The sequence below is a fragment of the Mumia xiangluensis genome, assembly GCF_010994095.1.
Lineage (GTDB): Bacteria > Actinomycetota > Actinomycetes > Propionibacteriales > Nocardioidaceae > Mumia > Mumia xiangluensis.
Window position 1 is genome coordinate 851110 of the sequence record NZ_WJYO01000001.1, and the last position, 115343, is coordinate 966452.

General features: G+C 71.0%; 103 protein-coding genes, 4 tRNA genes and 1 other RNA gene (2 of these 108 only partly in view). 64 read left to right on the top strand and 44 right to left on the bottom strand.

What is annotated here, in order from left to right:
- Positions 1-2024 carry the end of a choice-of-anchor D domain-containing protein gene (locus tag GH747_RS03845; protein ID WP_149768205.1) on the top strand. 6244 nt of this gene lie to the left of the window's left edge, so only the last 2024 of its 8268 coding nucleotides appear in the window; the start codon falls outside the window, past its left edge; the stop codon is at positions 2022-2024.
- 108 nt (positions 2025-2132) lie between these two features.
- Here GH747_RS03845 and GH747_RS03850 read toward each other — a convergent pair whose 3' ends face one another.
- Entirely contained in the window at positions 2133-3983 is a 1851-nt protein-coding gene (locus tag GH747_RS03850) for a phosphoenolpyruvate carboxykinase (GTP) (protein WP_149768206.1), read from the bottom strand.
- A 360-nt stretch (positions 3984-4343) separates the two neighbouring features.
- Between GH747_RS03850 and GH747_RS03855 the strand changes: the two genes are divergently transcribed.
- A complete protein-coding gene (locus tag GH747_RS03855; RefSeq protein ID WP_149768207.1) occupies positions 4344-7376 on the top strand; it encodes a fibronectin type III domain-containing protein in 3033 nt (1010 codons plus the stop codon).
- 85 nt (positions 7377-7461) lie between these two features.
- On the opposite strand, the gene GH747_RS03860 is transcribed toward GH747_RS03855, so the two are convergent.
- On the bottom strand, positions 7462-9324 hold the full coding sequence (locus GH747_RS03860; RefSeq protein ID WP_153816612.1) for a hypothetical protein: 1863 nt from the start codon (positions 9322-9324) through the stop codon (positions 7462-7464).
- A 164-nt stretch (positions 9325-9488) separates the two neighbouring features.
- Between GH747_RS03860 and GH747_RS03865 the strand changes: the two genes are divergently transcribed.
- Together GH747_RS03865 and GH747_RS03870 are read left to right on the top strand one after the other, a co-directional pair.
- Positions 9489-9561, top strand: a tRNA-Arg gene (locus tag GH747_RS03865).
- 167 nt (positions 9562-9728) lie between these two features.
- The gene (locus tag GH747_RS03870) at positions 9729-11567 is read left to right on the top strand and encodes a phosphoenolpyruvate carboxykinase (GTP) (RefSeq protein WP_149768209.1); all 1839 of its coding nucleotides are present in this window, start codon (positions 9729-9731) and stop codon (positions 11565-11567) included.
- 182 nt (positions 11568-11749) lie between these two features.
- Here GH747_RS03870 and GH747_RS03875 read toward each other — a convergent pair whose 3' ends face one another.
- Together GH747_RS03875 and GH747_RS03880 are read right to left on the bottom strand one after the other, a co-directional pair.
- Positions 11750-13960, bottom strand: coding sequence for an N-acetylmuramoyl-L-alanine amidase (locus GH747_RS03875; RefSeq protein WP_149768210.1), 2211 nt, complete (start codon positions 13958-13960; stop codon positions 11750-11752).
- A gap of 179 nt (positions 13961-14139) precedes the next feature.
- Complete coding sequence (locus GH747_RS03880) at positions 14140-15036, bottom strand: aldo/keto reductase (protein ID WP_149768211.1); 897 nt, start codon at positions 15034-15036, stop codon at positions 14140-14142.
- 66 nt (positions 15037-15102) lie between these two features.
- Between GH747_RS03880 and GH747_RS03885 the strand changes: the two genes are divergently transcribed.
- Positions 15103-15687 carry a GNAT family N-acetyltransferase gene (locus GH747_RS03885; protein ID WP_205602744.1) on the top strand — a complete coding sequence of 195 codons (585 nt, stop codon included), beginning with the start codon at positions 15103-15105 and terminating at the stop codon, positions 15685-15687.
- Positions 15688-15838: 151 nt separating this feature from the next.
- Here GH747_RS03885 and GH747_RS03890 read toward each other — a convergent pair whose 3' ends face one another.
- From GH747_RS03890 to GH747_RS03910, 5 genes are all read right to left on the bottom strand, one after another.
- Positions 15839-16585: a hypothetical protein gene (locus tag GH747_RS03890; protein WP_149768213.1), complete on the bottom strand. Its 747-nt coding sequence runs from the start codon at positions 16583-16585 to the stop codon at positions 15839-15841.
- Entirely contained in the window at positions 16582-17250 is a 669-nt protein-coding gene (locus GH747_RS03895) for an excisionase family DNA-binding protein (protein ID WP_149768214.1), read from the bottom strand. Before GH747_RS03895 ends, GH747_RS03890 begins: the two co-directional genes overlap by 4 nt.
- A gap of 113 nt (positions 17251-17363) precedes the next feature.
- Positions 17364-18152 (bottom strand): ABC transporter ATP-binding protein, encoded by a 789-nt coding sequence (locus GH747_RS03900; RefSeq protein ID WP_205602745.1) that lies wholly within the window; start codon positions 18150-18152, stop codon positions 17364-17366.
- Complete coding sequence (locus GH747_RS03905) at positions 18149-19204, bottom strand: taurine ABC transporter substrate-binding protein (RefSeq protein ID WP_149768215.1); 1056 nt, start codon at positions 19202-19204, stop codon at positions 18149-18151. Before GH747_RS03905 ends, GH747_RS03900 begins: the two co-directional genes overlap by 4 nt.
- A gap of 2 nt (positions 19205-19206) precedes the next feature.
- The gene (locus tag GH747_RS03910) at positions 19207-20031 is read right to left on the bottom strand and encodes an ABC transporter permease (protein ID WP_149768216.1); all 825 of its coding nucleotides are present in this window, start codon (positions 20029-20031) and stop codon (positions 19207-19209) included.
- Between the two features lie 154 nt (positions 20032-20185).
- On the opposite strand from GH747_RS03910, the gene GH747_RS03915 reads away from it, so the two are divergent.
- On the top strand, positions 20186-21322 hold the full coding sequence (locus GH747_RS03915; RefSeq protein ID WP_149768217.1) for an LLM class flavin-dependent oxidoreductase: 1137 nt from the start codon (positions 20186-20188) through the stop codon (positions 21320-21322).
- Positions 21323-21463: 141 nt separating this feature from the next.
- Here the strand turns inward: GH747_RS03915 and GH747_RS03920 are convergent, their stop codons facing one another.
- Positions 21464-21754 carry a DUF4287 domain-containing protein gene (locus GH747_RS03920; RefSeq protein WP_149768218.1) on the bottom strand — a complete coding sequence of 97 codons (291 nt, stop codon included), beginning with the start codon at positions 21752-21754 and terminating at the stop codon, positions 21464-21466.
- Positions 21755-21955: 201 nt separating this feature from the next.
- Between GH747_RS03920 and GH747_RS03925 the strand changes: the two genes are divergently transcribed.
- From GH747_RS03925 to GH747_RS03960, 8 genes are all read left to right on the top strand, one after another.
- Positions 21956-22891: an ABC transporter ATP-binding protein gene (locus tag GH747_RS03925; protein ID WP_149768219.1), complete on the top strand. Its 936-nt coding sequence runs from the start codon at positions 21956-21958 to the stop codon at positions 22889-22891.
- On the top strand, positions 22891-23655 hold the full coding sequence (locus GH747_RS03930; RefSeq protein ID WP_205602746.1) for an ABC transporter permease: 765 nt from the start codon (positions 22891-22893) through the stop codon (positions 23653-23655). Before GH747_RS03925 ends, GH747_RS03930 begins: the two co-directional genes overlap by 1 nt.
- A gap of 6 nt (positions 23656-23661) precedes the next feature.
- Positions 23662-25008 (top strand): sensor histidine kinase, encoded by a 1347-nt coding sequence (locus tag GH747_RS03935; RefSeq protein WP_149768220.1) that lies wholly within the window; start codon positions 23662-23664, stop codon positions 25006-25008.
- Complete coding sequence (locus GH747_RS03940; RefSeq protein ID WP_149768221.1) at positions 25005-25625, top strand: response regulator; 621 nt, start codon at positions 25005-25007, stop codon at positions 25623-25625. The genes GH747_RS03935 and GH747_RS03940 overlap by 4 nt, the downstream gene beginning before the upstream one ends.
- Positions 25626-25654: 29 nt before the next feature.
- On the top strand, positions 25655-26533 hold the full coding sequence (locus GH747_RS03945) for an ABC transporter substrate-binding protein (protein WP_149768222.1): 879 nt from the start codon (positions 25655-25657) through the stop codon (positions 26531-26533).
- Positions 26530-27378: an amino acid ABC transporter permease gene (locus GH747_RS03950; RefSeq protein ID WP_228552763.1), complete on the top strand. Its 849-nt coding sequence runs from the start codon at positions 26530-26532 to the stop codon at positions 27376-27378. Before GH747_RS03945 ends, GH747_RS03950 begins: the two co-directional genes overlap by 4 nt.
- Complete coding sequence (locus tag GH747_RS03955) at positions 27375-28109, top strand: amino acid ABC transporter ATP-binding protein (protein WP_149768223.1); 735 nt, start codon at positions 27375-27377, stop codon at positions 28107-28109. The genes GH747_RS03950 and GH747_RS03955 overlap by 4 nt, the downstream gene beginning before the upstream one ends.
- A 218-nt stretch (positions 28110-28327) precedes the next feature.
- Positions 28328-29293, top strand: a complete 966-nt coding sequence (locus GH747_RS03960; protein WP_149768224.1) for a peptidoglycan-binding domain-containing protein — start codon at positions 28328-28330, stop codon at positions 29291-29293.
- A gap of 15 nt (positions 29294-29308) precedes the next feature.
- Here the strand turns inward: GH747_RS03960 and GH747_RS03965 are convergent, their stop codons facing one another.
- Complete coding sequence (locus GH747_RS03965) at positions 29309-31477, bottom strand: heparinase II/III domain-containing protein (protein WP_149768225.1); 2169 nt, start codon at positions 31475-31477, stop codon at positions 29309-29311.
- A 106-nt stretch (positions 31478-31583) separates the two neighbouring features.
- Between GH747_RS03965 and GH747_RS03970 the strand changes: the two genes are divergently transcribed.
- The 3 genes from GH747_RS03970 to GH747_RS03980 all read left to right on the top strand — a co-directional run bounded on the left by GH747_RS03970 (position 31584) and on the right by GH747_RS03980 (position 35030).
- Complete coding sequence (locus GH747_RS03970; protein ID WP_149768226.1) at positions 31584-32756, top strand: PucR family transcriptional regulator; 1173 nt, start codon at positions 31584-31586, stop codon at positions 32754-32756.
- A gap of 159 nt (positions 32757-32915) precedes the next feature.
- Positions 32916-34208: an NAD(P)/FAD-dependent oxidoreductase gene (locus GH747_RS03975; protein ID WP_149768227.1), complete on the top strand. Its 1293-nt coding sequence runs from the start codon at positions 32916-32918 to the stop codon at positions 34206-34208.
- 192 nt (positions 34209-34400) lie between these two features.
- Positions 34401-35030, top strand: coding sequence for an ACT domain-containing protein (locus GH747_RS03980; protein WP_407663244.1), 630 nt, complete (start codon positions 34401-34403; stop codon positions 35028-35030).
- A gap of 147 nt (positions 35031-35177) precedes the next feature.
- On the opposite strand, the gene GH747_RS03985 is transcribed toward GH747_RS03980, so the two are convergent.
- The 4 genes from GH747_RS03985 to upp form a co-directional block, all read right to left on the bottom strand.
- Positions 35178-36053: an SDR family oxidoreductase gene (locus tag GH747_RS03985; RefSeq protein ID WP_149768229.1), complete on the bottom strand. Its 876-nt coding sequence runs from the start codon at positions 36051-36053 to the stop codon at positions 35178-35180.
- Positions 36054-36166: 113 nt separating this feature from the next.
- On the bottom strand, positions 36167-37552 hold the full coding sequence (gene pntB, locus GH747_RS03990; protein WP_149768230.1) for a Re/Si-specific NAD(P)(+) transhydrogenase subunit beta: 1386 nt from the start codon (positions 37550-37552) through the stop codon (positions 36167-36169).
- Positions 37553-37559: 7 nt separating this feature from the next.
- Complete coding sequence (locus GH747_RS03995; RefSeq protein WP_149768231.1) at positions 37560-39107, bottom strand: Re/Si-specific NAD(P)(+) transhydrogenase subunit alpha; 1548 nt, start codon at positions 39105-39107, stop codon at positions 37560-37562.
- 213 nt (positions 39108-39320) lie between these two features.
- Positions 39321-39959, bottom strand: a complete 639-nt coding sequence (gene upp, locus GH747_RS04000; protein ID WP_149768232.1) for a uracil phosphoribosyltransferase — start codon at positions 39957-39959, stop codon at positions 39321-39323.
- A 107-nt stretch (positions 39960-40066) separates the two neighbouring features.
- On the opposite strand from upp, the gene GH747_RS04005 reads away from it, so the two are divergent.
- The 3 genes from GH747_RS04005 to GH747_RS04015 all read left to right on the top strand — a co-directional run bounded on the left by GH747_RS04005 (position 40067) and on the right by GH747_RS04015 (position 41133).
- Positions 40067-40531: a tRNA adenosine deaminase-associated protein gene (locus tag GH747_RS04005; protein WP_228552764.1), complete on the top strand. Its 465-nt coding sequence runs from the start codon at positions 40067-40069 to the stop codon at positions 40529-40531.
- Between the two features lies 1 nt (position 40532).
- The gene (gene tadA, locus GH747_RS04010; protein ID WP_228552765.1) at positions 40533-40994 is read left to right on the top strand and encodes a tRNA adenosine(34) deaminase TadA; all 462 of its coding nucleotides are present in this window, start codon (positions 40533-40535) and stop codon (positions 40992-40994) included.
- 51 nt (positions 40995-41045) lie between these two features.
- Positions 41046-41133: transfer RNA gene (locus tag GH747_RS04015), tRNA-Ser, on the top strand.
- A gap of 84 nt (positions 41134-41217) precedes the next feature.
- Here GH747_RS04015 and GH747_RS04020 read toward each other — a convergent pair.
- Positions 41218-41871: an HAD family hydrolase gene (locus GH747_RS04020; RefSeq protein ID WP_149768234.1), complete on the bottom strand. Its 654-nt coding sequence runs from the start codon at positions 41869-41871 to the stop codon at positions 41218-41220.
- 34 nt (positions 41872-41905) lie between these two features.
- Positions 41906-42832 (bottom strand): siderophore-interacting protein, encoded by a 927-nt coding sequence (locus GH747_RS04025; RefSeq protein ID WP_205602747.1) that lies wholly within the window; start codon positions 42830-42832, stop codon positions 41906-41908.
- Between the two features lie 133 nt (positions 42833-42965).
- Here GH747_RS04025 and GH747_RS04030 point away from each other — a divergent pair, with 133 nt between their 5' ends.
- Positions 42966-44261 carry a chymotrypsin family serine protease gene (locus tag GH747_RS04030; protein WP_149768236.1) on the top strand — a complete coding sequence of 432 codons (1296 nt, stop codon included), beginning with the start codon at positions 42966-42968 and terminating at the stop codon, positions 44259-44261.
- 33 nt (positions 44262-44294) lie between these two features.
- Here the strand turns inward: GH747_RS04030 and GH747_RS04035 are convergent, their stop codons facing one another.
- Both GH747_RS04035 and GH747_RS04040 read right to left on the bottom strand, forming a co-directional pair.
- The gene (locus tag GH747_RS04035; protein ID WP_149768237.1) at positions 44295-44822 is read right to left on the bottom strand and encodes a LytR C-terminal domain-containing protein; all 528 of its coding nucleotides are present in this window, start codon (positions 44820-44822) and stop codon (positions 44295-44297) included.
- 2 nt (positions 44823-44824) lie between these two features.
- Positions 44825-45121, bottom strand: coding sequence for a type II toxin-antitoxin system VapB family antitoxin (locus GH747_RS04040; RefSeq protein WP_149768238.1), 297 nt, complete (start codon positions 45119-45121; stop codon positions 44825-44827).
- Between the two features lie 173 nt (positions 45122-45294).
- Here GH747_RS04040 and GH747_RS04045 point away from each other — a divergent pair, with 173 nt between their 5' ends.
- Together GH747_RS04045 and GH747_RS04050 are read left to right on the top strand one after the other, a co-directional pair.
- The gene (locus GH747_RS04045; RefSeq protein WP_205602748.1) at positions 45295-47415 is read left to right on the top strand and encodes a DUF6351 family protein; all 2121 of its coding nucleotides are present in this window, start codon (positions 45295-45297) and stop codon (positions 47413-47415) included.
- A gap of 127 nt (positions 47416-47542) precedes the next feature.
- Positions 47543-48040 carry a GNAT family N-acetyltransferase gene (locus GH747_RS04050; protein WP_205602749.1) on the top strand — a complete coding sequence of 166 codons (498 nt, stop codon included), beginning with the start codon at positions 47543-47545 and terminating at the stop codon, positions 48038-48040.
- A gap of 64 nt (positions 48041-48104) precedes the next feature.
- Here the strand turns inward: GH747_RS04050 and GH747_RS04055 are convergent.
- Positions 48105-48192: transfer RNA gene (locus GH747_RS04055), tRNA-Ser, on the bottom strand.
- A 94-nt stretch (positions 48193-48286) separates the two neighbouring features.
- Between GH747_RS04055 and ffs the strand changes: the two genes are divergently transcribed.
- Positions 48287-48383: signal recognition particle sRNA small type (gene ffs / locus GH747_RS04060), an RNA gene on the top strand.
- 31 nt (positions 48384-48414) lie between these two features.
- On the opposite strand, the gene GH747_RS04065 is transcribed toward ffs, so the two are convergent.
- Positions 48415-49287, bottom strand: a complete 873-nt coding sequence (locus GH747_RS04065) for an LLM class flavin-dependent oxidoreductase (protein WP_149768240.1) — start codon at positions 49285-49287, stop codon at positions 48415-48417.
- Positions 49288-49383: 96 nt separating this feature from the next.
- Here GH747_RS04065 and GH747_RS04070 point away from each other — a divergent pair, with 96 nt between their 5' ends.
- The 5 genes from GH747_RS04070 (at position 49384) to GH747_RS04090 (ending at position 56717) form a co-directional block, all read left to right on the top strand.
- Positions 49384-49974, top strand: coding sequence for a carboxymuconolactone decarboxylase family protein (locus GH747_RS04070; RefSeq protein WP_205602750.1), 591 nt, complete (start codon positions 49384-49386; stop codon positions 49972-49974).
- 320 nt (positions 49975-50294) lie between these two features.
- Complete coding sequence (locus tag GH747_RS04075; protein ID WP_149768241.1) at positions 50295-52328, top strand: DNA polymerase III subunit gamma and tau; 2034 nt, start codon at positions 50295-50297, stop codon at positions 52326-52328.
- Positions 52329-52530: 202 nt separating this feature from the next.
- Entirely contained in the window at positions 52531-52824 is a 294-nt protein-coding gene (locus GH747_RS04080; RefSeq protein WP_149768242.1) for a hypothetical protein, read from the top strand.
- Between the two features lie 171 nt (positions 52825-52995).
- The gene (locus GH747_RS04085; RefSeq protein WP_149768243.1) at positions 52996-54000 is read left to right on the top strand and encodes an alpha/beta hydrolase; all 1005 of its coding nucleotides are present in this window, start codon (positions 52996-52998) and stop codon (positions 53998-54000) included.
- Positions 53997-56717, top strand: coding sequence for a chorismate-binding protein (locus tag GH747_RS04090; RefSeq protein WP_163695280.1), 2721 nt, complete (start codon positions 53997-53999; stop codon positions 56715-56717). Before GH747_RS04085 ends, GH747_RS04090 begins: the two co-directional genes overlap by 4 nt.
- A 7-nt stretch (positions 56718-56724) precedes the next feature.
- On the opposite strand, the gene GH747_RS04095 is transcribed toward GH747_RS04090, so the two are convergent.
- The 5 genes from GH747_RS04095 to GH747_RS04115 are packed head-to-tail and all read right to left on the bottom strand — an operon-like array spanning position 56725 to position 61000.
- Complete coding sequence (locus tag GH747_RS04095) at positions 56725-57222, bottom strand: DedA family protein (protein ID WP_149768244.1); 498 nt, start codon at positions 57220-57222, stop codon at positions 56725-56727.
- Positions 57223-57265: 43 nt separating this feature from the next.
- Positions 57266-58636, bottom strand: coding sequence for a hypothetical protein (locus GH747_RS04100; protein WP_149768245.1), 1371 nt, complete (start codon positions 58634-58636; stop codon positions 57266-57268).
- The gene (locus tag GH747_RS04105; RefSeq protein WP_149768246.1) at positions 58633-58989 is read right to left on the bottom strand and encodes a hypothetical protein; all 357 of its coding nucleotides are present in this window, start codon (positions 58987-58989) and stop codon (positions 58633-58635) included. The genes GH747_RS04100 and GH747_RS04105 overlap by 4 nt, the downstream gene beginning before the upstream one ends.
- A complete protein-coding gene (locus GH747_RS04110; protein WP_149768247.1) occupies positions 58986-59168 on the bottom strand; it encodes a hypothetical protein in 183 nt (60 codons plus the stop codon). The genes GH747_RS04105 and GH747_RS04110 overlap by 4 nt, the downstream gene beginning before the upstream one ends.
- A 2-nt stretch (positions 59169-59170) precedes the next feature.
- A complete protein-coding gene (locus GH747_RS04115) occupies positions 59171-61000 on the bottom strand; it encodes a hypothetical protein (RefSeq protein ID WP_205602751.1) in 1830 nt (609 codons plus the stop codon).
- Between the two features lie 124 nt (positions 61001-61124).
- Between GH747_RS04115 and GH747_RS04120 the strand changes: the two genes are divergently transcribed.
- The 8 genes from GH747_RS04120 (at position 61125) to GH747_RS04155 (ending at position 69400) form a co-directional block, all read left to right on the top strand.
- Positions 61125-62288 (top strand): sensor histidine kinase, encoded by a 1164-nt coding sequence (locus GH747_RS04120; protein ID WP_149768248.1) that lies wholly within the window; start codon positions 61125-61127, stop codon positions 62286-62288.
- Positions 62285-62935 (top strand): response regulator, encoded by a 651-nt coding sequence (locus GH747_RS04125; protein WP_149768249.1) that lies wholly within the window; start codon positions 62285-62287, stop codon positions 62933-62935. The genes GH747_RS04120 and GH747_RS04125 overlap by 4 nt, the downstream gene beginning before the upstream one ends.
- Positions 62936-63073: 138 nt before the next feature.
- Positions 63074-65209 carry an MMPL family transporter gene (locus GH747_RS04130; RefSeq protein ID WP_149768250.1) on the top strand — a complete coding sequence of 712 codons (2136 nt, stop codon included), beginning with the start codon at positions 63074-63076 and terminating at the stop codon, positions 65207-65209.
- On the top strand, positions 65209-65655 hold the full coding sequence (locus tag GH747_RS04135) for a hypothetical protein (protein ID WP_149768251.1): 447 nt from the start codon (positions 65209-65211) through the stop codon (positions 65653-65655). The genes GH747_RS04130 and GH747_RS04135 overlap by 1 nt, the downstream gene beginning before the upstream one ends.
- A 104-nt stretch (positions 65656-65759) precedes the next feature.
- On the top strand, positions 65760-66098 hold the full coding sequence (locus GH747_RS04140; protein ID WP_149768252.1) for a YbaB/EbfC family nucleoid-associated protein: 339 nt from the start codon (positions 65760-65762) through the stop codon (positions 66096-66098).
- A 4-nt stretch (positions 66099-66102) separates the two neighbouring features.
- The gene (gene recR / locus GH747_RS04145; protein ID WP_149768253.1) at positions 66103-66699 is read left to right on the top strand and encodes a recombination mediator RecR; all 597 of its coding nucleotides are present in this window, start codon (positions 66103-66105) and stop codon (positions 66697-66699) included.
- Between the two features lie 14 nt (positions 66700-66713).
- Entirely contained in the window at positions 66714-67283 is a 570-nt protein-coding gene (locus GH747_RS04150) for a DUF5063 domain-containing protein (RefSeq protein WP_163695282.1), read from the top strand.
- Between the two features lie 38 nt (positions 67284-67321).
- The gene (locus GH747_RS04155) at positions 67322-69400 is read left to right on the top strand and encodes a prolyl oligopeptidase family serine peptidase (protein ID WP_149768255.1); all 2079 of its coding nucleotides are present in this window, start codon (positions 67322-67324) and stop codon (positions 69398-69400) included.
- Here GH747_RS04155 and GH747_RS04160 read toward each other — a convergent pair.
- Both GH747_RS04160 and GH747_RS04165 read right to left on the bottom strand, forming a co-directional pair.
- Entirely contained in the window at positions 69397-70167 is a 771-nt protein-coding gene (locus tag GH747_RS04160) for an alpha/beta fold hydrolase (protein WP_149768256.1), read from the bottom strand. The genes GH747_RS04155 and GH747_RS04160 overlap by 4 nt on opposite strands.
- Entirely contained in the window at positions 70164-70694 is a 531-nt protein-coding gene (locus GH747_RS04165; RefSeq protein ID WP_149768257.1) for a PadR family transcriptional regulator, read from the bottom strand. The genes GH747_RS04160 and GH747_RS04165 overlap by 4 nt, the downstream gene beginning before the upstream one ends.
- Before the next feature lie 121 nt (positions 70695-70815).
- Between GH747_RS04165 and GH747_RS04170 the strand changes: the two genes are divergently transcribed.
- A complete protein-coding gene (locus GH747_RS04170) occupies positions 70816-72825 on the top strand; it encodes an MDR family MFS transporter (RefSeq protein ID WP_149768258.1) in 2010 nt (669 codons plus the stop codon).
- Between the two features lie 32 nt (positions 72826-72857).
- Positions 72858-74312: an FG-GAP repeat domain-containing protein gene (locus tag GH747_RS04175; protein ID WP_149768259.1), complete on the top strand. Its 1455-nt coding sequence runs from the start codon at positions 72858-72860 to the stop codon at positions 74310-74312.
- Between the two features lie 101 nt (positions 74313-74413).
- On the opposite strand, the gene GH747_RS04180 is transcribed toward GH747_RS04175, so the two are convergent.
- Together GH747_RS04180 and GH747_RS04185 are read right to left on the bottom strand one after the other, a co-directional pair.
- Positions 74414-75202 (bottom strand): ABC transporter permease, encoded by a 789-nt coding sequence (locus tag GH747_RS04180; RefSeq protein WP_228552766.1) that lies wholly within the window; start codon positions 75200-75202, stop codon positions 74414-74416.
- Entirely contained in the window at positions 75199-76140 is a 942-nt protein-coding gene (locus GH747_RS04185) for an ATP-binding cassette domain-containing protein (RefSeq protein ID WP_149768260.1), read from the bottom strand. Before GH747_RS04185 ends, GH747_RS04180 begins: the two co-directional genes overlap by 4 nt.
- 82 nt (positions 76141-76222) lie before the next feature.
- Between GH747_RS04185 and GH747_RS04190 the strand changes: the two genes are divergently transcribed.
- Positions 76223-77002, top strand: a complete 780-nt coding sequence (locus GH747_RS04190) for a TetR/AcrR family transcriptional regulator (RefSeq protein ID WP_149768261.1) — start codon at positions 76223-76225, stop codon at positions 77000-77002.
- On the opposite strand, the gene GH747_RS04195 is transcribed toward GH747_RS04190, so the two are convergent.
- The 3 genes from GH747_RS04195 to gad form a co-directional block, all read right to left on the bottom strand.
- Positions 76992-77375 (bottom strand): VOC family protein, encoded by a 384-nt coding sequence (locus tag GH747_RS04195; protein WP_149768262.1) that lies wholly within the window; start codon positions 77373-77375, stop codon positions 76992-76994. The genes GH747_RS04190 and GH747_RS04195 overlap by 11 nt on opposite strands.
- A gap of 106 nt (positions 77376-77481) precedes the next feature.
- Positions 77482-79665 (bottom strand): RNA polymerase recycling motor ATPase HelR, encoded by a 2184-nt coding sequence (gene helR / locus GH747_RS04200; RefSeq protein ID WP_149768263.1) that lies wholly within the window; start codon positions 79663-79665, stop codon positions 77482-77484.
- A 102-nt stretch (positions 79666-79767) separates the two neighbouring features.
- Positions 79768-81183, bottom strand: a complete 1416-nt coding sequence (gad, locus tag GH747_RS04205) for a glutamate decarboxylase (RefSeq protein ID WP_149768264.1) — start codon at positions 81181-81183, stop codon at positions 79768-79770.
- Positions 81184-81359: 176 nt separating this feature from the next.
- Between gad and GH747_RS04210 the strand changes: the two genes are divergently transcribed.
- The 7 genes from GH747_RS04210 (at position 81360) to GH747_RS04240 (ending at position 88567) form a co-directional block, all read left to right on the top strand.
- Positions 81360-82676, top strand: coding sequence for an aspartate kinase (locus GH747_RS04210; protein WP_149768265.1), 1317 nt, complete (start codon positions 81360-81362; stop codon positions 82674-82676).
- Between the two features lie 55 nt (positions 82677-82731).
- Positions 82732-83769, top strand: coding sequence for an aspartate-semialdehyde dehydrogenase (locus GH747_RS04215; protein ID WP_149768266.1), 1038 nt, complete (start codon positions 82732-82734; stop codon positions 83767-83769).
- A 4-nt stretch (positions 83770-83773) separates the two neighbouring features.
- Positions 83774-84325: a GNAT family N-acetyltransferase gene (locus tag GH747_RS04220; protein ID WP_163695284.1), complete on the top strand. Its 552-nt coding sequence runs from the start codon at positions 83774-83776 to the stop codon at positions 84323-84325.
- 18 nt (positions 84326-84343) lie between these two features.
- A complete protein-coding gene (locus GH747_RS04225) occupies positions 84344-84904 on the top strand; it encodes a DUF1707 SHOCT-like domain-containing protein (protein WP_163695286.1) in 561 nt (186 codons plus the stop codon).
- Between the two features lie 116 nt (positions 84905-85020).
- Complete coding sequence (locus GH747_RS04230) at positions 85021-85737, top strand: hypothetical protein (protein WP_205602752.1); 717 nt, start codon at positions 85021-85023, stop codon at positions 85735-85737.
- Positions 85738-85862: 125 nt separating this feature from the next.
- The gene (locus GH747_RS04235) at positions 85863-87908 is read left to right on the top strand and encodes a sensor histidine kinase (RefSeq protein ID WP_149768269.1); all 2046 of its coding nucleotides are present in this window, start codon (positions 85863-85865) and stop codon (positions 87906-87908) included.
- Positions 87905-88567 (top strand): response regulator transcription factor, encoded by a 663-nt coding sequence (locus tag GH747_RS04240; RefSeq protein ID WP_149768270.1) that lies wholly within the window; start codon positions 87905-87907, stop codon positions 88565-88567. Before GH747_RS04235 ends, GH747_RS04240 begins: the two co-directional genes overlap by 4 nt.
- Positions 88568-88579: 12 nt before the next feature.
- Here GH747_RS04240 and GH747_RS04245 read toward each other — a convergent pair whose 3' ends face one another.
- Entirely contained in the window at positions 88580-89365 is a 786-nt protein-coding gene (locus tag GH747_RS04245) for a glycerophosphodiester phosphodiesterase (protein ID WP_163695287.1), read from the bottom strand.
- Positions 89366-89524: 159 nt separating this feature from the next.
- Between GH747_RS04245 and dinB the strand changes: the two genes are divergently transcribed.
- The 3 genes from dinB to GH747_RS04260 all read left to right on the top strand — a co-directional run bounded on the left by dinB (position 89525) and on the right by GH747_RS04260 (position 95383).
- Complete coding sequence (dinB, locus tag GH747_RS04250) at positions 89525-90715, top strand: DNA polymerase IV (RefSeq protein ID WP_149768272.1); 1191 nt, start codon at positions 89525-89527, stop codon at positions 90713-90715.
- Positions 90716-90789: 74 nt separating this feature from the next.
- Positions 90790-93528 (top strand): helix-turn-helix transcriptional regulator, encoded by a 2739-nt coding sequence (locus tag GH747_RS04255; protein ID WP_149768273.1) that lies wholly within the window; start codon positions 90790-90792, stop codon positions 93526-93528.
- A gap of 112 nt (positions 93529-93640) precedes the next feature.
- The gene (locus tag GH747_RS04260; RefSeq protein ID WP_149768274.1) at positions 93641-95383 is read left to right on the top strand and encodes an RCC1 domain-containing protein; all 1743 of its coding nucleotides are present in this window, start codon (positions 93641-93643) and stop codon (positions 95381-95383) included.
- Positions 95384-95440: 57 nt separating this feature from the next.
- Here the strand turns inward: GH747_RS04260 and GH747_RS04265 are convergent.
- Together GH747_RS04265 and GH747_RS04270 are read right to left on the bottom strand one after the other, a co-directional pair.
- Positions 95441-95514 (bottom strand) — tRNA-Pro (locus GH747_RS04265).
- Between the two features lie 48 nt (positions 95515-95562).
- A complete protein-coding gene (locus GH747_RS04270; RefSeq protein WP_149768275.1) occupies positions 95563-96477 on the bottom strand; it encodes a metallophosphoesterase in 915 nt (304 codons plus the stop codon).
- A 74-nt stretch (positions 96478-96551) separates the two neighbouring features.
- On the opposite strand from GH747_RS04270, the gene GH747_RS04275 reads away from it, so the two are divergent.
- The gene (locus GH747_RS04275; RefSeq protein WP_149768276.1) at positions 96552-97013 is read left to right on the top strand and encodes a GatB/YqeY domain-containing protein; all 462 of its coding nucleotides are present in this window, start codon (positions 96552-96554) and stop codon (positions 97011-97013) included.
- 77 nt (positions 97014-97090) lie between these two features.
- Here GH747_RS04275 and GH747_RS04280 read toward each other — a convergent pair whose 3' ends face one another.
- Positions 97091-99358 (bottom strand): transglycosylase domain-containing protein, encoded by a 2268-nt coding sequence (locus GH747_RS04280; protein WP_149768277.1) that lies wholly within the window; start codon positions 99356-99358, stop codon positions 97091-97093.
- A gap of 161 nt (positions 99359-99519) precedes the next feature.
- Between GH747_RS04280 and GH747_RS04285 the strand changes: the two genes are divergently transcribed.
- Complete coding sequence (locus GH747_RS04285) at positions 99520-99816, top strand: WhiB family transcriptional regulator (protein ID WP_149768278.1); 297 nt, start codon at positions 99520-99522, stop codon at positions 99814-99816.
- A 107-nt stretch (positions 99817-99923) separates the two neighbouring features.
- On the opposite strand, the gene bagB is transcribed toward GH747_RS04285, so the two are convergent.
- Positions 99924-101135, bottom strand: a complete 1212-nt coding sequence (bagB, locus tag GH747_RS04290; RefSeq protein ID WP_149768279.1) for an ArsA family ATPase — start codon at positions 101133-101135, stop codon at positions 99924-99926.
- A complete protein-coding gene (gene bagA / locus GH747_RS04295; RefSeq protein WP_194842880.1) occupies positions 101132-102103 on the bottom strand; it encodes an ATPase BagA in 972 nt (323 codons plus the stop codon). Before bagA ends, bagB begins: the two co-directional genes overlap by 4 nt.
- A 51-nt stretch (positions 102104-102154) precedes the next feature.
- Here bagA and GH747_RS04300 point away from each other — a divergent pair, with 51 nt between their 5' ends.
- From GH747_RS04300 to GH747_RS04315, 4 genes are read left to right on the top strand one after another with little or no spacing between them, the layout of a single operon-like run.
- On the top strand, positions 102155-102316 hold the full coding sequence (locus tag GH747_RS04300) for a Sp36 family protein (protein WP_149768280.1): 162 nt from the start codon (positions 102155-102157) through the stop codon (positions 102314-102316).
- Complete coding sequence (locus GH747_RS04305) at positions 102316-102783, top strand: RidA family protein (protein WP_149768281.1); 468 nt, start codon at positions 102316-102318, stop codon at positions 102781-102783. The genes GH747_RS04300 and GH747_RS04305 overlap by 1 nt, the downstream gene beginning before the upstream one ends.
- Positions 102780-103595, top strand: coding sequence for an NUDIX hydrolase (locus GH747_RS04310; RefSeq protein WP_149768282.1), 816 nt, complete (start codon positions 102780-102782; stop codon positions 103593-103595). Before GH747_RS04305 ends, GH747_RS04310 begins: the two co-directional genes overlap by 4 nt.
- Positions 103592-104392: an MBL fold metallo-hydrolase gene (locus tag GH747_RS04315; RefSeq protein WP_228552767.1), complete on the top strand. Its 801-nt coding sequence runs from the start codon at positions 103592-103594 to the stop codon at positions 104390-104392. The genes GH747_RS04310 and GH747_RS04315 overlap by 4 nt, the downstream gene beginning before the upstream one ends.
- Before the next feature lie 116 nt (positions 104393-104508).
- Here GH747_RS04315 and GH747_RS04320 read toward each other — a convergent pair whose 3' ends face one another.
- Together GH747_RS04320 and GH747_RS04325 are read right to left on the bottom strand one after the other, a co-directional pair.
- Positions 104509-105426, bottom strand: a complete 918-nt coding sequence (locus GH747_RS04320; protein WP_153816613.1) for a hypothetical protein — start codon at positions 105424-105426, stop codon at positions 104509-104511.
- Positions 105427-105614: 188 nt separating this feature from the next.
- Positions 105615-106292 carry a Crp/Fnr family transcriptional regulator gene (locus tag GH747_RS04325; RefSeq protein ID WP_149768285.1) on the bottom strand — a complete coding sequence of 226 codons (678 nt, stop codon included), beginning with the start codon at positions 106290-106292 and terminating at the stop codon, positions 105615-105617.
- 111 nt (positions 106293-106403) lie between these two features.
- On the opposite strand from GH747_RS04325, the gene nth reads away from it, so the two are divergent.
- From nth to GH747_RS04355, 6 genes are all read left to right on the top strand, one after another.
- Positions 106404-107174, top strand: a complete 771-nt coding sequence (gene nth / locus GH747_RS04330; RefSeq protein WP_149768286.1) for an endonuclease III — start codon at positions 106404-106406, stop codon at positions 107172-107174.
- Complete coding sequence (locus tag GH747_RS04335) at positions 107171-107848, top strand: TlpA disulfide reductase family protein (RefSeq protein WP_149768287.1); 678 nt, start codon at positions 107171-107173, stop codon at positions 107846-107848. Before nth ends, GH747_RS04335 begins: the two co-directional genes overlap by 4 nt.
- Positions 107849-107858: 10 nt before the next feature.
- Positions 107859-108581, top strand: coding sequence for an NUDIX hydrolase (locus GH747_RS04340; protein WP_149768288.1), 723 nt, complete (start codon positions 107859-107861; stop codon positions 108579-108581).
- On the top strand, positions 108578-109750 hold the full coding sequence (locus GH747_RS04345) for a MarP family serine protease (RefSeq protein WP_149768289.1): 1173 nt from the start codon (positions 108578-108580) through the stop codon (positions 109748-109750). The genes GH747_RS04340 and GH747_RS04345 overlap by 4 nt, the downstream gene beginning before the upstream one ends.
- 110 nt (positions 109751-109860) lie before the next feature.
- The gene (locus GH747_RS04350; protein ID WP_149768290.1) at positions 109861-110310 is read left to right on the top strand and encodes a hypothetical protein; all 450 of its coding nucleotides are present in this window, start codon (positions 109861-109863) and stop codon (positions 110308-110310) included.
- A gap of 28 nt (positions 110311-110338) precedes the next feature.
- Entirely contained in the window at positions 110339-111160 is an 822-nt protein-coding gene (locus tag GH747_RS04355; RefSeq protein WP_149768291.1) for a hypothetical protein, read from the top strand.
- On the opposite strand, the gene GH747_RS04360 is transcribed toward GH747_RS04355, so the two are convergent.
- Positions 111150-111662: a phage holin family protein gene (locus tag GH747_RS04360; protein WP_149768292.1), complete on the bottom strand. Its 513-nt coding sequence runs from the start codon at positions 111660-111662 to the stop codon at positions 111150-111152. The genes GH747_RS04355 and GH747_RS04360 overlap by 11 nt on opposite strands.
- 165 nt (positions 111663-111827) lie before the next feature.
- The gene (acs, locus tag GH747_RS04365) at positions 111828-113798 is read right to left on the bottom strand and encodes an acetate--CoA ligase (protein WP_149768293.1); all 1971 of its coding nucleotides are present in this window, start codon (positions 113796-113798) and stop codon (positions 111828-111830) included.
- 360 nt (positions 113799-114158) lie between these two features.
- On the opposite strand from acs, the gene GH747_RS04370 reads away from it, so the two are divergent.
- Positions 114159-114512 carry a hypothetical protein gene (locus tag GH747_RS04370; protein ID WP_149768294.1) on the top strand — a complete coding sequence of 118 codons (354 nt, stop codon included), beginning with the start codon at positions 114159-114161 and terminating at the stop codon, positions 114510-114512.
- A 155-nt stretch (positions 114513-114667) separates the two neighbouring features.
- On the opposite strand, the gene GH747_RS04375 is transcribed toward GH747_RS04370, so the two are convergent.
- Positions 114668-115228 (bottom strand): TetR/AcrR family transcriptional regulator C-terminal domain-containing protein, encoded by a 561-nt coding sequence (locus tag GH747_RS04375; protein ID WP_149768295.1) that lies wholly within the window; start codon positions 115226-115228, stop codon positions 114668-114670.
- A gap of 36 nt (positions 115229-115264) precedes the next feature.
- Between GH747_RS04375 and GH747_RS04380 the strand changes: the two genes are divergently transcribed.
- On the top strand, positions 115265-115343 hold the start of the coding sequence (locus tag GH747_RS04380; RefSeq protein ID WP_228552768.1) for a biotin transporter BioY. It continues 584 nt past the right edge of the window; 79 of the gene's 663 nt are visible here — the first part of the coding sequence; it begins with the start codon at positions 115265-115267; the stop codon falls past the right edge of the window.

Sequence of the window (115343 nt, forward strand, 5' to 3'; positions counted from 1 at the left end):
CGTACTTCAGTGGACGCAAGGCCTACACCGAGGACGCCCTCAACACGTGGGACGCTGCGCTCCCGCACCACCTCCGCGTCTACCCGTACAAGAACACCGACGGGTCGGTCGAGCCGAACGCATACGTGGTGGCGACCGAAGAGGTGCCCGGTCCGGCGTTCGACAGCCAGGACATCGTGCTCCTCGTCCGCAACGTGAAGCCGTACGTCCCGGCCGAGGCCGACGGTGCGGTGCTGAAGGCCGTGAACACCGACCCGGTCCCGTTCGAGGACCAGATCGCGTTCAACCGGCTGCAGACCACCGCGGACGGCAACCAGAAGATGGCCGATACCGGCACCGTACGGATCAGCAACCCCGGGACGGCGGCCCTGCAGGTCACCGGACTCCCGATCACCGGCCAGTTCCAGCTGGTGACCCCGCCGTCGCTGCCGTTCACGGTCGCCCCCGGTGCGACGCGGGATCTGACGGTCAGGTTCGTCGCGCAGTCGACGAAGGTCCACAACGGCACCCTGACCGTGCAGTCCAACGCGGAGACCAATCCGCAACAGGTCATCCAGCTCGGTGGGCTCTGGCAGTCGCAGAGCGAGGGCGGCCAGGAACCGAACCTGTCGCAGATCGCGAAGGCGTTCGGGATCGGCAGCAACATCCCCAACGGGTTCACGAGCAAGGGTGAGTACTCGCCGATCGGCGACGAGGTCCTCTCGCCGTACTGGTCGCGCGTCGACACCACCAAGCCCGTCACCGTGCGGCAGCTCGCCGGGTTCCACACCTACCCGAACGGCGCCTCGCTGCGGTGGCAGAACAAGACCGGCTCCCTGGGGAATCTGTTCGGGATGGGCGGGCAGTACGCGCAGTCGCTGCTGCCTCGCATCTCGAACACCGTCGGCGCCGCACCGGCTGCGGGCTCGTTCACTCCGGGCGCCTCTTTCGGGTTCGCCGTCGACGGCGAGCACGGTGATCGCAGCAAGAACAACGAGCAGGTCGACATCGAGAACGGGTGCGTCGCTCCCTGCGGCCAGCACGTCCGCCTGTGGCCGGTCAAGGACCGGACTGGGACGCTTGTGCCGGGCATGTACGTGCTCTCGATGGACTACGCGGGCATCAACTACGACTACCAGGACAACGTCTACCTCGTCACCAACATCCGCCCCGAGGTCATCACGGCGCCGCAGGTCGTCGCGACGCCGGGCAACAACAAAGTGACGCTCTCGTGGGGACGCAACCCGTACGACATCGGTGTCGGCTACCGAGTGTGGCGCGGGACGACTCCCGGGTTCACCGTCAACGACGCGTCGCTGATCAGCGGGCCGACCTCGAGCGCGCCGATCTCGGCGACGACGTTCACCGACAGCACGGTGGTGAACGGAACGACCTACTACTACGTGGTGCGCGCCGTGTATCAGGGCCTCGGCAACTCAGCCAACGGCACCGCATCGGCGACGCCGACGGCCGCGGCGCAGGTCGTCGACGTGAAGGTCGACTTCGGCAACGAGGCGGCAACGCTGGCGTCGGGTTACCTGAAGGACTTCGGTCAGGCCTTCGGGGCGCGGACCCGCCTCGACCAGGGCACAGGGCTGACGTACGGGTGGCTCGGCGAGACCACGCTGCAGCCGCTCGATCTCTCCGTCGGCGGCACGACGGGGCCCGGCAACGGCCGCTGGCGCAAGTCGGTGCAGCCGGACCTCCGACTCGACACGTTCATGCACATGCAGGCCGACGACGTGCCGAACTTCAACGGGACCCCGATGCCCGGACGATGGGAGCTCGCGGTGCCCAGCGGCACGTACGCCGTCACCGTCGCCGTGGGTGACCCCAACGTGGGCTCGGATCCAGAGTTCCACACGCTCAACGTGGAGGGCACCAAGGCGATAGACGCGTACGCACCGACGGGCGCGGCCGGCAGCGCGACGCGGCACAAGACGGCGACCGTCCAGGTCACGGTGAACGACGGCCGCCTCACGCTCGACGCACTCGGCGGCACCAACACGAAGATCGACTACGTGGACGTCGCGAGCGTCGGCTGATCGAGAGGCTCGGCCGCGCCGCGTCTCGACCAGCGGTGCTGGCGTTCAACCCCGGACAGCACGACGCCCCGCTCCCTGCGTGAGGGAGCGGGGCGCCGCGACCGGGGATCACGCCTCGAGGCGTGCCTTCAGTGCATCGAGCTCCGTCCAGAGAACGGCCGGCAGCTTGTCGCCGAACTTCTCGAACCACTCGTTGATCTGCGGGATCTCGGCCTTCCACTCGTCGACGTCGACGGCGAGGGCCTTCGCGAGCTGCTCGTCGCTCACGTCGAGGCCGTCGGTGTCGAGGGCACCCGCCGCGGGCACGAGGCCGATCGGCGTCTCGACGGCGTCGACCTTGCCCTCGATGCGCTCGACGACGTACTTGAGCACCCGGCTGTTCTCGCCGAAGCCCGGCCACAGGAAGCCGCCGTCCTCGTCACGACGGAACCAGTTGACGTAGAAGACCTTCGGGAACTTCGACTCGTCGTTGTTCTTCGCCATCGAGATCCAGTGGCTGAAGTAGTCGCCGGCGTCGTAGCCGATGAACGGGAGCATCGCCATCGGGTCGCGACGGACGACGCCGACCGCGCCGGTCGCCGCAGCCGTGGTCTCCGACGAGAGCGTGGCGCCCATGAAGGTGCCGTGCGTCCAGTCACGGGCCTCGGTGACGAGCGGGATCGTCGTCTTGCGTCGACCGCCGAAGAGGATCGCGTCGATCGGGACGCCGTTCGGGTCGTCGTACTCGGGCGCGAGGATCGGGCACTGACGGATCGGCGTGCAGAAGCGGCTGTTCGGGTGGGACGACAGCTCCTCAGACTCGGGGGTCCAGTCGCGGCCCTTCCAGTCGGTGAGGTGCGCGGGCGCGTCCTCGGTCATGCCCTCCCACCAGATGTCGCCGTCGTCGGTGAGCGCGACGTTGGTGAACACCGAGTTGCCCTGCGCGATGGTGCGCATCGCGTTGGCGTTGGTGTCCCACCCGGTGCCCGGAGCGACGCCGAACAGGCCGAACTCGGGGTTGACGGCGTACAGGCGGCCGTCGGCTCCGACGCGCATCCACGCGATGTCGTCGCCGAGGGTCTCGACCGTCCAGCCTTCGATCGTGGGCTCGACCATCGCGAGGTTGGTCTTGCCGCAGGCGCTCGGGAACGCGGCGGCGACGTACTTGACGTCACCCTCGGGCGAGGTGAGCTTGAGGATCAGCATGTGCTCGGCGAGCCAGCCCTCGTCGCGACCCATCACGGAGGCGATGCGCAGCGAGTAGCACTTCTTGCCGAGGAGGGCGTTGCCGCCGTAGCCGGAGCCGAACGACCAGATCATGCGCTCCTCGGGGAACTGCACGATGTACTTGGTGTCGCTGCACGGCCACGGGACGTCCGCCTGGCCCGGCTCGAGCGGGGCGCCGACGGAGTGGAGAGCGGGGACGAAGGACGCGCCGGTGGCCTCGATCTTGTCGAGGACCTGGCGGCCGACACGAGCCATCACGGTCATGGACGCCACGACGTACGCGGAGTCGGTGATCTCGACGCCGAACATCGGGTGGGCGGAGTCGAGGTGACCCATCACGAACGGGATCACGTACATCGTGCGACCACGCATCGAGCCGTCGTACAGCTCGGTCATGAGCTTCTTCATCTCGGCGGGCGCCATCCAGTTGTTGGTGGGCCCGGCGTCGGTCTCGTCGACGCTGCAGATGAAGGTGCGGTCCTCGACACGCGCGACGTCGGTCGGGTCGGAGGCGCACCAGAAGGAGTTCGGCTTCTTGGTCTCGTCGAGTCGCACGAAGGTGCCGGCCTCGACGAGCTCGTCGGTGAGGCGGACCCACTCCTCGGGGGTGCCCTCGATCCAGGTGATGGAGGCGGGCTTGGTCAGTGCGGCGACCTCGTCGACCCAGGCCTGGAGCTCGGCGTGGGTCGAGCGGTAGGCGCTCGAGAGGTCGGAGGTCGTGACAGGGTCGTACGTGGTGGTGTCTGCGGCCATGGTGTGTGTAGTCCTTCTCGCATCGCGATTCAAGCGTGTTGATCGCACTGCCCGATCCATCCTGTGGTCGGCCAGCTGATGTGGATAGGTGGTCGCGGCCCGCGTGATCTCAGCCGGGGAACGGTCCGAATCACGCGGGTCGTGCAGTCAATGTATGCCCCGTATCGCCGATCCCATGTCAACGGGTACGTCGAAGTGAACTACATCACAAAGGGCGTCTGACCTGCGGTTTTATGTTGATCGGCCCCACAAATCGGGTTCGGCGTGCATCATGAAGATGACGCGTTCGCGAGACACGCGTCACAACGGCCGTCTACCGTGCCGGTACGACGTTTGCCACTGCAGCTCGGGGGAGACCACGTGATCCACGCTTTCAGGCCTGCCCGGACGGTCGGCGTCGTCGTCGCCGGCCTGACGGCGAGCCTGCTCGTGCTGGGGCCCGGCGCCGCCGATCCGGCCTCGGCTGCCGCACCGACTGCGGCGTCGTGTGCGAAGTCGGGCCGATGGCTCGCCCAGTACTACCGGGGCGCCTCGTTCAGCGGCACGCCCGCCATGGTCCGGTGCGAGCGTCGCGTCGCCGCCACGTACGGGGCGAAGCGCGCGCCACTCGCGGTGCGCTGGAGCACGACCCGCACCCTCGCGGGCTCGTACGAGCTGCGGTCCCGCGCAACCGGCACCGCGCGACTGCGCATCGACGGACGGAGGGTCGCGACCGCGTCGAAGGGCAAGTACGCCGCGGCGGTCCGCACGCTGCGCAAGGGCAAGCACACGGTCGAGGTCCGTTACGTGAAGAAGGCCGGCGCCGGCGCCGTCGTTGCCGAGCTGGTGAAGGCCCCGGACCGTACGCCGCCGGCCGCGCCGCGCGGTCTGCGTGCCGTCGCCGCCGACCGGGTCGTCGCCCTCGCGTGGAGTGCGCCGCCGTCGCTCGACCTGCGCGGCTATCGCGTGTACCGCGACGGGCGCCTGCTGCGCGAGACCGCGACCCGCCGCTTCACCGACACACGACTGACCAACGGGGTCGCCGCCTCCTACGCGGTCGTCGCAGTCGACCACCACGGCAACGCCTCGGCGCCGAGCGCGGTCGTAAGCGCCACCCCGAAGGACACGGTCGCTCCGAAGGCGCCGGACGGCCTCGTCGCCGATGCCGGCGACGGCCACGTGTCGTTGACCTGGCAGCCGAGCACGGAGGCCGATCTCGCCGACCTCGTCCTGCGTCGTACGGGCGGGGGCGTCGCGAGGTCCTGGACGCTCGACGAGTCCGCGAACTCGTGGGTCGACTCGACCGTCGTCAACGGCACCGTCTACGCGTACGCGCTCGTCGCGCGCGACACCTCGGGCAACGCCTCGGCGCCCGCGCTGGCCGCCGCTGCCCCGGCGGACGCGTCCGCTCCGGGCGCGCCGACGGGCTTCGCCGCCGTGGGGAAGGACGGCTGCATCGACCTGACCTGGGCTGCCAACACCGAGAGCGACCTCGCCGGGTACGTCATCACCCGCACGCGCGTCGACGGGATCGGAGGGGCCGTGGAGTTCGCCCGCGGACCGGCCGCGACGACCTTCGCCGACATCAGCGCGAAGAACGGCGTCGCCTACTCGTACACGATCGTCGCGCGAGACACGTCGGGCAACACGTCCGCCGGCTCGACCGTCTCCGCGACCGCCCGAGACGTCGTCCCACCTGCGGTGCCCCAGGGGCTGGCGTCGGAGGTGCGGGGCGGCAACGTCGTGCTTCAGTGGGACGCCGCCACCGACGACACCGCCTCGTACGCGGTCTGGCGGTCCGACGACGGGGGCGACTTCGTCAAGGTCGGTGTCGCCGTCCGATCGGCACCGACGTACACCGACCACGGCGTCGCCGAGAAGGTCCTCTACCGCTACCGCGTGGTCGCCGTCGACGGTGCGGGCAACGTGTCCGCCCCCTCGGCGCCCGCCGACGTCACGCTCCCGGACACCGACGCACCGGAGACCCCGCGCGGATTCGCCGCGTCGGCGCACGACGGCCGCGTCGACCTGGTGTGGAACCCGAACGCCGAGGAAGATCTCGCCGGCTACCGCGTCTTCCGGTCGGCCGCCGGCTCACCGTCCCAGAAGATCGCCGACCTGGACCCGAAGGCCACGGGCTTCCGCGATGCCACGGTCGTCAACGGCACCACCTACACGTACGCGCTCAGCGCATACGACGACGAGGGCAACGAGTCAGGCCGTACGAGCGGGGCCACGGCGACGCCCCTCGACCGCGCCGCGCCGGCGGTGCCGACGAGCCTGGAAGCCGTTGCCGAGGACGGCGAGGTCGCGCTGAGCTGGGCCGCCAACCCGGAGGCCGACCTCGACGCGTACGTCGTCGTCCGTACGGGTGGAGCCGGTGACCCGACGGAGATCGAGGTCGACGCGGGAGTCAACACGTACACCGACACGACCGCCGCCAACGGGACGACGTACGCCTATGTGATCTCCGCTCGCGACCGCGCCGGCAACGTGTCGGCGGCGTCGCTGCCCGTGACCGCGACACCGGTGGATGCCACCCCGCCCGCGACACCGACGGGACTCACCGCAGTTGCCGGGGACCGCGTCGTCACGCTGCGGTGGGACGCCGGCACCGAGGACGACCTCGCGACGTACACGATCTACCGCGCCGTGGGCAGCCGTCCGCTCGCGCCGCTGGCCACCCTCAGGCGAGGGGCGACCAGCTATGTGGACACGACCGTCATCAACGACACGCTCTACCGGTACGCGATCGCGGCCACCGACGAGACGGCCAACGCCTCCGCCGTCTCCGCGGAGGTGACCGGCGCGCCCACCGACACCACGGCCCCGGCGGCCCCGGCGGCGCCGACCGTCGTCGCCGGTGACCGAGAGGTCGCGCTCACGTGGACGGCGAGCCCCGAGCCCGACGTGGCCGGCTATCGCGTCTACCGGTCGCTGAGCGCCGACGTGCCGACGACCGGCACCGGCATCGCGCGGCTCCTGCCCACCCCGGCGTACACCGATCGCGACGTCGCCAACGGGACGACGTACTACTACGCCGTCGTCGCGGTCGACACCCACGGCAACGTCTCCGCCCCGTCTGCCAGCGTCGCCGCCACTCCTGCAGACCAGACCCCGCCTGCAGCGCCGACGGGCCTCGTCGCGGTCGTCGTCGACGGGTTGGTCGCGCTCGACTGGGCCGACAGCACCGAGCCGGACCTGGATCACTACGCCGTCTACCGATCGGTCGTCGGCACAGGCGGGCCGCTCGCGGGCGAAGCCCCGCTGGCCGAGGTCGACGAGTCCGCGTACGCCGACGCCACGGTCGCGGCCGGTACCTCGTACGCGTACCAGGTCGTCGCCGTCGACGCGTCCGGCAACGCGTCAGCAGCCTCGCTGCCCGTCGAGGCGACCACGCCGCTGCCGAGGTGATCCGGGGTCCGCAGACGGTGACCCGGGAATGGCGCAGGGCCCGCACCCCGATGGGGGGTGCGGGCCCTGCGGTGTACGACGTCGGTCAGCGCTTCTTGGGCTTGCCGTAGACCATCACGGGGAGCATGAAGTCACCGCTGACGACCGTGGACGTCGCCTTGCGGGTCTTCTTCTCGACCGCCTTGCGTCCGCGGCCCATGCTCAGCGACGCGAAGACGTCGTTGCCGTGCTCCGCGCGGGACATCGAGGCGATGAGGTCGGGGAGCGAGCTCACGTCGCCCATCGTGTCGTACTCCTCCTCGGCGTAGTCCTCGAACATGTCCTCCTCGTCGAACGACCCGTAGGAGCCGCCGCTGACGGACAGGATGCCGATCGGCGACTTGAACTTGCGCCGCGGGACCGCGACGTTCAGGCGCACCGTCTTGGTCGCGACGCCCGTCGCGCCAGGGCTGCGCTTGAGCGTGGCGCGCAGCTTCAGGGTGCCGCCGCGGCGTACGAGCAGCGGGTCGGAGCCGACGCGCGTCCACTGGCCGAACTGCTTCGCCTCGAGCCGCGAGATCGAGTACGCCTGGTAGCCCTCGGAGATCGTCGTGGACTCGGTCGCGCCGAGGATGGTGACGTCCTCGAAGCCGTTCCACAGGATCGAGTCGATGTCGCCGGCGAACGCCTCGGCGGCGCCGTACGACACGTCGTACCGGTCGGCGCTGATGTCGCTGCGCCGGTACGTGAGGATCTGGCCGTTCGAACGGCGCAGCTTGATCTCGCGGCTCGTGCGGACCACGCCGCCGAAGATGCCGTCGGTCACCCGGAAGGCGTCCATCGACGACTGCATGCCGCCGACGGTCGACAGCCAGTCCGGCGAGAGCGCCGTCGTGGAGGAGGTACGGCTGTGCGTGCCGAAGCGGTTCGTCGTACGGACGGTCGTCCCCGTCGGGGCCGGGCCGAGGCTGCCGACGATCGCGGTCAGCCGGTCCTGGGTGAAGGAGCCGATCGGGGCGCCGACGTTGGCGATCTTGAAGGCGCCGTCGAGGTCGCGCTCCACGTAGACGGCGTCGGCACCGTGCAGCGACAGCTTCGTCTTGCCGAGCCAGTCCATCGGGTGGCCGAACGCGAACACCTTCGAACCGCAGACCGCGGTCGCCGTGCCGACGCCGACCAGCGGGAGGGAGCCGTACGAGTAGCCGGCCGCGACGTTCGAGCCGGCCGACACGGCGATCGGCTGCGAGCTCGTCCGGCCGCCGCTCGACCCGCTGCGGAACGTGACGTTCTTGAGACCGGCCCGCTTCGCGATCGACTTCGCTGCGGCGGGCGAGAACCCGGCAGGGAGGTTGACCGGGGTCGGGAGCCGGCGCATCGAGCCCCCCACTGCCTGCGGAGCGGCGCCGGTGGCGCGCATCGAGGCAGCGACCTTCGCCGGGATCGCCGCCGCCGCTGCGCCGGCCGCGTACGAGCCGGCCCGGTAGAGGTCGGCGGCTGGGGTCACGCCGGCGTAGTCGCTCGGCGCGTACGACATGCCGTACGAGACCGAGCCGACGAGGCGGCCGTCGGCGGCGTACACCGGGGAGCCCGACATGCCGGACCAGATGCCGCGGTCGACCGCGCCGGATGCGTCGGTGATCCGCGACCCCTTCATCTTGAAGACCAGCATGTCGACGCCCGGCGCGATGCCGTCGTCGATCGTGCCGACGAACTCGCCGGTCACGGTGTCGGGTGTCGTCCCTGCGGAGACGGTCAGGCCTTGGACGGGCGTGCCGGGGGTGGTGCTCGTCGCACGGACGAGCTCTGCCGGCGGGTAGGCGGCCGGGCAGGCGGACCCGACGGCCGGCGCGGGGGCGGGATCGTCGGCGACGGCGGGGCCGGTCGCGGCGAGCGTCGCTGCGGTGACGGCGAGCGTCGCTGCGGCGGCGATGGTGCGCGTGCGCCTGCGGGCGTGCGCGGGTGCGTTCATGGTGCCTCAAGAGGTCGTGTCGGCTTCTGACATGCCGAGTCGTCGATGAAAGGTACCGTCACCAGGGGTCGCCAGGTGTCCGAATCCGGAAGGTGGGGAACCCGATTTCGGTCTTCGGGGACGACCCGCTAGAGTAGGTGTCGCTTCGCCGGTGAGGGAAGCAAGCGCTCGTAGCTCAACGGATAGAGCATCTGACTACGGATCAGAAGGTTAGGGGTTCGAATCCCTTCGAGCGCGCAGATCGACGAAAGGCCGGACCCGATCGGGTCCGGCCTTTCGTGTCTCGTGAGGGCAGTCCCAACCCCGGACAAATGACCGGCGGAACAACAAAAACCCGGCGTCCATGTGGCGGCCGTTACGCATGTAGCCTCGTTCGCACCCCGCCCAAGCGAGAGGACCGAACGATGTCAGATCCGGACAAGGCGATGGACGAAGCCGGCCTCACGAACCCCCAGGTACGTGACTACGTCCGCCACTGGGCTGAGTTCACCGGAGCCGATCGGGTCGAGGTCGTCAGCATCGCCGACGACGCGCGCCTCATCGAGGAGGCCCTCGACGCGGGCGAGCTCGAGCCTGCAGGCACCGGGCGCTACTACTCCCGCAGCTACCACAAGGACACGGCACGCTCCGAGGAGCGCACGATCGTCGCGACCAACGATCCGAAGGACAAGGGCGTCTACAACAACTGGCGCCCCGCCTCGGAGATGCGACCGCTGCTCGAGAGCAAGATGCGCGGGGCGCTGGCCGGCAAGACGATGTACGTCGTCCCCTACCTGATGTCGCCCCCGGGCAACGCGCTCGCGCCCTGGGCCGCAGGCGTCGAGCTGACGGACACCCGTACGGTCGTGCTGCACATGATGCGGATGGCGCGCGTCGGCGTGGAGTTCGTCAACGACCTCGAGGACCCCGACAGCTTCGTCCGCGCGGTCCACGTCACCGGCGACCTCGAGACCCTCGGTCACGGCACCCCTGACGACCAGCGCTACTTCGTGACGGTCGCCGACGAGCGTACGATCCTGCACTTCGGCTCCTCGTACGGCGGCAACGCGCTGCTCGGCAAGATCGCGCACGGCCTGCGCCAGGGCGCGTACGACGGCTGGGACTCGCGCAAGTTCCTCGCCGAGCAGTACATGCTCATCGGCATCCACGACAAGCAGACCGGCGAGACCCACCACATCTGCGGCGGGTTCCCGAGCGCGTCGGGCAAGACCAACCTCGCGATGATGCTGCCGCCGGATGCGCTGGGCGACCGCTACCACGTCTCGTTCTACGGCGACGACATCGCGTGGCTGTGGGTCGACGAGGCCAGCGGGCGCCTGTACGGCATGAACCCGGAGTACGGCGTCTTCGGTGTCGCGAAGGACACCAACGAGACCACCAACCCGACGGCGCTGCACTCCGTCGACGAGGGCACCGGCGCGATCTTCACGAACGTCGCCTACAACCCTCAGACGCAGGAGGTCTGGTGGGAGGGTCGTACGCCCGAGCCGCCCGCCGACGTCACCGGCTGGCTCGACTGGATGGGCGCCCCGATCGCCGACCGCGAGCCGGGCGACGACTCTCCGTGGGCGCACCCGAACAGCCGCTTCACCACGACGCTGGCGAACGTCCCCAACATCGCGCCCGACTACGACACCCCTTCGGGCGTGCCGATCGACGCGATCATCTTCGGCGGACGCACCCGTGACCGCGAGCCGCTGATCCGCGCGATCGACGACCTCGCCGAGGGTGTGTACGACGGGCTGACGCTGGGCGCCGAGGCGACGTTCGCGGCGGAGGGCGTCGAGGGCCAGCTGCGGTACGACCCGATGTCGAACCGTCCGTTCATGGCGTACGGAGAGGGCGACTACGCGCGCCACTACCTCAATGTGGTCGGCGCTGCGAAGGAGCAGCCGATCTTCGCCCACGTGAACTGGTTCCAGCGTGACCCGGAGGACGACCACTTCCTGTGGCCCGGATACCGCGACAACCTGCGTCCCCTCCTGTGGCTGATCCAGCTCAAGAAGGGTGAGGTCACCGGTCGCCAGACCCCGGTCGGCATCATCCCGACCGAGGAGGAGCTGCTGCTCGACGGCGTCGACATCACGCCGGAGGACCTCGAGACGATCCTCTCGATCGACGTCGAGCGCTGGCGTCAGGAGATCGGCTTCCGCGAGGAGCACCTCGCGCAGTTCGACAACATGCCGGAGGAGATCTGGGAGGCGCACCGTCGGGTCGCCGCCGCCCTCGACGCGGAGGCCTGACGGGCTGGTTTCCCCGCCCGCCGCCCCCGCCCGCCCGCGTTTCCACGCTCCTTCCCCGTTTCCCACGCTCCCGTGGCAAATGCCCCCCGTGCCCCGCAAATTTGCGGGGCACGAGGGGCATTTGCGTGGGGAGCGTGGCAAACGCCGGCCGGCGCTAGCGCTGCACCGAACGCCGCTCGGCGCTAGCGCCGCACCTTCCCGGTCGGCGCGGACGGCGCGACCATCGGATACAGCGCCTTGTCGTCGACCGACACGACGGCGATGACACGCTTGCCCGCGTCGGACGGCTTCAGCGTGTAGGTGTACGACGTCGCGTCCGCGACCTTGCGCCCACCGACGAGCCACGTGTACTCGAAGCCGTGCACCTCGCGCGACCACGAGCCGTTGCTGACGGTGAGGGTCGCGCCGACCAACGGCTGGCCGGTGATCTTCGGCAGCCTCGTCGGGACCACGACACGCTTGCCGGGGTCTGCGAGCGTGACGTCGTCCGCCTTCACGAACACCTGCTTGTGGGCGTACCAGAGCTGGTAGTACTCGAGCTCGCCCTTCACGTCGGTCCGGTCGTCGGGGATCGACCCGTCGAACGTCTTCGCGTGGTAGTAGTCGGTCTCGACGTCGTCGTCGCTCACGGCGTACGTCTGCCCGACCCCGAGCGTGTACTCGAGCGGCGAGATCGGCTGCACCGGGATCGCGTACGGCGCGTACGCCTCCGGCTCGGGGTAGGCGCGCCCGAAGATCGGTGCGGCTGTGGTCGGCGACGTCACCGTCACGGTCTTCGCCGTCGTACGGAGCACGGTCGGGTTCGCGGCCGGGTTCTCGATCCAGACCAGCGAGCCCGCCCACCACACGCCGAGCCACCCGTCCCGGACCTCGGCGACGACGAGCTTGTGCCCGGACTGGATGCGGGCGCTGATGTCGCTCGCGTAGGTCGTCCCGTCGGCGCCGCTCGGCTTCCACCCCGGGTCCTTCGCGAGCGGGGCGTCGACCGACGGCGCCTGGCGGGCGACGATGTAGTTCGTGCCCTGCCCGACCACGCAGTCACCCGAGCCGGGCGACGCCTGCTGGCATCCGGTGACGGGGTTGACGTTGTCGGCGTAGCCGGGGCGCACCTCGACGACGTCGCCGGCCTTCACCGTGGCGGTGTTCTTCGCGGACTGCCCGATCGGTGCTCCGATCAGGTCGAAGTAGTGCTCCCAGTCCCAGTACGGTCCCGGGTCCCAGTGCACGTTCTTGGTGGCGCCGGCCGTGATGCCGGGGACCTGGTCGTGACCGATGATGTGAGCGCGGTCCAGCGGGATGTCGTGCTCCTCGGCGAGGTGGCGGACGAGCTTCGCGGACTGCTCGTACATCGCCTCGGTGAACCAACCTGCCGAACCGGCCCAGCCTTCGTGCTCGATCCCGATCGAGTGCGCGTTGACGTACCAGTTGCCGGCGTGCCAGCCGACGTCCTTGGGATCGAGGTGGTTGGCGATGTGGCCGTCGGACGACCGGATCGTGTAGTTCCACGCGAGGTACGTCGGGTCCATGACGAGGCGGATCGTGGGGTCGTACGCGGTCTCGGTGTCGTGGATGACGATGTACTTGATCTTCGGTCCGCCGGGCCCGGTGCGGTCGGCCTTGTCGTGGTTGCCGTAGTTGCCCGTGCTGTCGGGGTCCGCCGGGTCGCCCTTCGCGTAGCCGGCGGGGAGCCACTCGCACCCGAGGTCGGTCGGGCAGTCGGTCTCGGGGTCGCTGGCGGTGTCGTCGGGTACGTCGACGGTCGGGTCGGCCTCGAGGGTGACCGCCTCGCCCCCGGACGTGACCCGCGACTGCCCGCTGTGCAGCGTCGTCAGGACCTGGCGAGTGAAGGTCGCCGCAGCACCGAACTGCGCGATGGCGCCCGTCCAGCTCTCGGCCGGTGCGTCGGCGTCGAGGTCGGGTGCGTACGACGCGGTGAGCGCCGCGGCTGCGCAGACGTTGGCGCGGTCGTCCGCGCGTACGGTGGTGGCGTCGAGCCCGGTGAGATCGGCAGCCCGCTCGAGCTGGCTCGTGGTGGATCGGTCGGAGCGGGTCGAAGTCCCCTTGCCGGCGGCGTCGGGCACGGCGGTGGTCGTGGACCGGAGATTGAACATCCCGTAGCCGCCGTCGTTGCTGGCGCGACCGTCGTGGCCCTCCCAGCGGGACTGCATGTACGAGACTGCCTTGAGCACGTCGGCGGGCACGTCTGCCGCACGGGCAGCGGCGTCGAACGCCGAGTCGAGCGTCGGGGCCGCGAGGACTGCGCTGCAGTCGACGGCCGGTGGGTCAGTGGGAGGTGTGGCCGAGGCCCACGAGGCGAGCGCCGTCGGGAGAGCGGTCAGCAGCAGTGCCGCTGTGCCCCCGGCGAGGCCGACTCGTACGAGTGAGGATCGCACGCGAGTGGCTCCTTCCGCCGCCCGACGGATTCAGGCGGATCCCTTGCATGCAAGCGCACCCGAGACTGGTTGCGCTACGCGTCGTATCAGCCTGTGGGATGAAGATTTGTTTCGTAAAGTCGCTCACAGCGCGATTCGGCCCATGATCACGGGGATGTGGGAACAGGATCTGTCACGCATCATTCGACGGAAGACAGTCGAGCGAGCTCGTCCTCGGTCAGGTGGAGCGCGGCTGCAGCGACGTTCTCGGCGAGGTGCTCCGGGTCGCCGGTCCCGGGGATGGCGAGGACGTGGCGACCCTGCTGGAGCGTCCACGCGAGTCGGATCTGCGCGGGCGACGCGCCGTGCGCCGCCGCGATCTTGAGCGTCTCGTGCTCCTCGGTCGAAGCCGACCGGCCACGCTCCGCCCCCGCGCCGGCGACCGAGAAGAACGGGACGAACGCGATCCCGAGCTCGCCGCAGGCCGCGAGGAGGTCGTGCGCCTCCGACGGCGCTCCGATGCCGAACCGATTCTGCACACACACCACCGGGGTGACTGCGAGGGCCTCGTCGAGGTGCCTGCGCTCGACCGCCGAGATGCCGATGTGCCGGATCAGGCCGGCGTCGCGCAGCTCGGCGAGTGCTCCGACGTGCTCGCTGATCGAGGAGACGGTCGGCATCCTGCGGAAGTTCACCAGGTCGAGGTGGTCGCGACCGAGCTGGCGAAGGTTCTCCTCGACCTGTCCGCGGAGCTGGTCGGGGCGGGCCGGGGGAAGCCACGCACCGGACGCGTCTCTCCCCGGGCCGACCTTGGTGGCGATGACGAGGTCGTCCGGGTACGGCGCGAGCGCGGTGCTGATCAGCTCGTTCGCCGAGCGCAGCGCCGAGAAGTAGAACGCGGCGGTGTCGATGTGGTTGACGCCCAGCTCGAGTGCCCGTCGGAGCACGTGGATCGACCGGTCGCGATCGCTCGACACCCCGAGGTCGAAGGCTGCACTGCCCGTCAGCCGCATCGCGCCGAACCCGAGCCGGTTCACCGTCATGTCTCCGAGCCGCCAGGTGCCGGCGGCATCCGCTGAGATCTTCGTTCCGGTCATCGAAGGAGTCTGACAGGCGCGAAAACTGCGTTGCCCGGGTGGCGGATGCCTGCTTGGGTCGCTCACGTGACGACACCCGACATCGCGTGGCCGCGCCGAACCGAACGGCTCGAGCTGCGCCTGCCCACCGCAGAGTCGCTGGACGAGGTCATGGTCTGGCGCAACGACCCGGACGTCACCCGTTGGCTGATCCGTACGGTCGTCGAGCCCGAGGCTTTCCGCTCGGCGTGGCTGGCGAGCGTCGCCGACCCGACCGACCACGCCGCGGTCGTGCACCTCGACGGTACGGCGATCGGTATCGCGTCGGTCGAGGTCCGTGACGGGCTGGGTCAGCGGGAGGGAGACGAACCCTGGCACGGCGTCGAGGGGTCGCTCGGCTACACGTTCGCCCCGGCGTACGCGGGGAAGGGACTCGCGACGGAGGTCGCGTCGGCGCTGCTCGACCTGGCGTTCGACGAGCTCGGCCTCCTTCGTGTCACCGCCGGATGCTTCGCCGCCAACACCGCGTCGTGGCGGGTGATGGAGAAGCTCGGCATGCGGCGTGAGCAGCACGGCGTACGCGACTCCTGGCACGCCGAGCTCGGGTGGATCGACGGCTATACGTACGGGATCCTCGCCGAGGAGTGGGCGGCGCGGTCCTTCGGGCGGTGAGCCTGGTCCCACCCGCAGGCACCTGGGTGGGACCACACTCACCGCGACTCGGAACGGCGGTGAGCCTGGTCCCACCCGCAGGCACCTGGGTGGGACCACACTCACCGCGAGGCGGGCACGGGGCGGGCAGCCGAACCCGTGCCGGGAGCGGTCAGCCGGTCGGCTCGGTCGCGGTCTCGACCGACGCGGTCAGCCGCTCGAGGCGTGCGAGCCCGTCGAGCGCGCCGTCGATCATCGTCGTGGCGAGGTGGGACTGCGCGACGGGGACGGCCTCGCGGACGTACTTCGCCTCGCCTCGGGACAACGCCGCCCCCCGCAGGTCGCGCGCGGTCAGCATCGAGGCGAGGAGCGCGATGTCGTCGAGGTGGCGCTCGCGTGCGGGATCGACGGTGATCGAGTGCGCGGCGGCTTTGATCACGAGCGCGCCGAGCAGCGTGGGCCGGCGTACGGTGCCGGTCGTGTCGCCGACCGTGACCTCCACCGACTCCGACCGGCGCAATGCGTAGATCGCGCCCGGCGTCGCGAGGCCGGGATAGCCGCTCGCGCCGGTGCTGCGGCCGGGCTGGCCGGTGAACGCGGGGATGAGGACGTCGATGGTCGCGGCACCCCGCACCCACCGGTGCTGCTTGCCGCTCGCGGTCAGCCCGCGCGGCTCGAACTCCGCCTCGGCGAGCGCGGACGTCACCGTCATGAGGATCTGCGGGTGGCCCCGGACGTCGAGGACGGTGTCGACGTCGGGCGTCGATCGGTACGGCTCGACGCCGCGCTCCGCGCAGTGGAGGTGGACCATCTGGCCGCCGACCAGCGTCCAGCCGTCCGGGACGGTACGGGCGAGGTGGAACAGCCCGAGCCAGGACTCCTCCTGCTGGGCGCTCATCACGGGCAGCATGATGCTCACGGGGCCACCTCACCTCCCGCCGATCCGAGCCGGACGAGCTCGTTCGCACGAGCACTCTCGCGGGATCCTAGGTGCTCGGCGAGGTCCGTCGCCAGGACCGGCCACGCCGACGTGTCGGGTCGCACGGTGGTGACGTGGAGGATCACGTTGCCCTGCTGGCGGTCCGCCGGGACGAGGAAGTAGTCGTCGACCAGGCCATCGACGTCGGTGGGCACGGCGTACGCCTCGAGGGTCGGGCTCACGATGAAGCTGCCCTCGGCGCTGGTGCCGGCGCGGCGCAGGCGGTCGTCGTCGCGGAGGTCGTCGAGGTCGGCTGGCGCGACGCGGAACTCGACGCGGTCGGCGCGCCGTACCATCCAGGCGCGCAGCAGCGCTGCCGGATCGTCGGCCGCTTGCAGACGCTCGGCGTACGTCCTGAGGCGGGCGCGCTCGGTAGAGGCGACCGTGGGCTCCCTGCCGGCGAGCAGGTCGAGCATCGCCCACGCCATCCGCGGTGAGAGCGGGCGCGAGCGGCGCGGAGCGGCGAGCGGCAGGCGGGAGGGGTCGATCGCCCACTGCGAGCCGACGCGGATCGCGGGAAGGGACCCGTCCTCGATGCGCTGCTGCACGCGGCGAGGGCTGATCGCCAGGCGCTCGGCCGCCTCGCGGACTCCGATCAGGGTCACGACAGAAGGCTACGTGATCACGAACCCCAGTGTGGGGAGCAGGCGCAGGCGTGTCCATTGTCCAGCAGGCAACACTTGCCTTCGCGAGCGCGAAGAGATGTGAGCAGGGACGGTCAGGTGATGGCCTCGCGGACACGACGCGTCAGCTCGGCGAACTCCGGCGACGCGCGCAGGTCCTTCGGGTCCACGTCCGCCGACGCTGCGGCGAACGGGGCCGGCTCGTCGAGCACGATCCGGCCGGGGCGAGGACTCATCACCAGCACCCGCGTCCCCAGCAGCACCGCCTCGTCGACGCCGTGGGTGATGAAGAGGACGGTCTTGCCCGTCGCGCGCCAGAGCGAGAGCAGCTCACCCTGCAGCCGCTCACGGGTGAGGGCGTCGAGCGCGCCGAACGGCTCGTCCATCAGCACGATGTCGGGATCGTTCGCCAGCACGCGCGCGATCTGCGTCCGCTGCTGCATGCCGCCGGACAGCTCGTACGGCCGTCGGTCGGCGAAGTCGGTCAGGCCCACCAGGTCGAGGTACGTGTCGGCGCGCGCCGTCCGCTCCGCCTTGGCGACCCCGCGCAGCTTCGGTCCGAGCGCGACGTTGCCGCGGACGTCGAGCCACGGGTAGAGCGTCGGCTGCTGGAACACGACGCCCCGCTCGGCGCCGGGACCGCGGACCTCCCGGTCGCCGACCGAGATGTTGCCCGACGTCGGCCGCATGAACCCCGCGACCAGACGCAGCAGCGTCGTCTTGCCGCACCCCGACGGCCCGGCGAGCGTGACCAGCTCGCCGGGCTCGATCGTGAGGTCGATCCGGTCCAGCGCCGGCACCTCGGCGCCGCGGGAGCCGAAGACGTGCTCGACTCCCGCGACCCGCACGGCGCCGGAGTGCGTACGGACCGACGTGGCGGTCACTTGCTCGCCGCCTCCGCCGCGCTCGCGTCGACACCATCGGCGTACGCCGACTCGGGGCCGACCGCCGCGATGCCGTCCTGGGTGAGCAGGAACTGCGCCGTCGCGAAGAGGTCCTTCCCGAGCTTGCCGCCGAGGTAGTCGGGGCCGGCCTGCTCGGCTGCCGACAGATAGACGAATCCGTCGAACTGCGCCTTCGCCTCGTCCGTCGTCACGCCGACCTCGACCGCGACGCTCTCGGCCGCCTTGTCCGGATCGTCCGCGATCTGAGCGATCGCGTGGTCCTGCGCCTTCGCCCACAGCGCGAGGAAGTCCGGGTTCTTCTCCACGAAGGTGTTGTCGGCGATGCCCACGTCGAACGTCGGCTTCCCGGCCTTCGCGGTGTCCTCGCTGGTGAGGATGACAGTGCCCTTGTCCTTCTTGAGCTCGCTCAGCGTCGGGTCCCACACCCAAGACGCGTCGATGTCGCCCCGGGTCCACGCCGGCGCGATCTGCTCCGGCTCGGCGTTGACGAGCTTGTAGTCGGCCGCGTCCTCACCGGCGTCCGAGATCGCCTGGAGCAGCGAGAAGTGCGCCGTCGACCCGAACGGTGTCGCGATCGTCTTGCGCTTGAGCCCGGCGATGTCGGTGGCGGCACCGTCACGCACGACGAGAGACTCGGCCGCGCCGATGACGTCGTGGATCCACACCACCGAGACCGGCAGGTTCAGCGGCGCGGACAGCGCCTTCGTCGCCGGCGACGAGCCGACGAGCCCGAGGTCGAGGCTCTTGCCGCCGAACGCCTGGACGACGTCGCCGCCGGAGGCGAAGTTGCTCCACGTGATCGTCGCGTTCGGCGCGCAGCTCTCGAGAATCTTCTGGTCCTTCACGACCACGTCACCGTTGGGGATCTTCTGGTAGCCGATCCGTACGGTCGCAGTGATCGACTCGTCGGGCTCCCACGGGCAGTCCGAGCCGCCCGCGGTCGCTTCCTCGCCGCCGCCGACGCACGCGGTCGCGGAGAGGGCGAGCGTCAGCAGGCTCGCGGTCAGCACGGACTTCTTCCAAGGCAGCATGGTCAGGCCTTTCCTCGCCACGGGGCGAGCGTTCGTTCGATGAGACGGATGACGAAATCGAGGGCGATCGCGGTCAGGCCGATGACGAGGATGCAGGCCACGGACAGCGCGATCTTGTTCTGGGTGCCGGAGAGGTAGGCGAGCCCGCCGATGCCGGGGAGGCCGTTGACGAGCTCGGCGGCCACGACCGTGGTCCAGGCGAAGCCGACCGCGACGCGGATCCCGCTGAGGATGTCGGGCGTCGTCGCGGGGAGGACGACGGAGGTGACAGCCTGACGCCGGGAGGCGCCGAGCGAGAGCACGGCGTTCACCTGGTCCTCGCGCACACCCCGTACGCCGTTGATGGTCGCGAGCGCGATCGGCGGGAACGCCGCCAGGAACAGCAGCCAGATCTTCGAGGTGTCGTAGATCCCGAACCACGCCACGAGGAAGCCCATGTAGGCCAGCGGCGGGATCGACCGGAGGAAGTCGAGGTACGGCCCGGCGACCCGGCGTACGGACTCGACCGTCCCCATCAGCAGGCCCAGCGGGACGCCGACCAGGATCGCCAGCACCAGCCCGATCGCGATGCGGCGCAGACTGACGACGAGGTGCTCCCAGAGGAAGTAGTTCTCCTCGCCGCGCACGACGCGGTCCACCCCGCCGCCGACCGGGTGGTAGGTGTTGGCGCGCACGAAGGCGTCCCAGACCTCGAGCGGACTCGGCGCGAGGTACGCAGGCTGGATCCAGTCCGAGGCCGCGACGACGGTCCACAGCACGAGCACCCCGACCGCGGTGACCACGGCGGGGAGCCAGCTGAGGCCCAAGAGGCGGGGACGGCGGCGCATGGTCGAGAACGTAGGCCGCTGCCGCACGCGATCCGGGCCATCTCGTCGCAGACCGGCGAACTCGTACGCTTTCGATCGACCTGACCGTTAGTCGTGCGCAGGGGCTCGCGACCAGGAAGGGTTACGTGGTCTGTCGCCGTCCTCCAGGAGTGTCATGAAGCTGCACTGGTTCCTCCCCACCACCGGAGACAGCCGCACGCTGGTCGGCGGCGGCCACAGCGTGCCGACCGAGCTCGCCCGGGCGGGCGGCGCCGCGCACACCGCGGGACGCTACCGCGAGCCCGACCTCGACTACCTCGTCGACGTCGCGCGTACGGCGGAGCGCCTCGGCTTCGAGTCGGTCCTCACCCCGACCGGCACCCCGTGCGAGGACGCCTGGGTGATCGCGTCGGCGCTGCTGACCCAGACCGACCGGCTGAAGTTCCTCATCGCCGCGCGCCCCGGACTGATCAGCCCGACGCTGCTCGCGCAGATGGCGTCGACGTTCCAGCGGGTCTCCGGCGACCGGTTGGCGATCAACGTCGTCGTCGGCGGCGACCCGTCCGAGCAGGAGCGCTTCGGAGACCGGGTCGGCAAGGACGACCGGTACGCCCGCGCGGAGGAGTTCCTGTCGATCTTCCGTGGTGCCTTCACCGGCGACGGGTACGACCAGGCCGGCGCGTTCTACGACGTAGTGGACGCCCGCACGCGCAAGCCCGCGACCGTGCCCCCGATCTACCTCGGTGGATCGTCTGCCGCGGCGGGCCCCGTCACCGCGCGGCAGGTCGACGTCTACCTGACCTGGGGAGAGCCGCCCGCACAGGTCGCCGAGAAGATCGAGTGGATCCGCAAGCTCGCCGGGGAGGAGGGCCGCGAGGTCCGGTTCGGGATCCGGCTGCACACGATCACGCGCGACAGCAGCGAGGACGCGTGGGCGCTGGCCGACCGGCTGCTCGCCGACCTCGATCCTGCGGAGGTCGCGAAGGCGCAGGCAGTGCTGGCGTCCAGCGAGTCCGAGGGCCAGAAGCGGATGCGCGAGCTCCACGGCGGGCAGGCGCCGACCGACGCCCGCAGCCTCGAGGTCTATCCGGGGCTGTGGTCGGGCGTCGGTCTCGTCCGCTCCGGAGCCGGCACCGCACTCGTCGGCAGCCACACGGAGGTCGCGGACCTGATCGGCGAGTACGCCGCGGTCGGGATCGACGAGTTCGTGCTGTCGGGCTACCCGCACGTCGAGGAGGCGTACTGGTTCGCCGAGGGCGTCGGCCCGATCCTCCAGCAGCGCGGACTGCTGGCTCGTCCGCCGGCGGAGTAGTCCGAGCCCCTCGGATGGTCGAGTAGTCCGAGCCCCTCGGATGGTCGAGTAGTCCGAGCCCCTGGGATGTGTCGAGTAGTCCGAGCCCCTGGGATGGTCGAGTAGTCCGAGCCCCTGGGCGAGGGCGTATCGAGGCCGCCGTCAGCCGGGGTTCGTCGCGGCGCCGTCGAGCCAGAGCGTGTCCGACGCGTCGCTGTGCGTCCCGCCGGTGCCGACGTGCTTGGAGCTGATCGTCGGGCCGTTGCGGATCACGTGCCACAGCGCCATCGCGTGACCTCGGCCGACGCCGTACTCCTCGTCGAGCCACGCGACGACCTGCCCGGCCTTCGCGCCCGGCTCGGCGAACCCGTGCGCCTTCGCCTCCTCGACGAGCACGCGGGGGGTCTTGCCGGTCTTCTTCTCGATCGTGTCGAGGTACGCCTGGAATGACATCGTCTTCCTCCGAGCTCGCGCCGCGGACCGTCCGCATCTGCACTCACCCGTACGACGGTCGTGCCGTGCGGAACTCATCGGATGCCGCTTCGTACACTCCGCAAGATGCTGGAGATCCACCGAACGGTGGAGGCGCGAATCAACCCAGGCTCAGACGCTGCGGTCGATGTGGCGGGGGCGGTGCGCTCGTAGCGTCGCAGTGTGACCGCATTGGAAGTACGAAACCTGCACAAGCGCTACGGGCCGCACGTTGCCGTCGACGACGTCTCCTTCACGGTCGAAGCGGGAGAGATCTTCGGCATCATCGGGCCCAACGGTGCCGGCAAGACGACAACCGTCGAGAGCATCGCCGGCCTGCGAACTCCCGACTCGGGTTCGATCTCCGTACTGGGACTCGACCCGATCAAGGACCGCGCGGAGGTGCGTGAGCGACTCGGCGTGCAGCTGCAGGAGAGCAGCTTCCCGGACGCGATCACGGTCGCCGAAGCCCTCGAGCTCTACAGCTCCTTCTACCGGAACCCCGCCGACTGGCGCGAGCTCATGGAGCTCCTCCGTCTCACCGAGAAGCGCAACACCCGGTACAAGGCTCTGTCAGGCGGGCAGAAGCAGCGGCTCTCGATCGCGCTCGCCCTGGTCGGCAATCCGTCGGTCGCGATCCTCGACGAGCTCACGACGGGACTGGACCCACAGGCGAGGCGCGACACCTGGAGCCTCATCGAGCGGGTTCGTGGCACGGGCGTCACGATCCTCCTCGTCACGCACTTCATGGATGAGGCGGAGCGCCTCAGCGACCGGATCGCCGTCATCGACGGAGGCCGCGTCGCCGCAGTGGATACGCCCGCAGGCCTGATTGCGCAGTCGACTGCGGTGCAGCAGGTCCGGTTCCGCGTGAGTCGACCGCTGGACGAGAGCGTCCTGACCGAGCTTCCCGACGTGACCGAGGTCGAGATCACGGACGGCCGCTGGCTGGTCACCGGCGGGGGATCGCTTCTGACCAGCGTCGCAGGAGCGCTCGCCAGGGCGCAGGTCGTGGCGGAGGATCTCCGCATCGACCAGCGCAACCTCGACGACGCGTTCGTGGCCCTCACGGGGCGCGCCGCGGAGTCCCCAGAACCCTCCGAGAGCAGCATCGACTGATGCGTGCTCTCTCGAAGATGGTCAAGATCGAGACGAAGCTCTTCCTTCGAGACTCTGCCACCGTCACCTTCGGTGTGCTGTTCCCGACGGGCCTCCTGCTCGGGCTGGGTGCCATCCCGACGCTCAGAGAGTCGTCACCGGAAACCGGCGGGCTCCGGTCCATCGACGTCTGGGCGCCGACGGCACTGGTGTTCGGGATGGTGATGATCGCCGTGCAGCACGTCCCGACGGTGATCGCGACGTATCGTGAACGCGGCATCCTGCGCAGGCTGTCGACAACCCCGGCCCATCCGCGGAACGTCCTGCTCGCGCAGATGATCGTCGCGTTCGCTTCCGTGGTCGTCGCCGCGGCCCTCATGATCTTCCTCGCGTGGGCGGTGCTGGACATCGCGCCGCCCGAGCGTCCCCTGGAGTTCGTCGTCGCCTTCGTCGTCGGCTATGCGGCACTGCTCGGGCTCGGCATGGTCACCGCGGCCATGGCCCGCACGAGCAGCGCCGCGAACCAGATCGGGACCGTCATGTTCGTCGCGCTGATGTTCTTCGGAGGGGCATTCCTGCCCCGTGTCCTCATGCCCGACGTGCTGCGCGAGGTCGGCGAGTTCATCCCGCCCGGACTGCAGGCTCTCACCGCGGCGTGGTCCGCCGAAGCGGGTGAGATCACCGCCACCGCCGGTGGGCAGGCCTTCTGGCTGCAGATTGCCATAATGGCGGGTGTCGCCATGATCACGAGCGCGATCGCCGCGAAGCGCTTCCGCTGGGAGTAGGTGTCGATGATTCGGGATGCCGGGGCCGGCGAGCGCCCGCGCTCCGGGACGTACGGGTCCGTCGTCGCGGAAGAGGCGGAGATCGCGAATCGATCCCGATTGGCCTGGAAAGCGCAGCAGCTGCGGATCTGGGACCTGCTGCAGCTGATCACCCCGTGGCTGCTGCTGACGATTTCGACGGCGATTTACTTCTCGTGGGTGCTTCCGGCCTCCGGTGAACGATTCTGGCCCGAGGGCGTAACCGTCCTCGGGCTGGTCGCGGTCGCGGTCCTGTGGGTGCTGTTCTGTCACACGCTGCCCCTCAAGAGGAGGACGCTCCGCCCCGTGTCGGCGGGCATCTTCTTCGTCGGACTGCTGGCGCTGTGCGTCACCCTCATGACGTACTCCGACGTCTTCCTCGTCTTCACCATCGCGGGCTTCTTCCACGCGTACCTGCTCAGGCCGTGGCCGTTGGGGGTGCTCGGAGTCCTGGCCACCTCGGTGGTCCTCAACGCCTCGGTGATGCGCGTGTGGGCAGACCCGACCGCGGACGTGCTGGCGGAGTTCATCCTGATCGTCGCCGTGCAGACTGCGGCGATCGGGGTGGGTATCGTGCTGACGGCGCGCAGCGAGCCGGAGGAACGCAAGCGGGAGGAGCTCGTCGAGCGGCTCGAGGCGGCACTGCACGAGAACGCCGGGCTTCATGCGCAGCTGGTCGCCCAGGCGCGTGAATCCGGGGCGCAGGACGAGCGACAGCGATTGGCCGGCGAGATCCACGACACGCTGGCTCAGGGTCTCGCCGGCATCATCACGCAGCTCCAGGCAGCGGAGCGTTCCGCCAGTCGGCGGGGCGAGACGGAAGAACACGTTGCGCGTGCACTTCGGCTTGCGCGGAGCAGCCTGACCGAGGCAAGACGGTCCGTGCGGGCGCTCGCTCCGCAGGAGCTCGGGCGAGCGCACCTCCCCGACGCGCTTCGCACCTTGACCGAGCGATGGTCGGAGGACCAGGGGGTCAGCGCGCAGGTGGAGGTCACCGGCACCCGAGAGCCACTGAGCCCGGCGATCGAGGTGTCGCTCTTCCGGGTCGCGCAGGAGTCGCTGACCAACGTGGCGAAGCACGCGAAGGCCTCGCGCGTCGGTGTCACCCTGTCGTACACGGGCACCGAGGTGCTGTTGGACGTGCGTGATGATGGACGCGGGTTCGTGACAGGGGTCGGCACCGGCTTCGGACTGACGAGCATGCGCCAACGCATCAGAGGGGTCGGCGGTCACGTCGAGGTGCAGAGCGCACCGGGTGAAGGGACATCCGTCAGTGCGCGCGTCCCGGCGATCGCCCCCGGGGGCACGAGAGCAGAGGGGGAGACCGACCGATGATCCGACTCGTCGTCGTCGACGACCACCCGATCGTGAGGGGCGGGCTTCGCGACACGTTCGCGGACGCCGAGGACATCGTCGTGGTCGGTGAGGCCGGGGACGGCGCCGAGGGCATCGAGCGTGCGGAGCAGCTGGCAGCGGACGTCGTGCTCATGGACCTTCGGATGCCCGGGATGGACGGCGTCGCCGCGACCGCGGCCCTGCGCGAGCGGGTTCCCAGTGCCCGAGTGCTGATCCTGACCACCTTCGACAGCGAGAGCGACGTCCTGCCGGCGATCGAGGCGGGTGCGATCGGCTATCTCCTGAAGGATGCTCTGCCCGACGAACTGATGCGCGCCGTACGTGCAGCCGCCCGTGGCGAGTCGGTGCTCGCGCCGTCGGTGACGCAGCACCTCATGGGGCAGGTTCGGAGGCCCGGCGCCGGCACGCTGACCGATCGAGAGAAGCAGGTGCTGCAGCTGGTCGCGAACGGCAGCTCGAACCGGGAGGCCGCTGCGGCGCTCTTCATCGGCGAGGCGAGCATCAAGACCCACCTGCAACACATCTACGGCAAGCTCGGCGTTCGTGATCGAGCCTCGGCGGTGGCCGAGGGCTACCGCCGTCGCCTGCTCACGTGACGCGCGTGGTGCTGGAATACGCTTTGTCCATGAATCCCGTGCGTCGTCCCGCCCGTCTTGCTGCCCTCGCCGCCGCATCCCTCCTGACGCTGGCCGTCGGGTGCGCCCCGGCCGACGAGGGCGACGACGACACCAACGCGTCCGATGGCGCGGCGTCGTGTGAGAAGGCGGACCTCCCTCTGAAGAAGGCGGGCCAGCTGACGATCGGCACCGACTCCCCGGCATACGAGCCGTGGTTCGTCGACGACGACCCGAGCAACGGCAAGGGCTTCGAGAGCGCGGTCGCGTACGCCGTGGCCGACCAGCTCGGCTTCGCTGACGACGAGGTCGTGTGGGAGGCGGTGCCGTTCAACACGAGCTACCAGCCGGGCGAGAAGTCGTTCGACTTCGACATCAACCAGGTCTCGATCACCGAGGAGCGGGCCAACGCGGTCACGTTCTCGGAGCCGTACTACAAGGCCGCGCAGGCGATCATCACCCTCGAGAACAGCCCGTACGCGAAGGCCACGAGCTTCGCCGAGCTGAAGGACGCGCAGTTCGGTGCCCAGGTCGGCACGACGTCGCTGAACGCCATCGACCAGATCGCGCCCACCAAGCAGCCCCGCGTGTACGACGACAGCAACCAGGCCACCAAGGCGCTCGAGGTCGGCCAGATCGACGCGCTCGTCCTCGACCTGCCGTCCGCGTTCTACACGACGGCTGCCGTGCTCTCCGAGCCCGGCGTGATCGTCGGGCAGTTCCAGCCCGAGACCGGGCAGAGCGAGGAGTTCGGCCTGCTGCTCCAGAAGGACAGCGAGCTCGTCACCTGCCTGGACGAGGCGATCACCACGCTGCGTGAGGACGGCACCCTCGCCGACCTCGAAGAGCAGTGGCTGTCGCAGACCACGGGTGTGCCTGAGCTGTCGTGAGCACCTCCTGGGAGGTGAGCGCGCGCCAGCTCGAACGACTGGCGTACAGGCGCCGCCGCGACCGCCGCCGGATGACGATCGCGCTCGTCTCGACCGTCGTCGTCCTCGTCGTCGCGTGGCTCCTCATCACCTCCGCGCCGGGGTGGGAGCGCGTCCGCGAGACGTACTTCGACTGGGACGACGCGAAGGCGGCGTTCCCGGACATCGCGAGGGCGTTCCTCACGAACATCAAGGCGTTCCTGGTCGCCGAGGTCCTGATCCTCGCGCTCGCGCTCCTCGTCGCGGTCGTCCGCGTCGTGCCCTCGGCGTGGATGGCGCCGCTGAAGGTCGTCGCCACCGTCTACACCGACGTCTTCCGCGGCACGCCGACGCTGCTCGTCGTCCTGCTCGTCGGGTTCGGGATCCCGGCCCTCGGCCTCCAGGGTGCGCCGACGAGCCTGTTCTGGCTCGGCGTCATCGCGCTGACGCTGAGCTACGGCGCGTACGTCGCCGAGGTGATCCGCGCGGGCATCCTCTCGGTCCACCCGAGCCAGTGGGCGAGCGGACGGTCGCTGGGCCTCTCGTACGGCAAGACCCTCCGGCACGTCGTGCTGCCGCAGGCGCTCCGCCGGGTGACGCCACCGCTGCTCAACGACTTCGTCTCGCTGCAGAAGGACACCGCCCTCCTGTCGGTCATCGGTCTCGTCGAGGCGCTGCGGCAGGCGCAGATCTTCTCCAGCCGCGACTTCGTCTTCACCCCGTACGTCGTGGCGGCCGCCTTCTTCATCGTGGCGACGATCCCCCTCGCCCGGTTCACCGACTGGCTGTCCCTGCGGGCGGCCCGACGACAGAGCGGAGCGGCATGAGCGCCCTGCTGGAGGCTCGCGGCGTCCGCAAGACGTACGGCGACCACGACGTCCTGAAGGGTGTCGACCTGAGCGTCGACACCCACCACGTGGTGTGCCTGATCGGTGCGTCCGGCTCCGGCAAGTCGACCCTCCTGAGGTGCCTCAACCTCCTCGAGGTCGTCGACGACGGCGAGATCTGGTTCGACGGCGCCGAGATCACGGACCCGCGGGTCGACGTGGACGACGTGCGCCGCGACATCGGCACGGTCTTCCAGGCATTCAACCTCTTCCCGCACATGTCGGTCCTCGACAACGTCACGCTCGGGCCGCGCAAGGTCCGGGGTGCTCGTCGGGGTGACGCCGAGGAGCGGGCGACGGCGCTGCTGACCCGGTTCGGGCTCGCGGACCAGGCGCGCAAGCACCCCGACGCGCTGTCCGGCGGGCAGCAGCAGCGGGTCGCGATCGTACGCGCGCTCGCGATGGAGCCGAAGGTCCTGCTGCTCGACGAGGTCACCTCCGCGCTCGACCCGATGCTCGTGGGCGGGGTCCTCGAGGCGGTGCGCGAGCTGAAGGCCGAGGGCATGACGATCGTGATGGCCACCCACGAGATGCAGTTCGCCCGCGAGGTCGCCGACGAGGTGCTGTTCCTCGAGAGCGGTGTCGTCTGCGAGCGCGGGACGGCGGAGCAGGTCTTCACGGATCCGAGCGATCCCCGTACGCGCGAGTTCCTGGCCCGTCACCTCGCCTGACCGTGGGGCGGCGGGGAGATCCGCGCGTTGGTGCCTGAGTGGTCACGTCAGCGTTTCGGGTGACCACGGACGGACCAACGCTGACGGCAGCGTCGTGTCCGAAATATTCGAGATGCATCATTCGGTGCAATACGTAGCGTGGGGACGGATCGCCCCGCGTGGGGAAGCCGACGTCGACCAAGTCGCCGGTGCGCAGGGCGGTCTTCGGGGGGAAGACCATGTCTCGTACGCACCTCGGGCGTACGGCGTCGCTGCTGCTGGCGCCGACCGTCCTGACTCTCGCACTGGCCGCACCGTCCGCCGCCAAGGCGCCGCCGAGTCCGGTCGCGCTGTCGACCATCGAACTGCCGGCGCCGCACATCGGTCCGGTCAGCTGCGCCAAGCCGCAGCCGGGGACCGTGAAGCTCGGCAACCTCCTGGTGAAGACCTGGCCGGTGACGAGCTGGATGGGGGCTCGCGACTGCGGGTCGTCGAGCAGCGAGCACTACGACGGCCGGGCTGTCGACTGGATGACCAACGCCCGCACGGCGAAGGGCAAGAAGCGCGGCAACGACCTGGCCGCGTGGCTGCTGGCGACCGACGCCGCGGGCAACCGCTTCGCGAACGCGCGCCGCCTCGGCGTCATGTACATCATCTGGAACAACCGGATCTGGTCGACCTCGCGGTCGCGCGAGGGGTGGCGCGTCTACAACGGCTGCACCGCGAAGGGCCGCTCCGGCACCGGCAGCGACACCACCTGCCACCGCAACCACGTCCACCTCTCGCTCTCGTGGGCGGGGGCGCGCGGCTACACGTCGTACTGGGACGGCACCGTCGCGGGCGCGAACTACGGGCCGTGCCGGCCGGCTGACCTCAACTGGGCGGGGCGGTACACGAAGCGCCGGGCGACTCCGTGTCCGTGGTACCCGCGCGTGACCGCGCCGAGGGGATCCTCGGCCGTCCACCGCAGCGTGGTGGCGTACTCGGGCCTACGGATCACGAAGGGCATGCGTGGCCCCGCCGTACGAGCGGTCCAGCACGCCCTGCGCATCCCGGTCACCGGCGTGTGGGACGCTTCGTCGCGGGCGCGGATGCGGTCGTACAAGGGGGCGCGCCACCTGGGCGGGTCCGCCGTGGTCGGTGCGGCGACGTGGCGGTCCCTGATCGCTCTCACCGCCCCGAAGCCGAAGGTGCCGACGACCTGAGCCGGCCGATCGCCGTCAGCGTCGCTTCTTGACCTTCACCGTGAGCGTCCCCGAGGTCGCCGTGCGCCAGCCCTTGCTGCCCGCCTTCGCCTTGACGACGACGCGGAAACGCTTCTTGCCCTTCGAGGTCATGCGGACGTTCGTGGCGACCCTGCCGGTCTTCGAGGCGCGCAGCGTGCGGACCTTGCGCCACTTGCCCTTGCGCCACTCCTGGAGCACGACCTTCGCGCGCTTCGCGGGCAGGCCCAGCGACGTGGCACGAGCCTTGAACCGGACCTTCTGACCGACCCGCGCCTTCGCCTTCGACCGGCTGAATGACACCTTCGCCGCCAGCCGTGCGAACTCGTTGACGGACGTCGAGAAGGTGACCGCACGTCCGTTCACCGCGACCCGCAGCGCCTTGCGGCCGCTGCTCGTGGTCCGCGCGACCGACGGCGAGCCGCTGCTGGTGAAGACCGTGACCACGCGCGCGGTCTTGCCCGTCTTCACCGAGATCGGCACGCGGACGACGGAGCCGCGGGTCGAGACGCCGTACGACTGGCCGAGGATCCCGGCCGACGTCGAGCCGGCGTACGTGCGCGGGGCGCCGCTGGTGAGCATGCGGGCACTGCGGGTCGCGCCGGTGGCGTCCTTGCCGGTCATCGAGACCCAGTGGCCACTTGCCTTGGCACTGACACCGGTCGGGAGGACCCACTGCTGCTGGACGGTGCCCGAGGCCTTCGTGGAGCGGACGAGATCCTCGACCACCACGGCGTCGATGGTGCGGAGGTAGTAGACGCAGCGCGCCAGCTCGAAGCCGCTGCCACTCAGGTAGCCCGGGTCGTACACGCACGTACGGTCGCTGCTCGCCGAGGTTGCCGACGCCTTGACCTGCCCGAGGACCGAGCGGTTCGGGGATCCGGGTGCGATCAGCGCGCTGTGGGCGTTGCGGCGGACGACGGCGGAGCGGAGGCTTGAGCCGTTGTACGCGTAGGGGCCGGGGTCGGCGATCCACGAGACTCCGTCGGCGAAGACGGTCAGCGCCGTGGTGTCGGCGTGCCGGTGCGACGGGAGGGCGTACCGGTCGGCGGTCCGCAGCGAGTAGAACGTGGACGACGTGTCGACGCCCGCGACCCACCCGGACCGGCCGAACGCGTAGCCGCCCGCGAAACGGGAGTAGTTGCTCGTCGGCTTGCGACCGCTCGCGCCGGACGTCCGGACCCACTCCGCGCTCGACGACGCCGGGAAGACGCCCGACGGGATGCGCTGGAGGTGGGTGTCGCCGATCGTCTCGAGGTAGCGGTCGGGCCGGCTCGCGTGCGTGAAGAAGGCCCCGCGCGCAGCGATCATCGAGCCGATCGAGGCAGCCGAGCCGCTCGCGCCGTAGACGGTGAAGACGTTGTAGGTGCGGTGCATGATCGTGCCGAGGTACATGCCGTAGCCGGGCGCACCTTCGAGGTCCGAGCCGTCGGAGTGCGCGAGGCGCGCGGCCACCGCGAGCGCCTGCTGGCGTGCCTTGGTGCGCTGTGCCTGGCTGCCTGCCTGCTTCGCGCCTGCGTACGCGGTGAGCTTGAGGTTCATCGTGGTGTTGTTGCCCGACGTGCCGTAGGCGAGGCCCTTCGCCAGCTCGACGCGCAGCTGCGCGGCCGCCCACGCCCGGTCGGTCGACGACGCCGCGAGGCGGTTCATGCAGACGAACGTGCCGATGCGGAAGCCGAGGTACTGGGGGTGGTTCTGCCAGTACGTGCGCTTCTTCACGGGATTGTCGGCGACCCAGTCGCGGACGACGGCGGTGAACCGGCGCTGCATCGCGAGGCCCTCTGCGTCGCCGAGCGCAAGCCCGGTCTTGAGGAGCGGCAGCGCCCAGTGCAGCGAGTGCATGTAGCGGTCGCCGGCCAGGTCGAGCCCGGACTGTGGCTTCCAGGACGGGTTGGCGGCGAGCTTCATCGTGCCGTACTGGTTCATGTCGACGGTGCCGGCCATGATCGCCCGCGCACGCCCCACGTCGGCCCGCGTGAGCGTGCCGAGCGTGTGCATGTTCTCGCAGACCGTGTCGTAGCCGGGCGTGGCTGCCGCGGTCGACGCGGGGGCGGTCGCTGCCTGGGCCACCACGAGGCCGGAGACGCCAAGGGTCGCCGAGACTGCCGCGGCGGTGAGGCGACGGAGCGTACGGGCACGGGCGGGGGTGCTGCGGGGGGAGCGCATAGGGGTCCCATGGTGCCAGGTGTCCGGTTCACGACGGAATGGCCGTCATCGACTCGTGACCGGCGGGCGACAGCCATGCCGGACGAAAACCCCGTACATTTCCGGCATGGACCTGCGTGACGAGGACCTGACGTCCCTAGCGAACTCCCTCGCCGAGCTCGTCGGGGCGCCGATCACGATCGAGGATCCGCAGTCGAGCGTCCTCGCGTACTCGCACAGTCTCGAGGCCGACCGCTCTCAGGCCGTCGACGACGCGCGGATCACGACGATCCTGGGCCGTCAGGTTCCGCCGCACTACCGGGCGCTGCTCGACGACGCCGGCGTCTACGCGCAGATCGCGCGTTCCCACGACGTGGTCACCGTCGACCTTCCAGGGTCGGGGATGACACAGCGGGCCATCGTCGCCGTACGCGACGACACCGGCACGCTCCTCGGGTCGGTCTGGGCAGCCGTGCCGTCCGGTCTCACCGACGCGCAGCGTCAGACGCTCCTCGCCGGCGCTCCCGTCGTGGCGCGCGGGCTCGTCCGCGAGCGCCAGCGCGCCGACTCGTCGCGCCGCCGGACGGTGGAGGTGGTCGAGGCGCTGCTGCGCGGCGGCGACGACGCGGCGCAGGCCGCACGCTCCGTGGGGCTGCGGATGCCGTGCACCGCTCTGGTCCTCGCATCCGACCGCGCTCGCGACAGCGTCCCTGCCCACCGCGCGGGCGCGTTCGTGCTCCACCTCGCCGCCGTCGCTCCGAGTGCGACCGCGGCGCAGGTCGACGAGGTCGTGTACGCGGTGGTCTCCGGTGACGAGGCGGGTGCCTCGCGGCTCGCCCGCGACTTCCTCGCACGCACGCGCGGGCCGCTCGTGATCGGCGTCGGCCGCACGGTGGACACCGCGGAGGCGATCGACGTCTCGGCGCGCGACGCCGACGCGGTGGTCCGTGCGGTCCGCCGCCGGGGGCGTACGGGCGTGGTCGAGACCGTACGCGGCGTCCTCGCCGACGTGGTCGCGCTACGGGCGTCCGACGCACTGGCGGGGTACGAGGAGTTCAGCCCGTTGTCGTCCTTGGAGCGCTTCGACGCCGAGCACCATGCCGACCTGCTGGAGAGCGCCCGCGCGTACCTCGCGCACGGGGGCGACGTCGCCGCCGCGGCCGCCGCGCTGCACGTCCACCCCAACACGCTCCGCAACCGGCTGCGCCGCGCGTCGCAGGCGGCGGGCGTCGACGTCGACGACCCGGACACGCGGCTGCTGCTCGGGCTCGCCCTGAAGCTGCGCGACCTCGACGCCTGACGGCGGGGCGGCAGCGGCGCTCGCGGCGCGCCGGGTTCGGCGCGTTGCGCTCCAGGTGCGCTGCATTCGGGGCGCACTGTGAGATCGCACACCGTGGGGTCGCGGATCGTGGCCGAACGAACAGCCCGCACTGCGCCGTACCCGCCGAGCATGGACGACATGAGCACTCCGGGCAGCGCTGCGAGCGCATCGAGCACCCCCCGCCACGTCGTCGTCGCCGGTGCCGGCATGGTCGGCCTCTCGACCGCGTGGTTCCTCCAGGAGCGCGGCATCCAGGTGACGGTCGTCGACCGCACCGGGGTCGCCGCCGGCTCGTCGTGGGGCAACGCCGGGTGGATCTCGCCCGCGCTGACGCTGCCGCTCGCCGAGCCCGCCGTCCTCAAGTACGGCCTGAAGGCGATGCTCAGCCCGACCTCCCCCGTGTACGTTCCGCTGACCGCCGACCCGAAGCTGCTGCGCTTCCTCGTCGGCTTCGCCCGTCACTGCACCCCGGCGAAGTGGCGCTCCGCCATGGCGGTGTTCACCGAGCTGAACCGCGACGCGCTCGGCACGTATGACGCCCTCTCCGACGGCGGCTCGGCCGGTCACGCCGTCCGCGAGCCGCTGCGAGACGCCGACCCGTTCCTCGCCGGCTTCGCGTCGGTCGAGGACCGCAAGACCCTCGTCGACGAGCTCGCCCACGTCGTCGCCTCGGGCGGCTCGGTCGACTACGACCTGCTCAGCGCCGACGAGATCCGTTCGCTCGAGCCGACGCTCGGTGACGGAGTGCGTGCGGGCGTGCGGATGCTCGGGCAGCGCTACGTGAACCCGCCCGCGTACGTCGCCTCGCTCGCCGAGTCCGTCGTCGCGCGCGGCGGTGTGCTGCAGAGCGGGTTCGACGTCGTGGACGTGGTCGACCTGGGCGCGCGTGGAGTCGAGGTCGTGGCCCGAGACGGCGAGCGGGTCCACGCCGACGCCGTCGTGCTCGCCACCGGCACGTGGCTGGGCGAGCTCGCCCGGTCGTTCGGGGTGAAGCGCGTGGTGCAGGCCGGCCGCGGCTACAGCTTCACCGTCGTGCCCGAGCACATGCCGAAGAACCCGATCTACTTCCCGGTGCAGCGGGTCGCCTGCACGCCGCTCGGCGACCGCCTCCGCGTCGCCGGCACGATGGAGTTCCGTGCGCCCGACGCGCCGCTGGAGCCGCGTCGCATCGAGGCGATCGTCGCTTCCGCGCGGCCGATGTTCACCGGCGTCGACTGGGACGCGCGCCAGGAGGAGTGGGTCGGTTCGCGGCCGTGCACGACCGACGGGCTGCCGCTGGTCGGCGCGACCCGTTCGCCCCGCGTCCACGTCGCCGGCGGGCACGGCATGTGGGGCATCGCCCTCGGCCCGCTCACCGGCCGCATGGTCGCCGACGGGCTGACCGGTCGCGCCCTCCCGTCGTACGCCCCCCGGCTCGACCCGCTCCGCTGACGCGGCGGCGCGCGGCGCCGTGCTCGCCGGTCTAGGCCCGACATTCTGGGGCGTACCAGGATGACTCGGTCATGGCTCCGTGCCGAGTCGGTATGCTTCGCGAGGCAACAGGCCGTGGTCACCGTCGACCGCGTACGCGCGCACTCCGGGCGCGCGCTCGGCTGAACGGAGGAGTCGGACCCCATGGCATTTCTGCTGCGCATCGAGCTGCCGGACGTCCCAGGATCGCTCGGCGCCGTCGCGACCGCGCTCGGTGGGGCAGGCGCCGACATCCACGCGATCGAGATCGTGGAGCACCGCTCGGACGGCAAGGCGGTCGACGACGTGCTGCTCGAGCTGCCGGTGACGACGATGCCGGACAAGCTCATCACCGCGTGCCACCACCTCGAAGGCGTGCGCGTGCAGTGGATCTCCCGCTACAACGCCGGCGCGAACCTGTCGATGGACCTCGAGGCCGTCGAGGCGTTCACCGCCGAGCCCGCACGGGCCCTCGAGAGTCTGACCGAGAAGATCCCCGAGACGTTCCGTGCCGACTGGGCGCTGCTGGTCGCCCGGGCACACGTGGGGCTGCACGTCCTCCACGCGACCCCGACCGCGCCCGAGCGCGTGCCCGACGTCGAGGCGTGGTTCACGATGGACCACGCGCAGCGGCTCAGCCCGGTCGCCGACTGGGGCTCGATGGTCCTCGCCGGCGCCCCCGTCCCGCACCGCGACGCGGCCGTCCTCTTCGGGCGGCACGGGGGCCCGCCGATCCTCGACTCCGAGATCGCCCGGCTCGGGCACATCGTCGGCCTCGCGGCATCGGTGAGCGCGGCGGTCTAGCCCGCACACCTCGCCCGGCGTCGGTGGCTCAGCGTCCACCTTCGCGCGGCGTCGGTGCCTCAGCGTCCACCCTCGCGGCGCGGGTGGACGCCAGCGCACCGACGCGAGGCCCGAAGTGGACGCCAGCGCACCGACGCGAGGCCGGGTCTAGCCCTTCGTCACGGGGACGTGGGCCGAGTGGTTGCGGCCCAGCGCCTCGACCTCGCGCTCCATCGCCGGCACGGTCTTCTTGACCAGGCGCTTGGCGACCGGCTCGGCGAGTGCGGAGCTGAAGATCGGCTTGGTGAAGTTGGCGACCGCGACGCCCTTGGGCACGTAGACCCGACGCTTCTTCTTGGCCATCCCGTGCGCGATCGCCTCGACGCAGTCCTCGAGCGACGTCGTACCGTTCGCCGGCCACGGCAGCCGTCGGCGGATCGCCTTGAACGACGGGAGGTCCGCCTCTGCGCCGCGCACGATGTCGGTGTCGATCCACGACGGGTGGCAGACGCCGACCCTCACGCCCTGGACCCACATCTCCTGCCGGTACGCGAGAGCGAGCGCCTCGGCGCCGGCCTTGCTGGCGTTGTACGGGGCGAGTCCGGCCAGCGGCGTGAAGGCGGCGAGCGACGAGACGACGAGGACGTATCCCTTGCTCGCGATCACGTGCGGGGTGACTGCCCGCAGCGTGCGGAAGACGCCGTTGAGGTTCACGTCGACCACCCGCTCGAACGCCTCGGGGTCGATCTGGCGGACGGTGCCGTAGGACGCGATGCCGGCGTTGGCGAGGACGTGGTCGATGCGGCCGAAGTGCGCGGCGGCGGCATCCACGGCGGCGGAGACGCCGTCGGTGTCGCGGACGTCGGCCTCCCACCAGGCCGCGGCGTCGCCGAGATCTGCGGCGACGGCGGCGAGCTCGTCGGGCTCGAGGCCGATGAGGGCGACGCGCCCGCCGCGGCGGACGTACTCGCGAGCGACACCTGCGCCGATGCCGCGCGCGGCTCCGGTGATGACGGCAACCTTGCCGGTGAACGTGGAGGTCATCAGGTCAAGATACCGACGGTATCCGAAATGCGCCACCCTCGATGTTACATAAGTGCAGAAACGGTACGACCCGGGAGCCGACGCGGGCTCCCGGGTCGTACGACGTCGAACGCCTAGAGCGCCTTGAGGATGTCCTCGACCCGCTCCTTGGCGTCGCCGAAGAGCATCTGGCTGTTCTCGCGGAAGAACAACGGGTTCTGGACGCCGGCGTAGCCTGCGGCCATCGACCGCTTGAACACGATGACGTTCTCGGCCTCCCAGACCCGCAGCACCGGCATGCCGGCGAGCGGGCTGGTGGGGTCCTCGGCGGCGGCCGGGTTGACCGTGTCGTTGGCGCCGATGACCAGGACCACCGACGTGTCGGCGAGGTCGTCGTTGATCTCGTCCATCTCGAGCACGATGTCGTACGGGACCTTGGCCTCGGCGAGCAGCACGTTCATGTGCCCGGGGAGGCGTCCCGCGACCGGGTGGACTCCGAAGCGCACCTCGACGCCGCGGTCACGCAGCTTGCGGACGAGATCGGCCACGGGGTACTGCGCCTGGGCGACCGCCATGCCGTACCCGGGTGTGATGACGACCGAGCGTGCGCTGGTGAGCAGGTCGGCGGTGTCGACGGCGGTGATCTCACGGTGCTCGCCGTAGTCCTTGTCGTCGCCGCTCGAGGCCTCGATGCCGAAGCCGCCGGCGATGACGGAGATGAACGACCGGTTCATCGCCTGGCACATGATGTACGACAGGTACGCACCGGACGACCCGACCAGCGCGCCGGTGACGATCAGCAGGTCGTTGTTGAGCAGGAAGCCCGACGCGGCGGCAGCCCACCCCGAGTAGCTGTTGAGCATCGACACGACCACCGGCATGTCGCCGCCGCCGATCGAGGCCACGAGGTGCCAGCCGAGCGCGAGCGCGAGGGCGGTGACGACGATCAGCAGGGTGAGGTTCGGGGTGATGACGAACCAGACCGTCAGCGCGACGAAGAGGACGAGCGCCCCGATGTTGATCGCGTTCTTGCCCGGAAGCATCAACGGGGCCGAACGCATCTTGGCCGACAGCTTCAGGTTGGCGACGATCGATCCGGTGAACGTCACGGCGCCGATGAAGATGCCGATGAAGATCTCGGCGTGGTGGATGTCGGCCAGCGACCCCGTGAGGTGGTTCGGCGCCAGGTAGCCGTTCCAGCCGACCAGCACCGCGGCCAGACCCACGAAGGAGTGCAGCAGCGCGATGAGCTCGGGCATCTGGGTCATCGCGACGATGCGCGCACGCCACAGGCCGATGGCGGCGCCGATCACGACGGCGACCAGCAGCAGCGCGATCGCGGTGCCGTCAGCGACGTCGGCGACGAGCGCGAACGTCGCGACCAGTGCGATCGCCATGCCGGTGATGCCGTACCAGACGCCGTTGCGCGACGTCTCGTGCCGCGACAGGCCGGCGAGGGAGAGGATGAACAGCAGCGACGCGACGACGTACGCGGCGGTGGCAGCACTCTGTGCGGTCATGTCGGCGTCAGTCCTTCGAGAACATGCTGAGCATGCGACGGGTCACGGCGAACCCGCCGAAGACGTTGATGGAGGCCAGCAGGATCGCGATGAACGACAGCACACGGATCGTGGTGGCGTTGTCGGCCCCGTCGCCGATCGAGATCTGCAGCATCGCGCCGACGACGATGATGCCGCTGATCGCGTTGGTCACCGACATCAGCGGTGTGTGCAGCGCGTGGTGCACCTTGCCGATCACGTAGTAGCCGATGACGACCGCGAGCGTGAGCACGGTGATGTGCTCGGGGAGCGGCGCCGGCGCGAAGGCGTTGACCAGGAACAGCGCGAGGATGCCCGAGCCGATCAGGCCCCACTTGACGGCGGGGTTCGGTGGTCGCTTCTCCGTGACGACGGCGGGCGTCGCGGCCGGGGCGGTGGTGGCCGGGGTGGCTGAGACGGAGACCGGCGGCGGCGGCCACGTCTTCTCGCCGTCGCGCACGACGGTCACGCCGCGCTGGACGACGTCGTCGAAGTCGAGGACGAGCTGACCGTCCGTGCCGGGAGTGAGCAGCTTGAGCAGGTTGACCAGGTTGGTGCCGTACAGCTGCGAGGCCTGGGTGGGGAGGCGGGCAGCGAGGTCGGTGTAGCCGAGGATCGTGACGCCGTTGTCGGTGACGACCTTCTCGCCGGCGACCGATCCGGCGACGTTGCCGCCCTGGGCCGCAGCCATGTCGACGATGACGCTGCCCGGCTTCATGCTCGCCACGTCGGCCTCGGTGATGAGCCGCGGTGCCGCACGCCCGGGGATCAGCGCGGTCGTGATGATGATGTCGACGTCGGCGGCCTGCTCGGAGTAGATCTCCGCAGCGCGACGGTCGTACGCCTCGCTCGTCGCCTTGGCATACCCGTCGGTCGAGACCTCCTGCTCGGCGTCGACCTCGAGGTACTCGCCGCCGATCGACTTGACCTGGTCGGCGACCTCGGGCCGTGGGTCGGTGGCGCGGACGATCGCGCCGAGGCTGCTCGAGGCGCCGATCGCCGCGAGGCCCGCCACGCCGGCGCCGGCGACGAGCACCTTGGCCGGCGGCACCTTGCCCGCGGCGGTGACCTGCCCGGTGAAGAAGCGGCCGAACTCGTGCGCAGCCTCGACCACGGCGCGGTAGCCGGCGATGTTGGCCATCGACGAGAGGACGTCCATCGACTGCGCGCGCGAGATGCGCGGGACCGCGTCCATCGCGAGGACCGTCAGGTTGCGCTGGGCGAGCTCGTCGACGAGCGCCTCGTTGAGGGCGGGTGAGACGAGGCTGACCAGGGTCGCGTCGTCCGAGAGGAGAGCGATCTCGTCCGTCGCGGGCGCATTGATCTTGAGCACGAGGTCGGCCTGCCAGGCCTCGTCGCGCGCCACGATCGAGGCCCCGACCTCGTCGTACGCCTCGTCGGAAAAGCTGGACGCTTTGCCTGCACCGGACTCGACCACGACGTCGTACCCCAGCTTGATCAGCTGAGTGACCGTCGCCGGAGTCCCAGCGACGCGTGTCTCACCCGGCGAGGTCTCCTTGACCACGCCGATCTTCATTCGGCAGACGTTATCTCCACGCCGCCTCAGACGACCAGTGGGTGAGATGTGCGTCTCATCTTGTGGGAGCGGTGGGTGTTGGGCGGCACAACTTTTTCTGTAGCCTCACCGACCGTGACCTGGGGAAACATACCCGCCCCGCGTCGGTGCCCCAGCGTCCACCCGCGCGGCGTGGGTGGACGCTGATCCACCGACCGGCAGCGCCCGCAGGCCTCAGACCACGCCGTACAGACGGTCGCCCGCGTCGCCCAGCCCCGGCACGATGTAGCCGACCTCGTTGAGCTTCTCGTCGACCGCTGCGACGACGAGCGAGACGGGTACGCCGATGTCGGCGAGGTCGGCCTCGACGCGTGCGATGCCCTCGGGTGCTGCGAGCAGGCAGACCGCCGTGATCGCCGAGCAGCCACGGGTCACGAGGAACTCGATCGCCGCCGACAGGGTGCCACCGGTCGCGAGCATCGGGTCCAGGACGTACGCCTGACGGCCGGTGAGGTCGTCGGGGAGGCGTTCGGCGTACGTCGCCGGCTCGAGCGTCTCCTCGTCGCGGATCATCCCGAGGAACCCGACCTCGGCCGTGGGGAGCAGGTGCTGCATGCCTTCGAGCATCCCGAGCCCGGCGCGCAGGATGGGCACGATCAGCGGCTTCGGCGGGGCGAGGCGGACACCCTCGGCGATCGCCACCGGAGTGGTCACCTGGACCGCCTCGACCCGGACGTCACGCGTCGCCTCGTAGGTGAGGAGCGTGACCAGCTCGTCGGTGAGCCTGCGGAACGTCGGCGAGTCGGTCGACGCGTCGCGGAGCGTGGTGAGCTTGTGCGCGACCAGCGGATGGTCGACGACGTGGATGTCCATGACCGGAACACTACCGATGAGCGAACTCGCGGCGCCTTCCCAACACGGGATCGCGAACCTCTGTCATTCTCGTGTGTACGTGCTTCGACGCGCTGAGGAGGTGTGCCGTGCAGGACGACGTGGACGTCGCCGTCCTCGCCTATCGCGAGGCGGGCGTCTGGACCTTGACCCGGCTGCCCCACGGGGTGGGCGAGGACGTCGCCGAGCTGGAGCGCGCCCTGCGGCCCTTCCCGTCCGAGTGCGGTGTGCTCGGCATGGTCGCGATCGACGAGGACTTCTTCGTGCTGGCCCGGGTCTCCGGCGACCACACGCGCCTGCTGCTGTCGGACATCACAGCGGTCGACGAGTGGCCGCTCGCGAGCTCGGTGGCCGACGAGCTCGACCTGCCCGACCCGGAGGACGACGACGACCCGCAGCCGGCAGGAGACATGGAGATCCTCGCGGACCTCGGCGTCACGGCGATCGACCTCGCGGTGATGCTCGACGACCCCGACGCCTACCCGGACGAGGTGCTCGGTGACATCGCGGAGCGCCTGGGCTTCGGCGCTGCCTACCAGGCGCTCATCGGCTGACATGTCCTCGCTCTCGCACGACGAGACTCTGATGGGTCGTGCGCTCGACCTTGCGACCCGCGCCCTGGAGTCCGGCGACGTTCCGGTCGGTGCCGTGGTCGTCGACGCCGACGGCACGGTGATCGGCGAGGGGTGGAACGCTCGCGAGCGTGACGGCGACCCGACCGCGCACGCCGAGGTGGTCGCGCTGCGGTCCGCAGCGCAGGCTCGGGGCGAGTGGCGGCTCGAGGGCTGCTCGCTGGTGGTCACGCTCGAGCCGTGCACGATGTGCGCCGGCGCACTGGTCCTCGCGCGGGTCTCGCGGCTGGTGTTCGGCGCGTACGACGACAAGGCGGGCGCCGTCGGCTCGCTGTGGGACGTGGTCCGCGACAGGCGGCTCAACCACCGGCCGGAGGTGCGTGCGGGGGTCCGCGCTGAGGAGGCGTCGGCCCAGCTGCTGGCGTTCTTCGCCGAGCACCGCTGAGGGGCCGACCCGGTTTGGGAGCCGCAGACCCGGTCCGGTAATCTCTCCTGCGGTGGCGTGTCCGAGCGGCCGAAGGTGCAACACTCGAAATGTTGTGTAGGGAAACCTACCGTGGGTTCAAATCCCACCGCCACCGCCAGACGAACCCCGCCCGGGATCCCGGGCGGGGTTCAGTGCTTTCCGAGCCCACGCGCGGGCCGAGCGGCAGCGTGGGCGCGGGGCTCTAGCCGAGGCCGGCGACCAGCTCAGGAGTGATCGCGTCGACCCGGTCCACCGTGATCGCGGCGAGAGCAAGAGCGTCGTCGGCAGGCGGGTACGAGGGGTTGGGTACCGCGATCACCGTCATCCCAGCCGCGTGGGCCGAGCGGAGCCCGTTCGAGGAGTCCTCGACGGCGACGCAGGCCCGCGGGTCGACGCCGAGCCGGGTCGCTGCCTCGAGATAGACGTCGGGCGCTGGCTTGCCGCGGTCGACCTCCTCGCTCGACACCACGGCACCGAACGACGGCGCGAGACCTGCGAGCTCGAGGACGAGGTCGATCAGCTCGCGGTTGGCCGACGAGGCGACGGCGAGCGGGTACGCCCGGGCGAGCGCGGTCACGGCGTCGACCGCCCCCGGGAGCAGCGGCAGCGCCTCGCGGTATCCAGCGGCCATCGCGTCGACGACGGTGCGCCCGATCTGCTCGGGCGGGTCGGGCACCCCGAGGTCGTCGTGCAGGTAGCGCTCCCACTCGGGTGCGCTCATCCCCTGCATCGCGCGCGTCGCGTCGTCGGGGAACGGTCTGCCTGCTGCCGCGACCAGGTCACGTCGCGCCGCGTCCCAGCGCTCCTCGGAGTCGACCAGCACCCCGTCCATGTCGAACACGACGGCTTCGATCATGGCTCGGAGCCTACGGGAGGTCGGGCGGTGTCGATCAGGACTCGGGTCGCCCGAGCCGCCAGTAACCCATGAACGCGACCGAGCGCCGATCGACGCCGCGCTCGGAGACGAGGAACCGGCGGAGCGTCTTGATGACGGCGGACTCGCCGGCCAGCCAGGCGTACAGGTCGCCGGTTGGCGGGAGCGGCATGCCGCGGTCGTCGAGCGGGACCTCCCACAGGATGTCGCGGTCGACGTCGATGTCGTCGAGCGTCGCGCTGGGAGAGGCCGTCGCGTCGCCGAGCATCGCCGACGCCACCTTGCGCACCGCGGGGATCAGGCGCTCGCCGTGCGGGGAGCCCTCACGGGCGAGCCAGGTCAGAGCGACGCCGGGGGGACGGTCGAGGTCGATGAAGTCCTCCGCATGCGGCACCTCGATCACGGCGTGGCCGCAGACGTCGCTCGGGAGGTCCTCGAGGATGCGGCTGATCGCCGGCACCGCGGTCTCGTCGCCGACGAGGAGCAGCGGTCGGTCTGCGGGCGGGACAGCGAACTCGATCGCGCCGTGCGGGCCCGGGTGCAGCGCGTTCGGGCCCATCAGGACAGCGCGGGAGCCGGTGCGGCAGGAGCCGGCGAAGCGCCCGGCGGGTCCCGTGGGTCCGTGCATCACGACGTCGATGTCGACCTCGCGCGCTGCAGGGCGTACGGAGCGGATCGTGTACGTGCGGAGCGGGTTGCGGTGCTCGTCGGGCAGGGCCTGCCACTCGCCGTACCAGTCAGAGCCGCTCGGAGCGTGGTCGTAGCCGCCGGTCGCGTCCGGCAGCATCAGCTTGATGCGCTGGTCGAAGCCGTTGTCGGCCATCTCGTGGAGGTCGTCACCGCGGAACGTGAGCCGTACGAACGAGCGTGAGAGCAGGGTGGTCCGCGCGACCTCGACGTCGAAGAACCGCCATGCCTGGACGGCGGTGTCGGTGGTGGTCACATGACCTCCTGCTGAGGGGACGGACTGCGGAGGGACCGCTAGCAGAGGTAAGCCTAACCAAACGACTCCACTGCGGTCCAGGGCGGCAGGCGCTAGCGTCCCTGCTACGAACCTTGCGACAAAGGAGCCCAGCATGAAGACTCCACGCCTGCTCGTACTCGCCCCGGCCGCCGCTCTGGCGCTCGGGGCCGGACTGCTCGTCGCCGCCGGGTCCCCGGCACAGGGTGACGACGCGACACTCGACACCGCCGCCGCAACGGACGCAGTCACCGCCGCGTCCACCGCGGTCGTCCTCGCGGAGGACGGCCCACAACCGACCACCCTCCAGCGCACCGTCGCCGATCGCGTGACCGCGCTGCTCACCCCGAGAGGCGACAAGCCCGCCGACGGCGTGCCCGTGAGCCTCGACGTCGGCCTGATCGGCGTCACGGGCAGCCCCGTCGAGGGCTACACGCTCGTCGTCACCCAGGGCACCGACGGCAAGGCGCTCGTCAGCCGCCTGACGTCGGGTCTGCCGCTGACGGCCCGCCGTCTCCTCACCGTCGAGACCTCCGAACGGACGACCGACGAGCTCCGCAACGCCTGGGACGGCGTACGGGGCGAGCGCTGGCGCTCGGCGGCCGCGGTCCCGACCGGGGCGTACGGGCTGGACCTCGACCCGGAGCTCGAGGCCGTCGTGGTCGACGTCGAAGGTGCTGAACCGGCTGCGCTGGCCAGGCTCAGCGACGAGGCGGCATCGGTCGAGGGGGCGCCGCCGGAGGCGGTCGTCGTGCGCTACACGGGTGAAGCGGCGCGTACGTCGCGGGCCGCCGACACCGCGCCGCACTGGGCGGGGGCACGGATCTCGGCCTCGACGGGCGTCTGCTCGTCCGGGTTCGCGGTCAAGAGCAAGACGTCGAGCACCCGGTACGGCGTGGTCGCCGGACACTGCGGTCCGAACGGCACCGCGTGGTACTCGGGCAGCAACTACTTCGGGCGTACGGCGGCGAGATCGAGCTATCCCGACTACGACCAGGCCCTGCTCAGCGGCTCGACGTACTCGAACTATCTCTACACCGACGGCCGCGACACCGAGGACGTCCGCGTCGTCGGGGCCGCCAACGACGGGTCGATCGGCGACTCGGTCTGCGCGTCGGGCTACGTCTCGAAGTCGATCTGCGGGATCAAGATCAAGAGCCTGTCAGCGACGTTCTGCGACGACGGCGGGTCCTCGTGCACGACGTACCTCATGCGGGGCCGGCGGGACGACGACCTGCGGATCGTCTACCAGGGCGACAGCGGCGGGCCTGTCTACTGGCGCAACCCCGACGCCGCCCGCGCGTCGATCCGCGGCATGGTCATCGCGTACGACATGAGCGGCGTCCGCCTGTACGCGGAGCGCTACACGTCGATCTCCAACCACCTCGGGGTGGTGGCGGTCACGAGCTGACGACGGTGGCGCCGGCCGTCGGGGCGGGGGAGCTCAGAGGGTCGGCGCCACCGGAGCGCACATGGTGAAGCGGGCCTTCGCCTTGACGGCGGGGGTCGGGGTCTTCTTCAGGCCCTTGAAGTCGGTGCCGATGTAGACGGCGACGCTCGCCTCGTCCTCGGGTGTGCCCTTCGTGTACTGGACCTTGCCCTTGAACTGGGCACCGACGAGTCGTGCGTCGGCGCGCTTGGGGTCGCGGGCGACGACGCGGACGTTGGCGACGCGGGTGTCGGCGGGGGCGTTGCCGACGGTGCCGCGGATGAAGCCGATGCCCTCGAGGTTGATCATCGTGCGGTTGGCGAGCCCGGAGCGGCCGCCGGCGTTCAGGACGTTCACGCTGACCTGACTGGTCGTCAGCTGCTCGCCCGGCTCGAGCGTGCGGTTGCGGCACGAGCTGACGTCGTCGGCGTCGGGCAGGCCCGGCGCCTCGGCGAAGAGGAGACGAACCCCGGAGTAGGTGCCGCCGATGAGGATGACGGTGAGCACCGACAGCGTGAGGAACGTGCGCAGGCCGCGGCTCATGATCACCTGTCCATCGCGTAGATACGTGCGTGCATGACCTGGCGCTGCTGCAGCGCCGCACGGAGGGCGCGGTGCAGCCCGTCCTCGAGGTAGAGGACGTTCTGCCACTCGACGACGTGCGGGAACAGGTCGCCGAAGAACGTCGAGTCCTCGTCGAGGAGGCTGGCGAGGTCGAGCTGCCGCTTGACCGTGACGAGGGTGTCGAGCCTGACCTGCTGCGGCGGCAGCTTCGCCCACTGGCTCTGGGTCAGGCCGTGGTCGGGATACGGCCGGCCTTCGCCCACTCCTCGGAAGATCACCACTGCAGTGTAGTCAGGCGGCCGAGTCGCCTCGGTCTGCGCGCGTCCGGTCCGCGGCCGCTGGTTGTGCGGCATCGCTGGACGTGACCTGGCTCACACACTAGTTTCATCGGGCGGGACCATCTGCCCCCGCCCGGCCGAGCCCGGTGGCTCGATGGCGAGAGGTTGTGCTCATGGGAGGGAAACGTGCATGGGGGGCTGTCCCCGCGGCGGGCGTGATGGTCGCGGGACTGCTGGTCGCGGGACTGGCGACCTCCCCCGCGAACGGCGCCGTCGCCGCAGGAGGTGATCGCGGGCACGGGCGGACGCTCTCGCTCGAGACGGTCTCCAACCCGCGGTCCGACCTGGTCAGCGGCGGCGACGTCCTCGTCCGGGTGAGCGGAGCAGCCGACGACGCGCGCGTGACCGTCCTCGTCAACGGACGCCGTACGCACACCTCGCTCGTCGAGCAGCCCGACGGGAGTCGTCTCGGACTCGTCACCGGGCTGCGCAACGGCGTCAACCTCGTGTCCGCCCACTCCGGCTGGCGCCTCGACGCGCAGGTCGTCCGGAACCACCGCATCGAGGGGCCGGTGCTCTCCGGCAAGCAGCAGACTCCGTTCTACTGCGAGACGGAGGCGTTCGGGCTCGGCGCGGCGACGCAGCCGGACTGCAGCGCGCAGACGACCGTGACCTACCAGTACCGAGCCGGCAACGCGTTCAAGGCCCTCGCCGACCCGACGCAGGTCCCCGCCGACGCGGCGACCGTGACGGTGGGCGGACGGACGTTCCCGTACGTCGTGCGCGTCGAGACCGGCACGATCGACCGGGCGGTCTACCAGGTCGCGGGCCTGTACGACGGCACCGACCCCTCGCCGACGGCGTCCGAGGGCACATGGAACGACCGGCTCGTCTACACCTTCGGCGGCGGCTGCAACGGCGGCTACCACCAGGGCGCGAGCACCGGCGGCGTGCTGGACCACATGATGCTGTCGCAGGGCTACGTCGTGGCGTCGTCGTCGCTGAACGTCCTCGACAACAACTGCAGCCCGATCATCTCCGCAGAGGCCGCGATGATGGTCAAGGAGCACGTCGTCGAGACGTACGGCGAGCCCCTGCACACGATCGGGTGGGGGGGCTCCGGCGGCGCGATCCAGCAGTACACGATCGCCGAGACGTACCCGGGCATCATCGACGGCATCATCCCGAGCATCGGCTTCCCCGACGTCGTCACCACGAACGGTCCCAACGCCGACTGCCGGCTGCTGCAGCGCTTCTACGCGGGTGCCGGAGCGTCGTGGACCGACGAGCAGAAGCGTGCCGCGACGGGCTTCCTCAACCTCAGCAGCTGCCTGTCGTGGGACGTCGCCTTCGCGAACCGCATCACCGCCACCGACTCGTGCCCCGCGGTGATCCCGGTCGAGGTGCGCTGGAACGCGGCGACCAACCCCGACGGCGTGCGCTGCGCCGCGATGGAGCAGTTCGCCAACCAGGTGGGCCGCGACCCCAAGACCGGTTTCGTGCGCAGCCCGCTCGACAACATCGGCCAGCAGTACGGCCTCGCCGCGCTGAAGGCGGGGTCGATCGACGCCGAGCAGTTCGTGACGCTCAACGAGAAGATCGGCGGGTACGACCCCGCGGGCGCCGTGGTGCCACAGCGGAGCCGCGCGGACCTGAAGGCCGTCAAGGCGTCGTACAAGTACGGGATGATCAACACGGCGTCGCGCGGTCTGGCCGACACCCCGATCATCGACCTCCGCACGTACGCCGACGTGGCCGGCGTCCCGGCCAACTTCCACACGGCCGAGTGGTCGTTCGTCATGCGGGAGCGGCTGCGCAAGGCCAACGGCAACGCCGACAACCAGGTGATCGTGGCGCACCTGCCGGTGCCGGCGCTCTCCGCCGCGGCGTACGCGCACGCGCTGGGGTCGATGGACGCGTGGCTGACCGCGATCGGTCGGGACGCAGGTCGCGGCTCGAAGTCCGCGAAGGTCGTACGCAACAAGCCGGCGTCCCTGACCGACGGGTGCTACCTGCCCACCGGGCAGCTCGTCGGCACCGACTGGGCCGCAGGCGGCGACGCCTGCGCGTCGATCTACAAGATCGGCTCGAACCCGCGCCAGGTGGCCGGGCAGTCGAAGGCACAGGACGTCCTCGCCTGCGCGTTCAAGCCGATCCGCTGGTCGGACTACCCGGTGACGTTCACCAACGACCAGAAGGCGCGCCTCCAGGCGGCGTTCCCGGACGGCGTGTGCGACTACACGAAGAAGTCGCGCGGCTGGGCGGCGCCGGCCAGCACCTGGCAGCGGTTCTGAGCGAACGCCTCGACGACGAAGGTCGAGGTCACGTGCCGGCGGCTCGGGCGATATTCGCTCGCTGCCGCCGGCTCGTGCTGCTCATACTGCCGCAATGGATCCGGTGACTCTCGAGACTGACCGCCTGGTGCTGCGAGCCTTCACGTCGACCGACGTGGATGCGGTGTACGACGCCTGCCAGGACGAAGACATCCAGCACTACACACCGGTGCCGGTGCCGTACCAGCGAGCGGACGCGGAGAAGCGTGTCGGCGAGGACCTGCCCGCGGGGTGGGCCACCGAGAAGAACTTCACCCTCGGTGCCTTCCGCAAGGACAGTGGCGCCCTGGTCGGTTCCTACTGCCTGTTCATCGTCAGCAAAGGTGTCTATGAGCTCGGCTACTGGGCCGTCAAGGAACAACGCGGACGCGGCTATTCGGTGGAGGCCGCAAGGGCCTTGTGCAACTGGGGCTGGGCCGCGCTCGACGTCCACCGCATCGAGTGGTGGGCGATGGTGGGGAACGCCGGCTCGCGAGCGGTCGCCGAGAACCTCGGCTTCACTGTCGAAGGCACCCTGCGGCATCGGGGAGTGGCCAACGACGGCTTGCCGCACGACTGGTGGGTGGGTGGACTGCTGAGGCCCTGATGTCTCGAAGACACCGAGATGACGAAGGCCCGGGACCGCATGCGCGGGCCGGGCCTTCGTCGTGTGGCGGAGGATAGGGGATTCGAACCCCTGAGAGCTTTCACTCAACACGCTTTCCAAGCGTGCGCACTAGGCCACTATGCGAATCCTCCGCGAGCAGGGTACCCGTTGGAGGGTCGGGCGCAGAAATCCGGGGTGCAGCCCCGGCCCCGACGTCGAACGCTTGCCGTGTCTGCGTAGGATGGTTCCAGTCCCTCGCGCGGCGGTACCTCGCCCAACTCCCCCAGGGCCGGAAGGCAGCAAGGGTAAGTGAGCTCTATCGGGTGCGCGAGGGACCTTTTCATGTCCAGGGGCGCGCCACCCGCCCAGGCTGGTCACCGCGGGACGAGCGGGCGTACGCGTTCGGCGGCGAAGCGCACGAACCCCTCAGGGTCGGGCTCGTCTGCCGTCGGCTGGAGGACGACCGTGGTCGCCCCGGCCTCGGCGAGACCGCGTACGACGGCTGCGACCTCGTCGGCGTCACCGGCGGCTCCCAGCCCGTCGACGGAGTGGCCCGAGCTTGCCGCCTCTGCGGCGACGCGCTCCCGAGCACCCGGCCCGGTCGCAGCGAGGACGTAGACGACGACGGGCCACTCACCCGTACGACCCGCCCGGCGACGGCCCTCGCCGACGAGAGCGAGCGCGTCGCGCAGCCCGTCGGGCGTCACCCGGGCGTCGATCACCGTGCCGTCGCCCACCTCGCCCGTCAGGACCAACGACCGCGGGCCCACCGCGCCGGCCAGCACCGGCACCGGCCCGAGGGGCGGCCAGTCGAGCGCGACGTCGTCGAGACGGACGTAGCGGCCGTCGGTGGAGACGCGCTCGCCTCGGAGCAGCGCCCGCAGCGCGGTCGCGTACTCGTGCAGCAGCGTGAGCGGTGACTCCACCCTCGCCCCGACCTGCGCCATCCAGTCCTGGACGCCGTGGCCGATGCCGACGGTGACGCGGCCGGGGAACAGGCGATGGAGGGTGGCGACCTCCATCGCCGTGAGCGCGACGTTGCGTAGCGGGACCGGGAGCAGCCCGACACCGACGTGGAGCCGCTCGGACCATGCGAGTGCGGCGGAGGACGTGGCGATGCCGCTCTCGAGGAAGCAGTCCTCCCACAGCCAGAGCTCGTCGAGGCCCGCGCCGTCTGCGGCACGCACGATTGAGCGGAGCCGCTCGGGAGGAAGCTGGGGGCGGAACACGACGCCGAGTGCGGTCATGGGGCCACTGTGCACCACGACTCGGACGGCACGGCGGCTCGCGTGCGGGCGTGCAAGTCGACCCACGATGATCTGCGGCGGTCTCATCCTGGGGAGATGTTCCTCGACGAGCCTCCGCACGACGACCAGGTCAAGGCGCTCTACGACGACGACCGCGACAGCGACGGGTACGTCAACAACCTGACCCGCCTCTGGGCATGGCGGCCCGACATCACGGCCGCGGTCACGGCGGCCCGCGCTGCAGCGGTGACCGACAGCGCACTGACCGACGAGGACCGCGCCGCGCTCGTCGTCGCGACGGCTGCTGCCCGTGGCGACTCGTACTGTGCGCTGGCGTGGGGACGCCGCCTCGCGACCCTCACCGACGCCGACACGGCGGCGAACCTGCTGCGCGGCGAGGTCGGCGGCGTCGAGCCGAGGCTTGCGGCGCTCGCCACCTGGGCGACGCAGGTCGTCCGCGACCCGAACGCCACCACGCCCGAGGACGTCGCCTGTCTGCGGGAGGTGGGTCTGGGGGACCGCGAGATCTTCGAGGCGACGATCTTCGTCTCCCTCCGCCTCGCCTTCTCGACGGTCAACGACGCGCTGGGCGCCGAACCCGACCGGCAGCTGGTCGAGACCGTCCCCGCCGAGGTGGCAGCGGCGGTCACCTTCGGGCGTACGGCTTCTGGCGTCTTCTCGCCATGACCCAGTGCTTGTTCCAGGGGTCGTCTGCCTGTGGGCAAACTGTGGATGAAGGCATCGGTTCTGTGGACGGTTCTCCACTGCCTGTGCATGAACCTCTGGATAGTCGGAAAAGTCCGGCGAGACCCTTGCATGCCCTCGGGCGAGCAGGGTAGGACAGTGCAGGTGCGCCTCGGGCGCCATGCGAAGAAGCAAACCCCCGGAAGGCCCCGCGACGCCCGCGTGTCGTGGGGCCTTGCGCATCGCAGGGGTGTCGCGCTCGAACCCCACAGCCGATGCCTGCGGGACTGCAGGACGTCAGGGACGATCGTTAGGGTTGATGCGTGGACGAACCTATGGCCCTGTACCGGCGCTACCGCCCGGAGACGTTCGCCGAGGTGATCGGCCAGTCGCACGTGACCGATCCGTTGCGGCATGCGCTCGCCAACAACCGCGTCAACCACGCCTATCTCTTCTCCGGCCCTCGCGGCTGCGGCAAGACGACGAGCGCCCGCATCCTCGCGCGAGCGCTCAACTGCGAGAAGGCCCCCGTCGCCGATCCGTGCGGCGAGTGCCAGAGCTGCCTCGACCTCGCCCGCGGCGGACCCGGCAGCATCGACGTGATCGAGATCGACGCGGCGAGCCACGGCGGTGTCGACGACGCGCGTGACCTCCGCGAGCGGGCGTTCTTCGCGCCGGTCAACAGCCGCTACAAGGTCTACATCATCGACGAGGCCCACATGGTCTCGAGCCAGGGCTTCAACGCACTGCTCAAGCTCGTCGAGGAGCCCCCGCCGCACCTCAAGTTCATCTTCGCGACGACCGAGCCCGAGAAGGTCATCGGCACGATCCGGTCGCGGACCCACCACTACCCGTTCCGGCTGGTCCCTCCGAAGACGCTCACCGCGTACCTCGAGGAGCTCGGACGTACGGAGGGGGTGCCGCTGGAGGCGACCGCGCTGCCGCTGGTGGTGCGGGCCGGCGGCGGCTCGGTCCGAGACACGCTCAGCGTCCTCGACCAGCTCATCGCCGGTGCCGATGACGCCGGGGTGACGTACGACCTCGCCGCGGCGCTGCTCGGCTACACCCCTGACTCGCTGCTCGACGAGGTCATCGACGCGTTCGCTGCGGGCGACGGCGGGGCCGTGTTCGCGGCGGTCGACAAGGTCGTCGAGACCGGGCAGGACCCGCGTCGCTTCGCCGAGGACCTGCTCCAGCGCCTGCGGGACCTCGTCATCGTCGCCAACGTGCCCGACGCGATCGGCATGGGGCTGATCGACATCGCAGGCGATCGTGCCGAGCGCCTCGAGAACCAAGCCGCGCGCTTCGGTCGCGCCGACCTCACCCGGGCCGCCGACGTCGTCAGCGCGGGTCTCACCGAGCTGCGCGGCGCGACCGCTCCGCGTCTGCTCCTCGAGCTCATTTGCGCGCGCATCCTGCTGCCGGGCGCCGACGCGACCCCCGACGGCATCCAGGCACGTCTCGACCGCATCGAGCGGCGACTCACGATGGTCGGCGATGCGGCCCCCGCCCCGGCCGCCCCGCCGGTCGAGGCTGCCCCCTCTCCGCCGGTCGAGGCGCGAAGCGATCGAGACCAGTCCGCCCCCCCGGTCGAGGCTGCCCCCTCTCCGCCGGTCGAAGCTGCCCCCGCCCCGCCGGTCGAGGCTGCCCCCTCTCCGCCGGTCGAGGCTGCCCCCTCTCCGCCGGTCGAGGCGCGAAGCGATCGAGACCAGCCCGCCCCGCCCACCGGAGTCCCCGGTGTCGCCGACGTCCGCCGCCTGTGGCCGGAGATCCTCGACAAGGTCCGGGTGATCCGACGCTTCACGTGGGTGATGCTGAGCCAGAACGCCCAGGTCCACTCCCTCGAGGGCACGACGCTCACGATCGGCCTCGTGAACGCCGGTGCCCGGGACTCGTTCGCGCGCAGCGGGTCGGACGCGATCCTGGTCCAGGCCCTGACCGACGTGCTCGGCGGCACCTGGCGCGTCGAGGCGGTCGTGGACCCGAGCGCGGGCAACGCGCCGGCCCCCACGCGTGCGCCCGCTCCGCAGCGTCCGGCGGAGCCCGCACCCCCCGAGACCCCGCGAGCCAACGCGCCGGCCGATCGTGACCAGGCTCCGCCGACGCAGGCGGACGATGCTCAGCAGACGCCGCCCACCCAGGCTGCTGCCCCGCCCGGACGCGAGCGGGCGAGCGCGGACGCGATCGCGGCTGCGCGCGCGAGCATCCGCGACGACGCCGCGCGGCCGGAGGCGTACGACCCGGACCACCACGCCCGGGCCGACGACCCGGCGATGGACAACGACGGTCTCAGCCATGAGGAGCTGCTCAGCCGGACTCTCGGCGCGCAGGTCATCAGCGAGATCCCGCACGACTGAGATTTCGACTCGCTGCGCTCGCTCAACCAGCGGGGGGGGGGGCTGCGTGGTCTCGATCCCTTCGCGCCTCAGCCGACAAAGCGCGAGCGTGGGCTGGCGGGTGTTCGCCAACCTGTCGCCGTGATGTCGTGTTCTCGCCACCTCGCGCAACTGGTTCCTCGCCGTCTACAAGGGCGCCAAGCCGTCGTACCCGAACTACTCGTTGTTCATCGTCGACGGCGACCGCGCGCCGTACGAGCAGGTGGTCCGCGGGCAGGCCGCTCCGGAGCTCGGTGACCACCTGTCGTTGTTGCCACAGGGCCAGTACGACCCCGCGTCGTCCACGTTCGGCTGGACGTTCGACGCGTCGTACGGGCTCGTCTCGGTCGGGAACGGCTACTTCTACGGCGCGTCCGGTGGCCGTGTCGTCGAGGACGGCGTGACCAAGCAGACGGGGGCGCTCGACCTCTACCGCTGGACCGGCGCCGTACCGACGCCGTTCGAGAAGGTGAGATAGGGGTTTCGACTCGCTTCGCTCGCTCAACCAGCGGAGCGCTGCTGGACCAACCAGCGGAGCGCTCTGGACCCACCGGCGGAAGTCCTCCTGGACCGCGGCCCCACGCACCGGCGTGCTTCCGTACGCTGTGGGCGTGGAGGTCGCGGGCAGGCGGCCGCGAGAGGAGCACCGATGGGCAGCTGGCAGGCGGACGTTCTCGGCGACGGCTACGAGCAGCGCCGGATCGATCTGGGCGTCGACCCGGACGGCGAGGGTGCGATCGACGCCACCCTCGTACGCCGCGTACCTCGTGACGGCGAGCAGACCTCGGGTGCGGTGCTCTACGTCCACGGGTTCACCGACTACTTCTTCCAGACCGCGCTCGCTGACTTCTTCGCCGAGCGAGGGTTCGCGTTCTACGCGCTCGACCTGCGAAAGTGCGGCCGGTCGCTGCAGCCGGGTCACACGGCGCACTACGTGTCCGACCTCGCGATGTACGACGCCGAGCTCGAGCAGGCGCTCGCCATCGTGCGTGAGGAGACGGGCTCCGACGTGCTGCTGGCGGCGCACTCCACCGGCGGTCTGATCCTGCCGCTGTGGCTCGACCGTCGCCGCAAGGCGAGCGGCGTGCGCGGCGACGGCGTCGCGGGACTCGTGCTCAACAGCCCGTGGTTCGACCTGCAGGGCCCCGCACTCGGGCGTTCGCTCGGCACCGAGGTCATCAAGCTCGTCGGCAGGGTGAGGCCGACGAACGTCATCAAGCTGCCGCCGGGTGACTCGTACGGTCAGAGCCTCGCGCACGCCGGCGAGTGGGAGTACGACGTCGCCTGGAAGCCGCTCGCCGGATTCCCGGTGACGTACGGGTGGATGCGCGCGATCCGGATCGGTCACGCGAAGCTTCACCGCGGCCTCGACATCGGCGTGCCCGCGCTGGTGCTGCGGTCGACCCGCACCCACTTCGCTCCCGCGTACTCCGAGAAGACCGACACCGCCGACGCGGTGCTCGACGTCCGTCAGATCGCCCGGTGGTGCGGCTGCCTCGGCAACGACACCCGCGTCGTACCGATCGAAGGCGCGCGGCACGACGTCTTCCTCTCGCTTGCAGAGCCACGTCGTCGTGCGTACGCCGCGGTGGACACCTGGCTCCGGCACGACGCCGCCCTGCTCGCGCCGGTGCAGGAGCACGCGGCGGAATGATCCCGCCGACCGACCGGCGCCGGGTCGGTCCGTACGATCTCGCGACGCTGCTGCGGCGGTTGCGCGGGCGCGATCGGCTCGTGGCGCTGGTCGGTGACTGGGATGGCGGCCGCGACCTCGTCGCGTACGACCCGGTGCGGGTGCTCGGCACCGACGAGGACCCGTTCGACCTGGGCACAGGCCCGGCGGGAGCGCGCGAGGCGGGCACCTGGATCGGCTGGTGGGGCTACCAGCTCGGGAGCCGGCTCGAGGAGGTCGGAGCGTCGCCCCCACGGCCCGAGCGGCTTCCTGACGCCGAACTCGCCCTGTACGAGACGGTCCTGCGTCGTGTCGACGGTGCGTGGTGGTTCGAGTCGGTGGCAGGGCCTGAGGTGGCCGAGGTCCACTGGCAGCGCCTGCGCGACCTGCTCGACGGCGACGATCCTCAGCCCACGCCGTACGCGTTGGAGCCGTTCGCGTCCGTTCCCGACCTCGCGTCGCACCGCGAGGCCGTCCGGCGCGCGGTCGCGCACATCCACGCCGGGGACATCTTCCAAGCGAACATCTGCCTGCGGCTCCAGTCGCGGATCGAGGGCGCCGATCGTGCGGGAGCTGCGCTGGAGATGTTCCTCGCCGGGGTCACGGCCCTGGCACCGGCGTACGCCGCGTACATCGCGGGGCGCGACGGCACGATCGTCAGCCTGTCCCCGGAGCTCTACCTGCGGCGGACCGGACGACACGTCGTGTCATCGCCGATCAAGGGCACCGCACCGGCTGACACCGACCCCGCGGACCTGGCGGCGTCGGTGAAGAACCGCGCCGAGAACGTGATGATCGTGGACCTCGTCCGCAACGACCTCGGCCGGGTCGCGGAGACCGGCAGCGTCCACGTCACCGCGACCGCAGCGCCCAGGCCGCACACCGGGGTGTGGCACCTCGTGTCCGACGTCGAGGCGACGCTGGTGCCGGATGCGACAGACGCCGACCTGCTGCGCGCGTCGTTCCCGCCGGGCTCGGTCACCGGAGCGCCGAAGGTGCGGGCGATGCAGGTGATCGGCGAGCTGGAGACGACCGGCCGTGAGGTCTACACGGGCGCCATCGGCCACGTTGGGCCGGGCGGGCTCGAGGCGAGCGTCGTCATCCGCACGTTCGAGATCCGCGGCGACCGTGTGTGGCTCGGCGTCGGTGGAGGCGTCGTCGCGGACTCGGATCCCGACGACGAGCTTCGTGAGTGCTTCACGAAGGCGTCGCCGCTGCTACGTGCTGTGGGAGCGGGGTTGGGGGGTCTCGATACGCCCTCGCCTAGCGGCTCGGGCTACTCGACCACCGAGGGTGGCGGCGGCTCGGGCTACTCGACCACCGAGGGTGGCGACGGCGGAACCCGCTGGTCGAGTAGGCCGAGGAACGAGGCCGTATCGAGACCCGACCCCGCCGCCGGCATCTTCGACACGCTCCTCGTGCGGGCCGGCCGCGCCGTCGACCTCGACGGGCACGCCGGCCGCTTCGCCGCGGCGGTCGCGGCGACGTACGCGGTGCCGCTCGACGCGGCGACGCTGGCCGACGACCTGCGTCACCGTGCGGCCACCCTCGACGGCGACCACCGACTGCGGGTGTCCTACGACCCGGCCGCCGCCGACGTCGACGTGCGAGTCACGCCCGCGGGAGCGATCCCGACGGCGCCGTGGGTGCTCCACCCGGCCGTCGTCCCGGGAGGCTTGGGCGAGGTGAAGTGGAACGACCGCACGCTGCTCGCCGCGCTACCTGGTGCGCCTTGGGGCGACACCCACGACCCGCTGCTCGTCGACGAGGACGGCACGGTTCTCGAGACAGGGCGGGGCAACCTGTTTGCGGTACTCGACGACGGCATCCACACACCCGTGCTCGACGGCCGGATCTTGCCCGGCGTCACGCGGGCCGTCGTGCTCGCCCGGCTGCGGGCGCACGACGTGCCCGTGTTCGAGCGCCGGCTCCGCGTGGATGAGCTCGCGAGCGCCGGCGAGCTGTTCGTGACGAATGCGATCGGCCGCGTGCGCCCGGTCGCGGAGGTCACGGGCGTCGTACGGCTCGAGCCCGGCCCGACGACGCAGTGGATCCGAAGACTCGACGTCACGCCCGGGCAGTCCGGCCGCGGGCGGGACCAGTCGCCGCGATCGGTCGGCGCATCCGTCCTGCTGATCGACAACTACGACTCGTTCGTGCACAACCTCGCGCAGTACGTCCGGGAGCTCGGCGCCGAGGCAACGGTGGTCCGCAATGACGCCGTGACCGCGGACGACCTCCTGGAGCTGCGCCGTACGGGTGCCTTCACGCACCTCGTCATCTCGCCCGGCCCCGGCGCGCCGTCGGAGGCGGGGGTCAGTGTCGAAGCCGTGCGTGCTCTCGGTCCGACCACGCCGATCCTGGGCGTCTGCCTCGGGCACCAGGCGATCGGCGAGGCGTACGGCGCCGCGGTCGCGCGCGCCCCACGCCCCGTGCACGGGGTGCCGTCGCTCGTGCACCACGACGGCGCGGGCGTGTACGCGGGGATGGACGGCCCGCTGGTCGCTGCGCGCTACCACTCGCTGATCGTGCGCGACCTCCCCGAGGAGCTCGTCGCGACCGCGTGGAACGGGGAGGGCGTGCTGATGGGCGTCCGCCATCGCGAGCACCCCGTCGAGGGTGTCCAGATCCACCCCGAGTCGATCCTCACGCCCCGCGGCCACGAGCTGCTCGCGAACTTCCTGCGCGGCCGCTCGTGACAAGCGGCTAGGACGAACGCGTGCGGGAGCGGCGGCGTACGAGGGCGATGGCGGTCGCGACCAGCACGATCGTCAGCGCTGCGGCGACGAGCCCCCACCCCGTCGTGAGCCCGGCGCCGACGGCCGCGTAGAACGCCGTCATCCCGACCGTCGTCCACACGAGCGCCCACGCCGCGCAGCCCGGCAGCATCGCCAACAGGTAGTGGAGGAACGGCATCCGGATCACGCCCGCGCCGGCGTTCACGACGGTCTGGAGCCCGACGGTCAGGAACGAGACCGGGACGGCGATCACGCCCCACCGGCGGAGCATGTCGATGCCGCGTTGCGTCGAGTCGCCCGACAGCCACGCGTGGACGCGCGCACGCCAGCCGCCGGTCGGGTGGGTGTGCGAGAGGACCTGGCTGGTGACGACGCGCGCGATCCAGTACGTCGCCTGGGCCCGCAGGAACACGACGACGAAGAAGAACAGCCACACCTCGAGGGCCGGTCCGTCGGGTCGCTCCACAGCAGAAGCCTAGGTTGCTGGCCGCAGTCGCCGGAGGCCGCGGTCACCCCGCGAACAGCAGGAAGAGACCGAGGAACGTGTAGCCGACCATCACGAGCATCAGAGCGAGCTGTCCCGTGAGGTGGTGGGCGCGGGGCAGCAGCCTGATGCAACGGTCGTGCGCGGCGATGACGCCCAGCACGTGGCCGGTCAGGACGAGCCCGACTTTGAGGACGGCGAGCAGGTGCGGGTGCTCGGAGAGCCAGTACGACGGTGCGAGGCCGCCGATGCCGAGCGGGTCCCAGCCGCGGTCGAGCGGGTCGGCGAGCGCGATGAGGGTGCGCTGGCCCTTCTCGACGAGGTAGGTCAGGTAGTGCGCCCCGACGTAGCCGACCACGATCGGGACCAACGAATGCGCGAGCTCTGACGGCAGCTCGCGCCGCTGCACGGAGGTGACGCCGCCGGTCGCACGCGCGGCGAGCACGAACACGGCACCGACCGCCCCGATCGCGGCCAGGAGGCCGAGCGACCTGTACGCGACGGCGAGCACCGGCGATCCGGCGTACCAGGTCTGAACCTCCGTCAACCACCACGACGTGCCGGTCGCGGAGTCGAACGCGGTCGAGCCGAGCAGGACGGCGACGACCGCCACGATCCCGTGGTCGACCGGCAGCCCGGCGAGGTTGGAGAGCGGGTTGCGCGCGACGACGCGGCGGGCCTGCGGGGTGCTGCTCGCGGGATCGCGGCGCCCGAACGGCGAGAGTGCTGCCACGAACGCCGCGTACACGTCGAACGGGTCGGCCCGCTCGAACCAGCGGCGCCCGAAGGCGAGCCCGCCGAGCACACCGGCGACGACGTAACCGACCAGCCAGACCCGGATCGTCGTCAGCGCACCGGGATCGGGCGAGGCGAGCTCGGTCCACACGAACGCGAGCAGCCCGAGCGCCGCGGGCCAGTAGCCGAGCCGCTCGGGGTAGGTCCACACGCCGGTCGCGGGATCGCGCCGGAGCGCCCGGCACGCTGCATGGTGCAGGGCGCGGACGGGTGAGACGTACGCCCAGACGTGGCCGCACACGAGCGAGAGCGGGACGAGGCCGACCCAGAGCAGCACGTAGAACGCGCCGGGTGCGCCGTTGGTGGGACCGGGCTCACCGCCGAACGCCGCGAGCGCGACCCACCCGGTGATCGCCACTCCGAGCACGCCCAGGGCGGTGTGGGTCGCTGCGCCGTCGACGGCGCGGGTGACCCACGGAGGCAGGGCGGCGCCGGGCGACCTCGGATCGAGCTTCGGGCGCCGCCAGGCGAGCGCGAGGACCGCGAACGAGATCGCGAGCGCCCAGGTGGCGCCGAGCATCGCGTACTCGAGCGGCACCGGGAGGTCGGTCGACCCGCCGATCCCGTGGGCGACGACCACGTCGTTGCGAGAAGGAGTCACGGGCTGACGTCGATGGTCGCGATCGTCCCTCCGACGTGGTGGGACTCGAGCGAGACGCTCCCGGGGACGTCGACGGTGAACTCGAACTGGTGCGTCCCGGGAGTTACGGCGAACGTCTCCTCTGGCTCGGCGTGGAGGTGGAGCTCGTCCTCGGTGTCGGAGGTGACACGGAGGATGATCGGCTGGCCGACCGTCGCTGTGCGGGCCTCGCCGAGCGGGGTGACCGCGCCGTCCTCGATCGTCACCGTGAGGGAGACGGGCGTGTCCTCGTCCACGACGGGGTCGCTCGCGCAACCTCCGAGCGCGAGCAGGCCGGCGACGGCGAGGACGGGCAGCGTACGGGGAAGGGTCATCGGTCGAGCTCCTGGACGGTCGGGGCAGCGGTCTCCTGCGCGGCGGTCTCGCGTGCCTCGGCGATGCGGTCGCGTCGCGCGATGACGAGGACGACCACCGTGATCGCGATCGCGGGGACGAACGCCGGGACGGCGAGCAGCAACGGGTGGTGCGCGAGGAGGACGGTGTCGGGGGTCATGGTCAGACGAGCGCGGGTGGGCGGTCGTCGGCGTGCCGGTCGGCCGTCGTGGGCCGCGGGGTCGCGCGCGCCACGCGGGCCGCGCCCCAGGCGAGCGCCCAGAGCAGCAGCAGCGAGCAGATCGCGACGACGGTGCAGGCGGCGTTCCACAGCCACACGGGGTGGTCGGCGTTCTTCTCGCGTTGCAGGATCTCTGTCTCGGGGACGAACGCGCGGGTGAAGCTCGCCGGCGCGGCAAGCTCCTCGGCGTCGATCGCCTCGTCCGCAGGCAGCCAGATCGGGACGGCGGCGAGGATGCGGTCGTCCGAGACGCGGACGAGCGTCTTCCAGGTGCCGTGAACGGGGATCGGACGCGTCGTCTCCCAGACCCCCGGGGACGTCTCTCGGAGCTGGTCGACGACGACGCCGTCGCCCTGCCACGCGGTGATCTGGACCCAGGTCGGGTCGTCGCTGGGCAGGGTGGCCGGGTCGAAGGTGACGCGAGCGTCGACCGTACGCGTCGCCGGGTCGGAGTCGACGTCGGTGAGCTCCACGGTCGCGGTGGCGTCGGGGACGGTGGCGTACAGGCCGTTGCCGAGCGACACCGCCAGGGCGACGATGCCAGCCACGACGATCGCGCGGCACACAGCCTTGCCGGGGATGTCGCCGGTCGTCAGTGCCGTGCCGAGCAGCGCTCCCGCCATGCCGGCGAGAACCCCTACCGGCACGGACATCAGCAGGCCCTCGGCCCACATGTCGCTGGTCCAGGGGAGAATGAACGCCGCCTGGACCCACAGTCCCTCCAGCACGAGGCCGAGCGTCGAGATCCCGAGCCCTGCGATCGCGCCGTACGCGAGCCGGCGCCGGTAGAGCGGTGCCGCCAGCGCCAGCAGCTCCACAACGACGGCGGTGCCGAGGTAGGCCGGGAAGACGTTGTATGCCTCGCCGAGGACCGGGCCGACGAACACAGCCGTGCCGATCCGGACGACCAGGTAGAACAGCACGGCGAGGATCGCGCCGAACGCGCCGAGCACGACTCGTGCGGCGACCAGCGCGAGGCCGGCGGCGGCCGCGATCATCATCGGGCGCAGCGGCATCCGGAACTGCTGGATGCCGAAGTCGTACTCGACCTGGAACACCGACAGGCCGACCAGGAGGCCGCCGAATGCGGCGGTGTAGGAGACGCGGACGCGCAGGTCGCGCAGCGACGACGCCGTCTTGCCACGTGCGAGGTCGCCCTCGCGGAGCAGCAGCAGGATGCCGATGAGCGACAGGCCCGCGCCGCCGATGAGCATGATGTGGGTCGGGCCCCACAGGGTCACGTCCTGGCCGAAGATGCGGTGCCAGACGTCATCGAGCGGGAAGCCGATCAGCGCGTAGAGTCCGGCGCCCGCGACGAGCAGGCCACCGACCGGGACGTGCCAGGCGCGGGTGATCTTGACGGCAGCGGGCCCGGGCACCTCGTCCAGCGGCAGGACCATCGCGGTGGCGCCGGCGATGAACGTGAGGAAGAGGCCGACGAGGATGAGGTAGTGCGCGGGGTTCGCGAGCGGCCCCTCGTCGCGTCCCACCCCGGCGTGCAGGCTGACGTCCCAGATGAACCCGAGGAACGCGGTCACGAGGGCGACTGCGAGCAACGCACCCGGCACGGTCACCCAGCCCGGGCGGCCGATCTTGGACTCGGACCACTCGCTCAGCCGGTGCAGCCACGTGATGCGGCGGGTGCGGTGCGCCCACGCGACCCACACGAGAGCGGCGAAGACCACCATCGACGCCACGCTGACGCCGGCGACCTGGTCCAGGGCTGCTCCGCCGGCGGGGCGTGGCTCGGCGGCGAGAGGTGTGGAAAGCATGTCCGCCAGCGTGACATCGGCAATGTCACATGTCAACGGTCATATAGCGAGCGTCGCTCGCAGGAGACCTGACCGTCGCTCCACGGCGACCGCGCCGTCGCCCTCCCGGCCCTAGCATCATGGTGTGAGGACGCCGATCATGAGCCCGCGCAGGACGGACGTGCTGCTGTGCGTCGGCGTCGCGGTCGTGCTCGCCGTGGTCGCCACCTCCCACGAGGGGCGCGGCGGCGACGTCAACCCGCTGGCGTACCTGTGGGCTGTCGGGCTCGGGCTGCTCATGCTCATCCGGCGAAGCCACCCGGTGCTGGTGCTCGTGCTCACGACGCTCGGCTTCTTCAGCTACTACGCGGCAGGGTTCCCCGCGATCGGTGTCGCGGTGCCGATCGCCGCGGCGCTCTACTCGGCCGCGGAGATGGGGCACCTGCGTTCGGCCGTCGTCACGGGGGCACTCACGCTCGGTCTGTCCACGGTGTACCGGGTGGCGGTCGGGCAGAACGTGTCGATGGTGGTCGGGTACGAGTTCGTCACGCACGCGGCGCTCATCGCCGCCGCGATCGCGCTCGGCAACAGCGTCCGGGCCGGGAGGCGGCTGCGGCGACGCACCGAGCAGGTCTCGCGCCTGCTGACCCGCCAGAGGGAGCTGGACCAGGTCGTGGAGGTGCGGGAGGAACGGATGCGGCTCGCGCGAGAGCTCCACGACTCGATCGGGCACTCGCTGTCGGTCGCCTCGCTCTACTCCGACGTCGCCCGCGAGGCGCGCGACGACGCTGCGCGCGACGACGCGCAGGAGCTCGTACGGTCGTCGATCACGGAGGCGTCGTCCCACCTGCGCCGCACGGTCGCGGTGCTGCGGGGCAGCGGGCAGTTCGACTCGGACGCCGGACTCGACCAGGTGGACCGCCTGCGGGTGGCGCCGACCGCCGCGGGGTACGCCGTCGACGTGCGGGTGGATCCGGTCGACGTCGCACCCGAGGTCGGAGCCGCGGCGTTCCGGCTCGTCCAGGAGGCGATCACGAACACCCTCAGGCACTCGAACGGTCGCAGCATCAGCGTGCGGGTGGGCCTGCGGGAGCCGGGGCTTCTCGGCGTCCGCGTCGTCGACGACGGTACGGCCGTCGTACCCCCACAGATCCGGCCGGGGCACGGCCTGAGCGGCATGCGCGAGCGTGTCGCCGACCTGGGCGGCACCCTCGAGGTCGACGCCGACGCGTGCGGTTGGGTCGTGGAGGCGTCGATCCCGACGATGCCGGCGACGAGTGGGGACGGCACATCAGGGGACACCGCATGATCCGGCTGCTCCTCGTCGACGACCAGGTGCTCCTGCGGCACGGGCTGCGCGCCATCATGCAGAACACCGACGACATCGCGGTCGCGGGCGAGGCGAGCGACGGGCGCGACGCGCTCCGGGTGGCGCGCGAGCTCAGGCCGGACGTCGTCCTCATGGACCTCCAGATGCCCGTCATGTCCGGGACGGAGGCGATCCGGGCGATGCGCGCGGACCCTCTCCTCGCCGCGACGCCGGTGCTCGTGCTGACGACCTTCGACGACGAGGACGACGTGGTGGACGCGATCGCCGCCGGGGCCAACGGGTACCTGCTCAAGGACATCGACGCTGACGAGCTGCGGCGGGCGGTCCGCAACGCTGCGGCCGGGCAGGCCCAGATCGCGCCGGGCGTCCTGCGTCAGCTGATGGACCGCGTCGCTCGGCTACCCACCCGCAAGAGCCGTGAGGAGAAGCTCGCCGGACTCACCGAGCGCGAGGTCGAGGTGCTCACCCATGTGGGTCTCGGGCTCACGAACGACGAGATCGGCAAAGCGCTGTTCCTGAGCCCGGAGACGGCCCGCACCTACGTCAGCCGCCTGCTCGCCAAGCTCGACGCCCGCGACCGCGCGCAGCTGGTCGTTCTCGCCCACCGGGCCGGTCTCGTCGACTGACGCGACCCTGAGCCTCGTACGCCCAGAAGCGATGCGACTGCCGCTCCTGAGGGACTGATCCGCCCTTCCTGCGCTCCTAGCGTGGCCAGTCGTCGACCTGTCGTACGGACGGGCCAGACGTGGAGAGGAAGGGACGTCATGGAGGGTCTTGCGCGCATCTGTCAGAGGGCGCGGTGGTTCGTGGTGGCGGGGTGGATCCTGGTCGTGGTGGCGCTGTCAGCGCTGTCCGGGACGTTCGGGGGGGAGACGAGCGACGACTACGAGCTGCCCGGATCGCAGAGCGCCCGCGCGGTGCAGATCCTGGAGGACGGAGGGTTCTCGTCCGACGCCGGGACCCAGGCACAGCTCGTGGTGCACAGCGACGACGGCCTGGACGAGGAGCGCGCGCAGGTGGCGTCGATGGTCGCCGAGGTCGAGGACCGCGTCCCGGACGCGAACGTCGTCAGTCCCTTCGTCCCCGAGGGAGCCCACCAGCTCTCACCGGACCGTACGACCGGGTACGTCACGGTCGGGCTGCCCACCCAGGACGCCGAGGCGACGGCAGAGCTCGGCGACGACCTGAACGAGGTGCGGGACTCGTTCGCCTCCGACGACCTGACTGTCGAGGTCGGCGGGCTCGGTGCTGAGCAGGAGGGCGAGAGCGGCCCGCCGAGCGAGCTGATCGGCGTGCTCGCCGCGATGGTGATCCTCCTCTTCGCCTTCGGGTCGGTGTTCGCGATGGTGCTGCCGATCCTCGTCGGCGTCGTCGGAGCAGCGAGCGGCGTCGCCCTGGTGTCGCTCGGCGCGCGAGCGGTCGACATGCCGAGCTTCGCCGCACCGGTCGCGGCGATGATCGCGATCGGCGTCGGCATCGACTACGCGCTGCTCGTCGTCACCCGCTACCGGGAGGCGCTCGCGGGGGGAGCGAACCCCGCCCGTGCGGTGGTGGTCGCGCAGACGACGGCGGGTCGGTCCGTCCTGTTCGCCGGCGTGACGGTGGTCATCGCCTCGCTCGGTCTGGTGCTGATGGACCTCAAGGTCATCACCGGCGTCGCGCTGGGCATCGCGGGCTCCGTCCTCGTCACCATGCTGGCCGCCGTCACGCTGCTCCCCGCGATGCTCGCGATCACCGGCCGGCGGATCGACCGGCTGTCGGTCCACCGACGGCGTACGACCTCCGACGGCGGTCAGCTCGCTCGTCGGTGGAGCCGCGTGGTCCAGCGGAGGCCCTGGCCGGCGGCGATCGCGGCGACCGCCGTGCTCGTGCTGCTCACGCTGCCGGTGCTCGATCTGCGGCTCGGCTTCTCCGACGCGGGCACCCGCCCGACCAGCGACACCGGCCGACGGGCGTACGACCTCGTCGCGGAGGGCTTCGGACCGGGTGCCAACGGCCCGCTCGTCGTCGCGGCCGCGGTGCAGGAGGGTGCCGGCACCGAGGACGTGGAGGCGCTCGCCGATGCGTTGGCCGCGACTCCGGGAGTCGCCGCCACGACGCCGCCGGTGTTCTCCGAGTCCGGTGACGTCGCACTCCTCCAGGTGATCCCGACGACAGGTCCTCAGGACGAGGCGACGGCCGACCTCGTGCACCGACTCCGTGACGACGTCGTGCCAGCGAGCGCGGGCGACGGGCTCGAGGTCGCGGTCGGTGGAGCGACTGCTGCGGCGGTGGACTTCGCCGACTACACCGCGGAACGTCTGCCGCTCTTCCTCGCGGTCGTCCTCGGAGCGGCCCTGGTGCTGCTCGTCGCGGTCTTCCGCGGTCTCGCGGTCGCGGTCAAGGCCGTGCTGGTCAACCTCCTCTCGCTCGGCGCCGCGTTCGGGGCGGTGGTGGCCGTGTTCCAGTGGGGCTGGGGGGTCGAGCTGCTCGACCTCGGCGCGAGCGCGCCCATCGAGGCGTGGGTGCCGATGATGATGATCGCGATCGTCTTCGGTCTGTCGATGGACTACGAGGTGTTCCTCCTGTCGCGCGTCCGGGAGGAGTACGACCGCACCGGCGACAACGCGACCGCCGTGGCGGAGGGTCTCGCGCGCACGGCACGGGTCATCTCCGCGGCCGCCGCGATCATGGTGTGCGTCTTCGGAAGCTTCGTGCTCGGGTCCAGCCGCGAGCTTCAGCTCTTCGGCTTCGGGCTGGCGTTCGCGGTCTTCATCGACGCGACCCTGGTGCGACTGGTGCTCGTCCCGGCGGTGATGGAGCTGCTCGGCGACCGCAACTGGTGGCTGCCCCGTTGGTTGGACCGCGCCCTGCCGCGCCTCACCATCGAGGCCTCTCGCGGTCCCCGGGGTGATCGGTGATGAGCCGCTCCCGGCTGGGGCTCCCGGTGTGGGCGATCGTCGCGCTGGCGGCCCTCGCGCTGCCGCGGGTCGTGGTGCACGACCTCGGTGTCGACGTGGGCGCACTCGTCAACGCCGTGCTCGCGCTCGCCCCACCGGCGGTCTGGGTCGTCGTCGTGCTGCGGGCCCGCGTCCCGTCCCCCGTCACGACGCTCGTGGTCGTCGGCGCGGTGTACGGGATCGGGCTCGGCATCGGCCACAACCTCATGTGGGATTCCGCGTTCGAAGACTCGCCAAGCCTCGGCGGGTCCCTGGACGGCGACCTCAGCGACGGGACGGAGGAGGCCGTGATGCGATCGGCGACCTTCGCGAGCAGCCTCTTCACCGGTGCTGTGGTCGGTCTCGTCGCCGGTCTGGTCGCGTCCGGCCTCCGCCGCCTGGGCCGATCCGACGGTGCCCGCCGGTAGGCTGGAGGAGCACTCCGCGGTGGCGACGCCGTGGTCGTACGACAGGTGAGGACGTCCCGGTGTTCGGTGATGATTTCGGCGGGCTCGGTCAGCCAGGTGGCGGCATGCCCGACATGTCCGCCCTGCTCGAGCAGGCCCAGAAGATGCAGGAGCAGCTCCTCGCCGCCAAGGAGGAGCTCGGCCGTGCCCGTGTCACGGGCGAGGCCGCCAACGGGCTCGTCCGTGCGACCGTCTCGGGCACCGGAGAGCTGATCGCGGTCGAGATCAAGCCCGAAGCCGTGGACCCCGACGACGCCGAGCTCCTCGGCGACATGGTCGTCGCCGCGGTCCGCGACGCCAACAACCAGGCCGAGCAGCTGGCCGCCGACAAGCTCGGCCCGTTCGCCGGTGGATTCGGCGGCGACGCGCTCGGTGGCGGCTCCGCGGGCGCACTCGGGTTCTGACGCGATGTACGAAGGGGTCGTCCAGGACCTGATCGACGAGCTCGGCCGGCTCCCCGGCATCGGTCCGAAGAGCGCTCAGCGCATCGCGTTCTACCTCCTCGACGCCGACCCGGTCGACGTACGCCGTTTCGCCGACGTGCTGATCGAGGTCAAGGAGAAGGTTCGCTTCTGCGCCACCTGCGGCAACGTCGCCGAGTCGGAGACGTGCCGGATCTGCGCAGACCCGCGGCGTGACCAGTCGGTGCTGTGCGTGGTCGAGGAGTCCAAGGACGTCGTCGCCATCGAACGCACGCGAGAGTTCCGTGGCCGCTACCACGTACTGGGCGGCGCGATCTCGCCGATCGACGGGCGCGGTCCGGACGACCTCCGGATCCGCGAGCTCATGCAGCGGCTCGCCGACGGCGCCATCACCGAGATCATCCTCGCGACCGACCCGAACCTCGAGGGCGAGGCGACCGCGACCTATCTCACGCGTCTTCTCAAGCCGTTGGGGTTGCGCGTCACGCGTCTGGCCAGTGGACTGCCCGTAGGCGGTGATCTCGAGTACGCCGACGAGGTCACGCTCGGGCGCGCGTTCGAGGGCCGCCGGACGGTCGACTGACGAGGGGGCAGGGTTTGAGCGGGACGAAGGACGACGAGCTGGAAGCGGTGGCCAACGGGTTCGCCGAGGACGTCGAGGCGGTCCTGGAGGGCCTGCGTTCTCTCGACGGCATCACCGACCCGGAGGAGATCGTCGCCGGGCTCCTCGTCGAGCTGAGCCGCGCGCTCACGATCGGCGCGCGGATGGCCGCGATGCCCCGGCTCGTGCCGCCCGACCGCTACGAGCCCGACAGCGGGCCTGACATCGACCTCGACGACACGCGGGTGGCGCTCGCGACCATCCTCGACGGGTTCGACACCTACGTCGAGGTCTTCGACCCGTACGACGATCCGGCAGCGCCGGCTGCCTACAGGATCTCCGACGACGTCATCTCGCTCACCGCCGCTCTCGCCCACGGGATGCAGCATGCGCGCGCGGGCCGGCCGATCGAGGCCCTGTGGTGGTGGCAGTTCTCGTTCTTCTCGTCGTGGGGCGGGGAGACGACCTCGGCGCTGCGGGCGCTGCAGTCGGTGATCGCGCGCGACCGCATCGTCGGCGCGATCCCTGCGATGTCGCCCGAGGAGCCCCCGCTCGACCCGCTGTGACCTGCCGTCCTGTTTCGGCGTACGCCTAGGCTCGAGCCATGACGCACACCGACCCGTACCTGTGGCTCGAGGACGTGGACGGCGACGCCGCGCTGGACTGGGTCCGCGCCCGCAACGCCGAGACAGCAGGAGCCCTCGAGGCGAGCGACGCGTTCCGCGCGACGGAGAAGCAGATCCTCGAGGTCCTCGACTCCGACGCGAAGATCCCGCCCATCGGCAAGGCCGGCGACTGGTACTACAACTTCTGGCGCGACGCGCAGCACGTCCGCGGGATCTGGCGCCGTACGACGCTCCCGTCGTACCGCACCGACTCTCCCGAGTGGGACGTCCTACTCGATGTCGACGCACTCGCCGAGAGCGAGGACGAGAACTGGGTCTGGCACGGCGCGAAGGTGCTGCGGACCGGCCCGCTGGCCTTCAAGCGCGCACTGGTCTCGCTCTCGCGCGGAGGCTCGGACGCCGACGTCACCCGCGAGTACGACCTCGAGTCGCGCAGCTGGGTCGCGGACGGCTTCGTACGCCCGGAGGCCAAGGGCGACGTCAGCTGGATCGACGGCGACACGGTCTTCGTCGAGACCGACACGGGCCCCGGGTCGATGACCGAGTCCGGCTACCCCCGGATCGCCCGCCGCTGGCGTCGTGGTGAGCCGCTGGCCGACTCCGAGATCGTGTTCGAGGGTGCGCACGAGGACCTGTCGATCGGCGCGTTCCACGACCGTACGCCTGGGTTCGAGCGCGACTGGGTCGTGCGCGCGACGTCCTTCTACACGGCGGAGCGCTACCTGCTCACCGACGCCGCAGGTGGCGACCTCGAGCTCACCAAGCTCGACGTCCCCGACTCCGCCGAGGCGAGCGTCAAGCGCGACCAGCTCCTCGTCGAGCTGCGCGACGACTGGACGGTGGGCGGACGGACGTACGCCGCGGGGTCGCTGCTCGCGATCGCGTTCAGCCGGTTCCTCACAGGCGACAGCGCTGACGGCGGTCGCGACTTCACGGTCCTCTACGAGCCGACCGGCAACAGCGCGCTCGCGGGCTACGCGTTCACGGCGCACCGGCTCGTGCTCGAGCTGATGACCGACGTCCGATCGCGCCTGGAGATCCTCACGCTGCCCACGACGCCCGACGGCACCTGGGAGCGTGTCGCCGCGCACCACGTGCCCGAGCTCGGCACCCTGCAGGTGGCGCCGGTCGACGCCGACGAGGACGACGCGGTGTGGCTCTACACGACCGACTACCTGTCGCCGACGACGCTCTCCCTGCTCGACCTCGGGTCGCGGGGCGTCAACGCGCGTCCGGTGCCGCTGAAGTCGATGCCGTCGTTCTTCGACGCCGAGGGCCTCGTCGTCGAGCAGCACTTCGCCGCCTCGACCGACGGCACGCGCGTCCCGTACTTCGTCGTCCGCCCGCACGACCTCGCGTACGACGGCACGGCACCGACGCTGCTCTACGGCTACGGCGGGTTCGAGATCTCGCTGACGCCGTCGTACAGCGGTGGGCTCGGCCGCGCCTGGCTCGAGCACGGCGGCGTGTACGTCGTCGCGAACATCCGCGGCGGCGGTGAGTACGGTCCGACGTGGCACCAGGCTGCATTGCGCGACCAGCGCCACCGGGCGTACGAGGACTTCGCAGCCGTGGCTCGCGACCTCGCCGAGCGGCGCATCACCTCGGCCGCTCACCTCGGGGCGATGGGCGGTTCCAACGGCGGTCTGCTGACCGGCAACATGCTGACGCAGTACCCCGACCTGTTCGGCGCGATCGTCATCCAGGTGCCGCTGCTCGACATGCAGCGCTACCACCTGCTGCTCGCGGGCGCGTCGTGGATCGCGGAGTACGGCGACCCGGACAGCGCCGATTGGGACTTCCTCGCGACGTTCTCGCCGTACCACCTGTTCGACGCCGACCGGGCGTACCCGCCCGTGCTGTTCACGACCTCGACGCGCGACGACCGCGTGCACCCGGGGCACGCCCGCAAGATGGCGGCGCGCATGCTCGAGGCCGGGAAGGACGTCACGTACTACGAGAACATCGAGGGCGGCCACGGCGGCGCGGCCAACAACGCGCAGGCCGCGCACATGTCGGCGCTCGCGTACCGGTTCCTCTGGGAACGGCTCGCCTAGGGCGGCCACGTCCCCGTGTCCGCGTGCGTGACGATCATGCGCGCGAACAGGGCGGGGTCCTCGATGTTCCAGATGTGGTGCATCCTGGGCGCCACCCAGGCCTGCAGCTGCGGGATCGACACTCCGAGCGCCTCGAAGCCGGCTCGGACCGATCGCGGCTCCCGCTCGCCGCTGACCGCGAGGACCGGCCCGGCGTAGTCGAACGCGCCGGCAGGGACGGTCCCGGCGGCGACCTCGCTGAACACGCGCCGGTTCGTCTCCGCCTGCACGCGGCTCCCCGAGTCGACGAACAGCTCGCGAGCGTCGGCGGGGATGCCGAACGCCACGGCCTGGGCCGCCCAGTACCAGCGACGGCGCCACAGCGGCAGCTGCAGTACGACCAGCGAGCGCTCCAGCCGGCCCAGCCCCGCGGCCGCCACGCCGGTGACGGTGCAGGAGTGGACCAGGTCGGGGTGACGGTGGATCACGTGGATCGCGACGTGGCCTCCGAGCGAGAGTCCGACGAGGTGGGCGCGCCCCTCCAGGGCGCGCGTGCGGATCAGGTCCGCGACGAGGTCTGCGGCAGCTCCGAGGTCAGGCCAGACGGTGTCGGCGCGGGCTCCGTAACCGGGCAGGTCTGGTGTGAGCAGGTGCCGATCGGGGAGGAGCTCGATCTGCGGCTCCCACATCCACCCGGCGACGTTGGCGCCGTGCAGCAGCACGATCGTCTCGCCCTCGCGCGGACCGTGCTCGAGGGGGTGCCCCGACGTCGGCGTCGCGCGAGTCATCGTCGATCCGAGAGCTGGGCGTGGCGACGTCGGGTGTCGTCGAGCCAGTCGAGCTCGGCCTCCGCGTGGGCGACCCCCGACCGCAGGGTGGCTGCCTGCAGCTCGGCCGCGCGGTCGCCCGTCGGGACCGGGATGGCACGCAGCTGCTCCAGCACCTTCCGCGTCTCCTGCTCACGCTCGTCGAGGAGGCGTGCGACCTCGTCGTCACTCAGGGCTGCGGCGAAGAACAGGCGGGCGAGGAAGGGCTCCTTGGGCCGGTCCTGCTCGAGGGGCGAGATCAGCCAGTCCCTCAGCTCCGACCGCCCCGCGTCGGTGAGCGAGTGCACCAAGCGGTCGGGGAGCTTCTCCTGCCGCACCCGCTCGGTCTCGATCGCGCCGTCGACCGCGAGGCGGTCCAGCACTCGATAGATCTGCGACTGGTCGGCGTACCAGAAGTGAGCCACCGAGCCTGCGAACGCGCGCCCCAGGTCGTACCCGCTCATGGGACGGATCGAGAGGAGGCCGAGGACGGCGTGCCGGAGTTCCATGGCACGTAGCCTACGGCGCACCTATAGGACGATACAAGTATATGCCCGAGAGCGGGTCGGCTCCGGCGCGCGGCATCCCGGGCTCTGACCGAGAATCGGCCTCAGGGCGGACGGGGGTGCGATGACGGGTCACACGCAGCAGGGGACCGTGCCCGAAGCGCTGCCGCAACGAAGGATCTGGTGGATCTTCGGCGGCCTGATGCTCGCGATGCTCCTCGCGGCGCTCGACCAGACCATCGTCGCGACGGCACTCCCGACGATCGTGTCGGACCTCGGTGGCGCCGAGCACCTGTCGTGGGTGGTCACGTCGTACATGCTCGCCTCGACGGTCACGACGATGCTGTGGGGCAAGTTCGGCGACCTGTTCGGTCGCAAGGGCGTCTTCGTCGTCTGCATCGTGATCTTCCTGGTCGGCTCGGCGCTGGCGGGCACCTCGCAGACGATGGGGCAGCTGATCGCGTGGCGCGCGATGCAGGGCGTCGGTGGCGGCGGCCTGATGGTGCTCGCGCAGGCGATCATCGGCGACGTCGTCCCCCCGCGCGATCGCGGCAAGTACCAGGGTGTCTTCGGCGCGGTGTTCGGCGTCGCGAGCGTCGCGGGCCCGCTGCTCGGCGGCCTCTTCGTCGACCACCTGTCTTGGGAGTGGGTCTTCTACATCAACCTGCCGATCGGCGTGGTCGCGCTCTTCGCGGTCGTCACCGTGCTTCCTCGTACGCGGCCCGACCGCACACCGAGCATCGACTACGCGGGCATCCTGCTCCTCGGCACCGTCGCGACCGCCATCGTGCTGGTCACCAGCCTGGGCGGCACGACGTGGGACTGGAACTCCGCGCCGGTGTGGGGCTCGATCGCCATCGGCATCGCCGCCGTCATCGGGTTCGTCGTCGCCGAGCGTCGCGCGGTGGAGCCCGTGCTGCCGCTGCGGCTCTTCGCGAACCGCGTCTTCACCACGGCGTCGGTCGTCGGGTTCGTGGTCGGCTTCGCGATGTTCGGGGCGATCACGTTCCTCCCGCTGTACCTGCAGCAGATCAAGGGCTCGTCGCCGACGGAGTCCGGGCTGGAGATGCTGCCGCTCATGGCGGGCCTGCTGCTGACATCGATCGGCAGTGGTCAGGTCATCAGCCGGACGGGCCGCTACAAGGCGTTCCCGATCATCGGTACGGCGGTGATGGCGGTCGGTCTGTACCTGCTGTCGCTGATGGACCGGGAGACGTCGACCGCGCAGGCATCGGCCAGCATGTTCGTCCTCGGACTCGGCATCGGCATGGTGATGCAGGTCCTGGTGCTCGCCGTTCAGAACTCCGTCGAGTACCGCGACCTCGGCACGGCGACCTCCGGCGCGACGTTCTTCCGGACGATCGGCAGCTCGGTCGGCGTCGCCGCGTTCGGCACGATCCTCACCCACGCGCTCACCGACTCGCTGACCCAGAGCCGGCCATCGACAGCCGCCGGCCCGTGCGCCGCGGACGCGCTCAGCAAGTCCTCGGAGGCACTCGCGCAGTGCCCGCCGGAGGTCCAGCTCTGGTTCATCGACAGCTACGCCGAGGCGATCGGGGTCGTGTTCCTCGCGGCCGTGCCGATCGCGGTCCTCGCGTTCTTCCTGACGTGGCTGATCCCCGAGGTGCGGCTGCAGAAGGTGGTCGGCAGCCAGAACGCGGGCGACGCCGCCGGCGAGACGTTCGCGCTCCCGTCGAGCCGGACGTCGTACGAGGAGCTCCGGCTCCTGCTCTGGCGTCGGGTGGGGCGACTGGACCCGCTCCGGGTGTACGAGGCGCTGGCCGCCGACCTGGACCTGCAGCTGGCGCCCGAGGAGTGCTGGATGGTCACGCGCGCGTCGATCAAGGGCCCGCGGTCGATCGAGACGATGGCCGCCCGGGCGGAGAGCACGCCCGAAGCCGTACGCCTCGTGGCCGAGTCGCTCGCCCGGCGGGCGATGGTCGTCGTCGACGGCGACACGGTGACCGCCACCGCCGCTGGGGAGGCGGCTGCCGAGGCGCTGCGCGCCAACGAGCGCGCGCGGCTGCAGGCGTACATCGCCGAGTGGGGCGCCGAGCCGGAGGTCGAGGAGCTCGTCGAGCAGCTGACCGAGCAGCTCCTCACCGACGAGCCGTCCGGGGCCTCGGAGAGGTAGTACCGTGAATCGGCAGGGACGGGGGTGGGCCCATGGGTCTGGACGCGCGCTACCCCGCCGTCCGCGGCGTCGCCCCTGACGAGACCTTCCCGGTGTACTCCGAGGACGGTGTGGTCATCGACCGGACCACAGGGATGAACGTCACCTGCTTCCTGCCGATGCGCCCGGGTGCGCCCGCCTGCTATCGCACGCCGCCCTGGCCGCCCTTCACCGAGCGCGACCGGTTCGCGCTCGCGTCCGACGTCTTCGTGCTGCACCAGGACCATCCGATCCCGCACGGCATCGGCTTCGACCGCAACCGGTTCGTCCTCGCGGACTTCGGTGCCGACCAGGGATGGCGTACGGACGGTCGCCTCCGCTTCGTCGCGGACCTCACCGGCGACGGTCGTGGCGACATCGTCGCCTTCGGTGACGACGGCGTCTGGGTCGCGCTCGGGGACGGCGCCGGCGGGTTCGCTGCACCGGCGCGGGTCCTGGAGGACTTCGGTCGCGACGCCGGCGGCTGGGACCTGGTGGCGCACCCGCGGTTCGTCGTCGACGTGACCGGCGACCGCCGTGCCGACATCGTGGGCTTCGGCGACGACGGCGTCTGGACGGCGCGGGGCGACGGCGCGGGCGGCTTCGAACCGCCACGGTTCGTGCTTGCCGACTTCGGCCGTACGGGTGGTGGCTGGGACAGCACGCGGCACCTGCGGGTCCTCGCCGACCTGACCGGGGACGGCTGTGCCGACATCGTGGGGTTCGGTCAGGACTCGGTGTGGGTGGCGCGCGCAGACGGCGTCGGCGGGTTCGGGCCGACCGAGCTCGGTGTGGCGGGCGGGTTCGCGTTCGACGACGGCTGGCGCACCGACGTCCACGTCCGCACTCTCGCGGACCTGACCGGGGACGGTCGACCGGACATCGTGGGCTTCGGCGACGACGGCGTCTGGGTCGCCCTGAACGACGGCACGGGACACTTCGGCGAACGGCGGTTCGTCCTCGCCGAGTACGGCGTCGCCCAGGGCTGGACCGCCGCGACCCGCCCGCGGCTGGTCGCTGACGTCACCGGCGACGGTCGTGCAGACCTGATTGGCTTTCGCGACGACGGTGTGGTCGTCGCAACCGGTGACGGATCAGGCGGCTTCGGCACGCCCACGCTGGTGCTGCCGTTCTTCGGGAGTGCGACCGCTCCGGTGGCGTGGGACCCGTTCCTCCACCCCAGGATCGCCGCGGACCTGACCGGCAACGGTGGCGCGGACCTCCTGGGGTTCGCGGAGGACGGTGCCTGGGCGCTCGTCTTCGGCGGCGACGGACCGCTGGGGCCGCAGCTCGTGGTCCACGACTTCGGGACGGAGCAGGGGTGGCGCCCCGAGGTCCATCTCCGGGTGGCCGCCGACCTGACCGGCGACGGTCGTGCTGACATCGTGGGCTTCGGCGACGCCGGCGTCTGGGTGTCGCGCAACCTCGGCGAAGGCCCGCGGCCCCCGCTCGTCCTCAGCCCCGCCTGAGCCGTACGACCAGGTGCGCGATGCGCGCAGCGACGGTTCGACCCCCTGGGCGTCCTGGCCGAACCCGGCGCCGAGAGTGCCTGAACGTCGCCGAGCGACCGTCAGGTCGTACGGCGCCGGAACAGCCGCGCCGACGCCACCGCCGAGACGACCAGGATCAGCGCGCACCAGCCGAGCGCCCACCACGCCTGGTCGGCGAGCGGCTGCCCCGTCGTGCTCGTCCCCATCCACAGTCCGCGCAGCGTCTCGATGACCGGCGTCATCGGCTGGTGCTCGGCGAACCCGCGCAGCGCGGTCGGGAGCGTGTGAGCGGGGACGAACGCGGTGCTCACGTACGGGAGGAACGCCAGCACCATCGTGAACGCGTTGGCGGCGTCCTTGGACCGCGCGAGCAGCCCGACCGTCGCGGCGAGCCACGAGATCGCCAGGACGAACAGTGCGAGGAGCCCGATCGCGGCGGCCCACTCGGCCACGCCCGCGTCGGGTCGCCATCCGATGAGGAGCGCGACGCCGATGACGAGCGCGGTCGCGATCGCGTTGCGCGCGACGCTGGCGACGACGTGGCCGACGATCACCGACCCGGCGGCGATCGGCATCGAACGGAACCGGTCGACGATCCCGTTGGTCATGTCGTCCGCGACCGCGACGGCCGTCGTCCCGGCACCGAAGCCGGCGCACAGCAGGATGATGCCGGGTACCACGTAGTCGACGTACTCGCCGCCGGTCGACATCGCACCGCCGAACACGTAGACGAACAGCAGCATCAGCGCCACGGGCAGGGCGAGTGCCGTGAAGAACGCCTCGGGGTCGCGCGCGGAGCGGATCAGCCCGCGGCGGATCATCACACGGGAGTCGAGGACGGCGTCGGAGATGGTGGTCGCGGTGCTCATCGGAGCGCCTCCTGCTTCGGGTTGGTGAGGGTGAGGAAGACGTCGTCGAGGCTGGGGGCATGCATGCCGACGCGGCGGGGCGAGGCGCCGGCGACGGCGAGAGAGTCGAGCAGCCGGCGCAGGGACTCGGGTGAGCCGTCGGTGGGGACGTCGACGGTGAGGAGGACACGGTCGGCGGTCACCTCGGGCGTACGCAGGGTGGCGAGCGCGGCCTCGTACGCGGCGGTGTCGCCGTACGTGAGGCGTACGACCTCACCGGCGACCTGCGTCTTGAGCTCCTCGGGCGTGCCTTCGGCGACGATGCGCCCGCCGTCGAGGACGGAGATGCGGTCGGCGAGCTGGTCGGCCTCCTCGAGGTACTGAGTCGTCAGCAGCACCGTGACGCCGGTGTCGGCGAGCTCGCGCACGGTCGCCCACACCTGGTCACGGCTGCGCGGGTCGAGGCCGGTGGTCGGCTCGTCGAGGAACAGGAGCGTCGGCGGGACGACCATGCTCATCGCGAGGTCGAGGCGTCGGCGCTGGCCCCCGGAGTACGTCGTGGCGCGCCGATCGGCGATCGCGCCGAGGTCGAACCGGCTGATCAGCTCGTCGGTGCGGGCCGCGCTCGCGGCGCCGGACAGTCGCCGCAGCCGCGCGACCATCGTGAGGTTCTCGCGGGTCGTGAGCACCTCGTCGACCGCGGCGTACTGCCCCGTGAGGCTGACGGCGCCCCGGACCGCGCGGGCGTCGCGAGCGACGTCGTGGCCGGCGACGCGTGCCGTGCCGCCGTCGTACCCGATCAGGGTCGCGAGGATGCGGACCAGCGTGGTCTTGCCGGCGCCGTTCGCGCCCAGCATGCCGTGAACCGTGCCGGCCGGGATCGTGAGGTCGACCCCGCGGAGGACCTCCGTCGCGCCGTAGCTCTTGGTGAGGTCAGCGACCTCGACTGTGTATGCCATACGCTAAACCGTATACGGCATACGCAGTACCGCGCAAGGCTCTATCGTGGCCCCACCGACAAGGGCAGGACGAGGAGGTGGGATGACCGACAGCGAGACCCCGCTACCGGATGAGCTCGCCCTGCTGTGGGGACGCCGCAGCGGCGCCCGACGCGGGCCGCGACCCGAGCTCGACGTCCACGCGATCGTGGCGGCGGCCGTCGAGATCGCCGACGCCGAGGGCATCGACGCGGTCTCCATGGCGCGCGTCGCCAAGCAGCTCGGCTTCTCGACGATGGCGCTCTACCGACACGTCGCCAACAAGGACCAGCTGCTCGCCCTGATGTGGAACGAGAGCGCCTCCACCGCGCACGGGGTGGAGATCACCGGCGACGGCTGGCGCGACCGGATGCGCTCGTGGGCAGTCCTGCAACAGGACATGCTCACCGAGCACCCGTGGCTCACCCAGCTGCCGATGAGCAACCCTCCGATGGGGCCGAGCGCGTTCGCGTGGATCGAGCGCGGGTTGGACGCACTCGCCGACACACCGCTGCGTGACGAGGAGAAGCTCCAGGCGATCGGGGCGATCAGCGCCTACACGCTCGCGGAGGGCCGGATGGCGTCCGAGGAGGCCGCCGCCGCGGCGCGACGTCGCGCCGAGGGCAAGCCGGTCGTCGCCTTCGAGACCATGATCGGCGTCCTGGCCGACCCCGCCGTCTATCCGAACCTCGCGCGCCTCGCGGCGAGCATGCCGTCGGTGCCGGCCGTCGGCGAGCCGGGGTACGAAGCGATGGGGCAGGCGAGCTTCGAGCTCGGGCTGGACCTCCTCCTGGACGGCATCGCCGCCCTCATCGCGCGGGCCGAAGAGCGCGCTAGCCCGTGACCGCGTGGATGCAGAGGACGTTGCCCTCGGTGTCGGCGAACCAGGCTGCCTGCTCGCCGTCGAACGTCGCGATGTGGTTCTCGGTCTTGAGCTCCGGAGTGTCGTAGTCCGCGAAGGCCACGCCCGCCTCTGCGAGCGCGACGACCTCCGCCGCGACGTCGGGCACCTCGAAGCTGATCGTCGTACGCCCGGTCGGCTCGCCGTCCGGATCGGGCAGGAGGGCGAGGGCGTGGCCGTCGGCGGTCTCGAACGCGTAGCCGCCGTCGATCGTGTCTCCCTTGCCCTTCAGGCCCAGCGTGTCCTCGTAGAACCGTCGCGCGCGGGCGACGTCGCGGACGGGGACCATGGCCGTGTATGCAGTGCCGTCGAGCATCGGTGCCTCCTTGGATCGTACGGCGGGGGCACCTCTCAGCGTGCGCTCGCCGTACGGGGGAGTCCAGCCGATTGCGGGCCGAGGCAGTGGCGACATCCGGACGGTGTCAGGAGGTCGTGAGCACGGCGAGCCGTTGCGTCGCACGGGTCATCGCGACGTAGCGGTCGACGGCCCCCTCGACGCCGTCGCCGAACCCCTCCGGGTCGACGAGCACGACCAGGTCGAACTCGAGCCCCTTCGACAGCTCCGGGGTCAGCAGGCTCACGCGAGGGCTCGATGCGTACGCCTCGGCGCCGGCGTCGTCGGCAGCGATCACGCAGGCGGTGCCCTCCGGGTGGTCGGCCAGCCAGTCGTCGAGCACGGTGGCCAGGCTCGACACCGGGCCGTGCGTGACCGGGACGCCGCTGGCACGGATGGACGTCGGGACGTTCGCGTCGGGGAACACCGCCCGGATGACCTTCTCCGCCTCGACCATCACCTCCTCCGGCGTCCGGTAGTTGATGGTCAGCGGCGCGAGCTCGATGCGGTCGAGGCCGACCCGCCCCAGTCGCTCCTCCCACGACTCGGTGAACCCGTGCCGGGCCTGGGCGCGGTCGCCGACGATCGTGAAGCTGCGGGACGGGCAGCGGAGCAGCAGCATCTGCCACTCCGCGTCGGTCAGCTCCTGGGCCTCGTCGACGACCACGTGCGCGAACGGACCGGCGAGCAGGTCGGGATCGACGGTGGGCAGGGCGGCGTCGTCGACGAGCGCGTCGCGGAAGTCCTCGACCCGCAGCATCGTCACCAGGCCCTCGCCCTCGGGGTCCGACCCCATGATGTCGGGGACGGACCGGATGAGGTCGTCGACGACGTCGGCCATGCGGGCTCGCTCCGCCGCGACGGTCGCCTGGAGCCGGCGCTTGCGTCGCGCCGCCTCCGGGTCGCCGAGCCGCTGCCGCGCCGCGTCGAGGAGCGGCAGGTCGGACACCGTCCACGCGTCGGGCCGGCTGCGCTGCAGCAGGCGGACCTCGTCGGGCTGCAGCCACGGCGCGCACATGCGCAGGTAGGCCGGGACTGTCCACAGGTCTCCGACGAGGTCGACCGCGTCGATCAACGGCCACGCGCGGGCGAAGGCGTCGACCAGCTCCGCGTTCTGCAGCAATGACCTCCGCAGCATCTCGGGGGGCACCTCCTCCGTGTCGTGCTTGTCGATGAGGATCTCGAGCAACGCCTCCCAGACCTCGTCCCGGGCCTCGTTGTGCGGGGTGCCGGGGTCGGGCGACTCGAAGGCCTCGGCCCAGTCCGCGGCACTGAGCCAGACGTCGGACCAGTGGGTCTCGACCGTCATCCCCTGCGTGGGCGCTTCCTCGTACAGCCGGACGGCCGGTTCGATCGCCCGCACCATGTCCGCGGTCGCCTTCAGGCGCGCGACCTCGGGGTCGGGTTCGGGGAGGGCTGCCGCGCCCTCGGGGACGAGGTCTCGCAGGGTGCACGTCTGCACACCCTCCTCGCCGAGGCTGGGGAGGACGTCGCCGACGTACGCGAGGTACGGCTGGTGGGGGCCGACGAACAGGACGCCGCCCTTGCGGTGGCCGAGGCGCGGATCGGAGTAGAGCAGGTACGCGGTCCGGTGCAGGGCCACGACCGTCTTGCCCGTGCCGGGGCCGCCGTCGACGACGAGGGCGCCGCGCGACCCCGCGCGGATGATGGCGTCCTGGTCGGCCTGGATCGTGCCGAGGACGTCGCGCATGCGCGGTGACCGGGCGCTGTCGAGGCTGGCGATGAACGCCGACTGGTCGTCGAGCGCGGCGTTGCCCGCGAGCCCGTCGGGGGTGAACACCTCGTCCCAGTAGTCGGTGATCAGGCCGCGGGTCCAGCGGTAGCGCCGGCGGCTCGCCAGCCCCATCGGGGTGGCGTGGGTCGCGCCGAAGAACGGCTCCGCGGCGGGCGACCGCCAGTCCAGCAGCAGGCGACGGCCGTCGTCGTCGGTCAGGCCGAGCCGTCCGACGTACAGGGCTTCGCCGTCGTCCGCGCCGACCATGCGGCCGAGGCACAGATCCAGGCCGAAGCGGCGCAGCAGCCGGAGGCGGGCGGTCAGTCGATGGACCTCGAGGTCCCTGTCCATCGCGGCCTGACCCTGGCCGCCCGGCGCCTTGAGGGTCTCGTCGAGGCGTTCGGCGAGCTCCCGGATCGACTGTTCGAGCGTCGCCGCGATGGCTGCGAAGTGCTGTTCGTCGTCGCCGACCTGGATCGGGTCGGCCTTGTGAGAGAGGTCCGCGGGAAGGGCGAATGCGCTGGTCACGGGGTCGATTGTGCGCCGTACCCAGGGCCTTGAAACAAGCCCCGGGGTGCGCTATATGTTGGGAGTGGAAGAGGTCGTGGACCTCTTCCATCGTGGTTTCTGCAGCACGCCTCAGTGGTGGAACGTCGGGTGCTGGCCACTGGTCGGCATCGGCGACTCAAGTCCGTCGAGATACTCGACCTCAGTCTTGATGTCCTCGAGCAGGTGGGCCGCCAGCGAGTGGCTGAGCCCGTTGCGCACGACGATGCGCTGCACCGTCACGTCGACGAGGTCGGCCGGCATCGGATACGCCGGGACCAGCCAGCCCTTCATCCGCAGACGGTCGGACAGGTGGTAGAGGTTCCAGTTCTCGGTGTGCCCCTCCTTGAGCCGCCACGCGAACACCGGGATGTCGCTGCCGTCGTTCCACAGGTCGAAGGCGTCGAACTTCGCGATCTCGGCCGAGAGGTACTGCGCGACGTCCGAGCAGGTCTGCTGGACGGCGCGGTAGCCCTCCCACCCGAGCCGCAGGAACAGGTAGTACTGCAGAAGAACCTGTGCGCCCGGTCGCGAGAAGTTGATCGCGAGCGTCGGCATGTCGCCGCCGAGATAGCTCACCCGGAACACCAGGTCCTCCGGCAGCGCCGCGGTGTCCCGCCAGACGATCCACCCGACGCCCGGGTAGACCAGGCCGTACTTGTGACCGGACGTGTTGATCGACGCGACCCGGTCGACCCGGAAGTCCCAGGCGAGGTCGGGCTGCACGAACGGCGCGATCATCGCTCCGGAGGCGCCGTCGACGTGGATGGGGATGTCGAGGCCGGTGTCGGCCTGGATCTGGTCGAGCACCGCGGCGACCTCGGTCACCGGCTCGTACACGCCCGTGTACGTGACGCCCATGATCACGACGACGCCGATCGTGTTCTCGTCGACGTACTTGTCGAGGTCGTGGCCGTCGAGGCAGCGGTGGTCGTCGCTGATCGGGACGTAGCGCGCCTCGACGTCGAAGTAGTTGCAGAACTTCTCCCAGCACACCTGGACCGCGCTCGACATGACGAGGTTCGGTCGGTCGCTGGACTTCCCGGCTGCCTTGCGTGCGTGCTGCCACCGGCGCTTGAGTGCGAGGCCGCCGAGCATGCACGCCTCGGAGGAGCCGATCGTCGACGTGCCGATGGCGTTCAGCGGCTCGGGCGCGTTCCACAGGTCGGCGAGCATCGTCCAGCAGCGGGTCTCGACGGCCGCGGTCGCCGGGTACTCGTCCTTGTCGACCATGTTCTTGTCGGCCGCCTCCAGGTAGAGGCGGTTCGCGTGGTCGTCCATCCACGTGCCGACGAAGGTGGCGAGGTTGAGCCGCGCGTTGCCGTCGAGCATCGCGTCGTCGTGGACGATCTGGTAGGCCGTCTCCGGCAGCAGCGGGTCCGACGGGATCTTGAACCGCGGCACCGAGGTGGCCTCACCGGTACGGGAGAAGATGGGGTTGACGCTCACGTCGCGGGCAGCCGCGTGGTCGCGGTCGTACGCCTCGTGCTCGGCAGGACGGAATGACATCGGTGTCCCTCTCGCTTGAGCGGTGGGGGAGCCGCGGGGTGACGACACACATGGTGCCGCTGTCGGTCAACGCCCGCACCCCGAGACGCCGCGGGGATGCAAGGAGCCCGCCGTTAGAATGATCTGGGCGCAGCGTGGCGTCCTGCCAGAGTCATCGAGCCATCCGAGGAACGTCCGTGGGCATTGTCGTGCAGAAGTACGGCGGCTCGTCGGTGTCCGACGCAGCCAGCATCAAGCGCGTCGCGCAGCGCATCGTCGCCACCAAGAAGGCCGGCCATGACGTCGTCGTGGTCGTCTCCGCCATGGGTGACACGACGGACGAGCTCCTCGACCTCGCCCACGACGTGTCGCCGCTGCCGGACGGCCGCGAGCTCGACATGCTGCTGACCGCGGGAGAGCGCATCTCGATGGCGCTGCTCGCGATGGCGATCGGCAACCTCGGCCAGCAGGCCCAGTCGTTCACCGGCTCGCAGGCCGGCGTGATCACCGACTCGGCGCACGGCAGGGCCAAGATCATCGACGTCACGCCGGGGCGCATCACGCGCGCCATCGGTGACGGGGCGGTCGCGATCGTCGCCGGCTTCCAGGGTGTCTCCCAGGACAGCAAGGACATCACCACGCTCGGCCGCGGCGGCTCCGACACGACCGCCGTCGCGCTCGCCGCGGCCCTCGAGGCCGACGTCTGCGAGATCTACACCGATGTCGACGGCATCTTCACCGCCGACCCGCGCATCGTCCCCGCCGCCCGCCAGATCCCTGTCATCTCGTACGAGGAGACCCTGGAGATGGCGGCCAACGGCGCCAAGATCCTGCACCTGCGGTGCGTCGAGTACGCGCGCCGCAACGACATGCCGATCCACGTCCGCTCGTCGTTCTCCTCCAAGGAGGGGACGTGGGTGGTCAGCGCGGAGCGGATGTCCGACATGCTGTCCGCAACTCTCACGAACGAAGGCGATGGGGAGGCCCCCGTGATGGAGCAAGCGATCATCTCCGGCGTTGCGCACGATCGCAGCGAAGCCAAGATCACCGTGGTCGGGGTTCCCGACAAGGTCGGCGAGGCGGCCCGCATCTTCGAGACGCTCGCAGACGCCCAGATCAACCTGGACATGATCGTCCAGAACGTCTCGGCGGCGGCGACCGGTCTCACGGACATCTCGTTCACGCTGCCGCGGGCCGACGGCCAGACCGCCATGACGTCGCTGGCGCGGCTCAAGGACGAGGTCGGCTACGCCCAGCTCCAGTACGACGACGGGGTCGGCAAGATCTCGCTGGTCGGTGCCGGCATGCGGACCAACCCCGGCATCTCGGCCAAGTTCTTCAAGGCCATCGCGGACGCGGGCGTCAACATCGAGATGATCTCGACCTCCGAGATCAGAATCTCGGTTGTCGTCAACGAGCAGCAGATCGATGATGCAGTGAGCGCCGCGCACCGCGCGTTCGATCTTGATGCAGGAGAGGTGGAGGCCGTCGTCTACGGCGGCTCCGGCCGCTGAGCAAGCCGCCCCCTCGCTGGTCGAGACCACCAGAACAACCAAGGAGAGCACCACCATGGCCAACGGGCTGAAGATCGGCGTCGTCGGAGCGACCGGGCAGGTCGGTGGCGTCATGCGCACGCTGCTGCAGGAGCGCGCGTTCCCGATCGACGAGATCCGTTTCTTCGCCTCGCCCCGCTCGGCCGGCAAGACGCTGTCGTACGACGGTCGTGACGTCGTGATCGAGGACGCCGCGACGGCGGATCCGTCCGGGCTCGACGTGGCGCTGTTCTCCGCCGGCGCGACGATGTCGCGGGTCCAGGCGCTGCGGTTCGCCGAGGCGGGCGTGACGGTCATCGACAACTCGTCGGCGTGGCGCAAGGACCCCGAGGTCCCGCTGGTCGTGTCCGAGGTGAACCCCGAGGCGATCGACCAGGCCGTCAAGGGCATCATCGCCAACCCGAACTGCACCACGATGGCCGCGATGCCGGTGCTGAAGCCGCTCCACGACGCGGCCGGGCTGGTCCGTCTCGTGGCCAGCACCTACCAGGCGGTCTCCGGCTCCGGCCTCGACGGCGTCGAGGAGCTCGCCACGCAGGTCGAGAAGGCGGTCTCCGGCGCCCGCGGACTGACGTACGACGGCTCGGCCGTGGACTTCCCCGACCCGCAGAAGTACGTCGCGCCGATCGCGTTCGACGTGATCCCGCTGGCCGGCTCGATCGTCGACGACGGCACCGAGGAGACCGACGAGGAGCAGAAGCTCCGCAACGAGTCCCGCAAGATCCTCGGCATCCCGGATCTGAGGGTCGCCGGCACCTGCGTCCGCGTGCCGGTCTTCACCGGTCACTCGCTGTCGCTGAACGTCGAATTCGCCGAGGCCCTCACACCGGACCGTGCCCGCGCCATCCTCGCCGACGCGCCGGGCGTGCAGCTCGTCGACGTGCCGACCCCGCTCCAGGCGGCCGGCGCCGACCCGAGCCTGGTCGGTCGCATCCGTCAGGACGCGAGCGTCGACGGCGACCGCGGGCTCGTGCTGTTCATCAGCAACGACAACCTGCGCAAGGGCGCGGCGCTCAACACGATCCAGATCGCCGAGCTGATTGCCTCTCGGTGACGCAGTGCCGCCCGCTGACGTGACGACGGGAGAGCTGGCTGTCGTACGCCCGCGTGCCGACGAGGACCTTCCTGCGCTGGTGGAGGTCCTCGCGCAGGTCCACGAGCGCGACCGTTATCCGATCATGCGGTCCAACGTCCGGGCCGGGTGGCTGACCGAGCCCGACGGTCCCGCGTGGGTCGCCGAGCGCGACGGTGTGGTGGTCGGCCAGGTCGCGCTGCAGCACGGTGCCGACCCGGTCTCGGCCACCGCGCTGGGAGTCGATCCGGCGGAGGCGCTCACGCTCTCACGGTTCTTCGTGGCGCCCGCTGCGCGGGGGTCGGGCGCCGCGCGTGCGCTGCTGGACACGGTCGAGGCGTACGCCCGTGGTGCAGGCCGCTCGCTCGCGCTGGAGGCCGTGGGCCACAGCGTCGCAGCCCGCGCGCTCTATGCCGCCCGGGGCTGGACGCCGTTGGGCTCGTACGAGGCACGGTGGTTCGGTGACGACGGCCCTGCCTTCGACGCGTACCGGTTCGTCCTGCCCCTCCAGCCAGCGGAACCCGCCGTCGGCCCCTGATGTGGAACCATCGGTCGGGTGAGCGAGATCCTTCCGAGCGGCGGACCCTGGAGCCGCTTCACCCGTGACCCGCGTGACCCCGAGGTGTCGGGGCTGCGCGCGGGGGATGCCGACCGGGCCGTGCTCGCGGACGTCCTCGGTGAGGCGTTCGCGGACGGCCGCCTGAGCCGCGAGGAGTACGACGAGCGGTCCGAGACCGCCGAGCGCCTGAGGACCTTCGGCGACATGCTGCCGCTGATGGACGACCTCGTGCCGGCGACCGGAGCTGCGGCGCCGCCGTTACGGCGGACGTCGCCCGACCTCGAGCGCGAGGCGGTCAAGGCGTACGAGCGCAAGCGACGCGACGCGTGGGTCGAGGCCCTCACGATCACGTTGATCTGCACCGGCATCTGGCTGGCGATCTCCCTCGCCGGAGGTGGCTTCGACCCGCACTTCCCGTGGCCGATCATCGTCGGCGTCGTCGCGTTCGCCGACGCCATCGAGAAGTCGGCGAGCCGCGAGAAGTACGTCGCCAAGGAGCGCGACAAGATCGAGCGGAGGGCGCGCAAGCAGCAGCGCAAGGAGCTCCCCGACTCCTGACGGCGGCCGTCGCTCCTGCGAGAAACGTCCCGGGAGGTCGGGACCGGGAGCCCTGGGAGCCGGGACATCGGGACCGCGACAGTTCTCTGGTCAGCAACGACCAGAAAGGCACTGTCATGAAGGATCCGACATCGATGGGCGAGGTCTTCCTCGCCGACCCGCCCGGCACCGCGCAGCCCGCGCTGCCGACCCGTACGCGCTCGTGGGCCGTCTGCGGCATCGCCGCCGCCGTCCTCGGCCTGGTGACGATCGTCGTGTCGATGGGCCTGTGGGACCCGGACCTCGACTACTCCGACCCGACGGCGATCGCGAACCGCCTCTCCGACGCGAAGGGGCAGCTCATCGTCATGCACGTGGCGATGCTCACCGGCATGGTGGGGCTCGTCATCTTCGGGCTCGGCCTGGCGCGGCGCCTGGGGGGCGCACTGCCGTCCGGGAGCCTGATCGGCGGCGTGGCCGCGAGCGGGATCGGTCTGACGGCGGTCGCGAACCTGATCGGGTCCGGCCTGGACACCGAGTTCCTCTTCGCTGCGGAGGTCGTGGAGAAGGACGTCCCTGAGACGATCGCGTTCTACAACCACTGGATCGCGACGATCCCGTGGCTGTGGGTCGGCGCCGGTCTCGCCGGTGTGGCGATCGCCGTCGCGGCGCTCAAGCACCACGCCGCGCCGCGCTGGATCGGCATCGTCGGTGCGACCCTGGGCGGCCTGACGCTGCTCGTCGGGATCTCGCCGCTGCAGTACATGGCCGGCTTCGTCGGCCCGATCTGGCTGCTGGTCACCGCGATCGGGTTCGCGGTCGGCGACAAGGCGTACCGGAACGCCGCAGCATGACGCGGACGACAGGGTCGCGCGGGAGCCTGGCCGCCGGATCGGGGGAACCGTTCGGCCAGGCAGAGGGAACGAGCCCGATGAAAGCAGCAACGGGGGCGGGCTCGTTCCCTTATCGTCGGAGGATCATGAGCGATCCTGCGGCGCCCGCCGACTCCTTGTCGGACTCCGCCGTGACTCTTGCCGAGGGGGCCCCGCGCACAGCTCGCGCGGTGGCCCTCGTGGCATGGGTGCTCGGGCTCGGCGCGTCGCTCGTCTACCTGATGACGACGCCGACGATCGGCCCGGACGCACTCTTCCTCTTCGTCGACGCGAGCGTCGCGCTCGTGTACGGCGCGGTGACCGGTGCACTGCTGGCCCGGCGCCGCCACCCGGTCGCGTGGCTGCTCGCCGTGGCGGCGATCGGCGGCGGCATGGCGGCCTTCGGCGGCGCGTACCGGGGCGCGGTCGCGGTCTGGGGATGGCCGCCGCTCCCCTCGGTCGAGGCCTGGTTCAGCTGGGCGTGGGTCCCCGGCACGATCGCGTTGTTCGTCGTCGTCCCGTGGCTCCTGCGCGATCGTGCGCTCGGGCCGTGGGCGCGTACTGGGCTCACGCTCGGCGTGATCACCACGCTGGCCCTGACCGGCCAGCGCCTTCTCTTCCCGATGTCGGACCCGCGAGGGCTGCTGGCGCTCGCGATCGGCGTCGGCCTGCTCACCGCCGTGGCCGTCGCCTGGCGCGCTCGCCACGAGTCGGCCGAGCGAGACCGCGTCGCCCTCGGGTGGCTCACGCTCGGCGTGACGGCGATGTCGCTCTCGTTCGTGCCGCTCCTCTGGTACGCGATCCCGCCGTGGACGATGGCCGTGACCCACCTCGTCTGCCAGGTGCTGTTCTCGGGCGCGATCCTCGTGGTGGTCCTGCGGCAGCAGCTGTGGGGCATCGATCTTGCCGTGAGCCGTGCACTCGTCGCCGGCATCCTGGTCTTCCTCCTCGTCGGCGCCTACGCGGTCGCCGTCCTCGGCGTGCAGCAGGCGGTCGGAGACGAGCAGGCGAGCCAGGTCGCCGCCGCCGTGGTCGTCGTGCTCGCAGCCCCGTTCCTGCGCCAGTGGGCGGGGAGCCGCGTCAGTGCGCTGGTCTACGGCGACGCGCTCCAGCCGCACCGCGCCGTGACGAGGCTCGGCGCCGGGTTCGCCTCGGAGGACGAGCGCGAGCTCCTCGACGTCCTCGTCGCACAGGTCGCGAGCTCGCTGCGGCTGCAGTCGGTGACGCTGCGCGTGGGTGACGTCGACGTCGCGTCGTACGGCGTCCCGTCCACGAACTCCCTCGACCTCCCGGTGGTGCACCGCGGCCAGGAGACCGGCCGCCTCGTCGTGACCGTGCCGCCCGGCGAGTGGCTCGGCACGCGGACCGTGAAGGCGGTCGAGGAGCTCGGTGACCTGCTCGCCGCAGGGCTCGCCCTCACGCTCGCGCTGCGGGAGGCCGATGCGGCGCGCGAGCGGCTGACGACGGCGCGGCTGCAGGAGCGCAAGGTCATCCGGCGCGAGCTGCACGACGGCCTCGGCCCGTGGCTGGCCGGGCTGCGGCTCGGGATCCAGGGGGTCCGCAACGCGCTGCGCACCGACCCCGACCTTGCCGAGTCGCTGCTGGTCAGCCTGTCGAGCGAGCTGGACCAGCGCATCGAGGACGTCCGCGTCCTCTCGCACAGCCTGCTCCCACCGGCCATCGAGCAGCTCGGCCTCGGCCCGGCCCTGCAGGAGATGGCGGCGCGGTGGCAGCAGAACGGCATGGACGTCACCTTGAGGTGCGGCTCGCTGCCACGTCTCGAGATGCCGGTGGCGTCTGCTGCGTACGCGATCGCGAGCGAGGCGGTCACGAATGCCGCGAAGCACAGCGGCGCCGACGCGTGCACGATCGTGGTGAGCGCGGACGAGGGCACCCTGCGCGTCGTCTGCACCGACGACGGCCGCGGCATCGCGCGCCACGCACGCGAGGGAGTCGGCCTGCGGGCCATGATGGAGCGCGCGAGCGAGCTCGGCGGTCAGGTCGTGATGTCCGGGTACGGCGCTCGCGGCACCCGCGTGGAGGCTACGCTCCCGCTCGTCTCTCGCACCGCCGACCCGCTGGCGTCCGGGCAGCCACAGCCACAGGCGCCGCCACAGCAGCAGCGCGCGGAGACCCCGGAGGGGGTCTCGTGACCGACGCGATCCGTGTCGTGGTCGTCGACGACCACCCGGTGTTCCGGCTGGGGATCGCCGGGCTGCTGAGCTCGCTCGACGGGATCGAGCTGGTCGGGCAGGCCGACGGCCCCGACCAGGCCCGAGCTCAGATCGACGGGTCCGTGGACGTGGTCCTCATGGACCTCGACCTCGCCGGAGAGTCCGGGGTGGTCCTGACCCGCGAGCTCGTCTCCGCGCATCCGGGCCTGAAGGTGCTGGTCGTGACGATGCACGAGGACGACGTGTCGGTCCTCGCAGCGATGCGAGCCGGTGCGCGCGGCTACCTGCTCAAGTCGTCGGCGCCGGACCGGTTGGAGCGAGCGATCCGCGGTGTCGCCGTCGGTGACCTGGTCGTCGGCCAGGGTGTCGCGGACCGTGCCCTGTCGTACGTCGCGTCACCGCCCTCGGGCGCCGCCACGAGTGGGCCGCGTCCGTTCCCCGAGCTCACCGACCGCGAGCTCGAGGTGCTCGACCTGGTGGCGCGCGGCATGGGCAACGCGGCGATCGCCCGGACGCTCACGCTCAGTGAGAAGACGGTCCGGAACCACGTCTCGAACCTGCTGACGAAACTTGCCGTGCGAGACCGCGCCGGAGCAGTAGCCACAGCACGGGACGCTGGCCTCGGTGCCGGGGTGTGAGCTGGACGGCGGTCATCGGATGCTGGTCTTCCGGCGCGTGGCGCGCAGGAGGTCGAGCGCCCGCTGCGGCCGGTCGGTGATGATGCCCTCGACGCCGGCGTCGGCCGCCCTGAGGATCGCCGCGCGGGCGTTCGCCGTCCACACGTAGGTCTCGAGCCCGACGAGCTGGGCGCGCCGCACATAGCTCGAGCTCACTGTCCCGTACCAGGGGTTGACCGCCGACACCCACGCCTCGAGCACGGGCTGGCGCGGCGCGTGGTGGACGAGGAGCCCCCGCGGAACCTCGGGGAGGAGCCGGCCGAACGCGTGCAGCGATGCCGCATCGAAGCTCTGGGCCGTGACGGCGACGCCTGGCGAGAAGCACGCCAGCACGTCAGCGACGGCGTCCACCAGGCGTGGCTGCGTCTCCGGGTGCTTGATCTCGAGGAGCAGGCCCACGCCGGTCGCGCGGAGGGCGTCGAGCACCTGCTCGAGCGTCGGCACGGGCTCGCCCGCGAAGGCGTCGTCCCGCCACGAGCCGGCGTCGAGCTGCCGGATCTCGGCGTAGGTGAAGGTGGACACCGGGTCGTGCGCACGGTGCGGGTACCGCCGCGCGATGTCCGTCGTACGCGCGAGGGTCGCGTCGTGGAGCACGACCGGGACGCCGTCGCGGGTGCACTGGACGTCGACCTCGACCGCGTCGACCCCGATCGTGACCGCTGCTCGGACAGCGGCGAGCGTGTTCTCCGGCGCCACGTCGTTCGCGCCCCGGTGCGCGACGACTCGTGGTCGGCGCATCGTGGTGAGCTGATCGTTCATGCTTCGAGCGTCGCCAGCGGTGGTGGAGGCGCGGCGAGACGCGGGTGTACGCGAGGTGAATGGTCCCTGAGATTGTTCCGAGAGCCGTCCTGAATATGCGAACATGTGTTCGATGGCTGTTCGAGCGAACGGCACGCGGTTCGGCGAAGGGTGCGGGCGATGAACGGCGAGGCGACGATCTTGCACGCCGACCTCGACTCGTTCTTCGCGTCGGTCGAGCAGCGCGACGACCCCTCGCTGCGTGGACGGCCCGTCCTGGTCGGCGGCGGGGTCGTCGTCGCCGCGAGCTACGAGGCCAAGGCGTACGGAGTCCGGACCCCGATGGGGATCGTCGAGGCCAAGTCCCTGTGTCCCGGGGCGGTCGTCGCATCGCCGCGCTTCGAGGCGTACTCGGCGGCGAGCAAGGCGGTCTTCGAGGTCTTCCGCGACACCACGCCGCTCGTCGACCCGATCTCGATCGACGAGGCGTTCCTCGAGGTCGGCGGACTCGCGCGCCTCGTCGGCTCGCCGGAGTCGATCGGGGCTCGGCTGCGTGAACGGGTGCGAGACGAGGTCGGGCTCCCGATCACGGTCGGGGTCGCCCGCACGAAGTTCCTGGCCAAGGTCGCCAGCGCGTACGCGAAGCCCGACGGACTCCTCGTGGTGCCGGTCGACGGCGAGCGAGCGTTCCTCCACCCGCTCCCCGTCGAGCGGATGTGGGGCGTCGGAGTCAAGACCGCGACCAAGCTGCGGGCACGGGGCATCGAGCACATCGGCGACCTTGCTGTGGTGCCGCCGCACGCACTCTCGGCGTACGTCGGTCGCGCCGCCGCCTATCACCTGCACGCGCTCGCCAACGGGCGTGACCCGCGTCCGGTCCAGACCGGCACGCGGCGGCGCTCCGTCGGGGCGCAGCGCGCGCTGGGGCGACGGCACAAGACGATGGAGGAGATCGACTCGGCGCTCGCCGGGCTCGTGGACCGGGTGGCTCGCCGGATGCGCAAGGCCGAGCGTGAAGGCCGCACGATCACGCTGCGGCTCCGCTTCGACGACTTCGAGCGCGCCACACGCTCGCACACCCTGCCGCGGCCGACCGCGCGCACCGAACGCCTCCTGCTCGTCGCCCGTTCGCTGCTGGACGTCGCCGAGCCGATGATCCGCGACCGCGGGTGCACCCTCGTCGGCGTGAGCGTGAGCGGCTTCGACCCCCAGGCCGGCGTCCAGCTCGAGCTCCCGTTCGGTGAGCCGGACACGGCGACGCTCGACCTGGCCCTCGACGATGTACGCGAGAGGTTCGGTTCGGCCGCGGTCCTGCGGGGCTCGCTGGTGAGACGCGGTGAGGGCTTCGCGATGCCGACCCTTCCCGACTGACTGCGAGCCACGCGCCCGGACCGAGGCGGCGTACGCCCGCCCCCGCCGCCGATACCCTGGCCCGAGGAGGTCTCATGCTGATCGGGCGGGACGAGGAGCTCGCGATCCTTGCGACCTCGGTCGCGGACGCCTTCGCTGGTCGATCACGGGTCACCGTCGTCGCCGGAGCTCCGGGCTGCGGCAAGTCGGCCCTCCTCGACGCTGCCACCGAAGAGCTCGCGCCGGAGGTCACCGTGCTCCGCGCGGCAGGGCACGTCGCCGAGTCGGACCTGCCGTACGCCGGTCTGCACCAGCTCCTCGCGCCGTACGAGCCGATCCTCGCGGCGCACCCCGATCCCCGTGCGCACGCGCTGGCCGCCGCCGTCGCGTTCAGCCTCGGTGACCCGGCCGAGCGGCTGCCCGTCGCGAGCTCACTCGTGTGGTTCCTGTCCGAGCTGGCGTCCTCGGGACCCGTCGCGGTCGCCGTCGACGACGTCCAGTGGCTCGACGCGTCGACCCGCCAGGCCCTCGTCTTCGCGGCGCGGCGCCTGGACGCCGATCGGGTCGCGTTCTGGTTCGTCACCCGCGAACCGGTGTCCGAGGAGCTGCGAGGCGTCGGGACGACGATCGTCCTGCCGCCGCTGTCGCGCGAGGAGTCGCTCTCGCTGCTGCGCCTGCGCCACCCGGGGATGAGCGCGGTCGTGGCCGAGCGGATCGCCGTCGAGGCCGGCGGTCTGCCGCTCGCTCTCGCCGAGGCTCCCCTCGACCTCCGGGACGAGCAGCGGCGAGGGCGGGAGCCGCTTCCGGAGCGCCTGCGCATCGGCCCGTCGTTGGAATCGTTGTACGCCCCGCGGATCGAGGCGCTGTCAGACTCCGGACGGTTCGCGGTGCTGCTGGTCGCGCTCGACGACCTCGACCGCGATGCGACGGCCCGGGCGCTGGAAGCGGCGGGTCTCGCACCCGACGACCTCGACCGCGCCGAACGGCTCGGGCTCGTCACGCCTCGCGACGGCGGGTGGGTCCCGGTCCACCCGACGCTGGGCGCCGCGGTCCTGGGCGTCGCCACCGCCGGGGACCTCGACCGCGCCCACAGCATCCTGGCGGACTGCTTCCGCGACGACCCGGTGCGTCACGCCGCGCACCTCCGCCACGTCGGTCAGGTCGCCGCCCCGCGCATCGTGGCTGCCCTGGTGGCGGCCGCCGAGCAGGCCACCCGTCAGGGAGCGCCGGCGGAGGCGGCCCTCGCGTGGGAGGCCGCGGCGGCGCACGAGACCTCCGTGCCGGGACGGGGTGACCTCCTGGCGCTCGCCGCGCAGGCGTACATGCAGGCCCGTGCGGCAGGACCCGCCGTACGCCTGCTGCGGACCCTGGTCACCGACGCTCCTGACGAGCTGGCGCGGGCTCGGTGGGCCACGCTGCTGGTCATGGCCGTCCTGTGGTCGCAGGACGAGCCGCCCGCGGAGTCTGACGAGCTCGCACGGCTCGGGCTCGACCTCGTACGCCGCGGTGACGAGGCGGCCCTGGTCGGCCGAGAGCTCGTCGTCGCGCTGGTCTCGCTCGGCATGGCCTGGGGTGACCTCGCCCCCGCGACCGGCTACGCCGACCAGCTCCGTACGCTCGTCGCGCCGCAGCAGATCCCGGCCGAGCACCGTGCGCTCCTCGATGTCCTCGACCTCATGGTCGGGGCGGAGGGAGCCGGCGCCTTCCTGCGCGGAGGCTGGCTCGCGTCGGTGGACGGCGATCGGTCCGACCCAACCCTGGCCCTCGGGTTCGCCGGGCTGGGTCTTGCCCACCTCGGCGACCTCGACGGGTGCGTCGAGGTCGCACGGCGATGCGAGGAGCTGGCGCGGGTCACCGGCGGTGAGAGCGCTGCGCGACTGTCGTCGAACGCGATCACGATGATCGTGTGGGAGCGGCGCGGAGAGTGGTCCCGTGCGGTGCTCGAGCTGTCCGCAGCGGGACAGGCGGCGCGTGACCACGACTTCACCGGACCCTACGCGCACATCCTCCTCCGCCACGCCTACATCCGGGCCTGCCAGGGCCTGGGCGACGCGTGCCGCACGCTGCTGGCGCGCGGCCGCGAGGTCACGGAGCGCCAGAGTCCGGCGCTCGCGCACAGCGAGGCCTGCGTCCGGGGCATGCTCGCCCTGTCGACCGCGGACTTCGCCACGGCGGCAGAGATCCTCGAGCACGCCGCGGCGCTCGAGCGGGCGACCGGGGGCGAGAACCTCGCGTACACCTCCCGGTTCGTCAACCAGTTCGAGGCCTACTGGCACTGCGGTCGCGAGGCCGAGCTGCTCGACGAGCTGGAGGCGTACGAGGCACGCGCCGGCCGTGACCAGCACGCCCTGTCGCTCGCCTGGGCAGCACGGTGTCGTGCGCTGCTGTCCGGGCCGGCCGAGCTCGACGCCGGCTTCGAGCGGGCCGTCCGGCTCCACGACGAGGCGACGTACGGCTTCGAGCGCGCCCGGGCCCAGCTCAGCTGGGGCCTGCGGCTCCGCCGGCTCCGGCGCAAGGCGGACGCGCGCGTGCAGCTCGACGCCGCGCTCTCCGAGTTCGTACGCCTCGGCGCTGAGGCGTGGGAGGCCCGCACCCGGTCGGAGCTCGCGGCGTGCGGGTCGCGCCGGGCCCACGTCGACGACGCCGCGTCCCCTCTCGCGGCCCTCACCCCCAGGGAGTTCGAGGTGGCGCGAGAGGTCGGCGCCGGGATGTCGAACGCCGACGCCGCCGAGCGCCTCGTGATCTCGCAACGGACGGTCGAGTACCACCTCGCGAGCGTCTTCCGGAAGCTCGGCATCCGTGAGCGGGCGGCGCTGGCCACGTACTTCGACTGAGCGGTCGCCGACACCGCCACACCCTGGTGGTCGACACGGATTCGCGCCGGGGAGTCGGTCGCGAGACTGCGAAGGTCATGCCCGCAGCCGTCCGTACGAATCGAGCCCACTCATGCGTCGCCTCGTCCTTCTGCCCGTCACCGCCGTGGTCGCGAGCACCTTCGCCGTCGTGGGCGGCAGCACACCCGCGTACGCCGTCGCGCCGCCCGAGGTCACGTCCTCCGTCGCCGCGGGCAATGTCGCTTCGGTGGTGATCGGCCGCGACGGCCGCCCGTACGGCACGGGCGTCAACCAGTACGGATCACTGACCGGCGTCGGGTCACGGACGACGCTGACCCCGATGGCGGGCCTGCCGGCAGGGGTACGCGCGGTATCGGTCGCCGCAGCCCCGACCTGGTTCTCGCTGGTCCGCGGCTCAGACGGACGGGTGTACGGGACGGGGGTGAACGACAACGGTCAGATCACCGGCTCGGGCCTCGCCACCGCACTTCGGCCGTTGTCCGGGATGCCGGCGGGGGTCCAGGCGGTCGACGTGGCAGCCGGCAACAGCTTCACCCTCGTCCTCGGCTCCGACGGCGTGGTCCGCGGCACGGGGCACAACGGGAGCGGCCAGCTCACCGGTGCGGGCCATCGCTCGACGTTGACGCCGCTGGTCGGGATGCCTGCAGGGGTTCGGGCGAAGGCGATCGCCGCGGGGGCCGTGCACAGCCTCGTGGTGGGCGACAACGGGGTGGTCTACGGGGCCGGGCTGAACGACCAAGGTCAGCTGACCGGCACCGGGAACCGTACGGTTCTCACGCCGCTGACCGGACTCCCGGTCGGGAAGGTTCCCGTCGCGGTCGCCGCCGGATGGCGCCACTCGGTCGTGCTGGTGGACGACGGCCGGATGTATGGCACGGGCCTCAACGACGTCGGACAGCTGACCGGTACGGGTGGTGTTCGGACGACGTTGACGCTGATGCAGCCCCTCACGTTCGACGTCAGCTTCGACGCCGTCGCTGTCAGCGCCGGCGAGAAGCACACCGTCGCCCTCGGGGAGGACGGTGAGGCGTACGGGGTCGGGAGCAACGACCACGGCCAGGTCGGCGGCATCCCGCTGCAGGTGACCTCCTTCCTGAACCTCAGCCGACGCGTCGCGTCCGATGTCGTCGGGATCTCCGCGACCAACAGCAGCCACACCCTGCTGCGCACCGCCGACGGGATGGTGTGGGGGCTCGGGCGGAACCAGAACGAACAGCTCACCGCCCGCAATCCCAGCATGACGACGGGGGCGAGCCCGCTGAGCGGCCAGCTCCTCGCAGCCGGCGCCCGACCCGTGATCCGCGGGGTGGCACGCGTCGGTGGCGTCCTCAGCGCCGGGGCCGGCGCCTGGACCCCGGCGGCCACGCACTACGCCTACCGCTGGTACCGCAACGGCGCGCTGATTAGCGGCGCGACAGGCAGCACGTACCGGCTCGTGGCCGCCGACCGCGGCCGGCGCATCTCGGTCCTCGTGATCGCCAGCGCCAGTGACTACGCGCGAGGATCTGCGGCCTCGGCGTCGACGGCGACGGTGCGCGCCGGCGTAGCGCCGCGCTACGTGCGTACGCCGAAGCCACGGATCGCCGGTGTCACGAAGGTCGGCAAGCGGCTGAGGATCGCGAGGCTCTCGCGGAGCGGGTTCACGCCGGCCCCGTCGCGTCTGCGCTACCAGTGGTACCGCGGTGCCACGAAGATCCGCGGCGCGACGAAGGCCACCTACCGGGTGAAGCGCGCAGACCGCGGCAAGCGGGTACGCGTCCGGATCATCGCCGTCCGTCCAGGCCACCTGACCGGGACGTACGACACGCGACGCGTCCGCATCTCGCGTCGCTGACCCACGACGGAACGACGAAGCCCCGGACCCTTGCGGGTCCGGGGCTTCGTGCCGCTGTCGGGGTGACAGGATTTGAACCTGCGGCCTCGTCGTCCCGAACGACGCGCGCTACCAAGCTGCGCCACACCCCGTGGCCCTCGCAACCAGTGCGAGCAGAACCTCCCGCGGGGGACCCGCGCTCAATTCCTCGGAGAGTCTACCGGACGCAACCGAAGCACCGTCGCCTCGGGTCGGCATGCGAACCGCACGGGTGCGTACGGCGACGTCCCGCACCCGGCAGACACGTGCAACCACGATGGGTCGTGGCCCGCCGTACGGTGCTGGTGGAGGCCGCGGGCACGTCGCCGGTCGATGTCGCAGTTGGTGACGAGGGCGCCGAATCCCGGCACCCGGAGCTGGCCGCCATGGGTGTGACCGGCGAGGATCAGCGGGTATCCCTGGACGTTGAACGCGTCGATCGCGCGCAGGTACGGCGCGTGCACGACCGCGACCGCGAGGTCTGCCGCGGCGTCTGCCTCGGACGGGATCGCGGACAGGTCGTCACGCGAGACGTGGGGGTCGTCGAGACCGGCGAACGCCACCGACGAGCCCCGGACGTCGAGGGTCGCGGTCGCGTTGTTCAGGTCGAGCCAGCCTGCGCTGGTGAACGCGGCGCGCATCTCCTCGTACGGGAGGTCGGCGGTCCGACGGCGTACTCCGGACGGACTGATCAGGTAGCGCGCGGGATTCTTCATCGTCGGCGAGTAGTAGTCGTTGGAGCCGAACACGAACACGCCCGGCACGTCGAGCAGGTCCGTGTAGGCGCGAAGGAGCTCCGGCAGCGTCTGCATGTGGGCGAGGTTGTCGCCGGTGTTGACGACGAGGTCCGGCTCGTACTCGACCAGCGTGCGCAGCCAGTGCTGCTTGCGCGTCTGGCCGGGCGTCATGTGGACGTCGGAGATCTGCAGCACCGTGATCGGACGCGCGCTCGGCGGAAGCACTGGCACGTCGAGCTCGCGGACCACGAAGGCGTTCCGCTCGTAGAGCGATGCGTACGCGACGGCGCCGACTCCGGTCGCTGTCGCTGCGACGAGCGCCTTGGTCCAGGTGTGCACGCAGCAAGGGTGCCACACGCGTGGGCAGGGAATCGGTGTGCTCACCTGTGGTCGACTGAGCGATGATGGGCGGCATGAGCGAGCTCAAGGACCGACTGCGCCAGGACCTCACCACCGCGATCAAGGCGCGCGAGTCGCTGCGTGCCTCGACGCTGCGGATGGTGATCGCTGCGATCAGCAAGGCCGAGACCGCGGGCAAGCAGGCCAAGGAGCTGACGGACGCCGAGGTGCAGGCCGTGATCACCTCCGAGTCCAAGAAGCGGCGGGAGGCAGCCGAGGCGTACGACGCAGGCAACCGCCCGGAGCTCGCAGCGAAGGAGCGGGACGAGGCCGTCATCCTCGCCGACTACCTCCCGGAGCAGCTCAGCGCCGAGGAGGTCGCCGCGCTCGTGACGGAGGCGATCACCGAGTCCGGCGCAGCCGAGGAGGGCATGCGCGGCATGGGCAAGGTGATGGGGCTCCTCAAGCCGCGCACCGAGGGTCGTGTCGACGGAGCGGCCCTCGCGGGCGAGGTGCGCAAGCAGCTCGGCGCCTGACTCGCTCGCTGGTTGAGCGAGCGAAGCGAGTCGAAACCCACGGTCTCGACTCGCTTCGCTCTCAGTCTCGGCTCGGATCAGCCGCGGCCGCCTCCGCCGCCGTTGCCACCACCGTTGCCGCCGCCGTTGCCACCGCCGCCGGCGGGGCCTGCGCCTCCGCCGTCGTTGCCGCCGCCACCGCCACCGTTGCCGCCGCCGCCGCCACCGCCACCGCGGCCGGGGCGGTCGTCACCGCCGCCACCCTTCTTCTTCTTGGGCTCCTTCTTCGGCGCGAGCGGCGTGTCGGACGGCGCCGCGCCCAGGCTGCCCGGGGTGGAGAAGTTGGCGTACGGCAGGTCGTCCATGATCGCGCGCATCGTGTCGGCCCACATCGGGCCGGCCAGCGAGGAGCCGCCGACGGCGCTGAAGGAGATGTATTCACCGTTCAGGCTCTGGCCGGCCAGGGTCTTCCAGTGACCCTCCTTGTTGGCGCCGGCGATCATCGACGAGGTCACGAGCTTGGGGGTGTAGCCCATGTACCAGACAGCGCGGTTGCTCTGCGTGGTGCCGGTCTTGGCTGCGGACGGCTTGTCGAGTGCGAGCGCCGCACCGAAGCCGCCGGGCGACTGGACGCCCCGCAGGATCTGGTTGACGGAGTCGGCCGCTGCCTCGGACATCACGCGTGTGCAGTCGGGCTTGTAGTCCTTGACCGTCTCGCCGGCGTTGTCGGTGATCAGCGTGATCGGCATCGGCTTGCAGTACTTGCCACGGGCCGGGAATGTCGCGTACGCGGCCGACATGTCGAGCGGGCTGACGTCGATCGTGCCGAGCGTGAACGACGGGTAGGTGTCGTCGATGTCCGGCACGGGGATGCCCATCTTCGCGGCCATCTTGGTGGTCGCGCACAGGCCCACGAGGCGCTCGAGCTGCGCGAAGTAGGTGTTGACCGACTTCTGGAGGCCGTTGGTCATCGTGAACGCGCCGGCGCCGGTCGAGTTGCTCAGCTGCCAGGATCCGGCGCCCTGGCCGTCGCACTGGGAGAAGCCGCTGATGTTCATCGACTGCGGCGAGTTGAAGAACGTCCGCGTCGGGTAGCCCTTGTTCAGTGCTGCCGCGGCCGTGAACGCCTTGAAGGTCGAGCCCGCCTGGAAGCCGTTGGCGCCACCGAGAGACTTGGGCACGGTGTAGTTGATGTAGGTCTGGCCGGCCTTCTTGTCGTTGCCCATCGGCCGCGACTGCGACAGGGCGCGGACGGCGCCGCTGCCCGGGACGACGAGCGCCTGCGCGCCGATCGCGTTGTCGGTCGGTGCCACGCGACCGTGGACCGCCTTGTCCGCGGCGCGCTGGAACTTCGGCTCCAGCGTGGTCTTGATCGTGAGCCCGCCGGTCTCCAGCGTGTGGAGACGCTCGTCCCTGTCCTTGCCGAGCGACTTGTCCTGCAGCAGGTAGCGCTGGACGTAGTCGCAGAAGAACGGCGCCTTGGTGCTCACACACCCGTTGGCGAAGCGCGTGATCTTGAGGCCGAGCGGCTGCGTGACGGCCTTGGCCGCGGTCGCGCGCGAGATCAGGCCCTGGGCCTCCATCGCCGACAGCACGATGTTGCGACGGCGGAGTGCGTTCTCGGGGTAGGTCACCGGGTCGTACTCGACGGGGTTCTTCACCAGCCCGGCGAGCGTGGCGGCCTGCGTGACGTTGAGGTCGGCGGCGTCGACGGAGAAGTAGTGCTTGGCGGCCGCGCTGACGCCGTACGCGCCGTCGCCGAAGTAGGAGATGTTGAGGTAGTTCTCGAGGATCTGCTGCTTGCTGTGCTTCTCCTCGTACGACATCGCGTACTTGAGCTCACGGATCTTGCGGGCCGGCGTCACCTCGGTGGCCGCACGGCGCTCCTCGGGGGTGGCAGCCTGCTGGATCAGGATGTTCTTGACGAGCTGCTGCGTGAGCGACGAGCCGCCCTGGGTCTGCCCGGCGGTCGCGTTGTTGACCAGCGCTCGCACGGTGCCCTTGAAGTCGAGCGCGCCGTGCTCGAAGAACCGCGCGTCCTCGATGGAGACCACGGCCTGCTGCATGAGCGGCGAGATCTTCGACAGGGGGACGTCCTGGCGGTTCTGGGAGTAGAAGTACGTGATGAGCGACCCGTCGGAGGCGAGCACCTTGGAACGCTGGGGGATCGGGGTCTCGCGCAGCTCGAGCGGCAGCTCGTCGAATCCGCGCGCCATGCTGTTGGACGTGACGCCCACGAAGGCGGCGACCGGGATCGCGAGCCCGGCGACGAGCACACCAGCAAACAGGCTGAGCAGCGCCATGGAGCCGATCGCCCGCGCCGCCCCCATGCCTTCTTCGTCGCGTCGACGGGGCCCCAGAATCATGGGCCCCAGGGTACGGGAGTCCGGGCCCGGCACCAAGAAATAGTTCGAAAGGACTATGGCGAACCATCCCTAGGGGCCTAGTCGATTGCCTGCGACACAGTCAGGCTAGGTGTATCACCGATCGCTTCATCGGTGATGACTTCTCGGGGAAGGTGTACGTGATGACCTGGAACGAATCATGGACCACAGTGGCCGCATGCAAGGAATCCCAGGACGCGTTGTTCGTCAAGGGCGCGGAGCAGAACCGCGCCAAGCAGATGTGCCGCTCGTGCCCGGTCAAGGTCGAGTGCCTCGCTGAGGCGCTGGACAACGACATCGAGTGGGGCATCTGGGGCGGGATGACCGAGCGCGAGCGCCGTGCGCTCCTGCGCCGTCGCCCCAACGTCACGTCCTGGCGTTCGCTGCTCGAGACGGCTCGCGCCAGCGAGGACGGAGCCGACGGCCGCGTCGCCGTCTGACGCGCCGCCCGCGCACGCTCGCGCCCCACACCCGCCGGAGCACCAGCGCCCCACACCCGCTGGTCGAGTAGCCCGGAGCGCCAGCGGAGGGCGTATCGAGACCCCGGTCACACCCGGCTTGATGCCGCGGCGAGGCGTTCGCCGACCTCCGCGAGGCCGTCGAGGTCGTGCACGTCGGTCGCCAGCGACGCCAGCTCGACCCGGCGTACGCGCGGGTGCGCCGCGGCGAAGCCCTTCACGACGCGCCTCTCGCGCTCGGCGACGCGCTCGGCCCGTGCATGCACCTCCAAGAGGGAGGCGACGACCAGGTCGTCGGCGGTCGGTCGCGTACGCCCGCGGAGCCGGCGCGCGGCCCCGTGAGCGTCGTCGCCGTCCAGGGCGAAGGCCGGCACCGTCATCCGGTTGACCACGAGACCCGCCAGCGGCATCGCGTCCTGGCTGAGCCGCTCCACGAAGTAGGAGGCCTCCCGCATCGCGTCGGGTTCCGGGGACGCGATGACCAGGAACGCGGTCCCCTGGTCCTGAAGCAGTGCGAACGTCGCCTCGGCCCGTTGCCGGAACCCGCCGAACAAGGTGTCGAACGCCGCCACGAACGTCTGGACGTCGGTGAGGACCTGCGCCCCGAGCACCTTGTTGAGCGCCGACGTGATCATCCCGAACCCTGCTGAGAACAGCCGTGCCGGTCCACGTGCGGGCGCGAGGAGCAGCCGGATGAGCCGGCCGTCGAGCAGCGACGAGAGGCGTTCGGGCGCGTCCAGGAAGTCGAGCGCCGACCGTGAGGGCGGTGTGTCCACCACGATGAGGTCCCAGCGCCGTCCGTCGGCGCCGTCGGCGACGGCTTCGGCGTGGAGCTGGCCGAGCTTCTCCATCGCCATGTACTCCTGCGTCCCCGCGAACGAGCTCGACAGGGCCACGTAGAACGGGTTGCCGAGGATCTGCGCCGCCTTCTCCGGCGAGGCGTGGGCGACGACGACCTCGTCGAAGGTCCGCTTCATGTCGAGCATCATCGCGTCGAGAGAGCCCCCGTCGGCCCCCGCGCCGGCAACCGGACGAGGGACGTTGTCGAGCGCGGTCAGCCCCAGCGACTGAGCGAGCCGGCGCGCCGGGTCGATCGTCAGGACGCAGACCTTGCGTCCGCGCTCGGCCGCACGCAGCGCGAGCGCGGCGGACGTGGTCGTCTTGCCGACACCTCCGGCACCGCAGCAGACGACGATCTCGATGGTGGGGTCGTCGATGATCGCGTCGACGTCGAGCACGGTCGCCGCATCGGCGGTCGTGGAGCCGCCGACCTGACGCGACCGCGTACGGCTCCGGCTCATCGGACCCCGCCTTCCACGAGGCGCCCGCCCAGGTCGTACAGGCCGCCGAGGTCGACGCCGTCCTCCAGGTGCGGGAGCTCGACGACGGGTGCGCCCGCCTCGGTCAGCACGGCGCGCTGGTGGGACTGCAGGCGCTGGCGCGCGACGTGCGCGTGGCCCTCGAGGAGCAGGCCCTCGGCCGCGGACGGACCGAGCTCGTCCTCGACCCGCGCCAGGCTCTTCGCGACGGCGGCCGGCGTGAGTGCGCCGGAGGCGACGCGTTCGGCGGCGGCATCGTCCAACGGGGAGGGCAGGACCTGGTTGACGATCACGTGCCCGACCCCGAGGGTGGCGGCGTTCAGGTCGTTGATCGCGTCCATCGTCTCCTGCACGGGCATCTCCTCGAGCAGCGTGACGAGGTGCACGGCGGTGCGCTGCGACCGCATCATCGTCATGATCGAGTCGGCCTGGCGGCGTACGGGTCCGACCTTCGCGAGGCCCGCGACCTCCTCGTTGACGTTGAGGAACCGCGTGATCCGGCCGGTCGGCGGAGCATCGAGCACGACCGCGTCATAGGTGTAGGCGCCGGCCTCATCGCGGCGGCGTACGGCCTCGTAGACCTTGCCGGTCAGCAGCACGTCGCGGACCCCCGGCGCGATCGTCGTCGCGAAGTCGATCACCCCGAACCGGTCGAGCGCCTTGCCCGCGCGGCCCAGCCGGTAGAACATCGCGAGGTACTCGAGGAGCGCCTCCTCGGCGTCGATCGCGAGCGCGTAGACCGCGCCGTCATCGGTGGCAGCCACCTGCCGCTCCTCGTACGGCAGGGGCGGGACGTCGAAGAGCTGGGCGATGCCCTGCCTGCCCTCGACCTCGCACAGCAGCACGGTGCGACCTTGGGCGGCCAGGCCGAGCGCGAGCGCGGCGGCGACGGTGCTCTTGCCCGTCCCGCCCTTGCCTGTCACGACGTGGAGTCGCTTCTCGCCAGCCACGATGTCGAGCGTAGAGGGTGGGTCGTGAGCAGGTACGGATACAGTCGATCCATGACGCAGTGGGAGTATCTGACAGCACCGGTCCTCGTGCACTCGACGAAGGCGATCCTCGACAACTTCGGTCGGGATGGCTGGGAGCTCGTGCAGATCGTGCCGGGAATGAACCCCGAGAACCTCGTGGCGTACTTCAAGCGCCCGGTCGAGGGATCCTGATGTCGACCCCGGCGGAGAACCTCGCCGCGCTCGGTCTGACCCTGCCGGAGGTCGTACCCCCCGTCGCGGCCTACCTGCCCGCGGTGCGCACCGGGTCGTACGTCTACACGTCCGGGCAGCTGCCGATGCGTGACGGCGCGCTCATCAGCACCGGCAAGGTCGGTGCGGACGTCACCGCCGAGGAGGCCCAGGAGTGCGCCCGCCTGTGCGCGCTCAACGCGCTGGCCGCCGTCGCCTCGCTGGTCGACGGTGACCTCACGCGCGTCGCGCGGGTCGTCAAGGCCGTCGTCTTCGTCGCCAGCACGCCCGACTTCACCGGCCAGCCCACGGTCGCCAACGGCGCCAGCGAGCTCCTCGGAGCCGTGTTCGGCGACGCAGGCGTCCACGCCCGCAGCGCCGTCGGCGTCAGCGTGCTGCCGCTCGACGCACCAGTGGAGGTCGAGGTCATCGTCGAGCTGACGGCATGACGATGCGCGTGCCGATGCCGCCGTCGATCGCCGAGCACGCCGGTCGGCAGGCTGAGGCGTCGACGCCGCGCGATGCTGCGACGGTCGTGCTCCTGCGCGACGGCGCCGAGGGCGTCGAAGCGTATCTCCTGCGGCGGCAGCGGTCGATGGCGTTCGCGCCCGGCATGTACGTCTTCCCCGGCGGTGGCGTGGATCCTCGCGACTCCGACACCGACGTCGCGTGGGCGGGACCGGCACCGCAGGAGTGGGCCGACAGGTGGGGCTGCTCGACCGACGTGGCTCGTGCACTGGTGTGCGCGGCGGTGCGCGAGACGTACGAGGAGTCCGGCGTCCTGCTCGCCGGCCCCGACGCCGAGACGGTCGTCGGCGACACCAGCGGCGCTGACTGGCAGGCCGACCGCCTGGCGCTGGAGGCGCACACGCTCGCGTTCTCCGACTTCCTGCGCCGTCGGTCCCTCGTGCTGCGTACCGACCTGCTCGGCGCGTGGGCCCACTGGATCACGCCCGGCTTCGAGCCGCGGCGCTTCGACACCCGGTTCTTCGTCGCCGTGCTGCCGCGGGGACAGCGGGTCGGCCACCTCGCCTCCGAGGCGGACCACGCCTCGTGGATGCCTTTGAGCGCCGCGCTCGCGTCCGTGGACGCCGGCGACATGGCGATGCTGCCTCCGACATCGGTCACGTGCCGCGAGCTGGCGGCGCTCCCGTCGGCGGCCTCCGCGCTCGAGGTGGCGCCGACACGGCGTATCGTGCCGGTCGAGCCCCGGCTGGTCGAGGTCGACGGCACCTACTACCTGGAGACGGAGCTGCCGTGACGGAACGGTTCGACGGTGGGGTCGTCAGCGAGTGGGCCAGCTGCGTCCGCGAGGACAACCCGGGGCACATGACGCTCGACGGGACCAACACGTGGATCCTGCGGGCACCGGACGAGCAGGGGCGCGCGTCCGGAGCACGCTCGATCGTGGTCGACCCGGGTGAGCTCGACGAGCCCCACCTGCGTCGCGTGCTCGAGATGGCCGCGCCCGTGGCGGTCGTGCTGCTGACGCATCGCCACCACGACCACACCGAGGGTGCCGAGCGGTTCGCCGAGCTCGCGGCTGCCCCCGTACGCGCGGTCGACCCGGCACTGTGCCTCGACGCGGACCCGCTGGTCGACGGCGAGACGATCGAGGTCGACGGCGTCCGGCTCGAGGTGCTGGCGTCGCCGGGACACACCACCGACTCGGTCTCGTTCCTGCTCCGCGACGACGCCGCGCTGCTGTCGGGTGACACGGTCTTGGGGCGCGGGACGACGGTCGTCGCGCATCCCGACGGCGCGCTCGGCCCGTACCTCGACTCCCTGCGCACGCTGCGTGCGGCGGTCGACTCGGTCGAGGGCACCGTGCGGCTGTATCCGGGGCACGGACCGGTCCTGGCGGATGCTGGGGCCGTCATCGACGGCTACCTCGCGCACCGTGAGGAGCGCCTGACCCAGGTGCGCGAGGCGCTGGACGCCGGCGCGGAGTCGGCCGACGACGTCGTACGCACCGTGTATGCGGACGTGGATCCGATCCTGTGGCCGGCCGCGACCCTGTCGGTGCGGGCGCAGCTCGAGTACCTCCGCACCACCTGACCGCTCGCGAGTCACCCTTCCCCGCTCGCGAGTCACCCTTCCCCGCTCGCGAGTCACCGTTCCGTGCCCGCGAGTCACCCTTCCCCGCTCGCGAGTCACCGTTCCGTGCCCGCGAGTCACCATGTCCGCGGGCGTGGTGACATGCCGAGCAGCGTGCCGAGCTCGTACTCGAACGCGGGATCGGTCCCGAAGATGCGTTCGCGCGTGCCGATCACGAAGCGCCAGCCGTACCGGCGCTCGAAGTAGCCGCGCCGCTCGCTGTCGTGATCCGTGTCGTCGTCGGTCGTGTGGTGCTCGCGACCGTCGTACTCGCTCGCGATCAGCAAGTGGCGGTATCCGAGGTCGAAGTAGCGGTCGCGGCCCCACTCGTCGAGCACATGGATCTGTGTCTTCGGACGCGGGAAGCCGGCGTCGATCACCCGCAGCCTCTGCCACGACTCTCCCGGCGACGCTGCTCCCGGATCGATCAGGCCGACGAGTTCTCGGGCCTGCGGTGCTCCACGGAACCCGTTGAGCGCCATCACGTAGTCGTACAGGTGGGCCGGCTCGTACAACTCCGCTCGCAGCATCCCGTCGGCGGCAGCGAGTGCGTACGGTCGCCACATCCTGCGCAGCAGGTCCGAGGCCGTACGGACCGGCGTCGTGACGAGGATCCCCTCGAACTCGGTGACGTCCGTGTCCGGGAGGATCGCCTGGCGACAGGAGACGCCCGGGGCTCGCACGCGACTCTGCCCGTGGGGCACGACCAGCGTCGGTGTCAGGAGGTGGCGATCGCTGGGCCGGAAGGAGTCGACTCCCCACAGCCAGGAGGCGAAGCAGTCACTGACGATCGCGTGCGGCGGGGTGACGAGGCGTACGGCGCGGAGCCGGAGGATCCGGGTGTCAGGGACGGCCGCGTCAACGTACACGTGCTTGAAGACCGGTCGAACACGCTTCTCGTTGATCGCTCGACGCAACGCGTGATCGCTCGAGAAGCCGACCGCGGCGTAGTCACGGCTGAAGAAGGGGCGTCCTTCGTTGAGGGGATCGGGCATCCGCCCATCGAAGCGTCGACGCCACCATCGCCGTGCGCGCCGTCCACAGGGACGCCGGAGGTTCCCGCATCCACAGGCCGCGACTCGCGGGGCGGGAGCCGCGACTCGCGGGGCGGGGGCCGCGACTCGCGAGGCGGGAGCGGTGACTCGCGAGGCGGGAGCGGTGACTCGCGAGCGGGAAAGGGGGGCTAGCGGGCGCGCTTGGAGAGGCGGTCGGGCTCGATGATGACGACCGAGCGCGGCTCGAGGCGGAGCCAACCGCGCATCGCGAAGTCGGCGAGCGCCTTGTTGACGGTCTCGCGGGAGGCGCCGACCAGCTGGGCGAGCTCCTCCTGAGTGAGGTCGTGGTGCACGTGGATGCCGTCGTCAGCCTTGCGGCCGAAGCGCTGCGACAGGTCGATCAGCGCCTTCGCGACGCGGCCCGGGACGTCGGAGAAGACGAGGTCGGCGACGACGTCGTTGGTGCGACGCAGACGCGACGCGAGCTGGCCGAGGAGGGCCCGCGAGACGTTGGGGTGGTCGTTGAGCCACTTGGTGAGGTCGTCGTGGCTCAGGCTCGTGAGCTCCGAGTCGGTCACCGCGGTCGCGGTCGCCGAGCGCGGGCCCGGGTCGAACAGTGAGAGCTCACCGAACATCTGGCCGGGGCCGAGGATCGCGAGGAGGTTCTCACGGCCGTCAGCCGAGCTGCGCCCGAGCTTGATCTTGCCGTCGGCGACGATGTAGAGCTGGTCGCCTTCGTCGCCCTCGTGGAACAGCACGTCTCCGCGCCGCAGGCGCGTCGACGACATCTGCGAGCCGAGCGACTCGGCAGCCTCGTCGTCGAGGCCCGAGAAGAGCGGTGCCTGCCGAAGTACGTCGTTGTCCACGGGTTCTCCTTGACCAAAGAAATAGTCACGCACGTCCAGTGTCCCTCATCCGGCCAACTCGGCGCCACCGACAGCGCCCTGCGTGTCCCCCGCGCCCCGTACGCTGGCTGCGTGCCGAAGACCACCGCCGGGCGCCCGTCCACCCCCCGCCGCAAGAAGCCCGCACTCCCCGAGGTTCCCGCTCCGGAGACGTCGGACGTGCGGCGCGCCCGCAAGATCGACCGCGTGCTCGCCGAGACCTACCCTGACGCCGACATCGAGCTGGACTTCGACGACGCCTTCCAGCTGCTCGTCGTCACCGTCCTCTCGGCGCAGACGACCGACCGCCGGGTCAACAGCATCCGGCCTGCCCTGTTCTCGCGCTACCCGGACGCGCGTGCGCTCGCCGAGGCCGAGCCGGCCGTGGTCGAGGAGATCATCAAGCCCACCGGCTTCTTCCGTGCCAAGACCGAGCGCATCATCGCGCTCGCCACGGCGCTGGTGGACAACTTCGACGGCGAGGTGCCGCCGCGGATGGACGACCTCACGACCCTTCCCGGGGTGGGACGCAAGACGGCCAACGTCGTGCTCGGCAACGGCTTCGGCATCCCCGGGTTCCCGGTCGACACCCACGTCCAGCGCGTCGGCAGGCGCCTCGGGCTGCTCGACGCTGCTGCGCTCAAGGATCCGGTGCGTGCCGAGATGGTCCTCGACCGCCTCATCGCCAAGAAGGACTGGACGCTCGCCAGCCAGCGGCTGATCTGGCACGGCCGGCGCTGCTGCCACGCGACCAAGCCGGCGTGCGGTGCGTGCTCGATCGCGCGGTGGTGCCCGTCGTACGGCGAGGGCCCGACCGATCCCGAGGTGGCGGCGAAGCTCCTCCGGACGGAGGGGCGGGCATGAGTCGTACGCCCGTGCCCGGCGCGGGTCGTGCCGGTGCACGGCGGCGCCTGGCGCTGCCCGTCCTGCTCCTCGGCGCTGTCCTGGCGCTGACCGCCTGCGGCGGCGACGACCTGGTGCCTGCCGACGGAGGAGGCCCGACGTCCGACGCCGCTGGCTCAAGCGTGGTCGACACCCCTGAGCTGCGGGCGCTGAAGGCCGACGCCGGCATCGAGGACTGCCCGCGGACGAGTCGACGGGGCGCGGTCGAGGGCGGCCTGCCGGGCGTCTATCTCGAGTGCCTCGGCGGAGGCGCGCCGGTCAGCCTGCCGGGTCTGCCCGCAACTCCGACGGTGATCAACGTCTGGGCAACGTGGTGCGGGCCGTGCCGCGACGAGCTCCCGCACCTCGCCCGGCTCCATGCCGAGGCCGGCGACGAGCTGGCAGTGCTCGGCATCAACTTCCGCGACCCCGACCCTGCGGGCGCGCTGGAGCTCGCGAAGGAGACCGGCGTGACCTATCCGCTGGTCTCCGACCCCGAGCAGTCCGTCGCCAAGGACCTCGGTGTCGTCGGCCTGCCGCAGACGGTGTTCGTGGATGCGGCCGGCGAGGTCGTCGCCACCGAGCGGGTTCCGATCACGTCGTACGATCAGCTGCGGTCGCTGGTCAAGGAACACCTCGGCGTCGACCTGGCATGAGGAGGTCCTGATGGCGTACGACCGTGAGCTGGTCGCCGACGACGCCCTGCCCGACTGGCTGCGCCCTGTCGCGGAGGTCGGCCGTCGCATCGACAGCCCGCGCTTCCTGTCGCCGTCGATGCCGGAGGCACCGGCGACCGCGCGGCCTGCAGCGGTCCTGGTGCTGTTCGGCGAGGGCGAGTCCGGCCCCGACCTGCTGCTCACCGAGCGCGCGCACGCGATGCGTTCCCATGCCGGGCAGATCGCGTTCCCGGGGGGCGCGACCGACCCGGAGGACGGCGGCCCCGTGGCGACCGCGCTGCGCGAGGCCGAGGAAGAGGTCGGCCTCGACCCGGACGGGGTCGACGTGTTCGCATCGCTGCCGCGGCTGTGGCTCCCTCCGAGCAACTTCGCCGTGACGCCGGTCCTGGGGTGGTGGCGACGACCGTCCCCGGTGGGCGCGGTCGATCCGGCCGAGGTCGAGACCGTATTCCGCAGCCCGGTCGACGAGCTCACCGACCCGGCCAACCGCTTCTCCGTCTCGCACCCGTCGGGCTGGCTCGGACCCGGGTTCGCCGTCAACGGCGACCTCATCCTGTGGGGTTTCACCGCCGGCATCGTGTCGCGCCTGTTCCGCGCCGCGGGTTGGGAGCGCCCGTGGGACACCGACCGAATCGTGCCCTACCCCGGCTCTGCGCGCGACCCGCTCGTCGAGGAGATCGAGACCGACGCCGCCCGCGGACGACGCCGATGACCCTCGTCGACGTCGTCGTGGTGGTCGTCGTCATCTCGTACGCCGTCCTGGGCTATCTCCGCGGGTTCGTCGCCGGCGCTGCCGCGATGCTCGGTCTGCTGGCAGGCGGCGTCGTCGGACTCGTCGTGGCACCGCTGGTGCTCAGCCGCGTCGACCACGGGATCGGCCGCTCGCTGCTCGCGGTCGTGATCGTGCTGGTCATCGCGTCGGCCGGTCAGGCGATCGGCGCGCACCTCGGCAACGGTCTCCGCGAGCGCGTGACCCACCCGCCGGCACGTTCGCTCGACGCCGCCGGAGGGGTGGTGCTGAGTGCGACGGCCGCGCTGGTGGTCTGCTGGGCGCTCGGCTACGCGATCTCGGGTTCGCAGCTCCCGGGCGCGTCGACCGCGGTCCGGGGCTCCACGACGCTGGCAGCGGTCGACGCCGTGATGCCGCAGGGTGTCCGCTCGGCGCTGCACTCGTTCGACACGGTGGTCGACGCGACGCTCTTCCCGCGCTACCTCGAGCCCTTCGCCGACGAGACGATCGAGCCGGTCGAGGCCCCCGACCAGGCTGTGCTCGCGCGACCGGAGGTGCAGGCGGCGCGCCGCAGCGTCGCTCGCATCACCGGGTACGCCGAGTGTGACCGCGGCATCGAAGGCTCAGGTTTCGTCTTCGCCCCCGAGCGGGTGATGACGAACGCGCACGTGGTCGCGGGCGTCGACGACCCGACGGTCACCGTGCGCGGCAAGAAGCTCGATGCGCGCGTCGTCTACTACGACCCCTCCCTCGACGTCGCCGTGCTGGAGGTGCCGGGGCTGCGCGCACGTGCGCTGTCGTTCGACCCCGAGGCCGAGCCGAGGGAGAGCGCGGCCGTGCTCGGCTTCCCCGAGAACGGGCCCTTCGACGCGCGTGCGGCGCGCATCCGATCGCAGCAGCGCCTGCGGAGCCCCGACATCTACGGCACCGCCGAGGTGGTTCGCGAGGTCTACTCGCTGCGGGCGCTCGTCCGGTCCGGCAACTCCGGCGGCCCGGTGATCTCCGAGCAGGGTCGCGTCCTCGGTGTCGTCTTCGCGGCGTCGATCTCGGACTCGTCCACGGGCTACGCGCTCACCGCGGACCAGGTCGGCGACGCGGCCCGAGCGGGCGCGAAGGCCGACGACACGGTCAACACCGGCAGCTGTGCGTGACGACGGTGTGAGTGCAGCCACATCCTCGCGGGCCTCCTGGGACGCGGATTTCGTTCCTGCCGACAGTCACCGCAATAATGGCGCGGTCCGTCCGTCGCCGAAGGAGTCCTGTGAAGCCCCGCCTGCTCGCTGCCGCTGTCCTCCTGATGCTGAGCGTCTCTGCGTGCGGCGGCGAGAACACCGACGGCGATGCCCCAGACGAGTCCTCGCAGTCGACCCAGTCGACCAAGGTGGGATCCCTCGGGTCCAAGGAGGCCGACAAGATCGCCACCGAGTCCGCCTCCCGCATCGTCGTGCTGTGGGCGCGCCCCGACGTGAAGATCGAGGACTGGGCGGCTGAGCTGCGACCCGCGATGTCCACCGTCGGCGTCTCGACGCTGTCGTTCATGGATCCGTCGATCCTCGAGCCCGCGAAGCCGGAGGGCGATGCACGGGTGCTGAGCGGGTCCGACGCCCACGCCCGCGTCGCGGTGCCGACGACCGCCGGCGAGTACCTCGTCACGATGAGTCGCGACGCCAGTGGCACCGCGTGGCTGGTGGACCGCGTCGTCAGCCCGTGACGGCCCCGGCGCGCAATAGGCTGCGGCCATGCGTGCCGTCGTCTCCTGCCTGATCGGGATCCTCTCCCTCGTCGCGACCGCGGTCGCGCTGCCCGGTCTGTGGTTCGAGCGGAACGTCGTCAGCGAGTCGGGGTTCGTGGAGCTCGCCGGACCCCTGGGTGATGATCCAGAGTTCCGCGAGGCGCTCGCCGACACCGTCGCGGACGGCGTCATCGCCCGCGCGGGTCTCGACGGTGTCGCCGGACGGGTCGCCGAACCCGTCGTGCACAGCGTCGCCGACTCGATGACGGACCTTCCGGGCTTCAGCGCGGCATGGACGCAGGCCAACGTCCTCACCCACCGCATCAACGTCACTGACATCCCTCCTGCGGAGCTCGACGGGCGCCTCGGGGTCGACCTGACGCCGATGGTCGACCTGGTCGTGGGCACGGTCAACGACCGGCTCGGCACCCAGCTGAGCGCACCAGGCGACCTGGTGGTCGCGGTCGGCACGCCGGAGCAGCGTGACCGGCTCGACCGGGTGAGGGAGTGGTCCTCCTGGTCGTTGCCGCTGCTCGTGATCGGCGTCGCTCTCGCAGTCGTCAGCATCCTGATCGCCCGCCGGCGCCTCACCGCGCTCGCGTGGCTGGGTGGCGGCCTGATCGCCGTCGCTGTCGCGGAGGCCGTGGTCGTCATCACCGGCGGGGACTGGCTCGTCGGTGAGGTCGCCAGTCGTACGGGCTATGGCCAGGCGCTCGCCGAGCGCCTCCACGACGCCGCCCTGGCGTCGTTCGGGACGTGGCTGATCGCCGTCGGTGTGGCGGGAGCGTTGGCCGTGATCGTCGGGTTGGTGGCGCGGATCAGGGCTTGACGTGCTTGCCGGCGCCCTGCTTGGCGGCGGTGACGGATGCGGTCGCCGACGGGGGCAGGGTGATCTCCGTGCCGGCGTCGCTGTGTCCCTTGAGGGCCGCGGGGATCTCCTGGACGGTCGCGATCGTCTTCTCGGGTGCCTTGATCCGCTTGAGGAACCGGATCCCGAGGAGCGCGCAGATCAGGACGACCAGGATCCACACGCCGGTCATGACCAGGAAGCCCCAGGTGAACGCGAGCGGGACCGCGCGGTCGAAGATCCAGGCGAAGAAGAACCCGCCGGCCATCGACAGCATCGTGATCACGAACAGCAGCAGCACGGCGACCGCGACGAGGAGACCGGCACCCACCGCACCCGACTTCGCGCTGACACGCAGCTCGGACTTCGCCAGCGCGATCTCGCTGCGCACCAGCGTCGACATGTCGCGGCTGATGTCGGAGACGAGCCGGCCGATGGTGGGCTCGGCGTCGTCCGCGGGTCCTGTGGCTCCTGGGTGTGACATCACGACTCCTCGGCGCTGCAGTGCGGTCGGCACGAGCCTAGGGGATCGGGCCTCGCCGAGGTGATCGGCCCGCCGTGCGCGCGGGGCCGGACGTCATCCGGACGGTGGGTCGGAACCCTGGACGCGGATGACGTCCGACACCGCCGCGAGCGCGGCGCGGGCTGGTCAGTCCTCGGAGGAGGAGTCCATCCCGGTCTTGATCTGGTCCATCACGCCGGAGTCGGCGAGCGTGGTCACGTCGCCGACCTGGCGGTTCTCGGCGACGTCGCGGAGCAGGCGGCGCATGATCTTGCCCGATCGGGTCTTGGGCAGCTCGGCCACCACCATGATCGACTTCGGCTTCGCGATCGCCCCGATCTCCTTCGCGACGTGCGCGCGCAGGTCGGCGACGATCTCCTCACCGCCGTCGCCTGCCGACTCGCGCAGGATGACGAAGGCGACGACCGCCTGACCCGTTGTGTCGTCGGCGGCCCCCACGACCGCCGCCTCGGCGACCTTCGGGTGCGACACCAGGGCCGACTCGATCTCGGTCGTCGACAGCCGGTGGCCGGACACGTTCATCACGTCGTCGACCCGGCCGAGGAGCCAGATGTCGCCGTCCTCGTCCTTCTTGGCGCCGTCGCCGGCGAAGTAGATCCCCTCGAAGCGCGACCAGTACGTGTCGATGAACCGCTGGTCGTCACCCCACAGGGTGCGCAGCATCGACGGCCACGGCTCGGTGAGGACGAGGTAGCCGCCCGACCCGTTCGGGACCGGCTCGGCCTCGTCGTTGACGACGTCGGCGCTGATGCCGGGGATCGGCGTCATCGCTGAGCCGGGCTTGGCGGCGGTCACGCCCGGGAGCGGGGAGATCATGATCGCGCCGGTCTCGGTCTGCCACCACGTGTCGACGACGGGCGTACGGCCGCCGCCGATCGTCTCGCGGTACCAGACGTACGCCTCGGGGTTGATCGGCTCGCCAACCGAGCCGAGGACGCGCAGGGTCGACAGGTCGTACTCGGCGGGGATCTCGGCGCCCCACTTCATGAACGTGCGGATCGCCGTCGGCGCGGTGTAGAAGATCGTGACGCCGTAATTCTGGATGATCTCCCACCAGCGGCCCTTGTGCGGGCTGTCGGGCGTCCCCTCGTACAGGACCTGCGTCGCGCCGTTGGCCAGCGGTCCGTACACGATGTAGGAGTGGCCGGTGACCCAGCCGATGTCGGCGGTGCACCAGTAGACGTCGGTCTCGGGCTTGAGGTCGAAGACCGCCGAGTGCGTCCACGCCGCCTGCGTCAGGTAGCCGCCGGTGGTGTGCAGGATGCCCTTCGGCTTGCCCGTCGTGCCGGACGTGTACATGACGTACAGCGGGTGCTCGGCAGGGAACGCCTTGGGCTTGTGGTCGGTGGAGGACTCGTCGACGACCTCGTGCCACCAGACGTCGACGTCGGTGTTCCAGGCGACGTCCTGGCCGGTACGGCGCACGACGAGGACGTTCTCGACCAGACCGGACTGCTCGGCCTCGACCTTGGCGACGGCCTCGTCGACCGCCGGCTTGAGCGCGGACGGTGCGCCGCGTCGGTAGCCACCGTCGGCGGTGATGACGAGCTTGGCGCCGCAGTCGACGATGCGGCTCGCCAGCGCGTCGGCGGAGAAGCCGCCGAACACGACGGTGTGGACGGCGCCGATGCGGGCGCACGCGAGCATCGAGACCACGGCCTCGGGGATCATCGGCATGTAGATCGCGACGCGGTCGCCGGCCTCGACGCCGAGCTCCTCGATCGCGTTCGCCGCCTTGCTCACCTCGTCCTGCAGCTCGGCGTACGTGAGGGTCCGGGTGTCGTCCGCGGGCTCGCCGACCCAGTGGAACGCGACCTTGTCGCCCCGGCCTGCCTCGACGTGGCGGTCGACGCAGTTGTACGAGGCGTTCAGCGTGCCGTCGGCGAACCACTTCGCGAACGGTGGCGTGGACCAGTCCAGGACTTCGGTGAACGGCTTGTCCCAGTCGAGCCTCCGCGCAGCGTCCGCCCAGAAGGCGAGCCGGTCCTCGGACGCGACCGCGTACGTCTCGGCCGTCGCGTTGGCGTTCGCCGCGAGGTCGGCGGGTGGCTCGAAGCGGCGGTTCTCGTGCAACAGGTTGGACAGCGACTTTCCCACGGCACTTCCTCTGGTCTCGACAGCGTTCCGCCGACCATTGTGCCCCCGGTCACACCTGGCGCTCGCGTCGGTGCATCGGTGTTCGACAAACGGCACCGATCCTGCGACCGGCGGCGGGTGCGTACGGCGTCCGCGCGGCAGTCGAGCGGGCTCGGGCGCTTGTGACCGGGTTCACGGGCGGGGCGGCGGAACCGCGCTGTTACCTTCCTGAAATCTCAGCGATCGGCGGATCTTCACGTGACCTACGTCACGGGGAGGGCAGGGGTAGGACGGCGGCGTGCGGGGGGCTAGGATGACGCGCACCGGGGGCGGTAGAACAACATGGTCGTTCGGGCGACCCACGACGAAGAAGAGAGCAACGTGACCGCGTATCCCGGTTGGCAGATCATCCACGAGGCCACCACGAAGGGCCCTTCGTCCATGCGGCGCATCGTGATCTTCAGCCATCGTGGCGGCGCGCGCCTGCGACTGACGAGCGACTACCGCGGCGACGTCGCGACGACCGTCGCCGAGGCCTGGTCCTCCATCGGCTGGGTCGAGGCCCACCGCAACGTCGACAACCAGCTGTTCCGCAGCAGCACGCCCAACGAGGCTGCTCTCGTCGACACCCTCGATCGTCTCCTCATCGAGGTCTTCCGGCTCGCGAGCCAGATCGTCGTGGGGCCGACCCCGACGCCTGCCGCGACGTCGGCGTTCAGCGAGATGATGCGCTAGCTCGACCCACTGGTTGAGCGAGCGGAGCCGACCCTCCGCTGGTTGAGCGAGCCGAGCCGACCCTCCGCTGGTTGAGCGAGCGGAGCCGACCCTCCGCTGGTTGAGCGAGCCGAGCCGACCCTCCGCTGGTTGAGCGAGCGGAGCGAGTCGAAACCTCACACCCCGACCGGCGACGCTGCCCTGAGCCCGGAGACGATCAGCCCGAGCCCGAGGTCGAAGGACTCCGCCGACCCGATCGAGCCGTCGTACTCGATCGCGCCCGTCGCGCTCGCCTGCTCGTGCATCTGACGCGCAGAGGCGTGCCCGAGGACGAAGAGCATGATCGTCCGGGCGCCCGAGACCGCGACGTCCTCCTCGAAGCCCGCGAGCGCAGCGCTCAGCCGCTGCTCGGGCTCGTGTGCGCCCAGGCCGAAGGCTGACGCCGTCGCGACCACCTCGGCGCCGTCGCGGACGGCGAGCATCGCCGTACGGAACTCGTCGCACAGCGCCGCCACACGCTCGTCCCACGGGCCGGCCGGCTCTTCGCGTCGTCCGCGGGCCAGGATCTCGTCGGCCATCAACGCCAGCAGGGTCTGCTTGTTCGGGACGTGGTGGTAGAGGGCGCTCGGCTGCACCTCGAGCTCTGCGGCGACCCGGCGCATCGACAGGAACTCGAGCCCGTGGGTGTCGAGCACGCGGAGTGCTCCGTCGACGACGTCATGGAGGCGGTTGGCCATGCGCGCATCCTATCGGCTAGCCTGAACGCCGTTCAGGTGAACACCGTTCAGGAGACGATCATGACGCTCGACGCGCAACCCGACGCCCGGCCTGCCGCCGGTCCCGACGCCCGGC

Excerpts from the sequence above, each read along its gene's own strand:
- GH747_RS04160 (WP_149768256.1), bottom strand. The coding sequence starts at position 70,167 with ATGACTCGCGCGACGCCGACGTCGGGGCACCCCCTCGAGCACGGTCCG.
- GH747_RS04280 (WP_149768277.1), bottom strand. The coding sequence starts at position 99,358 with ATGATTCTGGGGCCCCGTCGACGCGACGAAGAAGGCATGGGGGCGGCG.
- GH747_RS04140 (WP_149768252.1), top strand. The coding sequence starts at position 65,760 with ATGCCCGACATGTCCGCCCTGCTCGAGCAGGCCCAGAAGATGCAGGAG.
- upp (WP_149768232.1), bottom strand. The coding sequence starts at position 39,959 with ATGGACATCCACGTCGTCGACCATCCGCTGGTCGCGCACAAGCTCACC.
- GH747_RS03975 (WP_149768227.1), top strand. The coding sequence starts at position 32,916 with ATGAGCACTCCGGGCAGCGCTGCGAGCGCATCGAGCACCCCCCGCCAC.
- GH747_RS04175 (WP_149768259.1), top strand. The coding sequence starts at position 72,858 with ATGGGTCTGGACGCGCGCTACCCCGCCGTCCGCGGCGTCGCCCCTGAC.
- GH747_RS03915 (WP_149768217.1), top strand. The coding sequence starts at position 20,186 with ATGAAGCTGCACTGGTTCCTCCCCACCACCGGAGACAGCCGCACGCTG.
- GH747_RS04320 (WP_153816613.1), bottom strand. The coding sequence starts at position 105,426 with ATGCCCGATCCCCTCAACGAAGGACGCCCCTTCTTCAGCCGTGACTAC.
- GH747_RS04185 (WP_149768260.1), bottom strand. The coding sequence starts at position 76,140 with ATGGCATACACAGTCGAGGTCGCTGACCTCACCAAGAGCTACGGCGCG.
- GH747_RS03905 (WP_149768215.1), bottom strand. The coding sequence starts at position 19,204 with ATGCTGCCTTGGAAGAAGTCCGTGCTGACCGCGAGCCTGCTGACGCTC.
- GH747_RS04070 (WP_205602750.1), top strand. The coding sequence starts at position 49,384 with ATGTTCCTCGACGAGCCTCCGCACGACGACCAGGTCAAGGCGCTCTAC.
- GH747_RS03935 (WP_149768220.1), top strand. The coding sequence starts at position 23,662 with ATGATTCGGGATGCCGGGGCCGGCGAGCGCCCGCGCTCCGGGACGTAC.
- GH747_RS04170 (WP_149768258.1), top strand. The coding sequence starts at position 70,816 with ATGACGGGTCACACGCAGCAGGGGACCGTGCCCGAAGCGCTGCCGCAA.
- GH747_RS04130 (WP_149768250.1), top strand. The coding sequence starts at position 63,074 with ATGGAGGGTCTTGCGCGCATCTGTCAGAGGGCGCGGTGGTTCGTGGTG.
- tadA (WP_228552765.1), top strand. The coding sequence starts at position 40,533 with ATGTCCTCGCTCTCGCACGACGAGACTCTGATGGGTCGTGCGCTCGAC.
- GH747_RS04340 (WP_149768288.1), top strand. The coding sequence starts at position 107,859 with ATGGCGTACGACCGTGAGCTGGTCGCCGACGACGCCCTGCCCGACTGG.
- GH747_RS03945 (WP_149768222.1), top strand. The coding sequence starts at position 25,655 with ATGAATCCCGTGCGTCGTCCCGCCCGTCTTGCTGCCCTCGCCGCCGCA.
- GH747_RS03955 (WP_149768223.1), top strand. The coding sequence starts at position 27,375 with ATGAGCGCCCTGCTGGAGGCTCGCGGCGTCCGCAAGACGTACGGCGAC.
- GH747_RS04335 (WP_149768287.1), top strand. The coding sequence starts at position 107,171 with ATGAGTCGTACGCCCGTGCCCGGCGCGGGTCGTGCCGGTGCACGGCGG.
- GH747_RS04310 (WP_149768282.1), top strand. The coding sequence starts at position 102,780 with ATGACGATGCGCGTGCCGATGCCGCCGTCGATCGCCGAGCACGCCGGT.
- GH747_RS04135 (WP_149768251.1), top strand. The coding sequence starts at position 65,209 with ATGAGCCGCTCCCGGCTGGGGCTCCCGGTGTGGGCGATCGTCGCGCTG.
- dinB (WP_149768272.1), top strand. The coding sequence starts at position 89,525 with ATGAACGGCGAGGCGACGATCTTGCACGCCGACCTCGACTCGTTCTTC.
- GH747_RS04235 (WP_149768269.1), top strand. The coding sequence starts at position 85,863 with ATGAGCGATCCTGCGGCGCCCGCCGACTCCTTGTCGGACTCCGCCGTG.
- GH747_RS04065 (WP_149768240.1), bottom strand. The coding sequence starts at position 49,287 with ATGACCGCACTCGGCGTCGTGTTCCGCCCCCAGCTTCCTCCCGAGCGG.
- GH747_RS04355 (WP_149768291.1), top strand. The coding sequence starts at position 110,339 with ATGCGTGCCGTCGTCTCCTGCCTGATCGGGATCCTCTCCCTCGTCGCG.
- GH747_RS03940 (WP_149768221.1), top strand. The coding sequence starts at position 25,005 with ATGATCCGACTCGTCGTCGTCGACGACCACCCGATCGTGAGGGGCGGG.
- GH747_RS04090 (WP_163695280.1), top strand. The coding sequence starts at position 53,997 with ATGATCCCGCCGACCGACCGGCGCCGGGTCGGTCCGTACGATCTCGCG.
- GH747_RS04115 (WP_205602751.1), bottom strand. The coding sequence starts at position 61,000 with ATGCTTTCCACACCTCTCGCCGCCGAGCCACGCCCCGCCGGCGGAGCA.
- GH747_RS03850 (WP_149768206.1), bottom strand. The coding sequence starts at position 3,983 with ATGGCCGCAGACACCACCACGTACGACCCTGTCACGACCTCCGACCTC.
- GH747_RS04275 (WP_149768276.1), top strand. The coding sequence starts at position 96,552 with ATGAGCGAGCTCAAGGACCGACTGCGCCAGGACCTCACCACCGCGATC.
- GH747_RS04105 (WP_149768246.1), bottom strand. The coding sequence starts at position 58,989 with ATGACCCTTCCCCGTACGCTGCCCGTCCTCGCCGTCGCCGGCCTGCTC.
- GH747_RS03985 (WP_149768229.1), bottom strand. The coding sequence starts at position 36,053 with ATGACCTCCACGTTCACCGGCAAGGTTGCCGTCATCACCGGAGCCGCG.
- gad (WP_149768264.1), bottom strand. The coding sequence starts at position 81,183 with ATGTCATTCCGTCCTGCCGAGCACGAGGCGTACGACCGCGACCACGCG.
- GH747_RS04245 (WP_163695287.1), bottom strand. The coding sequence starts at position 89,365 with ATGAACGATCAGCTCACCACGATGCGCCGACCACGAGTCGTCGCGCAC.
- GH747_RS04155 (WP_149768255.1), top strand. The coding sequence starts at position 67,322 with ATGACGCACACCGACCCGTACCTGTGGCTCGAGGACGTGGACGGCGAC.
- GH747_RS04110 (WP_149768247.1), bottom strand. The coding sequence starts at position 59,168 with ATGACCCCCGACACCGTCCTCCTCGCGCACCACCCGTTGCTGCTCGCC.
- GH747_RS04305 (WP_149768281.1), top strand. The coding sequence starts at position 102,316 with ATGTCGACCCCGGCGGAGAACCTCGCCGCGCTCGGTCTGACCCTGCCG.
- GH747_RS03930 (WP_205602746.1), top strand. The coding sequence starts at position 22,891 with ATGCGTGCTCTCTCGAAGATGGTCAAGATCGAGACGAAGCTCTTCCTT.
- GH747_RS04125 (WP_149768249.1), top strand. The coding sequence starts at position 62,285 with ATGATCCGGCTGCTCCTCGTCGACGACCAGGTGCTCCTGCGGCACGGG.
- GH747_RS04215 (WP_149768266.1), top strand. The coding sequence starts at position 82,732 with ATGGCCAACGGGCTGAAGATCGGCGTCGTCGGAGCGACCGGGCAGGTC.
- GH747_RS04190 (WP_149768261.1), top strand. The coding sequence starts at position 76,223 with ATGACCGACAGCGAGACCCCGCTACCGGATGAGCTCGCCCTGCTGTGG.
- GH747_RS04230 (WP_205602752.1), top strand. The coding sequence starts at position 85,021 with ATGAAGGATCCGACATCGATGGGCGAGGTCTTCCTCGCCGACCCGCCC.
- bagB (WP_149768279.1), bottom strand. The coding sequence starts at position 101,135 with ATGAGCCGGAGCCGTACGCGGTCGCGTCAGGTCGGCGGCTCCACGACC.
- pntB (WP_149768230.1), bottom strand. The coding sequence starts at position 37,552 with ATGACCGCACAGAGTGCTGCCACCGCCGCGTACGTCGTCGCGTCGCTG.
- GH747_RS03870 (WP_149768209.1), top strand. The coding sequence starts at position 9,729 with ATGTCAGATCCGGACAAGGCGATGGACGAAGCCGGCCTCACGAACCCC.
- GH747_RS04345 (WP_149768289.1), top strand. The coding sequence starts at position 108,578 with ATGACCCTCGTCGACGTCGTCGTGGTGGTCGTCGTCATCTCGTACGCC.
- GH747_RS04180 (WP_228552766.1), bottom strand. The coding sequence starts at position 75,202 with ATGAGCACCGCGACCACCATCTCCGACGCCGTCCTCGACTCCCGTGTG.
- GH747_RS04020 (WP_149768234.1), bottom strand. The coding sequence starts at position 41,871 with ATGATCGAAGCCGTCGTGTTCGACATGGACGGGGTGCTGGTCGACTCC.
- GH747_RS04085 (WP_149768243.1), top strand. The coding sequence starts at position 52,996 with ATGGGCAGCTGGCAGGCGGACGTTCTCGGCGACGGCTACGAGCAGCGC.
- GH747_RS04300 (WP_149768280.1), top strand. The coding sequence starts at position 102,155 with ATGACGCAGTGGGAGTATCTGACAGCACCGGTCCTCGTGCACTCGACG.
- GH747_RS03920 (WP_149768218.1), bottom strand. The coding sequence starts at position 21,754 with ATGTCATTCCAGGCGTACCTCGACACGATCGAGAAGAAGACCGGCAAG.
- GH747_RS04375 (WP_149768295.1), bottom strand. The coding sequence starts at position 115,228 with ATGGCCAACCGCCTCCATGACGTCGTCGACGGAGCACTCCGCGTGCTC.
- GH747_RS04165 (WP_149768257.1), bottom strand. The coding sequence starts at position 70,694 with ATGGAACTCCGGCACGCCGTCCTCGGCCTCCTCTCGATCCGTCCCATG.
- GH747_RS03910 (WP_149768216.1), bottom strand. The coding sequence starts at position 20,031 with ATGCGCCGCCGTCCCCGCCTCTTGGGCCTCAGCTGGCTCCCCGCCGTG.
- GH747_RS04035 (WP_149768237.1), bottom strand. The coding sequence starts at position 44,822 with ATGAGCCGCGGCCTGCGCACGTTCCTCACGCTGTCGGTGCTCACCGTC.
- GH747_RS04260 (WP_149768274.1), top strand. The coding sequence starts at position 93,641 with ATGCGTCGCCTCGTCCTTCTGCCCGTCACCGCCGTGGTCGCGAGCACC.
- GH747_RS03960 (WP_149768224.1), top strand. The coding sequence starts at position 28,328 with ATGTCTCGTACGCACCTCGGGCGTACGGCGTCGCTGCTGCTGGCGCCG.
- GH747_RS04285 (WP_149768278.1), top strand. The coding sequence starts at position 99,520 with ATGACCTGGAACGAATCATGGACCACAGTGGCCGCATGCAAGGAATCC.
- recR (WP_149768253.1), top strand. The coding sequence starts at position 66,103 with ATGTACGAAGGGGTCGTCCAGGACCTGATCGACGAGCTCGGCCGGCTC.
- GH747_RS04045 (WP_205602748.1), top strand. The coding sequence starts at position 45,295 with ATGGGAGGGAAACGTGCATGGGGGGCTGTCCCCGCGGCGGGCGTGATG.
- GH747_RS03970 (WP_149768226.1), top strand. The coding sequence starts at position 31,584 with ATGGACCTGCGTGACGAGGACCTGACGTCCCTAGCGAACTCCCTCGCC.
- GH747_RS04360 (WP_149768292.1), bottom strand. The coding sequence starts at position 111,662 with ATGTCACACCCAGGAGCCACAGGACCCGCGGACGACGCCGAGCCCACC.
- GH747_RS03880 (WP_149768211.1), bottom strand. The coding sequence starts at position 15,036 with ATGACCGGAACGAAGATCTCAGCGGATGCCGCCGGCACCTGGCGGCTC.
- GH747_RS04030 (WP_149768236.1), top strand. The coding sequence starts at position 42,966 with ATGAAGACTCCACGCCTGCTCGTACTCGCCCCGGCCGCCGCTCTGGCG.
- GH747_RS03995 (WP_149768231.1), bottom strand. The coding sequence starts at position 39,107 with ATGAAGATCGGCGTGGTCAAGGAGACCTCGCCGGGTGAGACACGCGTC.
- GH747_RS03860 (WP_153816612.1), bottom strand. The coding sequence starts at position 9,324 with ATGAACGCACCCGCGCACGCCCGCAGGCGCACGCGCACCATCGCCGCC.
- GH747_RS04195 (WP_149768262.1), bottom strand. The coding sequence starts at position 77,375 with ATGCTCGACGGCACTGCATACACGGCCATGGTCCCCGTCCGCGACGTC.
- GH747_RS03965 (WP_149768225.1), bottom strand. The coding sequence starts at position 31,477 with ATGCGCTCCCCCCGCAGCACCCCCGCCCGTGCCCGTACGCTCCGTCGC.
- GH747_RS04255 (WP_149768273.1), top strand. The coding sequence starts at position 90,790 with ATGCTGATCGGGCGGGACGAGGAGCTCGCGATCCTTGCGACCTCGGTC.